General features: G+C 72.0%; 101 protein-coding genes, 5 tRNA genes and 2 pseudogenes (2 of these 108 only partly in view). 77 read left to right on the top strand and 31 right to left on the bottom strand.

Features of this window, described 5'->3' with window-relative positions:
• Positions 1 to 603, bottom strand: the 5' portion of a protein-coding gene (locus IE308_RS15770) for an NADP-dependent oxidoreductase (protein WP_190218449.1). It extends 393 nt beyond the left edge of the window; 603 of the gene's 996 nt are visible here — the first part of the coding sequence; its start codon is at positions 601 to 603; its stop codon lies beyond the left edge, outside the window.
• 102 nt (positions 604 to 705) lie between these two features.
• Between IE308_RS15770 and IE308_RS15765 the strand changes: the two genes are divergently transcribed.
• The 4 genes from IE308_RS15765 (at position 706) to IE308_RS15755 (ending at position 4420) form a co-directional block, all read left to right on the top strand.
• A complete protein-coding gene (locus IE308_RS15765; protein WP_190218825.1) occupies positions 706 to 1623 on the top strand; it encodes a LysR family transcriptional regulator in 918 nt (305 codons plus the stop codon).
• Between the two features lie 194 nt (positions 1624 to 1817).
• Positions 1818 to 1949, top strand: coding sequence for a hypothetical protein (locus IE308_RS37225; protein WP_110630956.1), 132 nt, complete (start codon positions 1818 to 1820; stop codon positions 1947 to 1949).
• 85 nt (positions 1950 to 2034) lie between these two features.
• Complete coding sequence (locus IE308_RS15760) at positions 2035 to 3078, top strand: 3-isopropylmalate dehydrogenase (RefSeq protein WP_190218448.1); 1044 nt, start codon at positions 2035 to 2037, stop codon at positions 3076 to 3078.
• A gap of 253 nt (positions 3079 to 3331) precedes the next feature.
• A complete protein-coding gene (locus tag IE308_RS15755) occupies positions 3332 to 4420 on the top strand; it encodes a branched-chain amino acid aminotransferase (protein ID WP_110630961.1) in 1089 nt (362 codons plus the stop codon).
• 12 nt (positions 4421 to 4432) lie between these two features.
• On the opposite strand, the gene IE308_RS15750 is transcribed toward IE308_RS15755, so the two are convergent.
• Positions 4433 to 5875 (bottom strand): cytosine permease, encoded by a 1443-nt coding sequence (locus IE308_RS15750; RefSeq protein WP_190218447.1) that lies wholly within the window; start codon positions 5873 to 5875, stop codon positions 4433 to 4435.
• Positions 5876 to 6029: 154 nt separating this feature from the next.
• Here IE308_RS15750 and ureA point away from each other — a divergent pair, with 154 nt between their 5' ends.
• The 6 genes from ureA (at position 6030) to cimA (ending at position 12506) form a co-directional block, all read left to right on the top strand.
• On the top strand, positions 6030 to 6725 hold the full coding sequence (ureA, locus tag IE308_RS15745) for an urease subunit gamma (RefSeq protein ID WP_190218446.1): 696 nt from the start codon (positions 6030 to 6032) through the stop codon (positions 6723 to 6725).
• Positions 6722 to 8434 carry an urease subunit alpha gene (locus IE308_RS15740; protein WP_190218445.1) on the top strand — a complete coding sequence of 571 codons (1713 nt, stop codon included), beginning with the start codon at positions 6722 to 6724 and terminating at the stop codon, positions 8432 to 8434. Before ureA ends, IE308_RS15740 begins: the two co-directional genes overlap by 4 nt.
• 8 nt (positions 8435 to 8442) lie before the next feature.
• Positions 8443 to 9471, top strand: coding sequence for an agmatine deiminase family protein (locus IE308_RS15735; RefSeq protein ID WP_190218444.1), 1029 nt, complete (start codon positions 8443 to 8445; stop codon positions 9469 to 9471).
• Positions 9472 to 9494: 23 nt separating this feature from the next.
• The gene (locus tag IE308_RS15730; protein ID WP_190218443.1) at positions 9495 to 9974 is read left to right on the top strand and encodes a hypothetical protein; all 480 of its coding nucleotides are present in this window, start codon (positions 9495 to 9497) and stop codon (positions 9972 to 9974) included.
• A gap of 53 nt (positions 9975 to 10027) precedes the next feature.
• A complete protein-coding gene (locus IE308_RS15725) occupies positions 10028 to 10573 on the top strand; it encodes a TetR/AcrR family transcriptional regulator (RefSeq protein ID WP_229908936.1) in 546 nt (181 codons plus the stop codon).
• 313 nt (positions 10574 to 10886) lie between these two features.
• On the top strand, positions 10887 to 12506 hold the full coding sequence (gene cimA / locus IE308_RS15720) for a citramalate synthase (protein WP_190218441.1): 1620 nt from the start codon (positions 10887 to 10889) through the stop codon (positions 12504 to 12506).
• A gap of 25 nt (positions 12507 to 12531) precedes the next feature.
• Here the strand turns inward: cimA and IE308_RS15715 are convergent, their stop codons facing one another.
• Together IE308_RS15715 and IE308_RS15710 are read right to left on the bottom strand one after the other, a co-directional pair.
• Complete coding sequence (locus tag IE308_RS15715; protein WP_190218440.1) at positions 12532 to 13206, bottom strand: SLATT domain-containing protein; 675 nt, start codon at positions 13204 to 13206, stop codon at positions 12532 to 12534.
• A 64-nt stretch (positions 13207 to 13270) separates the two neighbouring features.
• Entirely contained in the window at positions 13271 to 15139 is a 1869-nt protein-coding gene (locus IE308_RS15710) for a ricin-type beta-trefoil lectin domain protein (RefSeq protein ID WP_190218439.1), read from the bottom strand.
• 116 nt (positions 15140 to 15255) lie between these two features.
• On the opposite strand from IE308_RS15710, the pseudogene IE308_RS15705 reads away from it, so the two are divergent.
• Positions 15256 to 18272 (top strand): annotated as a pseudogene (locus tag IE308_RS15705) (glycoside hydrolase family 3 protein).
• 42 nt (positions 18273 to 18314) lie between these two features.
• Positions 18315 to 19679 carry a hypothetical protein gene (locus IE308_RS15700; RefSeq protein WP_190218438.1) on the top strand — a complete coding sequence of 455 codons (1365 nt, stop codon included), beginning with the start codon at positions 18315 to 18317 and terminating at the stop codon, positions 19677 to 19679.
• 78 nt (positions 19680 to 19757) lie between these two features.
• Here the strand turns inward: IE308_RS15700 and IE308_RS15695 are convergent, their stop codons facing one another.
• A complete protein-coding gene (locus IE308_RS15695) occupies positions 19758 to 20378 on the bottom strand; it encodes a YceI family protein (RefSeq protein WP_190218437.1) in 621 nt (206 codons plus the stop codon).
• A gap of 356 nt (positions 20379 to 20734) precedes the next feature.
• Here IE308_RS15695 and IE308_RS15690 point away from each other — a divergent pair, with 356 nt between their 5' ends.
• Both IE308_RS15690 and IE308_RS15685 read left to right on the top strand, forming a co-directional pair.
• Positions 20735 to 22330 carry an acyl-CoA carboxylase subunit beta gene (locus IE308_RS15690; protein WP_110630986.1) on the top strand — a complete coding sequence of 532 codons (1596 nt, stop codon included), beginning with the start codon at positions 20735 to 20737 and terminating at the stop codon, positions 22328 to 22330.
• 35 nt (positions 22331 to 22365) lie between these two features.
• Positions 22366 to 22557, top strand: coding sequence for an acyl-CoA carboxylase subunit epsilon (locus IE308_RS15685; RefSeq protein WP_110630988.1), 192 nt, complete (start codon positions 22366 to 22368; stop codon positions 22555 to 22557).
• A gap of 137 nt (positions 22558 to 22694) precedes the next feature.
• Here the strand turns inward: IE308_RS15685 and IE308_RS15680 are convergent, their stop codons facing one another.
• The 8 genes from IE308_RS15680 to IE308_RS15645 form a co-directional block, all read right to left on the bottom strand.
• Entirely contained in the window at positions 22695 to 23276 is a 582-nt protein-coding gene (locus IE308_RS15680; RefSeq protein WP_110630992.1) for a GTP-binding protein, read from the bottom strand.
• On the bottom strand, positions 23257 to 23829 hold the full coding sequence (locus tag IE308_RS15675) for a DUF742 domain-containing protein (protein WP_190218436.1): 573 nt from the start codon (positions 23827 to 23829) through the stop codon (positions 23257 to 23259). Before IE308_RS15675 ends, IE308_RS15680 begins: the two co-directional genes overlap by 20 nt.
• Positions 23830 to 23928: 99 nt before the next feature.
• On the bottom strand, positions 23929 to 24342 hold the full coding sequence (locus tag IE308_RS15670; protein ID WP_004983065.1) for a roadblock/LC7 domain-containing protein: 414 nt from the start codon (positions 24340 to 24342) through the stop codon (positions 23929 to 23931).
• 10 nt (positions 24343 to 24352) lie between these two features.
• Positions 24353 to 27613 (bottom strand): sensor histidine kinase, encoded by a 3261-nt coding sequence (locus tag IE308_RS15665; RefSeq protein ID WP_190218435.1) that lies wholly within the window; start codon positions 27611 to 27613, stop codon positions 24353 to 24355.
• 363 nt (positions 27614 to 27976) lie between these two features.
• A complete protein-coding gene (locus tag IE308_RS15660) occupies positions 27977 to 28552 on the bottom strand; it encodes a GTP-binding protein (protein ID WP_190218434.1) in 576 nt (191 codons plus the stop codon).
• Positions 28533 to 28928 (bottom strand): DUF742 domain-containing protein, encoded by a 396-nt coding sequence (locus IE308_RS15655; RefSeq protein ID WP_110631000.1) that lies wholly within the window; start codon positions 28926 to 28928, stop codon positions 28533 to 28535. The genes IE308_RS15660 and IE308_RS15655 overlap by 20 nt, the downstream gene beginning before the upstream one ends.
• A gap of 111 nt (positions 28929 to 29039) precedes the next feature.
• On the bottom strand, positions 29040 to 29453 hold the full coding sequence (locus IE308_RS15650) for a roadblock/LC7 domain-containing protein (protein WP_023546525.1): 414 nt from the start codon (positions 29451 to 29453) through the stop codon (positions 29040 to 29042).
• A 9-nt stretch (positions 29454 to 29462) separates the two neighbouring features.
• Entirely contained in the window at positions 29463 to 33323 is a 3861-nt protein-coding gene (locus IE308_RS15645) for a sensor histidine kinase (RefSeq protein WP_190218433.1), read from the bottom strand.
• Positions 33324 to 33933: 610 nt separating this feature from the next.
• On the opposite strand from IE308_RS15645, the gene IE308_RS15640 reads away from it, so the two are divergent.
• The 10 genes from IE308_RS15640 to IE308_RS15595 all read left to right on the top strand — a co-directional run bounded on the left by IE308_RS15640 (position 33934) and on the right by IE308_RS15595 (position 39221).
• Positions 33934 to 34122 carry a hypothetical protein gene (locus IE308_RS15640; RefSeq protein WP_162655403.1) on the top strand — a complete coding sequence of 63 codons (189 nt, stop codon included), beginning with the start codon at positions 33934 to 33936 and terminating at the stop codon, positions 34120 to 34122.
• A 121-nt stretch (positions 34123 to 34243) separates the two neighbouring features.
• A complete protein-coding gene (locus IE308_RS15635; RefSeq protein ID WP_190218432.1) occupies positions 34244 to 35029 on the top strand; it encodes a fumarylacetoacetate hydrolase family protein in 786 nt (261 codons plus the stop codon).
• Positions 35022 to 36497 (top strand): glutamate--tRNA ligase, encoded by a 1476-nt coding sequence (gene gltX, locus IE308_RS15630; RefSeq protein WP_373314506.1) that lies wholly within the window; start codon positions 35022 to 35024, stop codon positions 36495 to 36497. Before IE308_RS15635 ends, gltX begins: the two co-directional genes overlap by 8 nt.
• Before the next feature lie 129 nt (positions 36498 to 36626).
• Positions 36627 to 37856, top strand: a complete 1230-nt coding sequence (locus tag IE308_RS15625) for a hypothetical protein (RefSeq protein ID WP_190218430.1) — start codon at positions 36627 to 36629, stop codon at positions 37854 to 37856.
• Positions 37857 to 37934: 78 nt separating this feature from the next.
• Positions 37935 to 38666 carry an HAD family hydrolase gene (locus IE308_RS15620; protein ID WP_190218429.1) on the top strand — a complete coding sequence of 244 codons (732 nt, stop codon included), beginning with the start codon at positions 37935 to 37937 and terminating at the stop codon, positions 38664 to 38666.
• 93 nt (positions 38667 to 38759) lie between these two features.
• Positions 38760 to 38831, top strand: a tRNA-Gln gene (locus IE308_RS15615).
• 21 nt (positions 38832 to 38852) lie between these two features.
• Positions 38853 to 38925, top strand: a tRNA-Glu gene (locus IE308_RS15610).
• 29 nt (positions 38926 to 38954) lie between these two features.
• A tRNA-Glu gene (locus tag IE308_RS15605) sits at positions 38955 to 39027 on the top strand.
• Between the two features lie 21 nt (positions 39028 to 39048).
• Positions 39049 to 39120: transfer RNA gene (locus IE308_RS15600), tRNA-Gln, on the top strand.
• A 28-nt stretch (positions 39121 to 39148) separates the two neighbouring features.
• Positions 39149 to 39221 (top strand) — tRNA-Glu (locus IE308_RS15595).
• Positions 39222 to 39274: 53 nt separating this feature from the next.
• Here the strand turns inward: IE308_RS15595 and IE308_RS15590 are convergent.
• Positions 39275 to 39919: a MerR family transcriptional regulator gene (locus IE308_RS15590; RefSeq protein WP_190218428.1), complete on the bottom strand. Its 645-nt coding sequence runs from the start codon at positions 39917 to 39919 to the stop codon at positions 39275 to 39277.
• Between the two features lie 38 nt (positions 39920 to 39957).
• Between IE308_RS15590 and IE308_RS15585 the strand changes: the two genes are divergently transcribed.
• On the top strand, positions 39958 to 40485 hold the full coding sequence (locus IE308_RS15585; RefSeq protein WP_190218427.1) for a DUF4188 domain-containing protein: 528 nt from the start codon (positions 39958 to 39960) through the stop codon (positions 40483 to 40485).
• Between the two features lie 67 nt (positions 40486 to 40552).
• On the opposite strand, the gene ndgR is transcribed toward IE308_RS15585, so the two are convergent.
• Positions 40553 to 41269, bottom strand: a complete 717-nt coding sequence (ndgR, locus tag IE308_RS15580) for an IclR family transcriptional regulator NdgR (RefSeq protein ID WP_110631018.1) — start codon at positions 41267 to 41269, stop codon at positions 40553 to 40555.
• A 197-nt stretch (positions 41270 to 41466) separates the two neighbouring features.
• Between ndgR and leuC the strand changes: the two genes are divergently transcribed.
• The 4 genes from leuC (at position 41467) to IE308_RS15560 (ending at position 44789) form a co-directional block, all read left to right on the top strand.
• Positions 41467 to 42897, top strand: a complete 1431-nt coding sequence (leuC, locus tag IE308_RS15575) for a 3-isopropylmalate dehydratase large subunit (protein ID WP_190218426.1) — start codon at positions 41467 to 41469, stop codon at positions 42895 to 42897.
• A 6-nt stretch (positions 42898 to 42903) separates the two neighbouring features.
• Positions 42904 to 43497, top strand: coding sequence for a 3-isopropylmalate dehydratase small subunit (gene leuD, locus IE308_RS15570; RefSeq protein ID WP_190218425.1), 594 nt, complete (start codon positions 42904 to 42906; stop codon positions 43495 to 43497).
• A 276-nt stretch (positions 43498 to 43773) separates the two neighbouring features.
• A complete protein-coding gene (locus IE308_RS15565; RefSeq protein WP_110631024.1) occupies positions 43774 to 44004 on the top strand; it encodes an SCO5555 family protein in 231 nt (76 codons plus the stop codon).
• Positions 44005 to 44141: 137 nt separating this feature from the next.
• Positions 44142 to 44789 carry an HU family DNA-binding protein gene (locus tag IE308_RS15560; protein WP_190218424.1) on the top strand — a complete coding sequence of 216 codons (648 nt, stop codon included), beginning with the start codon at positions 44142 to 44144 and terminating at the stop codon, positions 44787 to 44789.
• A gap of 66 nt (positions 44790 to 44855) precedes the next feature.
• Here IE308_RS15560 and IE308_RS15555 read toward each other — a convergent pair whose 3' ends face one another.
• Positions 44856 to 45059, bottom strand: coding sequence for a hypothetical protein (locus IE308_RS15555; RefSeq protein ID WP_190218423.1), 204 nt, complete (start codon positions 45057 to 45059; stop codon positions 44856 to 44858).
• Positions 45060 to 45135: 76 nt separating this feature from the next.
• Entirely contained in the window at positions 45136 to 45786 is a 651-nt protein-coding gene (gene cofC / locus IE308_RS15550; RefSeq protein ID WP_190218422.1) for a 2-phospho-L-lactate guanylyltransferase, read from the bottom strand.
• Between the two features lie 166 nt (positions 45787 to 45952).
• On the opposite strand from cofC, the gene IE308_RS15545 reads away from it, so the two are divergent.
• The 3 genes from IE308_RS15545 to IE308_RS15535 are packed head-to-tail and all read left to right on the top strand — an operon-like array spanning position 45953 to position 49013.
• Entirely contained in the window at positions 45953 to 46789 is an 837-nt protein-coding gene (locus IE308_RS15545) for a lysophospholipid acyltransferase family protein (RefSeq protein ID WP_190218421.1), read from the top strand.
• Positions 46786 to 47796 (top strand): NAD(P)H-dependent glycerol-3-phosphate dehydrogenase, encoded by a 1011-nt coding sequence (locus IE308_RS15540; RefSeq protein ID WP_190218420.1) that lies wholly within the window; start codon positions 46786 to 46788, stop codon positions 47794 to 47796. Before IE308_RS15545 ends, IE308_RS15540 begins: the two co-directional genes overlap by 4 nt.
• Before the next feature lie 59 nt (positions 47797 to 47855).
• The gene (locus IE308_RS15535) at positions 47856 to 49013 is read left to right on the top strand and encodes a D-alanine--D-alanine ligase family protein (RefSeq protein ID WP_110631032.1); all 1158 of its coding nucleotides are present in this window, start codon (positions 47856 to 47858) and stop codon (positions 49011 to 49013) included.
• Positions 49014 to 49028: 15 nt separating this feature from the next.
• Here the strand turns inward: IE308_RS15535 and IE308_RS15530 are convergent, their stop codons facing one another.
• Both IE308_RS15530 and IE308_RS15525 read right to left on the bottom strand, forming a co-directional pair.
• Positions 49029 to 49511 (bottom strand): DUF3515 domain-containing protein, encoded by a 483-nt coding sequence (locus IE308_RS15530; protein WP_190218419.1) that lies wholly within the window; start codon positions 49509 to 49511, stop codon positions 49029 to 49031.
• 20 nt (positions 49512 to 49531) lie between these two features.
• Positions 49532 to 49765, bottom strand: a complete 234-nt coding sequence (locus IE308_RS15525; RefSeq protein WP_003997603.1) for an Lrp/AsnC family transcriptional regulator — start codon at positions 49763 to 49765, stop codon at positions 49532 to 49534.
• A 218-nt stretch (positions 49766 to 49983) separates the two neighbouring features.
• Here IE308_RS15525 and IE308_RS15520 point away from each other — a divergent pair, with 218 nt between their 5' ends.
• Together IE308_RS15520 and thiD are read left to right on the top strand one after the other, a co-directional pair.
• A complete protein-coding gene (locus IE308_RS15520; protein ID WP_110631036.1) occupies positions 49984 to 50949 on the top strand; it encodes a thiamine-phosphate kinase in 966 nt (321 codons plus the stop codon).
• Positions 50946 to 51749 carry a bifunctional hydroxymethylpyrimidine kinase/phosphomethylpyrimidine kinase gene (thiD, locus tag IE308_RS15515; protein WP_190218418.1) on the top strand — a complete coding sequence of 268 codons (804 nt, stop codon included), beginning with the start codon at positions 50946 to 50948 and terminating at the stop codon, positions 51747 to 51749. The genes IE308_RS15520 and thiD overlap by 4 nt, the downstream gene beginning before the upstream one ends.
• Here the strand turns inward: thiD and IE308_RS15510 are convergent.
• The 3 genes from IE308_RS15510 to rpmB form a co-directional block, all read right to left on the bottom strand.
• A complete protein-coding gene (locus tag IE308_RS15510) occupies positions 51734 to 52942 on the bottom strand; it encodes an FAD-dependent monooxygenase (RefSeq protein ID WP_190218417.1) in 1209 nt (402 codons plus the stop codon). The genes thiD and IE308_RS15510 overlap by 16 nt on opposite strands.
• A 35-nt stretch (positions 52943 to 52977) precedes the next feature.
• A complete protein-coding gene (locus IE308_RS15505) occupies positions 52978 to 55986 on the bottom strand; it encodes an AfsR/SARP family transcriptional regulator (protein ID WP_190218416.1) in 3009 nt (1002 codons plus the stop codon).
• A 114-nt stretch (positions 55987 to 56100) separates the two neighbouring features.
• Positions 56101 to 56286: a 50S ribosomal protein L28 gene (gene rpmB / locus IE308_RS15500; protein WP_003993230.1), complete on the bottom strand. Its 186-nt coding sequence runs from the start codon at positions 56284 to 56286 to the stop codon at positions 56101 to 56103.
• Between the two features lie 265 nt (positions 56287 to 56551).
• Here rpmB and fakA point away from each other — a divergent pair, with 265 nt between their 5' ends.
• Entirely contained in the window at positions 56552 to 58318 is a 1767-nt protein-coding gene (fakA, locus tag IE308_RS15495) for a DAK2 domain-containing protein (protein WP_190218415.1), read from the top strand.
• Positions 58319 to 58516: 198 nt separating this feature from the next.
• On the opposite strand, the gene IE308_RS15490 is transcribed toward fakA, so the two are convergent.
• On the bottom strand, positions 58517 to 61510 hold the full coding sequence (locus tag IE308_RS15490; RefSeq protein WP_190218414.1) for a tetratricopeptide repeat protein: 2994 nt from the start codon (positions 61508 to 61510) through the stop codon (positions 58517 to 58519).
• Positions 61507 to 63345, bottom strand: a complete 1839-nt coding sequence (locus IE308_RS15485; protein ID WP_190218413.1) for an HSP90 family protein — start codon at positions 63343 to 63345, stop codon at positions 61507 to 61509. Before IE308_RS15485 ends, IE308_RS15490 begins: the two co-directional genes overlap by 4 nt.
• Positions 63346 to 63560: 215 nt before the next feature.
• Here IE308_RS15485 and recG point away from each other — a divergent pair, with 215 nt between their 5' ends.
• From recG to mutM, 8 genes are all read left to right on the top strand, one after another.
• Positions 63561 to 65780 carry an ATP-dependent DNA helicase RecG gene (gene recG / locus IE308_RS15480; RefSeq protein ID WP_190218412.1) on the top strand — a complete coding sequence of 740 codons (2220 nt, stop codon included), beginning with the start codon at positions 63561 to 63563 and terminating at the stop codon, positions 65778 to 65780.
• A gap of 45 nt (positions 65781 to 65825) precedes the next feature.
• Positions 65826 to 66410: a 16S rRNA (guanine(966)-N(2))-methyltransferase RsmD gene (gene rsmD, locus IE308_RS15475; protein WP_190218411.1), complete on the top strand. Its 585-nt coding sequence runs from the start codon at positions 65826 to 65828 to the stop codon at positions 66408 to 66410.
• A 26-nt stretch (positions 66411 to 66436) separates the two neighbouring features.
• Positions 66437 to 66916 carry a pantetheine-phosphate adenylyltransferase gene (gene coaD / locus IE308_RS15470; protein ID WP_229908935.1) on the top strand — a complete coding sequence of 160 codons (480 nt, stop codon included), beginning with the start codon at positions 66437 to 66439 and terminating at the stop codon, positions 66914 to 66916.
• 73 nt (positions 66917 to 66989) lie between these two features.
• A complete protein-coding gene (locus IE308_RS15465) occupies positions 66990 to 68036 on the top strand; it encodes a F0F1 ATP synthase subunit B (protein WP_190218410.1) in 1047 nt (348 codons plus the stop codon).
• 215 nt (positions 68037 to 68251) lie between these two features.
• Complete coding sequence (locus tag IE308_RS15460) at positions 68252 to 68899, top strand: YceD family protein (protein ID WP_110631062.1); 648 nt, start codon at positions 68252 to 68254, stop codon at positions 68897 to 68899.
• Positions 68900 to 68901: 2 nt separating this feature from the next.
• Positions 68902 to 69075, top strand: coding sequence for a 50S ribosomal protein L32 (rpmF, locus tag IE308_RS15455; RefSeq protein WP_003951102.1), 174 nt, complete (start codon positions 68902 to 68904; stop codon positions 69073 to 69075).
• A 19-nt stretch (positions 69076 to 69094) separates the two neighbouring features.
• Entirely contained in the window at positions 69095 to 69895 is an 801-nt protein-coding gene (gene rnc, locus IE308_RS15450; protein WP_190218409.1) for a ribonuclease III, read from the top strand.
• Positions 69896 to 69978: 83 nt separating this feature from the next.
• Positions 69979 to 70839 (top strand): bifunctional DNA-formamidopyrimidine glycosylase/DNA-(apurinic or apyrimidinic site) lyase, encoded by an 861-nt coding sequence (gene mutM, locus IE308_RS15445; protein ID WP_190218408.1) that lies wholly within the window; start codon positions 69979 to 69981, stop codon positions 70837 to 70839.
• Here the strand turns inward: mutM and IE308_RS15440 are convergent.
• Entirely contained in the window at positions 70812 to 71213 is a 402-nt protein-coding gene (locus IE308_RS15440) for a winged helix-turn-helix transcriptional regulator (RefSeq protein ID WP_190218407.1), read from the bottom strand. The genes mutM and IE308_RS15440 overlap by 28 nt on opposite strands.
• A gap of 133 nt (positions 71214 to 71346) precedes the next feature.
• Between IE308_RS15440 and IE308_RS15435 the strand changes: the two genes are divergently transcribed.
• Positions 71347 to 71937 carry a flavodoxin family protein gene (locus IE308_RS15435; RefSeq protein ID WP_190218406.1) on the top strand — a complete coding sequence of 197 codons (591 nt, stop codon included), beginning with the start codon at positions 71347 to 71349 and terminating at the stop codon, positions 71935 to 71937.
• 7 nt (positions 71938 to 71944) lie between these two features.
• Here IE308_RS15435 and IE308_RS15430 read toward each other — a convergent pair whose 3' ends face one another.
• Together IE308_RS15430 and IE308_RS15425 are read right to left on the bottom strand one after the other, a co-directional pair.
• Positions 71945 to 72457 (bottom strand): hypothetical protein, encoded by a 513-nt coding sequence (locus tag IE308_RS15430; RefSeq protein WP_190218405.1) that lies wholly within the window; start codon positions 72455 to 72457, stop codon positions 71945 to 71947.
• 116 nt (positions 72458 to 72573) lie between these two features.
• Positions 72574 to 73752: a CAP domain-containing protein gene (locus IE308_RS15425; protein WP_190218404.1), complete on the bottom strand. Its 1179-nt coding sequence runs from the start codon at positions 73750 to 73752 to the stop codon at positions 72574 to 72576.
• Between the two features lie 211 nt (positions 73753 to 73963).
• Here IE308_RS15425 and IE308_RS15420 point away from each other — a divergent pair, with 211 nt between their 5' ends.
• The 4 genes from IE308_RS15420 to IE308_RS15405 all read left to right on the top strand — a co-directional run bounded on the left by IE308_RS15420 (position 73964) and on the right by IE308_RS15405 (position 80326).
• Complete coding sequence (locus IE308_RS15420; RefSeq protein WP_190218403.1) at positions 73964 to 74245, top strand: acylphosphatase; 282 nt, start codon at positions 73964 to 73966, stop codon at positions 74243 to 74245.
• Between the two features lie 383 nt (positions 74246 to 74628).
• Positions 74629 to 74832 carry a hypothetical protein gene (locus IE308_RS15415; RefSeq protein WP_110631089.1) on the top strand — a complete coding sequence of 68 codons (204 nt, stop codon included), beginning with the start codon at positions 74629 to 74631 and terminating at the stop codon, positions 74830 to 74832.
• Between the two features lie 212 nt (positions 74833 to 75044).
• Positions 75045 to 78665 (top strand): chromosome segregation protein SMC, encoded by a 3621-nt coding sequence (gene smc / locus IE308_RS15410; protein WP_190218402.1) that lies wholly within the window; start codon positions 75045 to 75047, stop codon positions 78663 to 78665.
• A gap of 242 nt (positions 78666 to 78907) precedes the next feature.
• Complete coding sequence (locus IE308_RS15405) at positions 78908 to 80326, top strand: sugar porter family MFS transporter (protein WP_110631095.1); 1419 nt, start codon at positions 78908 to 78910, stop codon at positions 80324 to 80326.
• A gap of 140 nt (positions 80327 to 80466) precedes the next feature.
• Here the strand turns inward: IE308_RS15405 and IE308_RS15400 are convergent, their stop codons facing one another.
• Complete coding sequence (locus IE308_RS15400) at positions 80467 to 81948, bottom strand: cytosine permease (RefSeq protein ID WP_190218401.1); 1482 nt, start codon at positions 81946 to 81948, stop codon at positions 80467 to 80469.
• 169 nt (positions 81949 to 82117) lie between these two features.
• Between IE308_RS15400 and ftsY the strand changes: the two genes are divergently transcribed.
• Positions 82118 to 83329, top strand: a complete 1212-nt coding sequence (gene ftsY, locus IE308_RS15395) for a signal recognition particle-docking protein FtsY (protein WP_110631098.1) — start codon at positions 82118 to 82120, stop codon at positions 83327 to 83329.
• A gap of 121 nt (positions 83330 to 83450) precedes the next feature.
• Here the strand turns inward: ftsY and IE308_RS15390 are convergent, their stop codons facing one another.
• Entirely contained in the window at positions 83451 to 84116 is a 666-nt protein-coding gene (locus tag IE308_RS15390) for a bifunctional DNA primase/polymerase (RefSeq protein ID WP_110631101.1), read from the bottom strand.
• 436 nt (positions 84117 to 84552) lie between these two features.
• Here IE308_RS15390 and nsdA point away from each other — a divergent pair, with 436 nt between their 5' ends.
• The 6 genes and pseudogenes from nsdA (at position 84553) to IE308_RS15360 (ending at position 93801) form a co-directional block, all read left to right on the top strand.
• A complete protein-coding gene (gene nsdA / locus IE308_RS15385) occupies positions 84553 to 86028 on the top strand; it encodes a transcriptional repressor NsdA (protein WP_190218400.1) in 1476 nt (491 codons plus the stop codon).
• Between the two features lie 339 nt (positions 86029 to 86367).
• Complete coding sequence (locus tag IE308_RS15380) at positions 86368 to 87708, top strand: ammonium transporter (protein ID WP_110631107.1); 1341 nt, start codon at positions 86368 to 86370, stop codon at positions 87706 to 87708.
• On the top strand, positions 87705 to 88043 hold the full coding sequence (locus tag IE308_RS15375) for a P-II family nitrogen regulator (protein WP_030990174.1): 339 nt from the start codon (positions 87705 to 87707) through the stop codon (positions 88041 to 88043). Before IE308_RS15380 ends, IE308_RS15375 begins: the two co-directional genes overlap by 4 nt.
• 26 nt (positions 88044 to 88069) lie before the next feature.
• Positions 88070 to 90514 carry a [protein-PII] uridylyltransferase gene (locus IE308_RS15370; protein ID WP_190218399.1) on the top strand — a complete coding sequence of 815 codons (2445 nt, stop codon included), beginning with the start codon at positions 88070 to 88072 and terminating at the stop codon, positions 90512 to 90514.
• 83 nt (positions 90515 to 90597) lie between these two features.
• Positions 90598 to 92145, top strand: coding sequence for a signal recognition particle protein (gene ffh / locus IE308_RS15365; RefSeq protein ID WP_110631113.1), 1548 nt, complete (start codon positions 90598 to 90600; stop codon positions 92143 to 92145).
• Positions 92142 to 93801: pseudogene (locus IE308_RS15360) on the top strand (ATP-dependent metallopeptidase FtsH/Yme1/Tma family protein). The gene ffh and the pseudogene IE308_RS15360 overlap by 4 nt, the downstream one beginning before the upstream one ends.
• Positions 93802 to 93813: 12 nt before the next feature.
• Here the strand turns inward: IE308_RS15360 and IE308_RS15355 are convergent.
• The gene (locus IE308_RS15355) at positions 93814 to 94671 is read right to left on the bottom strand and encodes an SAM-dependent methyltransferase (protein ID WP_190218398.1); all 858 of its coding nucleotides are present in this window, start codon (positions 94669 to 94671) and stop codon (positions 93814 to 93816) included.
• 207 nt (positions 94672 to 94878) lie between these two features.
• On the opposite strand from IE308_RS15355, the gene proS reads away from it, so the two are divergent.
• The 18 genes from proS (at position 94879) to IE308_RS15265 (ending at position 109615) form a co-directional block, all read left to right on the top strand.
• Positions 94879 to 96294 carry a proline--tRNA ligase gene (gene proS / locus IE308_RS15350; RefSeq protein WP_190218397.1) on the top strand — a complete coding sequence of 472 codons (1416 nt, stop codon included), beginning with the start codon at positions 94879 to 94881 and terminating at the stop codon, positions 96292 to 96294.
• 259 nt (positions 96295 to 96553) lie between these two features.
• Positions 96554 to 97150 carry a hypothetical protein gene (locus tag IE308_RS15345; RefSeq protein WP_110631123.1) on the top strand — a complete coding sequence of 199 codons (597 nt, stop codon included), beginning with the start codon at positions 96554 to 96556 and terminating at the stop codon, positions 97148 to 97150.
• 313 nt (positions 97151 to 97463) lie between these two features.
• A complete protein-coding gene (gene rpsP, locus IE308_RS15340; protein ID WP_110631126.1) occupies positions 97464 to 97883 on the top strand; it encodes a 30S ribosomal protein S16 in 420 nt (139 codons plus the stop codon).
• A gap of 2 nt (positions 97884 to 97885) precedes the next feature.
• Positions 97886 to 98125 carry an RNA-binding protein gene (locus IE308_RS15335; RefSeq protein ID WP_003973401.1) on the top strand — a complete coding sequence of 80 codons (240 nt, stop codon included), beginning with the start codon at positions 97886 to 97888 and terminating at the stop codon, positions 98123 to 98125.
• Between the two features lie 84 nt (positions 98126 to 98209).
• Positions 98210 to 98755, top strand: coding sequence for a ribosome maturation factor RimM (rimM, locus tag IE308_RS15330; RefSeq protein WP_190218396.1), 546 nt, complete (start codon positions 98210 to 98212; stop codon positions 98753 to 98755).
• The gene (trmD, locus tag IE308_RS15325) at positions 98752 to 99585 is read left to right on the top strand and encodes a tRNA (guanosine(37)-N1)-methyltransferase TrmD (protein WP_190218395.1); all 834 of its coding nucleotides are present in this window, start codon (positions 98752 to 98754) and stop codon (positions 99583 to 99585) included. The genes rimM and trmD overlap by 4 nt, the downstream gene beginning before the upstream one ends.
• A gap of 134 nt (positions 99586 to 99719) precedes the next feature.
• Positions 99720 to 100070 carry a 50S ribosomal protein L19 gene (gene rplS / locus IE308_RS15320; RefSeq protein WP_043504413.1) on the top strand — a complete coding sequence of 117 codons (351 nt, stop codon included), beginning with the start codon at positions 99720 to 99722 and terminating at the stop codon, positions 100068 to 100070.
• A gap of 45 nt (positions 100071 to 100115) precedes the next feature.
• Positions 100116 to 100811 (top strand): signal peptidase I, encoded by a 696-nt coding sequence (lepB, locus tag IE308_RS15315; RefSeq protein ID WP_190218394.1) that lies wholly within the window; start codon positions 100116 to 100118, stop codon positions 100809 to 100811.
• Positions 100804 to 101895 carry a signal peptidase I gene (gene lepB / locus IE308_RS15310; RefSeq protein WP_190218393.1) on the top strand — a complete coding sequence of 364 codons (1092 nt, stop codon included), beginning with the start codon at positions 100804 to 100806 and terminating at the stop codon, positions 101893 to 101895. Before lepB (IE308_RS15315) ends, lepB (IE308_RS15310) begins: the two co-directional genes overlap by 8 nt.
• Positions 101783 to 102760, top strand: a complete 978-nt coding sequence (lepB, locus tag IE308_RS15305; RefSeq protein ID WP_190218392.1) for a signal peptidase I — start codon at positions 101783 to 101785, stop codon at positions 102758 to 102760. The genes lepB (IE308_RS15310) and lepB (IE308_RS15305) overlap by 113 nt, the downstream gene beginning before the upstream one ends.
• A 123-nt stretch (positions 102761 to 102883) precedes the next feature.
• Complete coding sequence (gene lepB, locus IE308_RS15300) at positions 102884 to 103660, top strand: signal peptidase I (RefSeq protein WP_190218391.1); 777 nt, start codon at positions 102884 to 102886, stop codon at positions 103658 to 103660.
• Positions 103650 to 104156 (top strand): NUDIX hydrolase, encoded by a 507-nt coding sequence (locus tag IE308_RS15295; RefSeq protein WP_110631146.1) that lies wholly within the window; start codon positions 103650 to 103652, stop codon positions 104154 to 104156. Before lepB (IE308_RS15300) ends, IE308_RS15295 begins: the two co-directional genes overlap by 11 nt.
• A 56-nt stretch (positions 104157 to 104212) precedes the next feature.
• Positions 104213 to 104521: a DUF2469 domain-containing protein gene (locus IE308_RS15290; RefSeq protein WP_005311352.1), complete on the top strand. Its 309-nt coding sequence runs from the start codon at positions 104213 to 104215 to the stop codon at positions 104519 to 104521.
• A 109-nt stretch (positions 104522 to 104630) separates the two neighbouring features.
• Positions 104631 to 105047 (top strand): YraN family protein, encoded by a 417-nt coding sequence (locus IE308_RS15285; protein WP_190218390.1) that lies wholly within the window; start codon positions 104631 to 104633, stop codon positions 105045 to 105047.
• A gap of 1 nt (position 105048) precedes the next feature.
• A complete protein-coding gene (locus tag IE308_RS15280; RefSeq protein WP_190218389.1) occupies positions 105049 to 106674 on the top strand; it encodes a YifB family Mg chelatase-like AAA ATPase in 1626 nt (541 codons plus the stop codon).
• A complete protein-coding gene (gene dprA, locus IE308_RS15275) occupies positions 106671 to 107834 on the top strand; it encodes a DNA-processing protein DprA (protein ID WP_190218388.1) in 1164 nt (387 codons plus the stop codon). The genes IE308_RS15280 and dprA overlap by 4 nt, the downstream gene beginning before the upstream one ends.
• A gap of 292 nt (positions 107835 to 108126) precedes the next feature.
• Positions 108127 to 108969: an RNA polymerase sigma factor WhiG gene (gene whiG, locus IE308_RS15270; RefSeq protein ID WP_190218387.1), complete on the top strand. Its 843-nt coding sequence runs from the start codon at positions 108127 to 108129 to the stop codon at positions 108967 to 108969.
• Positions 108970 to 109057: 88 nt separating this feature from the next.
• Entirely contained in the window at positions 109058 to 109615 is a 558-nt protein-coding gene (locus IE308_RS15265) for a TetR/AcrR family transcriptional regulator (protein WP_110631161.1), read from the top strand.
• Positions 109616 to 109835: 220 nt separating this feature from the next.
• On the opposite strand, the gene IE308_RS15260 is transcribed toward IE308_RS15265, so the two are convergent.
• Positions 109836 to 110519 carry a murein hydrolase activator EnvC family protein gene (locus IE308_RS15260; protein WP_229908897.1) on the bottom strand — a complete coding sequence of 228 codons (684 nt, stop codon included), beginning with the start codon at positions 110517 to 110519 and terminating at the stop codon, positions 109836 to 109838.
• Positions 110520 to 110794: 275 nt separating this feature from the next.
• Between IE308_RS15260 and rpsB the strand changes: the two genes are divergently transcribed.
• From rpsB to frr, 4 genes are all read left to right on the top strand, one after another.
• Entirely contained in the window at positions 110795 to 111688 is an 894-nt protein-coding gene (rpsB, locus tag IE308_RS15255; RefSeq protein WP_190218386.1) for a 30S ribosomal protein S2, read from the top strand.
• Positions 111689 to 111844: 156 nt separating this feature from the next.
• A complete protein-coding gene (gene tsf / locus IE308_RS15250; RefSeq protein ID WP_110631166.1) occupies positions 111845 to 112681 on the top strand; it encodes a translation elongation factor Ts in 837 nt (278 codons plus the stop codon).
• A 208-nt stretch (positions 112682 to 112889) separates the two neighbouring features.
• Positions 112890 to 113648 (top strand): UMP kinase, encoded by a 759-nt coding sequence (gene pyrH / locus IE308_RS15245; protein WP_110631169.1) that lies wholly within the window; start codon positions 112890 to 112892, stop codon positions 113646 to 113648.
• 130 nt (positions 113649 to 113778) lie between these two features.
• Positions 113779 to 113949, top strand: partial view of a ribosome recycling factor gene (gene frr, locus IE308_RS15240; protein WP_110637143.1) — the beginning only. It continues 387 nt past the right edge of the window; 171 of the gene's 558 nt are visible here — the first part of the coding sequence; it begins with the start codon at positions 113779 to 113781; its stop codon lies off the right edge, out of view.

The following is a 113949-nucleotide window of genomic DNA, read 5'->3' as shown; positions in this document are numbered from 1 at the left end:
GGCGACCGGGCCGGTGTGGTAGTCGAACGCCGCGTCGTAGCCGACCCGCTCGGTGAGGTGGCGGACCTTCTCGGCCGAGCCCGCGCTGCCGACCAGCCGGCCCGCGCCCAGCAGGCGGGCGAAGCGGCCGGTCGCCGTGCCGACCCCGCCCGCCGCCGCCGAGACGAACAGGTCCTCACCCTCGCGCAGCCGGGCGACGCGGGTCAGGCCGACGTACGCCGTGAGCCCCGTACCGCCCAGGAGGCTCAGGTGCGCCGACAGCGGCACCCCGGCGAAGTCCGGCAGCAGCCGGGTCTCGTCCGGGCGGACGACCGCGTGGGTACGCCAGCCGTGGCGGTGGAAGACGAGGGCGCCCTCCGGCAGCGAGCGGTCGCGGGAGGCGACGACCCGGCCGATCGTGCGGCCCTCCAGAGGCGCGTGCAGCGCGAAGTCGCCGTCCATCATCTCGCGGTGGTAGGGGTCGACGGACCACAGGACGTTCTCCACCAGCGCCGTGCCCGGCGCCGGGTCGGGGACCGCGGACTCCGCGAAGCGGAAGTGGCCGGGGGTCGGGAAACCCGTCGGGCGGGCGGTCTGCTGCACGGTGAGCGCGGTGTCGGTCATGGCAGGGACCGTAGGGAGGAATGCGCGGACCGGGCAGAGGGTTGCGCTCATGGAACGGGCCCTTCCATGAGCGGCCCTCATAGCAGCAGGTGGGAGGCCCGGATGGGCTCGGTCGATCTTGCGCCGCAGGAGTTGCGCACCCTTGTCGCGGTCGCGGAGGAGGGCGGTTTCTCGGCGGCGGCCGCACGGCTCGGCACCACCCAGTCCGCCGTCTCGCACGCCGTGCGCGGCATCGAGGGCAAGCTCGGCGCGGTCCTCTTCGACCGCGGCCGCCATGGCGCCCGCCCCACGCCGGCCGGGCAGCGCGCCGCCGCCCACGCCCGCCGCGTGCTGCGGATGCTGGACGCGCTCGTCGCCGACGTGCGGGGCGGCGCCGCCGCCGAGCCCGCGGGGCCCCTGCGCATCGCCGCCTTCCGCAGCGCCGCCCTGCACCTGCTGCCGCCCGCCCTGGAACGGCTCGCCGCCCGCCACCCCGGCATCGAACCGACCGTCACCGTCGTCCGTGAGATCGGCCCCGGCACCGCCGGCGAGGTCGCCGAGGGCCGGGCCGACCTCGGCATCGCCACCCTCGGCACCAGCGCCCCCGTCCCGCCCGGACTGGTCACGGGCGTCCTGCTCCAGGAGCCGTACTCCCTGGTCCACCCCGCCGGGCACCCCGACCCGCGGTCGCTGCCGCTGGTCGACTGGACGGAGAACTGCTCCTCCTACACACGCGCCTGGTGGGCCGCCCAGGACTGGCTGCCGCCCGCCACCGTGCGCGCCGAGGACGACGGGGCCGTGCTGTCCATGGTCGGCAGCGGCCTCGGCATGGCCGTGATGCCCGCGCTGTCCCTCGCCGCGCCCCCGCCGACCGTCGCCGTCACCGGCCTCGGACCCGCCCGCCCCACCCGGCAGGTCGGCTGGGTCACCACTCCGGAGCTGGCCCGCACGGCCGCCGTACGCGCCCTGATCCGTGAGCTTCGCGCAGGTCAGAGCCGTGTGACCCAATCCACCGTCTCAGATAGTAGGAAGTCCGAGTAATTGTGGAGACAGATGCTCCGGCCTCCTCTAGCTTTGTAGAAGCCGAACCATTCGCTCGACCCAGCGAACGGCGGTCGTGAGCCGGGCCCCGAAGCAGGCAACCCCTGCGGCACCGACGCTCCCCGCCCCTTCCGGCTTCTCGTGACCCCCTTTCTCTTCCGCGCTCCAGGTGCGTTCCGAAGGAGTCGATCACCATGGCCGAGACGACCGTCCGCCGCCGCGTCCGCCACGCCTCCCGTACCAGCGAGGCCGACCGCAAGAACGCCGCCGCCGCCCTCCAGCGCGCCCTCGACCGCCGGGACAACGGCGGCGCCACCGGCCACTGAGCCCGGGTCGCCCGAAAGGGTGTCCGTGCTGTCCGCATCGCGGACGCCCTGTGTCATCACCTGGGACGAGGAGTAGGGTGCCGACATGTCTCGCAGCATCAATCTCGCAGTGATCCCCGGTGACGGCATCGGCCAGGAGGTCGTGGCCGAAGGCCTGAAGGTCCTCTCCGCCGTCCTTCCGCAGGATGTGAAGCTGGAGACCAAGGAGTACGACTTCGGCGCCCGGCGCTACCACGCCACCGGTGAGACCCTCACCGACGCCGACCTCGACGCACTCAAGCAGCACGACGCGATCCTGCTCGGCGCGATCGGCGACCCGTCCGTCCCCTCCGGCGTGCTGGAGCGGGGCTTCCTGCTCAAGCTGCGCTTCGCCTTCGACCACCACGTCAACCTGCGGCCGTCCAAGCTGCTGCCGGGTGTCGCCACCCCGCTCGCCGGACAGCCGGAGATCGACTTCGTCGTCGTCCGCGAGGGCACCGAGGGCCCCTACACCGGCAACGGCGGCACCATCCGCAAGGGCACCCCGCACGAGGTCGCCACCGAGGTCTCCGTCAACACGGCCTACGGCGTCGAGCGCGTCGTCCGTGACGCCTTCGCCCGCGCCCAGGCCCGCCCGCGCAAGAAGCTCACCCTCGTCCACAAGAACAACGTGCTGGCCTTCGCCGGCCACCTGTGGACGAACATCTTCAACCAGGTGGCCCAGGAGTACCCCGACGTCACCACCGAGTACATCCACGTCGACGCCGCCACCATCTACCTGGTGACCCAGCCCGAGCGGTTCGACGTCATCGTCACCGACAACCTCTTCGGCGACATCATCACCGACCTCGCCGCGGCCGTCTCCGGCGGCATCGGCGTCGCGGCCTCGGGCAACATCAACCCCAGCCGCGAGTTCCCGTCCATGTTCGAGCCCGTCCACGGCTCGGCCCCGGACATCGCCGGCCAGGGCAAGGCCGACCCCACCGCCACGGTCCTGTCCGTCGCCCTGCTGCTGCGCCACCTCGGCTACGACGCCGAGGCCGACCGCATCGACGAGGCGGTCGCCGCCGACCTCACCGAGCGCGCCGGGCAGCCCGCCCGCAGTACCTCGGAGATCGGCGACGCCCTCGCCGTACGAGTAGCCGGCTGAGACCCGCGCTGCTCGAAAACCCTCGAAGCCGTCGGGTCGCACTCCGCACCCGGCGGCTTTCCGTACGCGGCCCCGGGTGCCACCATCAACCCCTGGGCCGCTTCCCCCGGATTCCTTCGATCGCGGGCCCCGCGCGATAATCGAACGCGGAGCCGCGATATGAGGGAAAGCTCGGACGTCCTACCACCGGTCGCCAGACCGGTTCCGGGACGAGCTGCGGCCCGTCACGACAACCGGTGAAGGACATCCACTCATGACGACGCCCACGATCGAGCTCAAGCCCTCGGCCCGCCCGCTCCCCGCCGCGGAGCGGGAGGCGATCCTGGCCAACCCGGGATTCGGCCGCCACTTCACCGACCACATGGTGACGATCAAGTGGACGGAGGGCCGCGGCTGGCACGACGGGCAGCTCGTCCCGTACGCGCCGATCCCGCTCGACCCGGCCACCAACGTCCTGCACTACGCCCAGGAGATCTTCGAGGGCCTCAAGGCCTACCGCCAGCCCGACGGCAGCGTCGCCACCTTCCGCCCCGACCAGAACGCCAAGCGCTTCCAGCGGTCCGCCAAGCGGCTCGCGATGCCGGAACTGCCGGTCGAGACGTTCATCGAGGCCTGCGACGCGCTGGTCCAGCAGGACCAGGACTGGGTGCCCGCGCACGGCGGCGAGGAGTCCCTCTATCTGCGTCCGTTCATGATCGGCACCGAGGTCGGGCTGGGCGTCAAGCCCGCCAACGAGTACCTCTTCATCGTGATCGCCTCCCCGGCCGGCGCCTACTTCCCCGGCGGCGTCAAGCCCGTGTCGATCTGGGCCTCCCAGGACCGCGTCCGCGCCGTCCCCGGCGGCATGGGCGACGCCAAGACCGGCGGAAACTACGCCGCCTCCCTGCTCGCCCAGGCCGAGGCCGCCGCCCGCGGCTGCGACCAGGTCTGCTACCTCGACGCGGTCGAGCACAAGTGGGTCGAGGAACTCGGCGGCATGAACCTGTACTTCGTGTACGGCAACAAGATCGTCACGCCCACCCTCACCGGCTCCATCCTGGAGGGCGTCACCCGCGACTCGCTCCTCGCGGTCGCCCGCGACCTCGGCTACGAGGCGGAGGAGGCCCGCGTCTCCATCGACCAGTGGCGGGCCGACACCGAGAGCGGCGCCCTCACCGAGGTGTTCGCCTGCGGCACCGCCGCCGTCATCACCCCCGTCGGCACCGTCAAGACCGACGGCGCCGAGTGGACCCAGGGCGACGGCACCCCCGGCCAGGTCACCCTGCGCCTGCGCGAGGCCCTGCTGGGCATCCAGCGCGGCGTCACGGAGGACAAGCACGGCTGGATGCACAAGCTGGCCTGACGCGAGCGGAGTTCAGCTCTCGCCGCGCACACTGAGGGCCGCCTCGGAGTCCGTCTCCGGGGCGGCCCTCACGGCTGCCCGGGCCGGCGTCAGCAGCAGGTACACCACCCCGCCGACCAGGCCCGACAGCAGGAAGCTGCAGTCGACGCCGCCGGTGTACGCCAGCAGCGGGCCCTCGTACTCGGGCAGCGACACCGCGAGCAGACCGGTGAAGGCGCCGAGCGCCCAGGCGACGGCCGCGCGGACGTTCCAGCCGGCCCGGTACCAGTAGATCCCGCCCCGCGAGCGCCGGTTGAAGACCTGCAGGGCGTCCGCGTCGTACACCCCGCGGCAGCGGACGAAGCCGATCAGCGTGATGACCGCCCACGGCGTGCCGATCGCGGTCAGCAGCAGCACGAACGAGGTCATCGCGTCCTGTGCGGTCGAGGCGTAGTGCCCGACGAAGACGCAGACCGTGGCGACCACGGCGACCGTGTAGGTGGCCGCGGCGCGGGAGGCGCGCGGCAGGATCGCGTCCAGGTCCAGGCCCATCGAGTACAGCATCAGACCCGCGTTGCCGACCGAGCCCGCGGAGGCGGCAAGGAGCAGCGGCACCAGGTACCAGGCGGGCGAGGCGTCCACCAGCGGCCCCGCGTAGTCGAAGGCGGCGCGGGCGGCGTACGCGGTGAACGTGCCGAACAGCTGCGGCACCAGCAGGCCGAGGATCAGGCCCAGCCAGGTCGCGTGCAGCACGCGGCGCGGGGTGTGTCGGGCGGGGGAGATGTAGCGGGTGTAGTCGCCGAGGAGCGTGATGAAGGCGATCGGGCCGGACAGCCCGGCCGCCACCGCCGCCAGCAGCCAGGTAGGCCAGTACCCGCCCAGCAGATAGCCGCCGGCCTCCGGCAGGGCGCTCGTGGTGAAATCGGGGGCGTAGGCGACCAGGCCCAGCACCAGCAGCGCGGTCATGCCGATCGCGAGGACGCGGGACATCGCGAGCAGCACCTTGTAGCCGTACACGGCACCCGCGACGGTCGCGGCGGCGAGCAGTCCGTAGACCACGCCGTACGACACCCCGTCCGCGGGCAGCCCGACCAGCCGGCCGAGGACGCCCACCATCACGTCACCGCCGATCCACACGGTCAGCGCCGTGTAGCCGAGCGCGAGCAGCAGGCCGACGACGGAGCCGATCAGCCGGCCCCGCACGCCGAACTGGGCGCCCGAGGAGGTGGACAGGTTGGTCGCGGTGCGCAGGGAGATCAGCGCCAGCGGGGCCGTCAGGGCGGTCCCCACCAGGGTGCCCGCGACGATCGAGCTGATCGAGGACCAGAAGTCGAGGCCGAACGACGGCGGCAGCCAGCCGAAGACGATGACGCCCAAGCAGAGATTGGACCCGAGCAGGATCGACACGAGGTCGCGCGGCCCGCTGGTGCGCTCCTCGTCGGGGATGGTGTCGACTCCGCGTTGTTCGATGGGCATGGCTGGTCTCCTTCGACGCCGCCAGTGGGTTAGAGCGACGTTCAATCTCCGTGCTCCGAGATTCCGCGTCAAGCTTTCCGTTGCGTGAATCTCGTGTTTAGAGTGTTGCTCTAACGCGAAGGAATGCAAGAGGGAGGCAGGGAGGTGCCGCGTCGTGAGACTGACCCCCACGGAGCGTGACCGGCTGCTGCTCTTCGGAGCGGCCGAGCTGGCCCGCGCCCGCCGGGCCCGCGGTCTGAGGCTCAACGTCCCGGAGGCCACGGCGCTGATCGCGGACACGGTCTGCGAGGCCGCCCGGGACGGCGCCCGGCTTGCCGAGGCGATCGAACGGGCCCGCGCGGTCCTCGGCCCGGACGACGTGCTGCCCGGTGTCGCCGACGTCGTCACCGAGGTGCACGTCGAGGCCGTCTTCGACGACGGCTCCCGGCTCGCCGTGGTCTCCGACCCGATCGGCGCGGGTCTGGGCGAGGACGCGCCGGGCGCACTGCTGCCCGGGCCGATGCACGCCGACCCGGAGCCGGTGGTGCGGCTGACGGTCACCAACACCGCGCCCGTGCCGGTCTCCGTCACCTCCCACTTCCACTTCTTCGAGGCCAACCCGCGCCTCGACTTCGACCGCGAGGGGGCCTACGGCATGCGGCTCGCCGTCCCCGCCGGCTCCTCCGTGCGCTTCGGGCCGGGCGAGAGCCATGAGGTCGGGCTGCTGCCGATCGGCGGCGACCGCGTCGCCGTCGGCTTCGCCGGGCTGGTGGACGGGCCGCTGGACGCGCCGGGCGCGAAGCAGGAGGCGCTGCGCCGGGCCGCCGCCTGCGGATATCTCGGAGTCACCGGCGAGGAGGACCACCGATGAGCCGACCCGGAGGGCACCCCGCCGAGGCCCGCCGCCTCACCCCCCACGAGTACGCCGCCACCCACGGCCCCCGCGCCGGCGACCGCGTCCGCCTCGGCGACAGCGGCCTGACGATCCAGGTGGAGTCGGACGCGCAGCGGTACGGCGACGAGTTCCTGGCCGGGTTCGGCAAGACCGCCCGCGACGGACTGCACCTGAAGGCCGCCGCCGTCCGCGACACCTGCGACGTCGTGATCAGCAACGTCGTCGTGATCGACGCCGTGCAGGGCATCCGCAAGGTGTCCATCGGCATCCGCGAGGGCCGGATCTGCGGCATCGGCCGGGCCGGCAACCCCGACACCCTCGACGGCGTCGACGTCGTCGTCGGCACGGGCACCTCGATCGTCTCCGGCGAGGGCATGATCGCCACCGCCGGCGCCGTCGACACGCACGTCCATCTGCTGTCGCCGCGGATCATGGAGGCCTCCCTCGCCTCCGGCGTCACCACCGTCATCGGGCAGGAGTTCGGCCCGGTCTGGGGCGTCGGCGTCAACTCCCCGTGGGCGCTCAGGCACGCGTTCAACGCCTTCGACGCCTGGCCGGTCAACATCGGCTTCCTCGGCCGGGGTTCGTCCTCGCACGCGGCGCCCCTCGTGGAGGCGCTGGCCGAGGGCGGCGCGTCCGGCTTCAAGGTGCACGAGGACATGGGCGCCCACACCCGCGCCCTGGACACCGCGCTGCGCGTCGCCGAGGAGCACGACGTCCAGGTCGCCCTGCACAGCGACGGCCTGAACGAGTGCCTGTCGGTGGAGGACACCCTGCGCGTGCTGGAGGGCCGCACCATCCACGCCTTCCACATCGAGGGCTGCGGCGGCGGACACGTCCCCAACGTGCTGAAGATGGCGGGCGTCCCGAACGTCATCGGCTCCTCCACCAACCCCACCCTCCCCTTCGGGCGGGACGCAGTCGCCGAGCACTACGGCATGATCGTCTCGGTCCACGACCTGAAGACCGACCTGCCCGGCGACGCCGCCATGGCCCGCGACCGCATCCGCGCCGGGACCATGGGCGCCGAGGACGTCCTGCACGACCTGGGCGCGATCGGCATCACCTCCTCCGACGCGCAGGGCATGGGCCGCGCGGGCGAGACGGTCCGCCGTACGTTCGCCATGGCCGGCAAGATGAAGGCCGAGCTCGGCGACCCCGGCGTGGGCCACGACAACGAGCGCGTCCTGCGCTACATGGCCAAGCTGACCATCAACCCGGCCATCGCCCACGGCCTCGCCCACGAGGTCGGCTCGATCGAGGTCGGCAAACTCGCCGACATCGTCCTGTGGCGGCCGGAGTACTTCGGCGCCAAGCCGCAGCTGGTGCTGAAGTCCGGCTTCCCGGCGTACGGCGTCACCGGCGACCCCAACGCGGCCACCGACACCTGCGAACCCCTCGTCCTCGGCCCGCAGTTCGGCGCGCACGGCGCCACCCCCGCAGAGATCTCCGTCGCGTTCGTCGCGCAGGCCGCCCTCGACCAGGGCCACGACACCATGCCGACCCGCCGCCGCAGGGTCGCCGTCCGCGGCACACGCGGTATCGGCCCGGCCGACCTGCGGCTGAACTCCCGTACCGGCCAGGTCGACGTCGACCAGCGCACCGGCCTGGTCACCCTCGACGGCGAGCCCCTGCGCTCGGAACCGGCCGACTCCGTCTCCCTCAACCGCCTCTACTTCCTCTAGGACCCCCGATGACCTACCGCATGCCCCCGGAGTGGGCCCCGCACGAGCGCACCTGGATGGCCTGGCCGGGTCCCAACCCGACCTTCACCACCGACGGTGAGCTGGCCGAGGCCCGCGCCGCCTGGGCCGCCGTGGCCCGTGCCGTACGCCGCTTCGAACCGGTGACGATGGTGCACGGCCCCGGCCAGGGCGACTCCGCACGCGAGCTGCTCGGCCCGGACATCGACCTGGTGGAGCGTGAGCTGGACGACGCGTGGATGCGGGACATCGGCCCCACCTTCGTGACCGACGAGGAGGGCCGGCTCGCCGCCGTGGACTGGGTGTTCAACGGCTGGGGCGCCCAGGACTGGGCCCGCTGGGAGCACGACTCCAAGATCGCCCGCCATGTCGCCGACCTGGCCGGCGTGCCCGTGCTGAGCAGCCCCCTCGTCAACGAGGGCGGCGCGATCCACGTCGACGGCGAGGGCACGGTCCTGCTCACCGACACCGTCCAGCTCGGCTCCGGCCGCAACCCCGACTGGACCCGCGAGCAGGTCGAGGCGGAGATCCACGCCAGGCTCGGAACCACCAAGGCGATCTGGCTCCCGCACGGCCTGACCGGCGACTACGGCATGTACGGCACCCAGGGCCACGTCGACATCGTCGCCGCCTTCGCCCGGCCCGGCACGGTCGTCGTGCACAGCCAGAAGAACCCCGCGCACCCCGACCACGTCCGCTCGCAGCAGTACCTGGAGATCCTGCGCGGCCAGACCGACGCCAAGGGCCGCCGTCTGGAGGTCGTCGAGATCCCCGCCCCGACCGTCCTGCGCGACGAGGAGGGCGACTGGGTCGACTACTCCTACATCAACCACTACCTGTGCAACGGCGGCGTCGTGCTCTGCGGCTTCGACGACCCCCACGACGAGATCGCGGCCGGCATCTTCCGCCGCCTGTTCCCCGACCGCACGGTCACCCTCGTGGACGCGCGGGCGATCTTCGCGGGCGGGGGCGGCATCCACTGCATCACCCAGCAGCAGCCCAAGGCGTCCGCGCGGTAGGAGAGGTCAGGTAGAACATACGGGTGAACGTACTGCTCTGCGTGGCCTGCGGCCGACGGCTGGCCGGGCCCGTCCGGCGGCTCGACGGGATGCCCGTGCGCCCCGGCCCGGACGACCCCGGCCCGCACGACCCCGGCCCGGCGAGCGTCCCGCGCGGCACCTACGCGGTCGACCCCCTGCCGTTCGGCGCGCCCTTCGTGCCGTACGAGGGGGACGACTACGACGGCATCGTGCCGGGCGGCCCGTGGCTCTCCGACGAGCGGGGCTTCCTGCTCGCGGACGGGCCGCGCGGCACGTACGTCCTGCACCCCCTCGACGTGCCGGACCTGGCCCCCCACCCGGACCCGGTCCGCTCCGCCGGCTGCTGCGGTGCCACCCCCTACCGCGGCCCCAACCGCCTCTGCCCCTGCGGCGCCGAGGCCGCCGTCGAGTCCTCCGAGTGCACCGGCGACTGGGAGACCCGTCTCCTGCCGGACGCCGTCCGCCTGGAGGCCGCCCCGTGACCTCCCGGCGCCGCACCCCCGCCCCGCCCCGCGAGGACGTCCTCGCCGCGGCCATGGACATGATCGCCGAGCGGGGTCTGGAGAAGCTCACCATGGCCGCGCTCGGGCGGGAGGTCGGGATGAGCAGCGGACACCTGCTGTACTACTTCCACTCCAAGGACGAGCTGCTGCTGCGCACGCTGGAGTGGAGCGAGGGCCGCCTCGGGGCCGAGCGCGGCCGGCTGCTCGCCCGGCCCGGCGGCGCCCGCGAGCGCCTCGACGCCTACGTCGACCTGTACGTCCCCGACGGCCACCGCGACCCGCACTGGACGCTCTGGCTGGAGGTGTGGAACCGCTCGCAGAACGCCGCCGAGGACGCCCGCGACCGGCAGGCCGCCATCGAGGGCGCCTGGCACCGCGACCTCGTCGCCCTGCTCGCCGAGGGCATCTCACGCGGCGAGTTCCGGCCCGTGGACCCCGACCGCTACGCCGCCCGGCTCAGGGCCCTGCTCGACGGCTTCTCCATCCACGTCGCCATCGGCCTGCGCGGCACCGACCGGGACCAGGTCCTCGCCCACGTACGGGAGTTCGTGGAGCAGACCTTCCTCGCGGGCCCCTGAGTGATCACCTCTGTGCTCGCATCCTGAGACGGAGGGTGAGCACCGGGGCGGGGTGTGCCAGACTTCCCCCGTGCTCTCGTTCGCCATGATTATTGGCAGCAGGCGCGCCGGTCCGCAGTGACCGCCACGTACGACCAGGTACGGGCGGCCACCGTCGTCCTCGACCCGCGCGCAGACCTCTCGCACCCGCGAGGGGTTTTTCTGTTTCCAGGGCCCACCTTCAGCCGGGAGACAAGCGCGAGGGACCATTGGGGGGACGGTGGAGCCGGTTATTCCGGTAAGACCGAAGATCCACAACAGGAGCCTTGAGACCATGACCGCGACGACCGATCCGGCAACCAGCGAGCTCGACGACTCGTTCCACGTCTTCGACACCACCCTGCGCGACGGCGCGCAGCGGGAGGGGATCAACCTCACCGTCGCCGACAAGCTCGCGATCGCACGGCACCTGGACGACTTCGGCGTGGGCTTCATCGAGGGCGGCTGGCCCGGCGCCAACCCGCGCGACACCGAGTTCTTCGCCCGCGCCCGGCAGGAGATCACCTTCCGCCACGCCCAGCTCGTCGCCTTCGGCTCCACCCGCCGCGCCGGCACCACCGCCGCCGAGGACCCCCAGGTCAACGCGCTGCTGGAATCCGGCGCCCCGGTCATCACGCTGGTCGCCAAGTCCCACGACCGGCATGTGGAGCTGGCGCTGCGCACCACCCTCGACGAGAACCTGGCGATGGTCCGCGACACCGTCGCCTACCTGCGCGCGCAGGGCCGCCGCGTCTTCGTCGACTGCGAGCACTTCTTCGACGGCTACCGCGCCAACCCCGAGTACGCCAAGGCAGTGGTCCGCACCGCCGCCGAGGCCGGCGCCGACGTCGTCATCCTCTGCGACACCAACGGCGGCATGCTGCCCGCCCAGGTCCAGGCCGTCGTCTCGACCGTGCTGAGCGACACCGGCGCCCGGCTCGGCATCCACGCCCAGGACGACACCGGGTGCGCGGTGGCCAACACCCTCGCCGCGGTCGACGCGGGCGCCACCCACGTGCAGTGCACGGCCAACGGGTACGGCGAGCGCGTCGGCAACGCCAACCTGTTCCCCGTCGTGGCCGCGCTGGAGCTGAAGTACGGCAAGAAGGTGCTGCCCGAGGGCCGGCTGCGCGAGATGACCCGCATCTCGCACGCCATCGCCGAGGTCGTCAACCTCACGCCCGCCACCCACCAGCCCTACGTCGGTGTCTCCGCCTTCGCCCACAAGGCCGGCCTGCACGCCTCCGCGATCAAGGTCGACCCGGACCTGTACCAGCACATCGACCCCGAGCTGGTCGGCAACACCATGCGGATGCTGGTGTCCGACATGGCCGGCCGGGCCTCGGTCGAGCTTAAGGGCAAGGAGCTGGGCATCGACCTCGGCGGCGACCGCGAACTGGTCGGCCGCGTCGTCGAGCGCGTCAAGGAACGCGAGCTGAAGGGCTACACCTACGAGGCGGCCGACGCCTCCTTCGAACTGCTGCTGCGCTCCGAGGTCGAGGGCCGGCCGCTGACGTACTTCCGGGTCGAGTCCTGGCGGGCGATCGTCGAGGACCGCCCCGACGGCAGCCACGCCAACGAGGCCACCGTCAAGCTGTGGGCCAAGAGCGAGCGCATCGTCGCCACCGCCGAGGGCAACGGCCCGGTCAACGCCCTCGACCGGGCCCTGCGCGTCGCCCTGGAGAAGATCTACCCGCAGCTCGCCAAGCTCGACCTCGTCGACTACAAGGTCCGCATCCTGGAAGGCGTGCACGGCACGCAGTCCACAACCCGGGTGCTCATCTCCACCTCGGACGGCACGGGGGAGTGGTCCACGGTCGGCGTCGCCGACAACGTCATCGCCGCGTCCTGGCAGGCCCTGGAGGACGCCTACACCTACGGCCTGCTGCGCGCGGGCGTGCAGCCGGCGGAGTAGCCGGCCGCACCCCCGCTCACAGGCCCTAAAGGGCCGTGGTGCGCGGCCTCGGCGCCGGGTCGGCGCCCTGGTCGCGCCCGGCCCGGTCCAGCCGCAGCACGCCCGCGGGGCCTGGCCGCTGCCCGCCGGGCGTCGTGGAGCGGGTCAGCTCCTCGATGCCGTCGGCGAGGTAGCCCATCCAGGCCCTGCTCTCCTCCTCCAGGATCCGCTGGGCGTCCGCCCGCAGCCGCTCGACGACGCCCAGCAGCGCGGTCTGCTCCTTCTCGCTGGGCGCGTCGGTGCCGCGCAGATACGCCTGGGCCCAGTCGGCCTGCGCCTTCTTCAGGACCTGCTGGAGCGCCAGCTCGCTGCGGATGTAGCGGGTCCAGGAGGCGGAGAACCCGAAGATCCGGTCGAACAGGACACAGCCCGCGCCGGCCGCCAGGAAGACGAACCCCCACTCCGGCGCCACGGCCGCCGCGTCGGCCGCGTGCACCAGCGGGGTGAGGGTCCCGGCGATGCCCAGCAGCGCGGCCAGGGCCCGCAGCGAGCGCGACCAGCGGGCCGGGCCCCGGCGCCGGGCCAGGTACCAGCCGATCGCGGTGATCACCTCGTTCTCGGCGTGCCGGAACAGCTCCAGCAGCACCTCGGACCGCGCCCGCGACCGGTCCAGCTCCACCAGCTCCGACACCGTCATGTCCGCGGCTCTGCGCTTGGACATCACCATCTCCCGCCCCCTTCGCCCCACGGCAGTACGGTGCATCGTAGGGGCAGTCCCCGGCCCGCTACGAGGACAGGGTCCACTTCTGGTTCGCGGCGCCCGTGCAGCTCCAGATCTGCGCCCGTGCCCCGTTCGCCGACGAGTTGTCCGTGACGTCCAGGCACTTGTTCGCCGCGAGGTTGACCACGTCGTGCGTCGTCGCGTTGTACGACCAGCGCTGCGCGCCGGTGCCGTTGCAGTCGTAGAGCTGCACCTTCGTCCCGTCCGCCGTCGAACCGCCCGTCACGTCCAGGCACTTGCCGAGCGCCTGGACCGACCCGTCGGCCTGCACGGTCCACCGCTGGGCCGCCGTACCGTTGCAGTCGTAGAGCTGCACCGGCGTGCCGTTGGCGTTCGACGCGCCCGCCACGTCCAGGCACTTGCCGGCCAGGCCGACGAACGCGCCCGACCGGCCGCCGCCGCCCGACTGGGTGCCGGTCCAGGTGAAGGTCGCCGACGTCTTGCCGGGCAGGGTGTACGTGGCGTGCTGCGCGCCCCAGTTGAGGGTGAGGGTGCGCGCGGAGGACGAGTCGTTGTAGGCGATGAGGGCCTTGGAGCCGTCGGGGTTGCGCCAGGCCACGTTGGGGATCGCCGTGGACGCGGTGGAGGCGATGCGCTGGGCGCCCGGGCGGACGAACTTCGTCAGGTGGCCCATCGTGTAGTACTCGACGGTGAAGTCGACCTGGCCGCTCGCCGCGTCGCCGTTGTGGACGGTGATCAGGCCGCTGCAGGTGCCGCACCCGCCGTTGTGCGGGCCCCGGTTCTGGTCCACGGCGAGGGACCACTTCGTCACCGACTTCGCCCAGTTGCGGGTGTAGTCGATGATGTTGTTCATGTCCTCGCGCTGCTGGTTGGCGATCCAGGTGCCGCCGGAGTGCTCGGTGCCGAAGGCGTCCAGCTGCGGGTACTGGTCGTGCACCGCGGTCTGCTTGCCCACGTCACCGCCGTAGCCGTGCCACGCTATGCCGCCGAAGTTGGGGTGGCTGCGCACGGCCGCGTCGTCCACGGTCTGCGCGGCGTAGGCGTCGTAGGTGTCCCAGTTCCAGTCGTGCGCCAGCACCTTGGTCGCGAGGCCCGCCGCCTGGAGCTTCGGCAGCAGCTCGCTCTTGGTGAAGTAGGCCAGGCCGCTCGCGTTCCAGCTCATGGAGGGGTAGCCGGAGCAGCAGGTCGGCTCGTTCTGGGCGGTGACGTAGGAGACGGGGACGCCCTGGTCGCGGTAGGCCTGGAGGTACTTCACGAAGTACGAGGCGTAGGCGCCGTAGTACTCCGCCTTCAGCCAGCCGCCGTTGAGCTGCCCGCTGTCCTTCATCCAGGCCGGGGCCGTCCACGGGGAGGCCATCACCGTGAGGGACGGGTTGAGCTGGAGGGCCTGCTTCGTCAGCGGCACCACGTCCGCCAGGTCGTGCGCGATGGAGAACTTCGCCAGGCCCGGGTCCGTCTGGCCGGCCGGCACGTCGTCGTAGGTGTAGCCGTAGCGGGCCAGGTCGGAGGCGCCCATCGGGTTGCGCAGGAAGGACAGGCCGATGCCCTCCGTGGGGGAGAACAGCTTGCGCATGGTCGCGTCGCGGGTGGCCTGGCTCAGGGCGCCGCTGCTGTTCATCAGCCAGGCCGCGGTGTCGGTGAAGGAGGCGCCGCCGCCGGTGAAGGTCTGGTACCGGGTGTTCTCGTCGACGGTGATGTTCTCGCCGCCGCCTCCGGTCCCGGACTGGAAGGCGAACGGCGTCTGGGCCTGCAGGCCGCGCACCACATGGCGGCCGGCGTCGTCGTCGGTGGTGGTGAGGTAGGCGGTGATCTGCTCGCCCGCCGCGTGCGCGGGCGTGGCGGCCGCGGACAGGCCGGCGGTGGAGAGCAGTCCGGCCAGCAGGAGCCGGACTGCGCGGGGGGTTCTCCTCATATGGGGCTACACCTTCCTGACGGTACGTCTTGACGGAGCTGCGTGCCGTTAGTTAACTCACGCCGTGATCTAAGCCCTGAGTGAACCGAGTGAACCAGACAGCCGAGGGAAGGTCCATGCCAAGAACCGCCCTGCTCGTCTCCACCGCCCTGCTCGCCGCCCTGCTCCCCGTCTCCGCCGCCCGCGCCGCCCCGGCGGCCGACGCGCCCGCCCCCGTCCCCGTCGACCGCTTCGAGGGCGAGGTCCCTTCGCCTCCCAGCCCGCCGAGGGCCTGTTCACCTGGGGCGGCGACAGCGACGACCCGCCCGCGCTCCGCCTCGCCGAGCGGCCCGACGCCCCCGAGGGACAGAAGGTCCTCACCGGTGACTACGACATCAGCGGCTACGGCGGCTTCACCCACGACTTCGCCGCGAACGAGCCCGCCCACGACTGGTCCGCCCACCGCGGCATCCGCTTCTGGTGGGAGGGGCAGAACACCGGCCGCACCATCGCCTTCGAGATCAAGGACGGCGGCGCCCACGGCGAGGCATCCGAGCTGTGGACCACGTCCTTCGCCGACGACTTCAGCGGCTGGAAGCAGATCGAGCTGCCCTTCACCGACTTCGTCTACCGCACCGACTACCAGCCCGTCGGCGGCATCGACCACGTCCTGGGCCTCACCGGCATGTGGGGGTACGCGCTCACCCTCCCGGCCGGCACCAAGGGCCGGTTCGCCATGGACGGGGTCGAGCTGTACGGCACGGCCGACCAGTCCCTGCGGGCCTCCGTCACCACCGACGCGGCCGTCCACCCCGTCGAGGAGGGCGGCACCGCCACCGTCCGGCTCACCGTCGCCACCACCGGCTCACGGCCGCTCGACGAACCCGTGACGGTGACCTACCGGACGGGCGGCGGCAGCGCCGGCACCGGCGACTACGTCCCCGCCGAAGGGGAGTTCACCTTCCCCGCCGGCACCGCCTCCGGCACCTCCCGCGTCGTCCGGGTCCGCACGCTCAAGGACCGCGCCGCCGAGGCCGCCGAGACGATCCCGCTGAACCTCACCGTCACCGGCGCCAAGGCCCCCGCCGAGACCCCGCAGATCGTCGTCGACGCGCACGGACTGCCGTACCTGAACACCAAGTTGCCCGTGCAGCGGCGGGTCGCCGACCTGCTCTCGCGCATGTCGCTGGAGGAGAAGGCCGGCCAGATGACCCAGGCCGAGCGCGGCGCGCTCACCGCGCCCGGCGACATCGCCGCCTACGCCCTCGGCTCCCTGCTGTCCGGCGGCGGCTCCACGCCCACGCCCAACACGCCCGAGGCCTGGGCGAAGATGATCGACGGCTTCCAGCTGCGGGCGCAGGCCACCCGCTTCCAGATCCCGCTGATCTACGGCGTCGACGCCGTGCACGGCCACAACAACCTGGTCGGCGCCACCGTCATGCCGCACAACATCGGCATCGGCGCCACCCGCGACCCCCGGCTCGCCGAGCGCACCGGCGCGGTGACCGCCGCCGAGGTCCGCGCCACCGGCGTCCCCTGGGACTTCGCGCCCTGCCTGTGCGTCACCCGCGACGAACGCTGGGGCCGCTCCTACGAGTCCTTCGGCGAGGACCCCGCCCTCGTCCAGTCGCTGGAGACGGTCATCCAGGGCCTCCAGGGCCGCGCCGACGGACGCGACCTGGGCCGGAGCGACAAGGTCCTCGCCACCGCCAAGCACTTCGTCGGCGACGGCGGCACCGCCTACGGCTCCTCCACCACCGGCACCTACACCATCGACCAGGGCGTCACCCGGGTCACCCGGCAGCAGTTGGAGGCCGTCCACCTCGCGCCGTACGCCACCGCCGTGGACCGCGGCATCGGCTCGGTCATGCCCTCGTACTCCTCGCTCGACATCGCGGGCGACGGGCAGGGACCGGTGAAGATGCACGCCCGCGCCGACATGATCAACGGCGTGCTCAAGGGCCGGATGGGCTTCGACGGGTTCGTCATCAGCGACTGGGCCGCCATCGACCAGCTGCCCGGCGACTGGGCGAGCGACGTGCGCACCTCCGTCAACGCCGGCCTCGACATGATCATGGTGCCGTACGCCTACAAGGACTTCCGCACGACCCTCGTCGACGAGGTGCGGGCCGGGCGGATCAGCGAGCGGCGGATCGACGACGCCGTCTCCCGCATCCTCACCCAGAAGTTCCGCCTCGGCCTGTTCGAGCACCCCTACGCCGACACCCGCGGCGCCGCGGAGATCGGCTCGGCCGCGCACCGCGCCGTGGCCCGGCAGGCCGCGGCCGAGTCGCAGGTCCTGCTGAAGAACGCGGGCGGCCTGCTGCCCCTGAAGCCGTCCCAGAAGGTGTACGTCGCCGGATCCAACGCCGACGACATCGGCAACCAGAGCGGCGGCTGGACCGTCACCTGGCAGGGCTCCTCCGGGAACATCACCCCCGGCACGACCATCCTCCAGGCCATGCGCAAGGCGGGCGGGAACGTCACCTACTCCAAGGACGCCTCCGCGCCCACCTCCGGCTACGACGTCGGTGTGGTCGTCGTCGGCGAGACCCCCTACGCGGAAGGCGTCGGCGACGTCGGCAACGGCCACGACCTGGAGCTGTCCGCCGCCGACCAGGCCGCCGTCGACAGGGTGTGCGCCGCGATGAAGTGCGCGGTGCTGATCGTCTCCGGCCGGCCCCAGCTGATCGGCGACCGGCTCGGCGCGATCGACGCCCTGGTCGCCTCCTGGCTGCCGGGAACCGAGGGTGACGGCGTCGCCGACGTCCTCTACGGCAAGCGGCCCTTCACCGGGCAGCTGCCGGTGACCTGGCCGCGGTCGGTGGCACAGCTGCCGATCAACGTGGGCGACACGGCGTACGACCCGCAGTTCCCCTACGGCTGGGGCCTGACCACCCTCACCCGCGTGCCCGCCGGCGGGGAGCACACCCTCAAGGCCCTCGGTGCCGCCGCCCGGGCCGCCGAGCGCTCCGGCGCACGGGAGGCGGGCCGCACGCTGGTCACCGAGGCCCGGCTGATCGTCCAGCAGAAGGCGGGCGCCACGATGACGGCGGCGGTGGCCGCGCCGTTCGCCGAGGCCGACCACCTGCTGCTGACCGGGCACTACGGGAAGGCGCTGGAGCGGCTGACCGAGGCCTACCGGGCGGCCTGAACCGTCGAGGTAGTTTTGGGAGGCTTCGGGTAGGTTCGAACCATGAAGGCCGTGATACGGACCCGAAGCCTCCCGGCAGCGCTGCTGGCCGCCCTGCTGAGCGCCCTCGCCCTGCTGTCGGCGGGGGCGCCGCCCGCCGCGGCGGACACCAGCCTTTCCACCGTCGCGGCAGCCCTGCGCGAGAACCCCGTCTACGTCGACCCGGCCGCCTCCGACCAGCTGTCGGCCGCCGACGCGGACGCCCTGGCCAAGAAGATCGAAGGCGCCGACAAACCGCTCTTCGTCGCCGTCCTCCCGGCCGGTTACCCCACCGACAAGCTCTTCACCAACCTGCGGACGGCCACCGGCATCACCGGCCTGTACGCCGTCCGCCTCGGCGACCGCTTCGACGCCCGCGCCGACTCCTCCGTCCTGCCCCACGCGGCCGTGCAGAACCTGGTCGGCAGCGTGCAGGGCGCCTCCGACGCCAAGAGCCAGCTGAACGACTTCACCGACCGGGCCCTGGCCAACATGGGCGGCTCGGCACCGGCGAGCTGGGGCTCCACCGACACCGGCGGGGTGTCCACCACCGCGCTGGTCACCACGGTCGCCGTGCTCGGCGCGGGCGGCGCGGGCGCGTACGCCCTCGTCCGGCGCAACCGGCGCCGCCGCGAGGAGGAGCAGCGGGCCGCGCTGGAGCGGCTGAGGGTGGTCGTCGACGAGGACATCACCGCCTTCGGCGAGGAACTGGACCGCCTGGACTTCCACCCGGCCGAACCCGGCGCCGACGACGCGATGCGCGCCGACTACGAACGCGCCCTCGACGCCTACGAACAGGCCAAGTCGCTCATGGCGGCCGCCCGGCGCCCCGAGGACGTCAGGGCCGTCACCCAGTCCGTGGAGGACGGCCGCTTCTCGCTCGCCTCCCTCGCCGCCCGCCGCGAGGGCCGCCCGCTGCCCGAGCGCCGCCCGCCCTGCTTCTTCGACCCGCGCCACGGCCCCTCGGTCGCCGACGCAGAGTGGACCCTGCCCGGCGGCGCCCCCCGCGAGGTGCCGGTCTGCGCCGCCGACCGGACCCGTCTCGCCGACGGCCTCGACCCGATGGTCCGCGAGGTCGACACCGACTACGGCCGCCGCCCCTACTGGGACGCCGGTCCCGCCTACGGCCCCTGGGCCGGCGGTTACTTCGGCGGCGGCATCCTGCCGGGCCTGCTCATCGGCACGATGCTCGGCGGCATGATGGCCGGCCCGTCCTACGCGGCCGACTACGGCACCGGTTACGGCGACTTCGGCGGCGGCTACGAGGGCGGTGACGTCTCCGGCGCCGACTTCGACACGGGCGACTTCGGCGACTTCGGCGGTGGCTTCGACGGGGGCGGCGGCTTCGACGGCGGCGGCGGGGGAGGGGACTTCGGCGGAGGCTTCTGACAGCACGGCAGCCACCGGCCGCTGGTCGGCCGGTGGCTGTGCCCGTGCTCTGTCGGCGGCCGTGCTCCGCCGTTCGGCTCACGCCTGGCGGATCGCCGAGATGTCGAAGTTCAGCTTGATCTTGTCGGAGACCAGCACGCCGCCCGTCTCCAGCGCGGCGTTCCAGGTCAGGCCCCACTCCGAGCGCAGGATCTCCGCCTTGCCCTCGAAGCCGACGCGCTCGTTGCCGAACGGGTCCTTCGCGGCGCCGTTGAACTCCAGGTCGATGGTGATCGGCCGGGTGGTGCCGAGGATCGTCAGGTCGCCGGTGATCCGGTAGTCGTCGCCGCCCAGCGCCTCCGCGGCGGTCGAGCGGAAGGTCATCGTCGGGAACTCGTCCGTCCGGAAGAAGTCCGCGCTCTTCAGGTGGCCGTCACGGTCGGCGGAGCCGGTGTCGATGCTGTCCATCTTGATGTCGAGGGAGGCCGTCGAGCGGGACGGGTCGGCGCCGTCCAGGTGCAGCTCACCGCTGAAGTCGAGGAACTTGCCCTTGACGTTGGTCACCATCGCGTGCCGGGCGACGAAGCCGAGCGTGGAGTGGGCCGGGTCGATCGTGTAGTCGCCGGTCAGGGCGGCCAGCTCCGGGTTGACGGCGGCCGTCGCGACGGCGGTGGCGGCGGACTCGGTGGTCTCGGTGGTCTTGCGGCCGAAGATGCCCATGAGGTGCTCCTTGGGGACGGGAGGCGGCTTGTTGAATGTTCAACTAGGTGAACGCTCTCGACGGTAGACCTATTCCGTTCAACTTTCAACCTCCAGGGTCGCGTGTCGGCCCTCGCTCCGCCACCGATACGCTCGAACGGAGTCCGCCGCCTGACGGCCGTCACTCCAGTGATGGCATCCGGATCGGGAATCCGATCCAGTCCCTCTTTGTGGAACCCCTACAACGCAGAGGCCCCCTGAGCAGTCGGAAAGCCTGCACTCCTCCACGGTTCTGTTCAGGGGTACCAGGAAAACGCGCCCGAGACTGTACGGAGTCGACGGCTCGCTTTCCTTGGCGGGCTTCGTAAGGTCGCTACATGACCGTTTTGGAAGAGACGACGGGTGAGCCGACCGGTGAGCCGACGGACGCGCGCGGGCGGGTAGCCGAGCTGCACGGGATCCGTGCGCAGGCGCTGGCCGGCCCGAGCGAGAAGGCGACCCAGGCGCAGCACGCGAAGGGCAAGCTGACCGCACGGGAGCGCATCGAGCTGCTCCTGGACCCGGGCTCCTTCCGGGAGGTCGAGCAGCTGCGCCGGCACCGGGCGACCGGGTTCGGCCTGGAGGCCAAGAAGCCGTACACCGACGGTGTCATCACCGGCTGGGGCACGGTGGAGGGCCGCACGGTCTTCGTCTACGCCCATGACTTCCGCATCTTCGGCGGCGCGCTGGGCGAGGCCCACGCCACCAAGATCCACAAGATCATGGACATGGCCATCGCGGCGGGTGCGCCGCTGGTGTCGCTGAACGACGGCGCCGGCGCCCGTATCCAGGAGGGCGTCTCCGCGCTCGCCGGCTACGGCGGCATCTTCCAGCGCAACACCAAGGCCTCCGGCGTGATCCCGCAGATCAGCGTCATGCTGGGCCCGTGCGCGGGCGGCGCGGCCTACAGCCCCGCCCTGACGGACTTCGTCTTCATGGTCCGCGAGACCTCGCAGATGTTCATCACCGGCCCCGACGTCGTCAAGGCGGTCACGGGCGAGGAGATCACCCAGAACGGCCTCGGCGGCGCGGACGTGCACGCCGAGACCTCGGGCGTCTGCCACTTCGCCTACGACGACGAGGAGACCTGCCTCGCCGAGGTGCGCTACCTCCTCTCGCTCCTCCCGCAGAACAACCGGGAGAACCCGCCGCGGGTGGAGTCCAGCGACCCCGTCGACCGCCGCTCCGACGTCCTGCTCGACCTGGTCCCGGCCGACGGCAACCGGCCGTACGACATGACCAAGGTCATCGAGGAGATCGTCGACGACGGCGAGTACCTGGAGGTCCACGAGCGCTGGGCGCGGAACATCATCTGCGCGCTGGCCCGCCTGGACGGCCAGGTGGTCGGCATCATCGCCAACCAGCCCCAGGTCCTGGCCGGCGTCCTCGACATCGAGGCCAGCGAGAAGGCCGCGCGCTTCGTCCAGATGTGCGACGCCTTCAACATCCCGATCGTCACCTTCCTCGACGTCCCGGGCTTCCTGCCGGGCGTCGACCAGGAGCACGGCGGCATCATCCGGCACGGCGCGAAGCTGCTCTACGCCTACTGCAACGCCACGGTCCCGCGGATCTCGCTGATCCTGCGCAAGGCCTACGGCGGTGCCTACATCGTCATGGACAGCCAGTCCATCGGCGCCGACCTCACCTACGCCTGGCCGACGAACGAGATCGCCGTGATGGGCGCCGAGGGCGCCGCCAACGTCATCTTCCGCCGCCAGATCGCCGAGGCCGACGACCCCGAGGCCATGCGGGCCCGCATGGTCAAGGAGTACAAGTCCGAGCTGATGCACCCGTACTACGCGGCCGAGCGCGGCCTGGTCGACGACGTCATCGACCCCGCCGAGACCCGCGAGGTCCTCGTCCGCTCCCTGTCCATGCTCCAGACCAAGCACGCCGACCTGCCCTCCCGCAAGCACGGCAACCCTCCGCAGTAACCCCGCGGACATCTGACTCCCGGAGACTGACAGCCATGAACACTCCCGACATCCGCGTCGAGAAGGGCCACGCCGAGCCCGAGGAGGTCGCCGCCCTGACGGCCATCCTCCTGGCCCGCGCGGCATCCCGCCCCACGGACACCACCCCGTCCCACCGCCGCCCCCGCGCGGGCTGGCGCCGCCTGGAACGCGAGGGCGGCTTCCGGGCCCCGCACAGCTGGCGCTGAGCCTCCCGCACACGACGAAGGGCCCCTCTCGCAGGAGAGGGGCCCTTCGTCGTGCTGCCAGGGCACGGGGACGTGCGGCCACACGCAAAAAGCCGCCGCGGACGGTGGGGCACCGTCCGCGGCGGCTCAGCGACCGTCTAGCGCAGTCGAGCCATCAGGGCGTGCTCGACCAGCGTGATCAGTGTCGACTTGGCGTCCGCGCGGTGGCGGGCGTCCGTCGTGATGATGGGGGTGTCGGGGCCGATCTGCAGGGCCTCCCGCACCTCTTCCGGCGCGTAGGGCTGCTGTCCGTCGAAGCCGTTGAGGGCGATGACGAAGGGCAGGCCGCTGTTCTCGAAGTAGTCGACGGCGGGGAAGCAGTCGGCGAGCCTCCGCGTGTCGACGAGGACCACCGCGCCGATCGCGCCGCGGACCAGGTCGTCCCACATGAACCAGAAGCGGTCCTGTCCGGGGGTGCCGAACAGGTAGAGGATGAGGTCCTGGTCGAGCGTGATGCGGCCGAAGTCCATGGCGACCGTGGTGGTCGTCTTGTCCCCGGTGTGGGTGAGGTCGTCGATGCCGGCCGAAGCGGACGTCATGACGGCCTCTGTGCGCAGCGGGTTGATCTCCGAGACGGCGCCGACGAACGTGGTCTTGCCCACGCCGAAGCCGCCCGCCACCACGATCTTCGCGGAGGTGGTGGAGCGGGAAGGACCGCCGCTAGAGCTTGCGAAGTCCACTGAGCACCCTTTCGAGCAGTGTCACGTCTGGCTGGCCGCCGGCGTTCTCGTCGCCGCCGGGCTGATGGATGGCGACCAGGCCCGCCTCCGCCAAGTCGGCGACGAGGATCCTGGCCACGCCGAGCGGGATCGTCAGCAGGGCCGAGATCTCGGCCACCGACTTGATCTCGCGGCACAGGTTGCAGATCCGCTGATGCTCGGGCAGCTGGCCGTGCATCTGGTGCGGAGCAGCGGTGGTGTGCACCAGCGCCTCGATGGCGAGCTGGTAGCGCGGGCGCGTCCGGCCGCCGGTCATGGCGTACGGACGCACCAACGGGTTGTTGGACGCCCCGGCGGGCGCCGGCTCGGGGGTGCGGCGCTGCGGCTGCACGGGCTGGATACGCGGCGCCGGCGGCTGGTCGTACGGCGACGGGCCAGGGCCCTGGGGCGCGTACGGCTGCCGGTGACCGGGTGCGGAGGGGAAGCCGTACGGGTTCGCCGAACCGTCGTTCGGGCCCTGGGCAGGCCCGTACGACCAGTTGCCGGAATGCGAACCACCTGGGGGTGTTGCCACTTCTCTTCTCCTCCTCCGATGGTGCCAGGCGTCCAACACCGTGGAAGCCGCGTCCCGAAACCTTACGGTGCCGGGACGTCAATACGCACCGTCCGTCCTTTAGTTGAGAAGGCTCCCCTGGAGCTCCGCTCGCAGGTCCGGCGTCAGGACCGTACCGGCCCGGTCGACCAGAAGGGCCATCTCGTACCCAATGAGACCGATGTCCGCCTCCGGGTGTGCGAGAACCGCAAGCGAGGAACCGTCGGAGATGGACATGATGAAGAGGAATCCCCGCTCCATCTCCACAACCGTCTGGTTCACGCTGCCGCCCTCGAAGATCCGAGAGGCGCCGGCGGTCAGCGAGGTCAGACCGGAGGCGACGGCCGCCAGCTGGTCGGCTCGGTCGCGCGGGAAGCCTTCGGACATCGCCAGAAGGAGTCCGTCGGCGGAGACCACCACCGTGTGGGACACCCCCGGGGTGTTGTCCACGAAGTTGGTGATCAACCAGTTCAGGTTCTGTGCCGCCTGGCTCATCGGGCTCACACTAACGCTCCTGGTTGTAGGTGCTGTCAGGACCGAAGCCCTGGCCGTTCGTTTCACTGCCTGCGTTGCGTCCGCGCTGGACGCCTCGACGCAGGTTGCTCAGCCTGCCCCGGACGTCCTCCGGGGCGCGGGAGACCTGTGGGCCTCCCTGGGGGGTGGCTTCGGCGGAACCCTCGACCAGGTTGGCCTTGGGTACCCGCCTCGGCAGACCGGAGGCGGTGACCCCGCCTGCCTTGGGCTTCCGGAGCTGCGAGGCCTGCTGCCAGCGCTCGTCGTTCGCCGACCGCCAGCTGCCATTGTCGCCGTTGTTCTCCGGAGCGGAGGCCGGCGTCTCCTGCTGCACGTGCCGTGCGTCGCCGTTCGTACCGCTCGCGAAGGATCCGCGGCGGGGCAGCCCGGCGTCGGTCAGCTCGTGGACGGCGGAAGTGGCCGGTCCCGGACGGTCGAAGCCTACGCGGTCCTGCTCACTCGCGTCAGCGGCCTGCGTGGATTCCGCTTCCGGAGCGTACTGGTCCGGGTAGCCGTTCTGGTAGCCGTTGTTCTGCGGCCAGTCGTCCTGGTAGGAACGCCGCTCCAGACCCGGGTAGCCGCCCTGCGCGCCGGCGTGTGACGGCGCGGACTCCTCCTGGGCCGGCTCCGCATAGGACGGTTCGGGGTAGCCGCCCGAGGAGAAACCGTCGTTCTGCGGCAGGCCGTTCTGCTGACCGTAGTAGGGGTCCTCGTACGACGGCTGCTGCGGCTGGTCGTAGCCGTTCTGCCGCTGCTCGTCGTAGCCGCCCTGCTGCCGCTCGTCGTAGCCCGTGTGCTGGTCGTACGACGGCTGCTGCTGGTCGTACGACGACGCCTGCTGCCCGTCGTAGCCCTGCCGGCCGGCGGAGAAGTCGTCGGCGTAGCCCTGGTTGTCGCCGCCCTGCTGGTCCGGGTGCGGGTGCGCCTGGGCCTCCAGGGCCGCGCGGCGCTCCTCGCGCATCAGGGAGCGGCCGACCGGGTCGAGCTCGCGGATGTCGTCGGGGACCTCGGCGTAGCGGCTGTCGTCGAAGCCGAGTTCGGCCGCCGTGCGCATCGGCGGGGCCTGGGTGAAGTCCTCGCCCTGGAAGTTCTGCTGCGGGATCATCTGCGAGACGGTGAACTCGTCCCGCTGCAGCGCCGGTTCGCCACCGCCGCCGTGCGTGATCGCGTCCGGCAGCATGACCAGCGACGTCGTACCGGCCTGCTCGCCCGAGGGGCGCAGCTGGACGCGGATGCCGTGCCGGTCGGAGAGCCGGCCGACCACGAACAGGCCCATGCGCTGGGAGATCGCGGCGTCCACGGTCGGCGGGTTGGCCAGCTTGTGGTTGATGTCCGCGAAGTCCTCGGCGGTGAGGCCGATGCCCTTGTCGTGGATCTCGATCATCACGCGGCCGTCGGGAAGGCGGGTCGCGGTGACACGGACCTTGGTCTGCGGGGAGGAGAACGTGGTGGCGTTCTCCAGGAGCTCGGCGAGCAGGTGCACGAGGTCGGTCACGGCGCGGCCGTGGATCTCGGCCTCCGGGACGCCGGACAGCTCGATGCGCTCGTACTGCTCCACCTCGGAGGAGGCGGCGCGCAGCACGTCGACCAGCGGGACCGGCTGGTCCCAGCGGCGGCCGGGCTCCTCGCCGGCGAGGACCAGGAGGTTCTCGCCGTTGCGGCGCATACGGGTGGCCAGGTGGTCCAGCTTGAAGAGGTTCTCCAGCTGGTCCGGGTCGGCCTCGTTGTTCTCCAGGTCGGTGATGAGGGTCAGCTGGCCCTCGATCAGCGACTGGTTGCGGCGCGACAGGTTGGTGAAGATCGCGTTGATGTTGCCCCGCAGCAGGGCCTGCTCGGAGGCGAGCCGGACCGCCTCGCGGTGGACCTGGTCGAAGGCGCGGGCGACCTCGCCGATCTCGTCCGTGGTGGTGATCGGGATCGGCGCGACCCGGGTGTCGACCCGGCCGGGGTCGGTCCGGGAGAGCTGGTCGACCAGCATCGGCAGGCGCTGCTCGGCGATGCCGAAGGCGGCGTTGCGCAGCTGGCGCATGGAGCGGCTCATCTGGCGGGCCACCATGCCGGCCAGGATGAACGCGGCGAGCAGGGCGATGACGACCGCGGCACCGGTGATGATCGCGTCGCGCTTGGCGTCGTCGGCGATCTGCTGGGCCTCGGCCACGGCCTTGTTGACCAGCTCGGTCTCGACCTCGCGGTAGCCCTCGTACTTCGCGGTGGAGGCGCCCAGCCAGGACTTCTCGGTGACGCCCTTGGCGGCCAGTTCCTCGGGGGTGAAGGTGCCCGCGGCTATGCCCTGGAGCATGGCGTCGGCGGCCGGCATGGCGGTGTAGGCGCCGCCCTGCGTGGAGGAGCTGTCACCGGCGTCGACGGCGGTGCCCTTGTCGCCGATCTTCTTGCGCTGACCGGCCATGACCTCGTCGAGCCGGTCGACGTCGGCCTCGGTGCCGCCCGAGACGAACTCGTTGACGGCGATGCCCTCCAGGTAGCGGTACGACACCAGCGACACGCTCTGCTGGCGGACGACCGCCTCCTTGGTGCTGGGCCGGATCAGCATGTGCACGCCGATGGAGCGCTGGAGCGAGGTGGCGGCCTTGGCCAGCGAGACGGCGTAGACGGTACGGCCGTAGGAGGTGATGTTGCCGGTGCCGAGGCCGAGCTCGTTGGCGAACTCCATCAGGGAGTGCTGGACGGCGACGTAGCCCTCTTCGGTCTTCACCGGGTCCATGGCCTTGCCGTAGGCCGCGGCCCGCAGCGTCTGCAGCTTGGACTCGTTGGAGCGGAAGAGCTGCATACGGCGGTCCAGTGCCGCCGTGTGCGGCATGTTCCCGGCCGCCTCGTCGAAGGCGTTCTTGGCCGTGTCGGTTGCCGCGCGCAGGTTCTTGACGGTCTCGGTGGTGCCCTTGCCGCGGAGCAGGTCGGGCGCGGTGAGGTCGCGCTCGTCGAGCAGGGCGTTGCCGTAGTTCTCGGCGGCACGGACGAGGAGGGCGACGTTCTCGGCGTCCTCGGCCTCCTGCCAGGTGTCGATCGAGCTCTTCACCTGGAAGCCGCCCATGACGAGGCCGACCAGCACGGGTATGAGCAGGATCGCGTTCAGGCGGGTGGGCACCCGCCAGTTGCGCGGCGAGAGGCGGCCCCCGCTCGGCGTGGGCGCGGGCGCCTGGTCCGAGCCGGGGACAGGGGCGGGCGCCGCTCCGCGCGGCGGCGGGGTGAAGTTGCCCCGCGCCGCCGGCTCGGGACTGTTCTTGCTTCGCCTCACTCGACCAACAACCTCTCGGCGGTCGGCACCAACGTCGTGCCGCAGTGTCTCAGAGCCCGGTCAGTAGTACGTCATTGACTATTGGGCAGTTCAGGCATTCCAGCACGTCGACCTGCGCTCTTCCAAACACTGCGCAGGCCTGGTTCCGTGCGATGTAAGCCCCAGATAAAACGGTCATAAAGAACGAGCCCCGTCAAAAGACGGGGCGTTTGTGCGCACAGCGAGACCGGACGACAGCGACGCGTGGCGGACCTGCACATTTCCTCTGCCGAACTGTTATGAACACCGGAGCCGACCGTGTCAAAGGCCACAGCCGGCTCCGGAGTACCTACGACAACTGCCGTATGCAAGCGGTCATTTGCCCTACCGCAGGCGTGCCATCAGGGCATGTTCCACCAGCGTGATGAGGGCGGACTTGGCGTCGGCGCGGTGCCGGGCGTCCGTCGTGATGATCGGAGTGTCCGGCCCGATCTGCAGGGCCTCCCGCACCTCTTCCGGCGCGTAGGGCTGCTGTCCGTCGAAGCCGTTGAGGGCGATGACGAAGGGCAGGCCGCTGTTCTCGAAGTAGTCGACGGCGGGGAAGCAGTCGGCGAGCCTCCGCGTGTCGACGAGGACCACCGCGCCGATCGCGCCGCGGACCAGGTCGTCCCACATGAACCAGAAGCGGTCCTGTCCGGGCGTACCGAACAGGTACAGGATCAGGTCCTGGTCGAGCGTGATGCGGCCGAAGTCCATGGCGACCGTGGTGGTCGTCTTGTCCCCGGTGTGGGTCAGGTCGTCGATGCCGGCCGAAGCGGACGTCATGACGGCCTCTGTGCGCAGCGGGTTGATCTCCGAGACGGCGCCGACGAACGTGGTCTTGCCCACGCCGAAGCCGCCCGCCACCACGATCTTCGCGGAAGTGGTGGAGCGCGAAGATTCAGAGCTTGCGAAGTCCACTGAGCACCCTTTCGAGCAGTGTCACGTCCGGAGCACCGGTGGCCTCGTCGCCGCCCGGCTGGTGGATCGCGACGAGACCGGCCTCGGCGAGGTCCGCGACGAGGATCCGGGCCACACCGAGCGGCATGTTGAGCAGCGCCGAGACCTCCGCCACCGACTTCACCTCACGGCACAGGTGGCAGATGCGCTGGTGCTCCGGGAGCAGCCCCATGAGCGCCGCGGGATCGGCGGTGGTGCTGATCAGCGCCTCGATGGCGAGCTGGTAGCGCGGCCTGGTCCGGCCGCCGGTCATGGCGTACGGCCTGACCAGCGGCTGGTCGCCCTCTTCCTCGTACGGCTCGGCGTACGGATCATGAGGGGCGGTGGGCGGGGTCATGAATCCTCCGGGCGGGACAGCAGGTCGAGCGGTCGTGCCGTCTGACGGGGCCGGTGGGGGGATTGTGGCGGCCGGACGGTGATTTGGTGAGACGGGTGGATCCGGGGCCGGTCAGTGAAGCAGACTTCCCTGGAGCTCGGCGCGCAGGTCGGGCGTGAGCACCGCGCCCGCGCGGTCGACCAGGAGCGCCATCTCGTAGCCGACGAGGCCGATGTCGCACTCGGGGTGCGCCAGGACGGCCAGGGACGAGCCGTCCGAGACGGACATGAGGAAGAGGAATCCCCGCTCCATCTCGACGACCGTCTGCGCCACGGTGCCGCCCTCGAAGATCCGGGAGGCCCCGGCCGTCAGCGAGGTGAGACCGGACGCGACGGCCGCCAGCTGGTCGGCGCGGTCGCGGGGGAAGCCCTCCGACATCGCCAGCAGCAGGCCGTCCGCGGACACGACGACGGTGTGGGACACACCGGGTGTGTTGTCCACGAAGTTGGTGATCAACCAGTTGAGGTTCTGTGCCGCCTGGCTCATCTGGCTCAACTAACGCTCCTGCTGGTGAGTGGGGCTCGGGAAGCTGCCGGTCTGGCCGCTGCCGGCCTGACGGCCCTGAGCGATACCCCGACGGAGATTGGTCAGCCGGCCGCGCACGTCCTGGGGAGCGCGCGAGACCTGCGGACCGCTTTGGTGCTGTTGCTGCTGAGCCGTGCCCGGGACGAGGTTCGCCCGGGGCACGCGGCGCGGCAGGCCTGAGGTGGTGACGCCGCCGGAGGCCGGCTGACGCACCCTTTCCGCCTGCCGGACGAGGTCGTCGTTGGGCGACGTGCGCCAGCCGGAGGTGGCGGGCCGCTGCTGCTGCGCGGCAGGGGTCTGCTGCGCCTGCTGCGGGGCCGGTGCCGAGCCGCCCGCCTGGGGGGCCTGCGGTGCCTGTCCGCCGCCGGTGCCGCCGCGGAACCAGTTGGTCTCCAGCGTGTCGTACAGCGGGGTACGGCCGTCCCCCGGGCCCGTGGCCGGCGGCAGCGCCTCCGGCTCCGGACGGGCGGGACGCTGCGGGGCCGCCGGCCGCTCCGGCTGGGGGTAGCCGTAGCCGCCGGTCTGCGGGCGCTCGAACTGGCCGGCGCCGGAGGACTCCGGCCGGCCGGGCAGCGCGTGCCGCCCGGTGACCGAGGCGTCCTGGCCCGGCGCCGGGAACTGGCCCGTGCCGCCGTTGTCGTAGCCCTGCGGGGCGGCGAACTGGCCGGTGGAGCCGTTGTCGTAGGCCTGCGGACGGTCGAACTGGCCGGTCTGGCCGTTGCCGTAGCCCTGCGGGCGGTCGAACTGGCCCGTGGGAGACGGCGTGTTCTGGCCGCCCGGCGCGCCGAAGACGTCGGAGCGCACGAACTGGTCGCTGTCACCGCGGTCCGCGGGGCTCGGCGCGTCGAAGTCCGGGCGGGCGAACTCCGAGGTGCTGCCGGGGCCCTGGCGGTCGTCGCGGACCGCCGGGATCTCCGCGGTCGCACCCGGACCCTGCCGGTCGTCGACGCGCGGCATGCGCGAGGTGTGCGCGGCGTCCGGCTCCTCGTGGCCGCGCGGGGCGTCCAGCGAGGCGCGCGGCACCGGCGGCTGCGCGGCGTCGTCGCTCCAGCTCGGCGTGCGCGGCTGCGGGGAGCCGCCGGGCAGCTCGGCCCGCGCGCCACCGCGCGGCGGCAGCTGCGGCTGACGGCCGCGGCGGCCCTGGCCCTCGCCCTGGCCGTCGGCGCCGCGCTTGCGGCGGCCGGCGCCGAAGGCGTCCTGCCCGGGCGCCGAGGTGCCCGCGGCCTGCAGGCCCTGCGGGGCACCCGCTGCCGGGGCCGGGAAGTTCTGGTGCTGCTGCTGGCCCTGCGGACCGGTCGTACCGGCGGCCTGGAGGCCCTGCGGACTGGTCGGCGCCTGACCGCCGAAGCCGGCGCCCACGCCGGGCCGGCCCTGCTGCGGCGCACCCGGACCCTGCGGACCGCGGGCACCGCCCTGCGCCCCGGGCCCGCCCGCACGGCCGCCGTCCTGGCCGGGCAGCGCGGCGCGCGGACCCTGGCCCGCGCCGAGGCGACCGCCACCGGGCGCACCGGCACCCAGGGCACCGCCCTGCGCGCCCGCGCCCAGCGCGCCGCCGCCCTGGCCCTGCTGGGCCTGGCGGCGGGCCGCCGCGGCACCGGCCGCGGCCTGCGCGGCGGCCGGACCGCCGACACCGCCCTGGCCGGCCTTCGGCGGCTGCGGCTTCTTGCCGCCCTGGGCCACGTCCACGGGCAGCATGACCAGCGCGGTCGTACCGCCGGAGTCGGACGGGCGCAGCTGGATGCGGATGCCGTGGCGCTGCGACAGACGGCCGACCACGAACAGACCCATGCGGCGGGAGACGGAGACGTCCACGGTGGGCGGCGAGGCGAGCCGCTCGTTAATCGCCGCGAGGTCCTCGGGGGAGAGGCCGATACCGGTGTCGTGGATCTCGATCAGCACACGGCCGTCGGGCAGCGCGTGACCGGTGACCTTGACCTTGGTCTGCGGCGAGGAGAACGAGGTCGCGTTCTCCAGCAGCTCGGCGAGCAGGTGGACGAGGTCGTTGACGACGCGGCCGGCGACCTCGGTGGCGGGCACCGAGGCCAGCTCGATGCGCTCGTACTGCTCCACCTCGGACGCGGCGGCGCGGAGCACGTCGACCAGCGGGACCGGACGGGTCCAGCGGCGGCCGGGCTCCTCACCCGCGAGGACGAGGAGGTTCTCACCGTTACGGCGCATACGCGTCGCAAGGTGGTCGAGCTTGAACAGCGAGGACAGCTGGTCCGGGTCGGCCTCGCGGGACTCCAGCTCGGAGATGAGGGAGAGCTGGCGCTGGATCAGACCCTGGGAGCGGCGCGAGAGGTTGGTGAACATCGCGTTGACGTTGCCCCGCAGCAGGGCCTGCTCGGCGGCGAGGCGGACCGCCTCGCGGTGCACGTCGTCGAAGGCCGCGGCCACCCGGCCGATCTCGTCCCGGGAGTGCACACCGACCGACTCCACGGACGTGTCGACGTCCTGCGGGTCGGACTCGGACAGCTGCTTGACCAGCTCGGGCAGGCGCTCGGCGGCGACCTTGGTGGCGGTCTCCTCCAGCCGGCGCAGCGAGCGGATCATGGAGCGGGCCACGACGAACGCGCCGACCAGGGACACGCCGAGGACGAGCAGGATGAGCGCACCGGAGATGATCGCCTCGCGCTCGGACTCCGCCCGCAGCGCGCGCGCCTTCTGCTCCATCTCGTCGAGCAGCTGGTGCTCGATGTTCTTCATCTGCTGGATCTTGGTGGAGCTGTCGTCCACCCAGTCCCGGTAGGACCGCTTGTCCAGCTTCTTCAGACCGCCGGTGCCGCTCAGCGCGCGGCTCGCGTACAGGTCGGTGGCCTCGATGGTGGGGTTGCCCTGCTCGATGGGCTTGAGCAGCTCCACCGCCTTCTCGGTGCCGTAGATGGCCTGGAAGGTGTTGGTCTCGGAGTTCTCGCTGTCCAGCGCCGACTGGGCGTAGGCCCGGTCGTTCTCGGACAGGTTGCCGTAGGTGGTGTTGTTGGCCGGCAGCGCGGCGGCGATGATCGCGCGCTGCACGGACGCGTACTCCTTGGCGGAGGAGAACGCGGCGAGGGCGCGGGTGCGCTGGATCATCTCCGGGTTGCTGGTGGCCTCGGCCATGTCCTGGGAGAGGTCCAGCAGGTGGGTGATGAGCCGGTGGTAGGCCTCGACGGTCTGGGTGGCGTTGCCCTGGTCGGCGAAGGCCCGCTGGCGGATCTTGCTGAGCGAGTTCAGGTCGCGGGCGATGCCGATGACGCTGTCGCGGACGCCCTGGAGGTTGCCGTCGGTGCTCGCGTCGTCGACCGCGTCGGAGGCCTTGAGGAAGTTGGTCCGGGCGCGGTCGGTGCGGGTGCGGTAGCCGGCGACGGTGTAGTCGGCGGTGCTCTTGTGGGCGAGCGGACCGGCGGACTGGTCGCGCTCGTCCTGCAGGGCCATGGCCAGCTCGGTGGCCTGCTTGGTCATCTCCGTCAGCAGCTTCATGTTGTCGAGCTGCTGGATGTCGTCCATGGACTCGTTGATGCGCAGGGCGCCGAGGGTGGTCGCGGCGACCACGGGCAGCGCGAGCAGCGAGACCAGACGGGTCGAGATGCGCCAGTTGCGCAGGGCTATTCGGGGGCCGGGGCCGGCGGGGTTCTTCGTCGCCTTCACCGCGGGGGAAGCGGTCTTGGGCGCGGCGCCCGACGGCGAGGCGGACGCGCCGGGGCGTCCGGAGCGGTCACCGGCGTCGCCGGACGGGCCCGGGCCCGGGTTCTGGGCGTGCTGGGGCGAGGAGCTGCCGGCCATCGGGCCAGTCCCGCCGTGCGGCTCCGGCTCCGCCGAAGCGCTGCCATCCCTCTTGAAACGTCCCTGCACTAGCGTCGCAACCTCTGGACCAGGCGCCCTCCCGCGTGAACGGAAGGACGGTGTCGGCGTTGTGGGGAGCGTCCTGAATACGCCCCCCGGGTGGTCGTGAGTGACCGGCGCTGGCTCCCCCTTCTGGCCGCCACTCGGCGCTGTGTGCGCCCCCTGTGCGCCGGCTCGATCCCGCGGCGGTCCGTGGCATTCCAGCACAGTGCCGGATCTCCAACAAGGTACGCGGACCCACCTGTGACCACCGTGACACCTTGTGAGGGCCGGATTACCAGGTGTGGAGGCCGATTCGGTACGAACCGGGCAAACGCTGACGGGTCGCCGAGTGGTGACAGGTGTCCCAGTCGCCATGATCAGGAGCGGAATGAGCGCTTCAGGGGCGCAATGTCCGTTTCAGTGGTCTCGACCGCAGGCCTGAATTGACCGATTTGAGCCGGGATCCGTGAGCAAACTCACACGCCGCGCACGCTCCCTCCACCTCTCGGCGGGGAATCCGCACGTTTAGCCTGACGCTTTACAGAAAGCAACAGTCTGGTAACCACGCGCCCGTGGGGTACGTTGATCCGGCTCAGGACCCCCTCCGCGCCCCGACACGACGAGGTTCAGTTCAACCGTGAAGACGACGATGATGTTCCACAGGATCGCCAACCCGCGCCGTACGACGCTGGCCCACCTGAAGGACTCCGGCGAACTGCAGACGCCGGTGCAGCCGGAGCACCCCGTCGAGCTGCCGGCCCAGACCGCCAACCCCCGGCGCACGATCCTCCAGGAGATCCCGGTCGCGGCCACCGCCGCGCAGTGACCTCTCGCGGACACCGAGGGCGCCCGTCGGCAGACGGGCGCCCTTCGTCGTTCTGCCCGCGTTAGCCTGGAGCGTCAGACTCCAGCCAGCTCAGTGACAAGTTAAGGGGCGCAAGGATCCCGTGCGCATCGCCAGGTTCTCCATCGACGGGAACGTCGCCTTCGGCGCGGTCGAAGGCGACAAGCCGGACGAGCTCGTCCTCGACATCATCAAGGGCATCCCGTTCGCGGACTTCGAGCTCTCCGGGACGAAGGTGCCGCTGAGCAAGGTCAGGCTGCTGCCCCCGGTGCTCCCCAACAAGGTCGTGGCCTTCGGCCGCAACTACGCCGAGCACGCGCGCGAACTGGGCAACGAGGTCCCCGCCGCGCCCTTCGCCTTCTTCAAGCCGTCCACCGCGGTGATCGGCCCCGGCGACGCCATCCAGTACCCCTCCTTCACCGAGGACCTCCAGCACGAGGCCGAGCTGGCCGTCGTCATCGGCCGCATGTGCCGCGAGGTCCCGCGCGAGCGGGTGGCGGACGTCGTCCTCGGCTACACCTGCGCCCTCGACGTCACCGCGCGGGACGTGCAGCGGCGCGAGAAGCAGTGGGCCCGCGCCAAGGGCTTCGACACCTCCTGCCCGCTCGGCCCGTGGGTGGAGACGGACCTCTCGCTGCAGGACGCCAAGGACCTCACCATCCAGCTCACCGTCAACGGCGAACAGCGCCAGCTGGGCCGCACGAGCGAGATGATCCACTCCATCGAGGACCTGGTCGTCAACATCTCCGAGGCCATGACGCTGCTCCCCGGCGACGTCATCCTCACCGGCACCCCGGCTGGGGTCGGCCCCCTCCACGTCGGCGACGAGGTCGCCGTCACCATCGAAGGCATCGGCACTCTCACCAACAAGGTTGTCAAGCGTGGCTAGCGCACCTGTTCGCGTCCGTTTCTGCCCCTCGCCCACCGGTAACCCCCACGTGGGCCTGGTCCGCACCGCCCTGTTCAACTGGGCCTTCGCGCGCCACCACCAGGGCACCCTGGTCTTCCGCATCGAGGACACCGACGCGGCCCGCGACTCCGAGGAGTCCTACAACCAGCTGCTCGACGCGATGCGCTGGCTCGGCTTCGACTGGGACGAGGGCCCCGAGGTCGGCGGCCCGCACGCGCCCTACCGCCAGTCGCAGCGCATGGACCTCTACGCGGACGTCGCGCGGAAGCTCCTCGACGGCGGCTACGCCTACCACTGCTACTGCTCCCAGGAGGAGCTGGACTCCCGCCGCGAGGCCGCCCGCGCCGCCGGCATGCCGTCCGGCTACGACGGCCACTGCCGCGAGCTGACCGACGCCCAGGTCGAGCAGTACAAGGCCGAGGGCCGCGCGCCCATCGTCCGCTTCCGGATGCCCGACGAGACGATCACTTTCACCGACCTGGTCCGCGGCGAGCTGACGTTCACCCCGGAGAACGTCCCGGACTACGGGATCGTACGAGCCAACGGAGCCCCCCTCTACACGCTCGTCAACCCGGTCGACGACGCGCTGATGGAGATCACCCACGTCCTGCGCGGTGAGGACCTGCTCTCCTCCACCCCGCGCCAGATCGCGCTGTACAAGGCGCTGATCGAGCTGGGCATCGCCAAGGGCATCCCCGAGTTCGGCCACCTGCCCTACGTCATGGGCGAGGGCAACAAGAAGCTCTCCAAGCGCGACCCGCAGTCCTCCCTGAACCTCTACCGGGAGCAGGGCTTCCTGCCCGAGGGCCTGCTCAACTACCTCTCGCTGCTCGGCTGGTCGCTCTCGGCCGACCGGGACGTCTTCTCCGTCGAGGAGATGGTCGCGGCCTTCGACATCACGGACGTGAACCCCAACCCGGCCCGCTTCGACCTGAAGAAGTGCGAGGCCATCAACGGCGACCACATCCGCCTGCTGGACGTGAAGGACTTCACCGAGCGCTGCCGCCCCTGGCTGAAGGCCCCGTTCGCGCCCTGGGCGCCGGAGGACTTCGACGAGGCCAAGTGGCAGGCCATCGCGCCGCACGCGCAGACCCGCCTGAAGGTCCTGTCCGAGATCACCGACAACGTCGACTTCCTCTTCCTGCCGGAGCCGGTCTTCGACGAGGCGTCGTGGACCAAGGCGATGAAGGAGGGCTCGGACGCCCTGCTGCGCACGGCCCGCGAGAAGCTGGACGCGGCCGACTGGTCCTCTCCCGAGTCGCTGAAGGAGGCCGTCCTGGCCGCCGGCGAGGCCCACGGCCTCAAGCTCGGCAAGGCCCAGGCCCCCGTCCGCGTGGCCGTCACCGGCCGCACGGTCGGCCTGCCGCTCTTCGAGTCCCTCGAAGTCCTCGGCAAGGACAAGGCGCTGGCCCGCATCGACGCGGCCCTGGAGCGGCTGACGGCCTGACGGCCACCCGCACCCATGGGGGGCGGCACCGGCGCGAGCCGGGCCGCCCCCCGTTTCGTCACCGGCAGTTCACCCCTCCGCTCAACTCCCGCCGCCCGCAAGGGATTTGGTGATCGCGGGGCCATGGCCATGAAGACCTCCCCACAGGCCGTCTGGGTGGCCTACGACGGCGGCAACCCGCCCGCTCACGCCGGCCCCGACGACCTCGCCACCGGCACCGACGTGATCAACACCCGGGGCACCGGCACCGTCTCCCAGCAGCACCGCTCCACCGGCGCCACGGCGACGGTCACCCTGCCCGAGGGCCAGACCTACAAGGCCGCCGCCGGCGCCCCGCACATCTTGCGCGCCGCCGCCGACGGCACCACCCGGGACCTGCCGGTCACCGGCCTCCCGTTCGGCGCCGAACTCACCGGCACCGTCGTCACCGGCGGCTCCGTCCGCCGGGCCGCCGTCGTCCACCGCCTGGACGGCACCGCGCGTACCGGGCTCGTCGACCTCGCCGACGGCACCCTCGGGGTGTCCGTGCCCGGCTCCACGACGGTGACCTCCAGCGACCGCTGGCTGGTCGTCGGCAACCTGGCGGCGAGATCGTCCTCAGCCGCACCCATACCGCCGCCGCGATCTGCGGCCAGCGGCTGTGGATCCCCACGCAGCACCCAGGGCACGGTCGTCGCCCCCGACCTCAAGAGCAACAGGAACGTCGCCACGGTGAACACGGGCGCCCCCTGCTCCCCCAGCGACATCCAGGCGGTCGACACCTGGCTGTACTGGAGCTGCGGCGCGAGCGGCCCGGCCGGGGTGTACGACCGCGCGGCCGGCCGCGCGATCACCGTCCCGGCCGGGCAGGCCCGCCTCGCCGACGGCTGGCTGGTCCGCGAGAACCGCACCACCCACGAGCTGCTGCTCACCGACTTCCACACCGGCACCGCCACCACCCGCACCGTGGCCGTGCTCCAGGCGACCGACAGGGACACCGGGGGCAACACCGGCCGCTGGACCGTGGACCGCTTCGGGGGGCAACCTCGCCTACCTGACCGCGCAGGACCAGGTGGCGATCGTCACAGCGGGCGTCCCGACCTCGCCGGCGGCCCGGATGGAGGCGCAGACGGACGCCGCCCCCGGCCCGGCCGCCGCCGAGCCCTGGCAGCCGGTGTGGCAGCTCGGCAAGCCCTCCACCTGGACGCTGACCCTGAGCACCACGGGCGGCACCGTCGCGCGCACCCTCACCGGCGCCTCCGCCGACGCCGCGGTCCGCGCCTCCTGGGACGGGCGGTGGAGCGACGGCCGACGCGTCACCGGCAGCTACACCTGGACGCTCACCGCGAGGCCTCGCGACGGCCAGGGCCCGGACCCTGACCGTGACCGGGCAGACCTCGGTGAACCGACCCCGCCGGAACCGTCCCGCACGGGCCACCGCCGGGCTACGGTCGGCTCATGAGCATCCGAGCCGTGGTCTGGGACGTCGACGACACCCTCTTCGCCTACACGAGCGCGGACCGCGCCGGCATGCGGGCCCACCTGGCCGCCGAGGGCCTTCTCGAGGCGTACGCGAGCGCCGAGGAGGCCCTCGCCCGCTGGCGGGAGGCGACCCACCTGCACTGGGGGCGCTTCTCGGCGGGCGAGACGACCTTCGAGGGACAGCGCCGGGACCGGGTGCGCACCTTCCTCGGCACGGGCCTGACCGACAGCGAGGCCGACGCCTGGTTCGAGCGGTACATCACCCACTACGAGGCCGCCTGGGCGCTCTTCCCGGACGTGCTGCCCGCCCTGGACGCCCTCGCCGCCGGCTACCGGCACGCGGTGCTGTCCAACTCCAGCCTCACCGTCCAGGACCGCAAGCTGCGCGTGCTCGGCGTGCACGACCGCTTCGAGACCATCCTGTGCGCCGCCGAGCTGGGCGTCTCCAAGCCCGAGGCGGCCGCCTTCCACGCCGCCTGCACGGCCCTCGGCCTCGCCCCGCACGAGGTCGCCTACGTCGGGGACCACCCGGACATCGACGGACGCGGCGCGGCCGAGGCCGGTCTGCTGTCGGTGTGGATCGACCGTGACGGGGCGCGTACCGGCGGTGACGCGCCCCAGGGCCCGCGCCGGATCGCGAGCCTCGCCGAACTCCCGGCGGTGCTCGGCGCCGATACCCGTTTTGGAGCCCGGTCGACCTTCGGGTAATGTTCTTCCTGCGCCGCCGGGGAGCGGGCCGAAAGGCCGGGACCCGGAGGAGCGAAACTAGAACGAGATCCCCTCAGGGGGCTTGAGTTCCAGTGGCCTATGGTGTAATTGGCAGCACGACTGATTCTGGTTCAGTTAGTCTTGGTTCGAGTCCAGGTAGGCCAGCTCGCAGAGCTTATCTGCAAAGCCCCCGTTGTGTAGCGGCCTAGCACGCTGCCCTCTCAAGGCAGTAGCGCCGGTTCGAATCCGGTCGGGGGTACTGATCTCGATCCTGTCGAGATCGCTAGGGCCCCCGTTGTGTAGCGGCCTAGCACGCCGCCCTCTCAAGGCGGTAGCGCCGGTTCGAATCCGGTCGGGGGTACTGACTGGTCTAAACCATCATTGGTCTATGGTGTAATTGGCAGCACGACTGATTCTGGTTCAGTTAGTCTTGGTTCGAGTCCAGGTAGACCAGCTCGGACCTGCGGAAACGCAGAGTCCACGCCCCCGTTGTGTAGCGGCCTAGCACGCCGCCCTCTCAAGGCGGTAGCGCCGGTTCGAATCCGGTCGGGGGTACAAGAGGAAGGCCCTCCGCTTCGGCGGGGGGCCTTCGTCGTGCCCGGCGCCGGTCAGGCGAAGCCGTACCGCCGTACCGACTCCTCCTCCTGGGCCAGCCGGTGCAGTGCCCGGAGCGTCGGCTCGTTGAGGATCGCTCCGAGGACCGCGAACTCGACCTGCTCCGCGTCCGAGGGGTGGGTCTCCATGTTGTCCAGGTCCAGCACGGCCGTCCGGTGCATCAACTCGGCGTACGGCGCGAGCTGTTCGGCGCCCCAGGCGTAGCCGAGCCTGCGGAACGCGGCCACCGCCACCACCAGGGAGCGGTACGCGGGGGAGAGGGGCGCCAGCTGCCGGGCGTTGTGCCAGCCCAGCCGGTCCAGGAGCGCGCCGACCTCCTCGTGGGCGGCCCGGACGTACTCGTCGTCCGCATCCGGCTCGGCGACCTGCGGCAGCAACCACAGCGCCGCGCCCAGGCGCATCGTGCGGCCCAGCGAGTCGTCGTCGACGTGCCCCAGCACCTCCTTCACCGTCGCCACCGGCAGCCGGCCCACCTGGATCATCGCCCGCACCAGCCGCAGCCGGCGCAGATGCTCCTCGTCGTACTCGGCCGTCGTGCGGTTGATCTGCCGGCCGGGCGGCAACAGCCCTTCGCGCAGGTAGTACTTGATCGTCGCGGTGGACACCCCGCTGCGCTCGCTCAGTTCGGCCAGTCGCATCCCTTGTGCTCCTTGTTGGGTACCGGCACTATCCAAGTATGGATCCGAAACGTGCAGGCATAAGCCGTGCCACCGCGGACGCCCGAGGCGATGTGGTCGTCCTGCTGATCGGCATGCGGATCAACCGGTTCCGGGCGGTGCGCGAATGGCTGCCCGTGCTGCTCGGCATGCCCCGCATGCTGGCCGAGCTGAAGAAGGCCCCCGAGCGCGGACTGCTCTCGCATGTGCTGCTGACCGCCTCGCCCCGGACGTACTACGTCGTCCAGTACTGGGAGTCCAAGGAGAAGCTTTACGCCTACGCGAGCGCGCCGGACGGCCTGCACCACCGGTTCTGGGCGCTGGTCAACCGCAAGGAGCGGAGCGGGAAGCTCCGCGGCGGCGTCGGGCTCTGGCACGAGGCCTACGTCGTGCCCGAGGGCTCCTACGAGGCGATCTACGCCGACATGCCGCCCTTCGGGCTGGCCGCCGCGCACGGACAGGTGCCGCTGGAGCGGCGCGGCCGGTCCGCGAGGGACCGGTTCGCGTACCGGTCCGCGCGGGTGGAGGCGGTCGAGGAAGCCAACTGACCGGGGGGAGAGCGGAGGGGCCTGTCGCGGCGTTGGGGCAGGCCCCTCCGCGCTGCCGCGGGGACGGTCAGCCGGAGCGGCGCAGGGCCTCCGAGAGGCGGGCCGCGGCGTCGATGACGGCCTGGGCGTGCATCCGGCCCGGGTGGCGGGTCAGGCGCTCGATGGGCCCCGAGACCGACACGGCGGCCACCACGCGGTTGGAGGGGCCGCGCACCGGCGCGGAGACCGAGGCCACGCCCGGCTCACGCTCGCCGATCGACTGGGCCCAGCCCCGGCGCCGTACGCCCGACAGGGCCGTCGCCGTGAAGCGGGCGCCCTGCAGACCGCGGTGCAGGCGCTCCGGCTCCTCCCAGGCCATGAGGATCTGCGCGGAGGAGCCCGCCTTCATGGTGAGCGTCGAACCGACCGGGACCGTGTCCCGCAGTCCGGACAGGCGCTCCGCCGCGGCGACGCAGATGCGCATGTCGCCCTGGCGGCGGTAGAGCTGCGCGCTCTCGCCCGTGACGTCACGGAGGTGGGTAAGCACCGGGCCGGCCGTCGCCAGCAGCCGGTCCTCGCCGGCCGCCGCGGCCAGTTCGGCCAGGCGCGGGCCGAGGATGAACCGGCCCTGCATGTCGCGTGCCACCATGCGGTGGTGTTCCAGGGCCACGGCCAGGCGGTGGGCCGTGGGTCGTGCCAGTCCGGTGGCCGTGACCAGTCCCGCGAGGGTGGCCGGACCGGACTCCAGAGCGCTCAGGACGAGGGCCGCCTTGTCCAGAACGCCGACGCCGCTACTGTTGTCCATGCAACGATACTCGCGTCTCACTCTGTGAAACGCAAGTTCAATTTTCTCCGGAACCCGCCACTCTGGATTGCACGAAGGCACAGCGGCCCGCGGATCAACGGGCCTGGTGGCGGTTGTCCGGACGCAGGGGCGCGGGCATCGCCTCCTCAAGATCTCTAGTTGGGCCGGTGGAGTTCACGCCGGCCGGAGGGAAAGCGATGGGTAGGACACTCGCGGAGAAGGTCTGGGACGACCATGTCGTCCGGCGCGCCGAGGGCGAGCCCGACCTCCTCTACATCGATCTGCACCTGCTGCACGAGGTGACCAGCCCGCAGGCCTTCGACGGCCTCCGCAAGAGCGGCCGGAAGGTCCGCCGCCTCGACCTCACCATCGCGACCGAGGACCACAACACCCCGACCCTCGACATCGACAAGCCCATCGCCGACCCGGTCTCCCGGGCCCAGCTGGAGACGCTGCGCAAGAACTGCGCCGAGTTCGGGGTGCGGCTGCACCCGCTGGGCGACGTCGAGCAGGGCGTCGTGCACGTCGTCGGCCCGCAGCTGGGCCTGACCCAGCCCGGCACCACCGTCGTCTGCGGCGACTCGCACACCTCCACGCACGGCGCCTTCGGCGCGCTGGCGTTCGGCATCGGCACCTCGCAGGTCGAGCACGTGCTGGCCACCCAGACGCTGCCGATGGCCCGCCCGAAGACCATGGCGATCACGGTCGACGGCGAGCTGCCCGAGGGCGTCACCGCCAAGGACCTGATCCTGGCGATCATCGCGAGGATCGGCACGGGCGGCGGCCAGGGCTACGTCCTGGAGTACCGCGGCGAGGCCATCGAGAAGCTCTCGATGGAGGCCCGCATGACCATCTGCAACATGTCGATCGAGGCCGGCGCCCGCGCGGGCATGATCGCCCCCGACGAGACCACCTTCGCCTACCTCAAGGGCCGCCCGCACGCCCCCGAGGGCGCCGACTGGGACGCCGCGGTCGAGTACTGGAAGACGCTGAGGACCGACGACGACGCCGAGTTCGACGCCGAGGTCGTGATCGACGCCGCCGAGCTGTCGCCGTTCGTCACCTGGGGCACCAACCCGGGCCAGGGCGCGCCGCTTTCGGCGGACGTCCCCGACCCCGCTTCGTACGAAGACGCTTCGGAGCGCCTGGCCGCCGAAAAGGCCCTGGAGTACATGGGGTTGGAGGCCGGACAGCCGCTGCGCTCCATCAAGGTGGACACCGTCTTCGTAGGCTCCTGCACCAACGGCCGCATCGAGGACCTGCGCGCCGCCGCCGAGCTGCTCAAGGGCCGCAAAGTCGCCGACGGCGTACGGATGCTGGTCGTCCCGGGCTCCGCGCGGGTGGGTCTGCAGGCCGTCTCCGAGGGCCTGGATGTCGTCTTCAAGGAGGCCGGCGCCGAGTGGCGGCACGCGGGCTGCTCGATGTGCCTCGGCATGAACCCCGACCAGCTGGCCCCGGGTGAGCGCTCCGCCTCCACCTCCAACCGCAACTTCGAGGGCCGGCAGGGCAAGGGCGGCCGTACCCACCTGGTGTCGCCGCAGGTCGCGGCCGCCACGGCGGTCCTGGGCCACCTGGCCTCCCCGGCCGACCTCACCGACGCCGCCACCCGTACGCCCGCTGGAGTCTGATCAGTCATGGAAGCATTCACCACGCACACCGGCCGGGCCGTCCCGCTGCGCCGCTCCAACGTCGACACCGACCAGATCATCCCTGCTCACTGGCTCAAGAAGGTCACGCGGGACGGGTTCGAGGACGGGCTGTTCGAGGCCTGGCGCAAGGACCCCGAGTTCGTGCTCAACCGCCCCGAGCGGCAGGGCGCCACGGTCCTGGTCGCCGGCCCCGACTTCGGCACCGGCTCCTCCCGCGAGCACGCCGTCTGGGCGCTGCAGAACTACGGCTTCAAGGCCGTGATCTCCTCCCGCTTCGCCGACATCTTCCGCGGCAACTCGCTGAAGAACGGCCTGCTCACGGTCGTTCTGGAGCAGAAGATCGTGGACGCGCTGTGGGAGCTGGTCGAGGCCGACCCCACCGCCGAGGTCACGGTGGACCTCCAGACGCGTGAGGTGCGCGCGCAGGGCATCACCGCCTCCTTCGAGCTGGACGAGAACGCCCGCTGGCGGCTGCTGAACGGCCTGGACGACATCTCCATCACGCTGCAGAACGAGGCGGACATCGCCGCGTACGAGCAGAAGCGCCCGGCGTACAAGCCGCGCACGCTCCAGGTCTGAACCAAGGCGCCGCACCGGCGCTGAACGGGTCGACTTTCGGCCACCGCTCGACCCCCTCCTGTACCCCCGATCAGCCCGATCGGGGGTACAGCCGTGTCTGCACCCGATCGGCCCCGCCCGCCGGCGTGCCACAGGACAACTTCCCACGTTACGACGGTGATTGCCGGGGTACGCGAGGCTCAGGGATGCGGCTTCCGGAGGTGCCCGGACGGCCGTTTGAGGCGGCAGTTACCCCCTGAGCGGGCGACAACTCGCCCCAGATGGCACAATCTGTGCATGGAACACGACGGCCAACTCGAGCTCTATACGGCAGTCGCGGACCGACTCAAACAAGCGCACGCAAGGGTGCGCGCACTGCAAGTCCCGGAGGGCGTACGGATGGCGCTGACCCGGAAGCTGCTGGTCATTACGGCCGCGGCCAAGCACGATCTCGCCGGTGCGGCAAGGCGTCTGGAGGGGTTCATGGCGGACCTGGACGCGGGGCGGATCCCCGAAGAGGACCGCTGATCACGTCCGAGACAGCCGAGTTCGTTGCGGCGCACGGGTGATAAGCCCGTTTCGTGTTTGATTTGCGGTATATATCTGCCTAACGTGCGAAAAAGCTTGAACACTTTCGTTCGGGCAATGTCTCCGAAGGGGAAGACGTGAACAAGGCGCAGCTCGTAGAAGCGATTGCCGACAAGATGGGCGGCCGCCAGCAGGCCGCCGATGCTGTCGACGCGGTCCTGGACGCCATCGTCCGCGCGGTCGTCGGGGGTGACCGCGTCTCGGTCACCGGGTTCGGTTCGTTCGAGAAGGTCGACCGTCCGGCCCGCTACGCCCGCAACCCCCAGACCGGCGAGCGGGTCCGGGTGAAGAAGACCTCCGTCCCCCGCTTCCGCGCCGGGCAGGGGTTCAAGGACCTGGTCAGCGGGTCGAAGAAGCTCCCGAAGGGCGACATCGCCGTCAAGAAGGCCCCCAAGGGCAGCCTCAGCGGCGGGGCCACCGCCACGGTGAAGAAGGCCGCCGCGAAGAAGGCCACCACCAAGACGGCCGCCGCGAAGAAGACCACCGCGAAGAAGACCCCCGCCAAGAAGACCACGACGGCGGCCGCGAAGAAGACCACCGCGAAGAAGGCACCGGCCAAGAAGACCACCACGGCCGCCGCCAAGAAGACGACGACGGCGAAGACCGCCACCGCCAAGAAGACCACGGCCAAGAAGGCCCCGGCGAAGAAGGCGACCGCCAAGAAGGCCCCGGCCAAGAAGTCGACGGCTCGCAAGACCACCGCCAAGAAGACCACCGCCCGCTGAACCGCGGAGCGCAGGGACCCTCACGCGCCGGGCCGGACTCCCCTACGGAGTCCGGCCCGCGGTGTGTCAGAAGGTCTGCAGCGTGACCAGGGTGATCCGGCGGGACGCGCCCTCACCCTCCGTCTCGATCCGCACCCGCTGCCCGGGCCGCAGCAGCCGCAGGCCGCCCGCGTCGAACGCCGGGGCGTCGAAGGGGACGGGGGTGCCGTCGTCGAGCAGGACCTGGCCGGTGCGGGTGGCTGGGTCGTACGTGTATGCGGTCGCCTGCATAGGGCGAGCGTACTGCGCCGTGGGGGGTGCGGCGGCGACACGGGTGGGGCGCGTGGGGGGTTCTCGCGCAGTTCCCCTAGGGCGTTGCCCTGCCGTCCGGCGTCAGCAGCCGGTCCGCCGCGGCCGCCGTGTGCCGGCCCACCCCCAGCGCCAGCGCCGCTCGCAGGTCCTCCGCCGTGTCCACGTCCTGGCGTACGGAGTCCACCCCGGTCAGCGCCAGTTCCACCGCGCCCGAGCTGCGGTGGCGCACGCGGGAATCCACGCCGAATGCCGGCCGCAATGCGTGACCGGGCGTCGCCGCCAGGAACGTCGTGCCGATTTCCGGGGCGTCCGGCAGGAATGCGCGCGGGAATTCCGCCGCCGCCCGAAGGACCCGGGCCAATTCCGCCGGACGCAGCGCGGGAAGATCGGCGTTGAGCGCCGCCACCGCGCCGTCGGGGCGTGCGGAGCGTACGACGTCCGCGGCGTGCGCCAGTGCGACGTTCAGCCCGCCGCCCGGCTCGTCGGCGACGATCCGCGCGCCCAGCGCCGCCAGCTCGCGGCCCGCCCGTGGATCACCCGTGACGACCGCCACATCCCGCACCCCGGGCGCGGCCAGCGCCGCCGCCACCGTGTCCTGGGCGAACGCCAGGGCCAGGCCGGGGCGCACCCCGTCGGCGGCTGCGTCCGCGAGTCTGTTCTTGGCCTGCGCCAAGGGCTTCAGGGGGATGACCAAGGTCCACTGCACCGACGTACCGCCCCTTCCGTGTCGCCGCCATTGTCACCCAGCTGTCACCGGGACCATCGGGCAGCCGGGACAGCGGGGCGTACGGTGTTCTCGACAGACCGGCGGCCTGGGGCGACACTTGTGCGGCCCCCCGGCCCCGGTGGCAGCTCGACAGGAAGGTGTTCGCGTGCCCCGCCGCAGAATCGGCTTCTGGTACCGCTTCGCCGCAGTGATCTGCAAACCCCCGCTGGTGGCTCTGCTCAAGCGGGACTGGCGCGGAATGGAGCACATTCCGGCCGAGGGCGGATTTATCACCGTGGTGAACCACAATTCGCACGTCGACCCCTTCGCCTACGCCCACTTCCAGTACAACACCGGACGGGTTCCGCGTTTTCTGGCGAAGAGCGGGCTTTTCAAGAAGGGGTTCGTGGGCGCCGCGATGCGCGGCACCGGGCAGATCCCCGTCTACCGCGAGTCCACCGACGCGCTGAGCGCCTTCCGGGCCGCGATCGACGCCGTGGAGCGCGGCGAGTGCGTCGCCTTCTACCCCGAGGGCACCCTGACCCGCGACCCGGACGGCTGGCCCATGACCGGCAAGACCGGCGCCGCCCGCGTCGCCCTGCAGACGAAGTGCCCGGTCGTCCCGGTCGCCCAGTGGGGCTGCAACGAACTGCTGCCGCCGTACGCCAAGAAGCCGAACCTCCTGCCGCGCAAGACGCACCACGTCCTCGTCGGCCCGCCCGTGGACCTCTCCCGCTTCTACGGCAAGGAGATGACCGCGGACGTCCTCAAGGAGGCCACCGAGGTCATCATGGCCGCCATCACCCGCCAGCTGGAGGAGATCCGCGGCGAGAAGGCGCCCGAGACGCCGTACGACCCGCGCCGCGAGCGCATCGAACAGCGGCGCCGCACCCAGGCGCAGGCCGAGGCGCGGGCCAAGGCCAAGGCGCAGGCCGACGCGCAGGCCGAGGCGCAGGCGCGGGCCGAGGCCCCGGGGAAGCAGGCGGAAGGACAGGGCACGTGAGCACTCCCGTCCGGGCCGCCGTCATGGGCACCGGCTCCTGGGGCACCGCCTTCGGCATGGTCCTCGCCGACGCCGGCTGCGAGGTGACCCTGTGGGCCCGCCGCGCCGAGCTGGCCGACGCGGTCAACTCCACGCGGACCAACCCCGACTACCTGCCGGGCGTGGAGCTGCCGGAGAATCTGCGGGCCACCGCGGACCCGGCCGAGGCCCTGCGCGGCGCCGACTTCACCGTCCTCGCCGTCCCCTCCCAGACCCTGCGCGACAACCTCGCCGCCTGGTCGCCGCTGCTGGCGCCGGGCACCGTCCTCGTCTCCCTGATGAAGGGCGTCGAACTCGGCACCACCATGCGGATGAGCGAGGTCATCGAGGACGTCGCCAAGGTCGGCCCGGACCGCGTCGCCGTGGTCACCGGCCCCAACCTGGCCCGCGAGATCGCCGCCCGCATGCCGGCCGCCGCCGTCGTCGCCTGCACCGACGAGGCCGTCGCCCGGCGGCTCCAGGCCGCCTGCCACACGCCGTACTTCCGGCCGTACACCAACACCGACGTCGTCGGCTGCGAACTCGGCGGCGCGGTGAAGAACGTCATCGGGCTCGCCGTCGGCATCGCGGACGGCATGGGCCTCGGCGACAACGCCAAGGGCTCGCTCATCACCCGCGGCCTCGCCGAGACCACGCGGCTCGGCCTCGCGATGGGAGCCGACCCGCTCACCTTCTCCGGACTGGCGGGCCTGGGCGACCTGGTGGCGACCTGCTCCTCGCCGCTGTCGCGCAACCACACCTTCGGCACCAACCTCGGCAAGGGCATGACCCTCCAGGAGACCATCGCGGTCACCCGGCAGACCGCCGAGGGCGTCAAGTCCTGCGAGTCGGTGCTGGATCTGGCCCGCCGGCACGGCGTCGACATGCCGATCACCGAGACGGTCGTCGCGATCGTCCACGAGGGCAAGCCCCCGGTGGTCGCCGTGAAGGAGCTGATGTCGCGCAGTGCGAAGCCCGAGCGACGCTGAGCGAGGACGCGCCGCCGGACGCTGACTCGGGCCCTACGGGCGGGTACGCTCATCGCGATATGAGCACCGAGAACCTCCCCCAGAGCCCTGAGCAGCCGCCTCGCAAGCCGCGCGTGGCCGTCGTGTTCGGTGGGCGCAGCTCCGAACACGGGATCTCCGTGGTCACCGCCGGCGCCGTCCTCAAGGCCCTCGACCGGACGAAGTACGACGTCCTGCCGATCGGCATCACCCAGGACGGCCGGTGGGCGCTCACGGCCGACGAGCCGGAGCGCATGGCGATCACCGACCGCCGTACGCCCAGCGTCGAGGAGCTGGCCGAGTCCGGCGAGGGCGGCGTGGTGCTCCCCGTCGACCCCGCCAGCCGCGAGGTCGTCTACAGCGAGCCCGGCTCCGTGCCCAAGGCGCTCGGCGAGGTCGACGTCGTCTTCCCGGTGCTGCACGGCCCGTACGGCGAGGACGGCACCCTCCAGGGCCTGCTGGAGCTGTCCGGTGTGCCGTACGTGGGTTCGGGTGTGCTCGCCTCGGCCGTCGGCCAGGACAAGGAGTACATGAAGCGGGTGTTCACCTCCTTCGGGCTCAAGGTGGGCCCGTACGTGGTGATCCGGCCGCGCGAGTGGCAGCAGGACGTCTCCGCCGCCCGCAAGAAGATCGTCGACTTCGCCGGCGAGCACGGCTGGCCGCTGTTCGTGAAGCCGTCGCGGGCCGGTTCGTCCATCGGCATCACCAAGGTGGACGACCTGTCCGGGCTCGACGAGGCGATCGCCGAGGCGCAGCGGCACGACCCGAAGATCCTCGTGGAGGCCGCCGTGCGGGGCCGCGAGATCGAGTGCGGCGTCCTGGAGTTCGAGGACGGCCCGCGCGCCTCGGTGCCCGCCGAGATCCCGCCGCCGGACGCGCACGCCTACTACGACTTCGAGGCCAAGTACATCGACTCCACCCCGGGCGTCGTCCCGGCGCCGCTCACCGACGAGGAGACCGCCGAGGTGCGGCGGCTCGCGGTGGACGCCTTCGAGGCGGCGTCCTGCGAGGGGCTGGTCCGCGCGGACTTCTTCCTCACCGAGGACGGCGAGTTCGTGATCAACGAGATCAACACGATGCCCGGCTTCACGCCCATCTCGATGTACCCGCAGATGTGGCAGGCGACCGGCATCTCCTACCCGGAGCTGGTGGACCGCCTCATCCAGGCGGCCCTGCGCAGGCCGACCGGACTGCGCTGAGAACCCGGGCCCTGGCTAGTCGGCGATCCCTGCGGGGATCGCCTTCTTGACAGCCGGGGCGACGTCGACGAGGGGCGCCATACCGTCCCCCGTGCGCCCCTCGGGAATGCTCACCTCGACGTACGCCTTCCTGAGCGTCGTCGTGAACCGGAACGACCCGTCCTGCCGCTTCTGCAGCAGCCAGCCGACCCCGTCCACCTCGACGCCGTCGGCCTCCTCGTCGTCCATCTCCGCGGGCCGCGGCACCCCGCAGCGCAGTATGATCGCCGGGTCCCCCCACCCCGCGGTCAGCGCGGACGCGGGCGCGGGATCCCGGCGACCGGTGCCGTCCACCTCGGACGGCAGGGCCTTGTCCAGGTTCCCGCACAATGCGGACACCTCGGCCCCCGGCGAGGGAACCGCCGCCCGCGCGCTGTCGTCTGCCGTTGAGCAGCCCGCGGTGGCGATCAGCAGGACGAGTGCGGGCAGGCCGAGAGGCCGGTGACGGAAGATGCTCACCGGCCAAGGGTAGACGGGGGCTACAGATGAACGACCGGGCAGGTCAGGGTGCGGGTGATGCCGTCCACCTGCTGGACCTTGGCGACCACCATGCGGCCCAGGTCGTCGACGGTGTCGGCCTGGGCGCGGACGATGACGTCGTACGGTCCTGTGACGTCCTCGGCCTGGATGACTCCAGGGATCTTGCTGATCGTCTCGGCGACGGTCGACGCCTTGCCGACCTCCGTCTGGATCAGGATGTACGCCTGTACCACGGAACCTCCAGGGCGGCCACGAGGATCATGTGGGGAAAAGGAACGCCACGGTATCGCGTCGCCGGTCGCCACGGGGAGACCTACGGGACCTGGCGCGCGCGTGCCGGGGTGCGGGGACGCCACAGGACGGCGGTCCCGACGGCCGTCACTCCGACCGTATCGAGGACACTGGTCGGGCGCGACCGGGAACGGACAGAGGCAGAAGGGGAGCAAGGGCAATGAAGGGCACTGTTGGTGAGCTCGGGGAGTTCGGGCTCATCAGGGAGCTCACCTCCCGTCTCACCACCACCCCGGCGGTCCGGGTCGGCCCCGGCGACGACGCCGCGGTGGTGGCCGCGCCCGACCGCCGGGTCGTGGCCAGCACCGACATCCTCCTGGAGGGCCGGCACTTCCGCCGCGACTGGTCCACGGCCTACGACGTCGGCCGCAAGGCCGCCGCGCAGAACCTCGCGGACATCGCCGCGATGGGCGCCGTACCGACCGCGCTGCTGCTCGGCCTGGTCGTCCCCGCCGAACTGCCGGTGACCTGGCCGACGGAGCTGATGGACGGGCTGCGCGACGAGTGCCAGGTCGCGGGTGCCTCGGTGGTCGGAGGGGACGTGGTGCGCGGCGACACGATCATGGTGTCCATCACCGCGCTCGGCGACCTGCGCAACCAGGAGCCCGTCACGCGCGCCGGCGCACAACCCGGGGACATCGTGGCCGTCACCGGCTGGCTCGGCTGGTCCGCCGCCGGGTACGCCGTGCTGTCCCGCGGCTTCCGCTCGCCGCGCGCCTTCGTCGAGGCCCACCGGCGCCCCGAGCCGCCGTACCACGCCGGTCCGGCCGCCGCCGCGCTCGGCGCCACCGCCATGTGCGACGTCAGCGACGGGCTGATCGCCGACCTCGGCCATATCGCCGAGGCGAGCAAGGTCCGTATCGACATCCGCTCCGGCGCGATCGACATCCCGACCCAGATGAACGACATCGGGCAGGCCGTCGGCGTCGACCCGCTGCAGTGGGTGCTGACCGGCGGCGAGGACCACGCGATCGTGGCGACCTTCCCGCCGGACGCCAAGCTGCCCGCCCGCTGGAAGGTGATCGGCGAGGTCCTCAACCCCTCGGCGCTGCCCCAGGTCACCGTCGACGGGGCGCCCTGGACGAAGAAGGGCGGCTGGGACCACTTCGGGGACATCGAGTCATGAGCGCCCCGCCCCGGGTGCTGACGGTGGCCGGCTCCGACTCCGGCGGCGGCGCCGGCATCCAGGCCGACCTGAAGACGATGCTCGCCCTCGGCACCCACGGCATGAGCGTCGTCACCGCCGTCACCGCGCAGAACTCCCTCGGCGTGCAAGGGGCTTGGGAGCTGCCGGCGGAGGCGGTGCGGGCGCAGTACCGCAGCGTCGTCGACGACATCGGCGTCCAGGCCGTGAAGACCGGCATGCTCGCCTCCGCCGAACTCGTCGAGACCGTCGCCGAGTTGCTCGCCGCGACGGACGCGCCCGCGGTCGTCGACCCGGTCGGCGTCTCCAAGCACGGCGACCCCCTCCTCGCCGCCTCCGCGCTCGACTCCGTGCGCACCAGGCTGCTCCCGGCCGCCACCGTCGCCACCCCGAACCTCGACGAGGTCGCCCAACTCACCGGCGTGCGGGTCGAATCGGAGCAGGACCTGCGGCGCGCGGCGGAGGCCGTGCTGGCGTACGGACCGCGCTGGGTGCTGATCAAGGGCGGCCATCTCGCCGGGGACGCCGTCGACCTGCTCACCGACGGTTCGGAGGAGCACTGGCTGCGCGCGCCGCGCCACGACAACCGGCACACCCACGGCACCGGCTGCACCCTCGCCTCCGCCGTCGCGTGCCAACTGGCGAAGGGGCTGCCCGTGCCGGAGGCGGTCGCCGAGGCCAAGGAGTACGTCACCGGGGGGATCGCGGCCGGGTTCGCGCTCGGCGCCGGGATCGGGCCGGTGGACCACGGGTGGCGGCTGCGCGGTCAGGCGGCGGGGTAGTCCGGCAGCGCGATGCGCGTCGCCTCCCGCTCGGCGAGCCGCTTGAACAGGCCCGTCAGGAGCGGCGAACTCAGCGCACGGTACATGCGGTCGCGGTTGCGCAGCGCACGCTCGGTGGGCGGGGCGAAGAAGGGGCCCGCGTTGGCGGACCTCTTCTGGCAGTTCTTCGCGAAGTCCCGGATCCGCTCCTCGTACGCGGCGAACGCGGTGCGGTGGTCCCCGCCGGCCAGGGCGAGTTCACCGGCCAGGACGTACGCGGCGACCATCGCGGTGCCGGTGCCCATGCCGCCCATGGTGGCCCCGTACCCGGCGTCGCCGAGCAGCGCGACCCGGCCCGAGGTGAGACGGTCGATGTGGATCTGGGCGATCGCGTCGAAGTACAGGTCGTCGGTGTCCGCCAGGGCGGCGAGGACGGTCGGGGCCTCCCAGCCCATGCCCGCGAACCGCTCGGCGATGATCTTCTTCTGCGCGGCGACGTCCCGGCGGTCGTACGCCAGCTGCGTAGACCGGAAGACGAGCAGCGCGCCCGCGCGGCCGGGATCGCCGCCGGAGTGGCCGAGGGCTATCGCGCGTCCCGGTTCGCTGTGGATCCGGCCGGTGTGGTCGAGACCCAGGTGGTTCGGGAGGGGGAAGCCGGCCACGTAGTGGTCGAAGAAGCGCAGGTAGCGGGACTCGTCACCGAAGACCAGGCGGCGGGTGCGCGAGTGCAGCCCGTCGGCGCCGACGACGAGGTCGAAGCGGCGCGGGGCGCCGTGCTCGAAGGTGACGTCGACCCCGCCGCCGCTCTGGGCCAGCGTGGCGACCGAGTCGCCGAAGACGTACTCGACCGTGTCCTTCGTGCGCTCGTACATGATCCGGGACAGATCGCCGCGGAGGATCTCCACGTCCCCGCTCATCATCTCGGCCGGCAGCTCCACCCGCGGGGTGCCGTCCGCGTCGACGACGATCTGGCGTCCCATGCGGGTCTGGTGGGCGTGCACGTCGTCCCATATGCCCATCGCGGTGAGGACCGTGCGGTGGACGTGCCCGCGGAAGTCGACCGCGAAGCCGCCGTCGCGCAGCGCGGGCGCCTTCTCGACGACGGTGACCCGGGCGCCGTACCGGGCGAGGTTCAGGGCGAGCGCGGGTCCGGCGACGCTGGCGCCGGAGATCAGGACGTTCAGGTGGGCGAGGTGCTGTGTCGTCTGCGTCATGCCGGTGAGCCTCGCGGGCGGCGCTGACCGTCCCCCTACCGTTCGCTGACCGCCGCTGACCGCAGCGCGCGGCCCCGTTCGAACGCCTTGTCGTACGCCTCGGGGGAGAGGGCGGCGCGGACCCGCTGCCGGGTGCGTACGACGTCCGGGTCGGCGGCCGGCTCGGCGCCCCGCAGGCCCGCCGCGGCGCCGAGGAGTCCGGCCGCCCGCTCGGGTCGCGCGGCGAGGCCGGCCAGCGCGTCGGCGACGTCGGCCAGCAGCAGCGTGTCGGGCGACTCCAGCGCCTGCGCGCGGGCCTGCGCGCACCAGTCGAGCGCCGCGTCCCGGTCGCCCTCCGCCGCCGCGGTCCGGGCGAGGCCGAGGAGGATCCGAGCGGTCTCGCCGACGCTGAACCAGTTGGTCGCGCACACCTCCAGCGCGCTTTCGTAGTGCCCACGCGCGCGTGCCGTGTCCCCGGCGAGGCGGGCGACGTCCCCGAGGCCCCGCCACGCGCCCGCCACCTTGTCGGAGGCGCCCGCGTCCCGGGCCAGCCGCGCGGAGCGCGTGAAGTGCGCGGCGGCCTCCTCGGCCGCGCCCCGCGACAGCAGGACGATCGCCCGGGTGCGCAGCAGGTCGGCGGTCTCCTCGGGGGCGTCCAGTTCGCGGACGTACTCCAGGCCCTCGTCGAGCAGACGCAGGGCGCGGTCGTGGTCGCCGCGCCAGAGCGCGAAGCCGCCCAGCGGGTCGAGGCAGTTGGCCATGCCCCAGCGGTCACCGGTGGTGCGGAAACCGTTCAGCGCGCGGGTGAAGGCCTCCTCGGAGTCCCGCGCACGCCCCGAGAACAGGGCCTGGTAGGCGAGGCCGAGGTCCAGGAGCGCCAGCCCCCAGGGCGCGTGCCCGAGCTGGGCGCGGACCTGCCCGTCGACCGCGGTCAGCAGAGGGCCGCCGGTGAGGGACCACAGGACGACGGTGAACGGGTACCGCAGCGGGCCGTCGAACGACCCCATGAGCGCGGCCACGCGCGCGACGCGCTCGTCGTCGGCCGGATCGTCCCCCGCCGCGGACACCGCGTTCATCAGGCACAGCGCGTACTCCTCGGCCAGCCCCTCCGGCGGCTCCTCACCGACCGCCGCGAGCAGCGCGCGGGCCTGCGCCAGTCGCCCGCCGTGCAGTCCGCGCAGCCGCAGGAACCACGTCAGGGCCGCGCCGAGCCGCAGCGCGACCGGCGGATCGGTGCGCGTGAGGTGGCGCAGCGCGGCGTCCAGATTGCCCTGCTCGGCGCTCAGCCGCTCCAGCCAGGGCAACTGCTGCTCGCCGCGCAGACACGGCTCCGCCCGCTCGGCCAGCTCCAGGAAGTACGCCGCGTGCGCCGCCCGCAGCGCCTCGCCGGCCGCCAGCTGCCCGGCGGCGTACGCGCGGATGGTCTCCAGCATCCGGTAGCGCCCCTCGGACACCTCCACGAACGACTTCTCCACCAGCGAGGCCAGCACGTCCTCCGGGTACGGCACCCCGCACACCGCCTCCACGGCGTCCAGCGTGGCGCCCCCGGCGAACACCGTCAGCCGGGCCGCCAGCTCCCGCTCCTCCGGGTCCAGCAGCTCCCAGCTCCACTCCACCACGGCCCGCAGGGTGCGGTGCCGGGGCGCCTTGGAGCGGTCGCCGCGCGACAGCAGCCGGAACCGGTCGTCGAGCCGGTCGGCCAGCTCGTCGGGGGTGAGGGTGCGCAGCCGGGCCGCGGCCAGCTCGATCGCCAGCGGCAGCCCGTCCAGCGCCCGGCAGATGTCCGGCACGCGCGCGTGCCCGTCGAAACCGGGCCGGACCGCGCGGGCCCGGTCCAGGAAGAGCGCGAGCGACGGCTCCGGCTCCAGCGGCGGTACGGCGACCAGGACCTCGCCGGTGATGCCCAGCGACTCCCGGCTGGTGGCCAGGACCCGCACGCCGGGGCAGGCCGCGAGCAGCAGCGCCGACAGTCGGGCCGCCTCGTCCACGACGTGCTCGCAGTTGTCCAGGACCAGCAGGAGAGTACGGCCCTCCAGCACGGCCAGCAGCCGATCGGCGATGTCGCCGGCGGGCGTGCGGAAGCCCTCGCGCACACCGAGCGCGCTCAGCACGGCCCGGGGGATTCCGGCGGGGTCGGTCAGGGACGCCAGCTCGACGAAGCAGACCTCGCCGGCCGCGCGGGCCGCCTCCACCGCGAGACGGGTCTTGCCGACCCCGCCGGGGCCGGTGAGCGTGACCATGCGGGACGAGTCCAGCGCCCGCTCGATCCGGGCCAGCTCCGCCTCCCGGCCCACGAAACGGGTCAGCTGGGCCGGCAGCCGGGGCCGGCGCGGGGCACCGTCCGCGCCCCTCAGCAGCTCCAGGTGGAGCGCGGCCAGCTCGGGGGAGGGGTCGGCGCCCAGCTCCTCGGCCAGGACGCGCCGGGCCTCCTCGTGGACCGCGAGCGCCTCGCCGGGCCGCCCGGCGGCGTGCAGGGCCCGCATCAGCTGCCCGTACAGCCGCTCGCTCAGCGGATGGGCCGCCAGCAGCGCCCGTATCTCGGGCACCAGCTCCGCGCCCCCGCCCAGCGCGAGGTCCGCCTCGATCCGGTCCTGCAGTGCGGCCGGCCGCAGCTCCTCCAGGCGGGCCCGCTCGGCGTGCGCGTCGGGCAGGTCCGGCAGCGGGGTGCCCCGCCACAGGGCGAGGGCGTCGCGCAGCAGGGCGGCGGCCCCGGCGTGGTCACCCGCGGCGAGGGCGGTCCGGCCGGCCGCGCAGAGGTGTGCGAACCGGTGCGCGTCGACCGTGTCCGGCGGGGCGGTGATCCGGTAGCCGCCGGCGGTGGCCTCGATCTCCGCGTGCGGGGCGAGACGGCGGCGCAGGCGGGAGATCTGCGACTGGAGCGCGTTCGCGGCCCCGGCGGGCGGCTCGGCGCCGTACAGCCCGTCCGTGAGGCGGCCGGCGGAGACGGCGCGGCCCGCGTCGAGGAGCAGCAGCGTCAGCAGGGCCCGGGGCCGGGGTCCGCCCGGGTCGAGCGGGGTGCCGTCGTCGGTGCGGAGGTCGAGAGGACCGAGGATGCCGAAGCGCATTCCGGAGAGTCTGGCAGGTCAACGGCGTGCGGACATGCAAGAAGCCGGTCCACACGAGGTGGACCGGCTAGATGCAGCTGACCGGGCAGTGGCCGCGCGCTGTAGCTGAGAGCGTCAGCGCGAGACCTTGCCGGCCTTGATGCACGAGGTGCAAGCGTTCACGCGCTTCGGCGTCCCGCCGACCACGGTACGCACACGCTGGATGTTCGGGTTCCAGCGACGGGACGTACGGCGGTGCGAGTGCGAGATGTTGTTGCCGAAGCCCGGCCCCTTGCCGCAGACGTCGCAGTTGGCAGCCACGGGTCACTCCAAAGACTTCAGATGCACTTACGGTCGATCCCGGCATGCCGGGATCCAGATCTTAGGATCTGAACGATCTGAGATCGGAGTGGCGTTGCCAGGGGGAATGCGCCCGATCGGATCGGGCAACCGGAGCAGCATACAACGGCTGCGCCCGTACAACGAAACTACCATGGCAGCTCAGGGGACCGCCCCCGGCCCTCTTCCGGCGGGCACCACCCCAAGGTCTACGCTGCGTCCCAGTCCGGAGCTCAAGGAGGCGCAGGTGGCGCAGGTGCCGCAGACATTCTTCGATGCTCTCGCGGTGCGCACCTGGTGCGGCCTCGCGCTGGACGCGCTCGGGCGGGCGCGCGAGGAGATCGACGCCATCAACGTCTATCCGGTGGCCGACGGCGACACCGGCACGAACCTGTACTTCACGGTGGAGTCCGCGGCGGCGGCGGTCGAGGCGGTGTTCGCCGGGCACGCGGCGGGCGGCCCGGGAGCGGGCGCTGACGCGGCCGGCCCGTCGCTGGCCGACGCCGCGCGGGCGATGGCGCACGGGGCCCTCATAGGCGCCCGCGGCAACTCCGGCACGATCCTCGCCCAGCTGCTGCGCGGCATGGCGCAGGTGCTCGCCGCCGACGAGGCAAGCGCCTGGGCGGACGGACAGGGCCTGCGGCTCGCCCTGCGGCACGCGGCCGACTCGGCCCGGCAGGCCGTCGTCCACCCCGTCGAGGGCACCGTCCTGACCGTCGCCTCCGCCGCCGCCGAGGCCGCCGACGGGGCCGAGGGCGACTGCGGGACGGTGGCACGGGCCGCTTACGAGGGGGCCCGCGCGGCCCTCGCCGCGACGCCCGGCCAGCTGGCCGCGCTGGAACGCGCCGGGGTGGTGGACGCCGGCGGGCGCGGGCTGGTGGCGGTGCTGGCGGCGCTGGTGGAGACGTTCACGGGGGAGGCGCCGGAACCGCTGCCCGCAGCGCACGGACGACTGACCGCCGCGCTCGCCACCGGGCCGGCCGACCCGACCTCTGTCCCGGCGCAGTCCTCGCACGCGCGCGTGCAGGTGGTGGAGGTGCCGGTGGCCGCCACGACGGGCTGCGCGGACGGGGCCGTGACCGGGGAGGGCGGACCGGCCTTCGAGGTGATCTACCTCCTGGAGGCCGGGGACTCCGCCGTGGAGCGGCTGCGGGAGCGACTGGACGCCCTCGGGGATTCCCTGGTCGTCGTCGGCGGCGACGGGCTGTGGAACGTGCACGTCCACGTCGACGACGCGGGCGCCGCCGTGGAGGCCGGCGTCGAGGCCGGGCGGCCGTACCGGATCCGCATCACCCACTTCGGCGCCGGGGACGCGCACACCGCGCGCGGCGAGCGCCCGGCCCCCGAGCGCGCCCAGCGGGCGGTCGTGGCCGTGGTGCCGGGAGAGGGCCTGGCCGGGCTGTACACCGAGGCCGGCGCCACCACGGTCCTCGCGCGCCCCGGGGAGCCGCCCGCCGGGGGAGAGCTGGTGGAGGCCCTGCGGCGGGCCCACGCGCGCGAGGTCGTCCTGCTGCCCAACGACGGCGAGCTGCGGCACACCGCCGCCGCGGCGGCGGAGCAGGCCCGCACGGAGGGCATCCGGGTCGCCCTGATCCCGACCCGCTCGGCGGTGCAGGGCATCGCCGCGCTCGCCGTGCACGAGCCGGACCGCCGCTTCGACGAGGACGTCGTCGCGATGACCTCGGCCGCGGGCGCCACCCGCCACGCCGAGGTCACCGTCGCCGAGCGGCAGGCCTGGACATCGGCCGGGATCTGCCAGGCCGGGGACGTCCTCGGCCTGATCGACGGCGACGTGGCCGTCATCGGCACCGACGTCGCCACCACCGCCCGGACCGTCCTGGACCGCATGCTGGCGGCCGGCGGCGAGCTGGTCACCCTGGTCCTGGACGACGAGGCACCCGACACCCTCACCGACCGCCTGGAGTCCCACGTACGGGAGACGTACCTGGCGGTCGACACGGTCGTGTACCGGGGCGGCAGGCAGGGGGCGCTGCTGCTGATCGGGGTGGAGTGATCGGGAGACGGGGTGGAGTGATCGGGGTGGACTGAGGGGAAGGGAGCGGCTCCCTGACGTCGGGGCACCGGGCCCGGTGTCAGGGAGCAGCCGCCGTGGCTCCTGGGCGCCCCCGCCCGCGTCTAGTCCCCCCGGCCCGCGTCCGTCCGCCCGGCCCGTGTCAGTCCCCCCGGCCCGCGTCCGTCCGCCCCGCCCCCGTCAGTCCTCCCCGCCCCCCTCCGCGACCCGCAGCAGCTGTTCCGCCTCTGCCCGCCGCGCCCGGACCGGCTCCTCCTCGGCGTCCCCCGTCTCGGCGTCCCCCGTCCCCGTCCCCGTCTCCGCGTCCGCGTAGGCCGCCAGCACCGCACGCGCGTGTGCCGCCGCCTCCGCCGACCGGCCCAGGTCGGTCTCCAGCCAGCCGGCCGCGAGCTGCGCGCCCGTGCGGCTGTGCAGGGCGGGCTCGCCCACGGAGGCGAACACCTCGACCGCCGTGCGGGCCTGGCCCAGCGCCTCGGTGAGGGCGGCGCGGACGGCGTCCTCGTCGGGGTCATCCGCACCGGCGCGTGCCAGCAGGTCCGCGAACTGGCGGTGCGTGTGGCCGAGTTCGGCGGTGAGCCGCTGCCGGTCCTCGTCGTCCTCGGCCGCCTCCCTGGCCGCCGTACACGCCTCGACCGCGCCCGTCATCAGCGCCCGCGCCGCACTCGGCCCGTCCCCGTCGTCCGTGCGCAGCGCGAGCCACGCGCGGGCGCGCAGGGAGCGGACGAGGCCGTACGGGTTGCCGAGGGCGCTCCACAGCTCGCCCGCGCGCGCGTACGCCCGGTCCGCCTCCTCGGGGAGCCCGGCCTGCCCGAGGCTCTCCGCGGCGAGGTGGGCGAGCGTCGCGTGGTCCTGCTGCTCGGGCCAGTGCCGGGCGATCTCCGCCGCCCGCAGCCGCCGGTCCGCGGCCTCCCGGTGCTCGCCCAGCTCGCTCAGGCAGTCCCCGAGCCACCACAGGGTCTGCACGACCGCCCCGTCGCCGTGCGTCTCGGCGGTCACGTCGGGCAGCGCCGACTCCAGCACCTCCGCGGCCTCCGCCCAGCGGCCCTGCCGGACCAGGAACCCGCCGAGCTGGTGCCGCGCCCAGGCGCCGAGCGCCGGGCCCTCGCCCGCCTCGTCCGCCCAGTGCGCCGCCTCCAGGGCATGCCCGGCCGCCTCCTCGTCCCGCCCGAGGTGCCCGACGACCTCCCCGAGCTGGAGGTGCAGCTGCGCCCGGCCCACCGGCTCCAGGTGCTCCCCGCCGTGCTCCAGGGCCGCCCGCAGCGCCCGCTCCGCCCCGGCGAGATCGCCCAGGTGGTGGGCGAGCTGCGCCAGCCGTGCCTCGTACTCCACCGCGAACCACGGCAGCCCGGCCCCGGCGAAGCCGTCGGCCGCGCTCGCGAACAGCTCCGCGCCCGCCCGCGCGTCCCCGCCGCGCGCCGCCAGCTCCGCGAGCATCGCCAGGGACTCCGCCCGCCGCGCCGCCAGCCGTACGTCCTCCCCGGCGCGCCCGTCGACGAGCGCCAGCACCTCGCGCGCCGCCGCCTCCGCCGCCCCGGCGTCCGCCGCCGCGACCTCGCCCTCGGCCTCGTGCACCCGCCGCATCAGGATCCGCGCCCGGCTCATCAGCACGGACGCCGTCTGCCGTACGCCCGTGCCCTCGTCGGCGTACAGCGCGAGGATCCGGTCGTACAGCCCGGCCACGGCCTCCAGCGCCCCGTCGACGTCCCCGGCCAGCGCCCGCACGTACGCGCCACGCGCGCGTGCCGCCAGCGCCTCACCGGCGTCGCCCGCCTCCGCGTACAGCACGGCCGCCCGCTCGAACAGCTCGGCACCCTCCGGGCCCCGGGCCATGGCCTCGTGGTCGGCGATCTCCGCGCGGTCGTACGCCGTCAGCAGCGCGCCCCGCGCCTCGTCGGCCTCCGCGGCGCGCGCCACCGCCGCCCACGCCTCCATGGCCTTCGGCCGCAGCGTCTCCGACAGCCGCCGCGCCTCGGCCAGCAGCGCCGGCAGGCCGGGAGCGGCCGAGGTGTCGTCGGGGACGTGCGCCGCGGGCTGCCTGTCCGGCAGCCGGGCAGGGGTGCGGACCGAGCGCACCCCCAGCGGAAGCCGCTCCGCGAGCGCCGCCTGGTCCATCCGCGCGCGGGCGCGCTCGCTCACGTACGCGTTCCCGTTGCGCTCGTCGAAGCGCGCCGCCAGCGTCAGCGCCTCCTCGCGCGCGTGCCCCGCCAGCTCGCCCGCCGTCCAGGCGCGCCCCGCCGGCCCCGGCACCTGCTGCCCGGCCAGCCCCAGCGCGCACAGCCGGTCCATCAGGAGGGCCACCACGGCCATGAAGTCCAGCCTGCTGCGCGGATTGCCGTCGTCGGTGAAATAGGCGGGCCGCTCCGCGAGCAGCTCCAGGGCGCGCGCCTCGTTACCGGTCAGCGCGCAGAACTCCACATGGTCGGCGTACGCGCCGCGCATGCTCTCCATCGCCCGCACCAGCCGGAAACCCCGCAGATGGTGGGCGCGCGCGTCGTCCGCGCGGCCCAGCCGCAGCAGCGGCGCCAGCGAGGAGGCGAGCACCGAGTGCGGTTCGTGCGCGCACGTGAACTCGCCCTCCAGCACCGGCCGCCACAACTGAAGCGCCTCCGCGTAGCGCCCCCGCTCCGACTGCCACCAGCCCTGCCGGTGCAGTTCGCACGCGTGACAGTCCGCCATGCTGTCCCGGTCGGCCGCCAGCCACCCGGAATACGCCCGCTGCGCCCGCTCGACGTCCCCGAGGTGCGCGGCCACGCTGAACTCGGCGCTGCGCACCGCCCGCTCGGAGTAGCCGGCCAGCCGGTAGCGGTGCTCCATCTCGCCGAGCCACTTCTCGATGGAGGCCAGCGGGATGTGCGGCTGGTCCAGCATGCCGGACGTCATCCACTTGAAGACCCAGTGCAGCGAGTGCGCCTCGTACTCGTCGAAGTCCTCGGGCCGTTCGTCCCACATCCGCAGCAGCCGCGCGAAGGGCACGAACATCTTCGCCTTCTCGGAGCTGTAGTTGTAGACCTTCAGCTGGTGCGCGAGCGCCTCTATCACCGCGAGCGGGATGTTCAGCTTCTCGGCCTCCGCGAGCAGCTGCTCCGCGCGCGCGTTGCGGGCCGGGCCCTCCGGTTCCTCGGAGTTCTCCGCCATCGCCCGCCGCAGCGAGTCGAAGTCGCCGATCCCCGTCATCGTCCGTCGCCCTCCCCGTGCGTGGCCCACTCCAGCAGGCCGATGAACGCCCTGTTGAGCAGCGCCGAGTCGGCCGGACGCAGCGGCCGCTGCGCCATCAGCAGCGCCTGCCCGTACAGCGACTCGGTCGCCGTGCCGATCAGCTCCGCGTCCTTCAGCGAACTGATCCGGCGTACCAGCGGATTGAGATGGTTGAGCACCAGCCGCGCGCGGGGGGCGCTGCCGCGCAGCGACCCGAGGATGCCCGCCCACAGGTCGTCGGCCTGCTCCTCGGCCGCGGCGCGCGCCTGCTCGTGCCGCGCGTCCCGGTCGTCCAGGTGCAGCGCCGGGACCGACAGCGGATGGAAGGACCGCAGGACCACATCGCAGCCCAGGAGGTCGAGCTTCGCCCGCGCGGCGGCCAGGAAGCCCGCCAGGGCCAGCTCCTCGGCCGGGTCGACGGAGTCCAGATGGGCGGTCACCGTGTCCGCGTCCAGCTCGGCCACGACCGTGCCGGGCCGCACCGAGGGCAGCGCCTCGACCAGCTCGCTGTCGTACGTGTAACCGCCGTTGACGACGCCGACGCCCTGCGCGGAGGCGATCGGCGCGACCTGCCGGTACTCCTCCACGGTCCGGGTGAAGTGCACCACCGGGTGGCGCTGCGCGAACTCCTCCAGCGACAGCCGGCCGTCGCTCGTCTCGAACGGCAGCCACGGCAGCATCGTCCGCAGCATCTCCTTGTCGTGCCGCGCCAGCGACTTCACGCCCAGGTGGTGCACGGACAGGAAGGCCGCGAGCCGTTCCGGATCACCCGCCGCGAGCCCTGTCAGCCAGGACCGGATCCTTTCGCCGAGCGCTTCCCTTACGGCCGCGAGCGTCTCGTCCTCGTACAGCGCCTCGCGCGAGGCGGTGGGCCGCAGGCTGTCGGTGTCCAGCACACAGCGCACGAAGAACGCCCAGTCGGGCAGCAGCTGTTCGGCCCGCTCGGTCAGCAGCATGCCCTTCAGGTGCACGCGGTGCCCGGCGCGCTGGGCGGGGCTGACCGCGGACGGCAGCACGTACGCCACCCCGCGGATCCCGGCGACCGGCACGTCCAGGTCGATCGAGTCCAGCGGCGTGAACCCGAACAGCTCGTGGCAGTGCCGGGCCAGCGCCACCCGGCGCGTGGCGGGGCTCTGGTAGGCGCGGTCCCAGGGCGCGGGCAGATCGGTGACCTGCTCGTCGCCCACCCGCACGTCGTACGGCAGCAGCGAGCCGAAGTCCCGCGCCAGGGTGAGCACCCGGTCGGCCGCCAGCCACTCCGCGGCCCCGGCCCGCGCCACCAGGTGCACGGTCGTACCGGGCTCCGGCCGCGCCTCCGGGGGCAGCGTGCGCACGGTGTACGAGCCGTCGTCGCGGGCCGTCCACTCCACCGGCGGCGCGTCCGGCGTGCGGGCGCTGCGGCTGACCACCCGGATCCGCTCCGCCACCACGAAGCAGGCCAGCAGGCCGATGCCGAACTGCCCGAGGAAGTCCGAGCGGGCCTCCTGCAGCCCGTCCGCCCGCTTGGAGCTGCGGCCGATGGTCGCCAGCAGGTTGTGCACGTCCGCCTCGGTGAGCCCGATCCCGGAGTCCTCCACGCGCAGGGCGCCGCCCTCCGCGTGCAGCCGCACCCGGGCGGGCGCGTCGGGCTCCTCGGCCCGCCGGGCGGTGATCGCGTCCACCGCGTTCTGCAGCAGCTCGCGCAGATAGACCTTGGGACTGGAGTAGAGGTGGTGGGAGAGCAGGTCCACCAGACCGCGCAGGTCGACCTGGAACGTATGAGGTGTCTGGGGCGACTGGGATGCCTGGGATGACTGAGAGGTCTGCGAGTCCATCGTCACAGCGCCGCTGGTGGGGGAGGTCCGACGGCGCGGGGTCGGGCGGTCCCGGTGGGGCGGGAATCCGCGGGGGATGGCCGGAGCGCGTCATCCTACGGCCCCGGCGACCCTGCTGACCAGCACTTTCCCAAGACGTATACGGCACTTTGGGCGCCCTCCGCCGCCGGGCCCCGGGTGCGGCCTCTACGGCATTGTCAGTGGCGTGGTGTGCAATGGATCTCGTGCCCGCACTGGAAGAACCACTGAACCAGCCCCTGAAGTCAGTGCTCGGCCCCGCCACCGCGAAGGTGATGGCCGAGCACCTCGGCCTGCACACCGTCGGCGACCTCCTCCACCACTACCCGCGCAGATACGAGGAGCGCGGCCAGCTCACCCACCTGGCCGACCTGCCCATGGACGAGCACGTGACCGTGGTCGCCCAGGTCGCCGACGCCCGCCTGCACACCTTCGCCTCCTCCCGGGCGCCGCGCGGCAAGGGCCAGCGCCTGGAGGTCACGATCACCGACGGCAGCGGCCGGCTCCAGCTGGTCTTCTTCGGCGCCGGCGTGCACAAGCCGCACAAGGAGCTGCTGCCGGGCACCCGCGCGATGTTCGCCGGCAAGGTCTCCGTCTTCAACCGCCGCCTCCAACTAGCCCATCCGGCCTACGAGTTGCTGCGCGGTGACAGCGAGGAGACGGTGGAGACGTGGGCCGGCGCCCTGATCCCCATCTACCCGGCCACCGCCAAGCTGGAGTCCTGGAAGATCGGCAAGGCCGTCCAGACCGTCCTGCCCAGCGCCCAGGAGGCGCTCGACCCGCTGCCCGACTCCCTGCGCGCGGGCCGCGGCCTGCTCTCCCTCCCCGAGGCCCTGCTCAAGATCCACCGCCCGCACACCAAGGCCGACATCGCCGACGCCCGCGCCCGCCTCAAGTGGGACGAGGCCTTCGTCCTCCAGGTCGCCCTCGCCCGCCGCCGGTACGCCGACGCGCAGCTCCCCGCCGTCCCGCGCACCCCCAGTCCGGACGGCCTCCTGGCGGCCTTCGACGACCGCCTCCCCTTCACCCTCACCGAGGGCCAGCAGAAGGTCTCGAAGGAGATCTTCGACGACCTGGCCACCGACCACCCGATGCACCGCCTCCTCCAGGGAGAGGTCGGATCGGGCAAGACGTTGGTCGCCCTGCGCGCCATGCTCGCCGTCGTCGACGCCGGCGGTCAGGCCGCGATGCTCGCGCCCACCGAGGTGCTCGCCCAGCAGCACCACCGGTCGGTCACCGAGATGATGGGCGACCTCGCCCAGGGCGGCATGCTGGGCGGCGCCGAGCACGCCACCAAGGTCGTCCTGCTCACCGGCTCCATGGGCACCGCCGCCCGCCGCCAGGCCCTGCTCGACCTCGCCACCGGGGAGGCCGGCATCGTCATCGGCACGCACGCGCTGATCGAGGACAAGGTGCAGTTCCACGACCTCGGCCTGGTCGTCGTCGACGAACAGCACCGCTTCGGCGTCGAACAGCGCGACGCCCTGCGCGGCAAGGGCAAACAGCCCCCGCACCTGCTCGTCATGACGGCCACGCCCATCCCGCGTACGGTCGCGATGACCGTCTTCGGTGACCTGGAGACCTCCGTCCTCGACCAGCTCCCGGCCGGCCGCTCACCCATCGCCAGCCATGTCGTGCCCGCCGCCGACAAGCCCCACTTCCTGGCCCGCGCCTGGGAGCGGGTCCGCGAGGAAGTGGCCAAGGGCCACCAGGCGTACGTGGTCTGCCCGCGCATCGGCGACGAGGAGGACGACCCGAAGAAGGCCGGCAAGAAGAAGGCCGCCGAGGACGAGGCCGACAAGCGCCCGCCGCTCGCCGTCCTCGACGTGGCCGAACAACTGCGGGGCGGCCCTCTGAAGGGCCTCACCGTCGAGGTGCTGCACGGCCGGATGCAGCCCGACGACAAGGACGCCGTCATGCGCCGCTTCGCCGCTGGCGACACCGACGTCCTGGTCGCCACCACCGTCATCGAGGTCGGCGTCAACGTCCCCAACGCCACCGTCATGGTGATCATGGACGCGGACCGCTTCGGCGTCTCACAGCTCCACCAGCTCCGGGGCCGCGTCGGCCGCGGCTCCGCCCCCGGTCTGTGCCTGCTGGTCAGCGAGATGCCCGAGGCGAGCGCCGCCCGCCAGCGGCTGAACGCCGTGGCCTCCACCCTCGACGGCTTCGAACTCTCCCGCATCGACCTCGAACAGCGCCGCGAGGGCGACGTCCTCGGCCAGGCCCAGTCGGGCGCCCGGTCCAGCCTGCGGGTCCTCGCGGTCATCGAGGACGAGGAGATCATCGCGGAGGCGCGCGAGGAGGCGATGGCCCTGGTCGAGTCCGACCCGGAGCTGACGGGCCTGCCGGGTCTGCGGACCGCGCTGGACGCCCTGCTGGACGAGGAGAGGGAGCAGTACCTGGAGAAGGGCTGAGAGACTGGAAGGCCCCGGAGCACCGCACACCGACAAGGACTTGAGATGACCCGCGTGATCGCCGGCGCCGCCGGCGGACGTCGACTCGCCGTACCCCCCGGCACCGGAACCCGACCGACATCCGACCGCGCACGCGAAGGTCTCTTCTCCACCTGGCAGTCCCTCCTCGGCGGCCCCCTGGACGGCGAGCGCGTCCTCGACCTGTACGCCGGCTCCGGCGCCGTCGGCCTGGAGGCCCTCTCCCGCGGCGCGGGCCACACGCTCCTGGTGGAGGCCGACCCCAAGGCCGCCCGCATCATCCGGGAGAACGTGAAGAGCCTCGGCCTGCCCGGTGCCGAGGTCCGCTCCGGCAAGGCCGAGCAGATCATCAAGGCGCCCCCGGCCGGGCCGTACGACCTGGTCTTCCTCGACCCGCCGTACGCCGTCTCCGACGACGATCTTTGGGAGATTCTCCTCACACTCCGCTCGGAGGGCTGGCTCACTGAGCAAGCGCTCGTCACCGTGGAGCGCAGCACCAGAGGTGGCGAATTCCGGTGGCCGGACGGCTTCGAAGCGATCCGGGCCCGTCGCTACGGCGAGGGAACGTTTTGGTACGGTCGCGCCGCCTCTACGTGCGAAGACGCACGATGACCGGACCGGAGAGCGAGGGATCTCAAGTGCGCCGCGCCGTCTGTCCCGGGTCGTTCGACCCGATCACCAACGGACACCTCGACATCATTGGCCGTGCTTCGCGCCTGTACGACGAGGTCTACGTCGCGGTGATGATCAACAAGGCCAAGAAGGGCCTGTTCGAGATCGAGGAGCGGATCGAGCTGATCCGCGAGGTCACCTCCGAGTACGACAACGTCCGCGTCGAGGCCTTCCACGGCCTCCTCGTCGACTTCTGCAAGCAGCGCGACATCCCCGCGATCGTCAAGGGCCTGCGCGCGGTCAGCGACTTCGACTACGAGCTGCAGATGGCCCAGATGAACAACGGCCTCACCGGCGTCGAAACGCTGTTCGTGCCGACCAACCCCACCTACAGCTTCCTGTCCTCCTCCCTGGTCAAGGAGGTGGCGCAGTGGGGCGGCGACGTCTCCCACCTGGTGCCGCCGGCCGTCCTGGAGGCCCTGAACAAGCGGCTGCGCCAAGCCTGAACGACCCACCGTCCGACGGGCTACAGTCGTCCCGTCCGTCTCCAACACATCGGTAGAGAGTGGCGAGCACACGGTGGACGTGCAGAAGAAGCTCGACGAGATCGTCTCCACGGTCTCCAGTGCCCGGTCCATGCCCATGTCGGCGTCGTGCGTGGTCAACCGCGCCGAACTGCTCGCGATGCTGGAAGAGGTCCGCCAGGCCCTGCCCGGCTCCCTCGCCCAGGCCCAGGAGCTGATCGGCGGCCGCGAGCAGATGGTCGAGGAGGCCCGCCGCGAGGCCGAGCGGATCATCGAGCAGGCGCACGCCGAGCGCGGCTCGCTGATCTCCGACACCGAGATCGCCCGCCGCTCCCAGGCGGAGGCCGACCGCATCCTCGCCGAGGCCCGCAAGGAGGCCGAGGAGATCCGCGCCGAGGCCGACGACTACGTCGACTCCAAGCTCGCCAACTTCGAGGTCGTCCTCACCAAGACCCTCGGCTCCGTCGGCCGCGGCCGCGAGAAGCTGCTCGGCACCGGCCCCGGCCTCGACGAGCAGGGCTACGAGGACGAGGACGCTCCCGAGCGCAGCCACGACCCGGAGACCCAGCGCCGTACCGCCGACGCCTACGTCGACGCCAAGCTCGGCGCGTTCGAGGCGGTGCTGGCCAAGACCCTGGAGGCGGTCGGCCGCGGCCGGCAGAAGCTGCACGGCCGGATCGCCACCGACGACCTCGGCGCGCTCGCCGACGACACCTCCACCCTCCAGCACTCCAGCGACGCCGACTACCTCGCCGACCTCGCGGCCCTCGCCGAGCAGGACGCCCCGCAGGAACCCGCCCAGCAGCCGCAGCCGTCGTACGGCTACCAGCAGCAGCCGGACCCCTACGGCGGCTACCAGCAGCAGTACGCCCAGCAGGACGCGTACGGCTACCAGCAGGCGGACCCGTACGCGTACCAGGGCTACGACATCCCGCCCCAGCCCGCCTACAACCCCCAGCAGGCCCAGCAGCAGCCCCAGGAGCCCCAGCAGCCGCAGCTGCCGGCCCAGCAGGGCTACGCCCTCGACGAGACCAGCCTCTTCGACACCGGCATGATCAGCGCGGAGCAGCTGCGGGCCTACGAACAGGGCAGAGGGCTGTAGGCCGTGTCCGCAAAGTCGCGTCGTCCGCCCGGAGGGCGGGCCGCGCGACTTTGCGGACACGACCTGGCGAGGCGGCCCGCGCGGGGCCGGATTGGGCCGTGAGCGAAAGGTCCAGTATCCTGGCTCTTCGGTCGCGCGTACGTCCGCGATCAGCGCTGCCCCGGGGGACACCGAAGGGCGGCGTCCCCTTGAGCTCGGAAAGACCGAAAGCAGGAATGGCCCTGAACGCCCGCCTCGACCACCGCAACCCTCTCGTGTTCGACACACACGAGCTGGGCCGGCGGCCAGGTGCGCTCCAGCGCCTGTCCCGTACGGTCCCCGCTCCCCGGGACTTCGGTATCCAGGGAGTCATCGGAGTGCCGGAAGGCGCCTCGGTGGAACTCGAACTCCGCCTCGAGTCGGTCCTGGAAGGGGTGCTTGTCACAGGCACCGCCCGTGCACAGGCCGAGGGGGAGTGCGTAAGGTGTCTGGAGCCGCTTCAGCTCGATGTGGAAGCGGACTTCCAGGAGATGTTCTCGTACCCTGACGCCGACGACCGGGGCCGCGTCCAGCACGCGGAGCCGGGCGACGACGCCGAGGACGACGAGGACAGGCTCTTCCTCGAGGACGGACTCTTCGACCTCGAATCCGTGCTGCGTGATGCGGTGGTGCTCGCACTGCCGATGCAGCCGGTGTGCCAGGAAGACTGCCCGGGTCTGTGCCCCGAATGCGGGGTGCGCCTGGCGGACGACCCGGACCACCACCATGACGCCGTCGACATCCGTTGGGCGGCATTGCAGGGACTCGCCGATTCACTCGAACCCGGCGATAAGGACGAGATGAGCGGCGCCGAAGCGGGCGTCGACGAGAAGCAGGAGAAGTAGCCGTGGCTGTTCCGAAGCGGAAGATGTCGCGCAGCAACACGCGCCACCGCCGGTCGCAGTGGAAGGCTGCGGTCCCCACCCTGGTCGCGTGCGAGCGCTGCCACGAGCCCAAGCAGCAGCACATCGCGTGCCCGTCGTGCGGCACCTACAACAAGCGCCAGGTCCTCGAGGTCTGAGCGGCTGGTGAGAGGCACTGTGTCCACGCCGAAGAAAACCTCTGCGGACAACCAGGCCTCGTCCCACACGCTTCTGGAAGGGCGGCTCGGCTACAAGGTCGAGTCCGCCCTTCTGGTGCGAGCACTGACCCACCGCTCGTACGCGTACGAGAACGGCGGTCTGCCGACGAACGAGCGGCTGGAGTTCCTCGGTGACTCCGTCCTCGGTCTCGTCGTCACGGACACGCTGTACCGCACCCACCCCGACCTGCCCGAAGGCCAGCTGGCCAAGCTGCGGGCCGCGGTGGTCAACTCGCGTGCGCTGGCGGAGGTCGGTCGTGGCCTCGACCTGGGCTCCTTCATCCGGCTGGGCCGGGGTGAAGAGGGCACGGGCGGCCGGGACAAGGCATCCATCCTCGCCGACACCCTCGAAGCGGTGATCGGCGCGGTCTACCTCGACCAGGGCCTGGACTCGGCGGCGGAGCTGGTGCACCGCCTGTTCGACCCCCTGATCGAAAAGTCCTCCAACCTCGGAGCCGGCCTGGACTGGAAGACGTCCCTCCAGGAGCTGACCGCGACCGAGGGGCTCGGCGTCCCCGAGTACCTGGTCACGGAGACCGGCCCCGATCACGAGAAGACCTTCACTGCTGCCGCCCGCGTCGGAGGCGTCTCGTACGGCACCGGCACCGGCCGCAGCAAGAAGGAGGCGGAGCAGCAGGCCGCGGAGTCCGCCTGGCGGGCCATCCGTGCCGCCGCGGACGAACGCGCCAAGGCAGCGGCCAAGGCCGCCGCCGAGGCAGCCGAGACCGAGGGCGCCGACGAGGCTCCCGCCTCCGCCTGACCTGACAGCAGTACCGGCCGAGCGCCCGTCCCGACCGCGGGACGGGCGCTCGTCTCGTCGACCAGCCCGCCGTGGGGGAGTACATGCCCGAGTTGCCCGAGGTCGAGGTCGTACGGCGGGGTCTTGAGCGGTGGGTCGCCCACCGGACCGTCGCCGACGCCGAGGTGCTGCATCCGCGTGCCGTGCGCCGCCATGTGGCCGGCGCGGACGACTTCGCGCAGCGGCTCAAGGGGCACCGAGTCGGCACGCCCAGCCGGCGCGGCAAATACCTGTGGCTGCCGCTCGAGGACAGCGGGCAGGCGGTCCTCGCGCACCTCGGTATGAGCGGTCAGCTGCTGGTGCAGCCGCACGGGGCGCCGGACGAGAAGCACCTGCGGATCCGCGTCCGGTTCGCCGACGACCTCGCCACCGAACTCCGCTTCGTCGACCAGCGCACCTTCGGCGGGCTGTCGCTGCACGACACGACCGTCGACGGGCTGCCCGACGTCATCGCGCACATCGCCCGCGACCCCCTCGACCCGCTGTTCGACGAGGACGCCTTCCACCGGGCGCTGCGCCGCAAGAAGACCACCATCAAGCGGGCGCTGCTGGACCAGTCGCTGATCAGCGGGGTGGGCAACATCTACGCGGACGAGGCGCTGTGGCGCGCCCGCATCCACTACGACCGCCCCACCGCCGGCTTCACCCGCCCGCGCACGCTGGAACTCCTCGGGCACGTCCGGGACGTGATGAACGCGGCCCTGGCCGTCGGCGGCACCAGCTTCGACAGCCTGTACGTCAACGTCAACGGCGAGTCGGGCTACTTCGACCGCTCGCTCGACGCGTACGGGCGCGAGGGGCTGCCGTGCCGGCGCTGCGGCACGCCGATGCGCCGCCGCCCGTGGATGAACCGCTCCAGCTACTTCTGCCCGCGCTGTCAGCGGCCGCCGCGCGTGGTGTCGTAGCGCTCCCGGGCGGCGAGGACGTCGTCCATGCTGCCCTCCACGAAGTGGATGAGGGACAGCAGCCGCTCGGCGACCTGGTGGCCCAGCGGGGTGAGTTCGTAGTCCACGCGGGGCGGGTTGGTCGGCTGGGCATCGCGGTGCACCAGACCGTCGCGCTCCAGCGCGTGCAGCGTCTGGGAGAGCATCTTCTCGCTCACGCCGTCCACCCGGCGCCGCAGCTCGTTGAACCGCAGCGAGCCCTCGTGCAGCGCGCCGAGCGTCAGCGCGCCCCAGCGGCCCGTGACGTGCTCCAGCGTGCCGCGCGACGGGCAGGCCTTGGCGAACACGTTGTACGGGAGGTCCTGCTCCGGTGTGCGCTCCTGCGTGGTGGTCATACCCCCAGCGTACGCCAGGGCAGCGCTAACCGACAGGTTGCACTAACCAGAAGTTAGTGCTTTCCTTTTGTCATCGCCGATGAGCTGCGGCTCAACGGCGACACCCTGTCCCAGTCCCCTGAGGAGTCCTGTCGTGACCACCCCTGTCGTCGCCATCGCCTACCACTCCGGCTACGGCCACACCGCCGTCCTCGCCGAGGCCGTCCGGGACGGCGCCGTGGACGCGGGCGCCGAGGTGCACCTGATCAAGGTCGACGAGATCACCGACGAGCAGTGGGCGCTGCTGGACCGCGCCGACGCGATCGTCTTCGGCTCGCCCACCTACATGGGCACCGCGTCGGGCGCCTTCCACGTCTTCGCCGAGGCGTCCTCGAAGCGCTGGTTCGGCCAGGACTGGAAGGACAAGCTCGCGGCCGGCTTCACCAACTCCGGCTCCAAGAGCGGCGACAAGCTGCACACCCTGCAGTTCTTCCAGATCCTCGCCGCGCAGCACGGCATGCACTGGGTCAACCTCGGCCTGCACCCGGGCTGGAACAACAGCGCCGGCTCGGAGCACGACCTCAACCGCCTCGGCGTCTTCGCCGGCGCGGCCGCCCAGACCAACGTCGACGAGGGCCCCGAAGCGGTCCACAAGTCCGACATCGCGACGGCGGAACACCTGGGCCGCCGCGTCACGGAGACGGCGCGGACGTTCACCGCTGGCCGTACGTCGCTGGCCGCCTGACCTGGCGTCACCGGCCGGTCGAAGGGCCGCGCTCGATGACCAGGGGCGCGGCCGACTCCACCTCGATGGTGTCGGTCTCGTCGTCCTCGTCCGTCCAGGTGCTCTCGGCCGGGGCGACGATGAGGAGGGTGTGGGGGCGCGGTAGCCAGCCCACGTCCAGTGGGGGGTCGTAGTGGCCGGTGTCGACGACCCGGACGAGTGTCTCGGGGATGCCGACCCGGCACACACCGCCCGGCCGCAGGGGTTCATCGCCCGGGGCGACCTGGAAGAGGCCGCCCCATGTGCCGGGCGGCGTGGCGCGGGGGATCGCGCGCCGGCCGTTCCAGCGGAGAGCCGACCGCGGGTCGATCCGGCCCCACGGCCACTCGACCGAGATCTCGTCCCGCGTCACCCGCACGACCCGCGCCTCGGTGAACGGGCAGCTGACCCGCAGGACGTCACCGACCTGCGGGGGCTGTCCTAGGGCGTGTCCGCAAAGTCCCGTCTGCCGCCCGACGCCCGGCACGCCCTCTCGCCGCACCGGCCGGTCGCCCGCGTACAACCAGTACGCGGGCGCCCGTCCGGCACGGCGAGAGCACGCACCGGACGCCGCTCGGCCCGCCCTCCGGGCGGACGACGCGACTTTGCGGACACGCCCTAGTACCCGAAGTCCTGCGTCCACCAGGGTCCGCCCGCGCCCAAGTGCACGCCGACGCCCAGGGTCTTGAAGTCGCAGTTGAGGATGTTGGCACGGTGGCCGGGGCTGTTCATCCAGGCCTCCATCACCGCCGCCGCGTCCGCCTGGCCGCGGGCTATGTTCTCGCCGCCGAGGTCGGTGATGCCGGCCTTCGCGGCCCGGTCCCACGGGGTCCGGCCGTCGGGGTCGGTGTGGTCGAAGAAGTTCCGCGCCGCCATGTCCTGGCTGAACGCCTCGGCCAGCTGGGTCAGCCCGCTGTTCGCGGAGACCGGGCTGCAGCCGACCTTCGCCCGCTCCTCGTTGACGAGTCGCAGCACCTCCGCCTCGGCGGCGGCCTCCGCGGACACCGTCACCGGCGCGGACGTCCGCTGCCGCTCCTCCGACTGGGACGGCGTCGGCTTCGGCTTCGGCGTCGCCCGCTCGGTCGGCTTCTCGCTCGGCGTGGCCGTCGTCGGCTTCTGCGACGGCGTCTTGGTCGGCGTCGGGGACGCCGTGGAGGCCGTCGGGGACGGCGTCTGCGACGCCGACGGGGACGAGGACCGCTCACCGCTGCGGCTGGCGGATCCCGGTACGCCGGCGCGGTCGTCGGCGGTGCCGGCCACCCCGCCCTGCTCGCTCGCCGAGTTCGTCGGGGTGTCGGCCGCCTGGACCTTGTCGCCGGGGCCGCTGCCGCCGCCGAGCCGGTAGTTGTCCAGACCCGGCACCACGCCCGAGGCGACGGCGACCGTACCGATGGCGACGGCCGCCGAGACGCCGAGCAGCCCCGTGCGCACCGGCGTCACCGCCTTCTTCCTGCGGCGCCGGTGCGAGCTGGACCGCGGCCCGCCGCCGTCGGGCGCGAAGCCCTCCGAGGGCAGTACGGCCGTGTCCGCGGCGGACGCCTCGAAGGCCCCGGACTCAGCCCCGGTCCCGGCGCCGGCCCGGTGCTCGTCCGTGGCGAAGAGGTACTCCTGGCTCTTCGCATAGGCCTCGGCGTACGCCTCCGGACGGAGATAGGGCGCGATGCCCATCGGGGCGTCCCCGGCCCCGTACGAGTCCCCCGGGATGCGGCTGTCCGTCCAGGAGCTGTCCGTGTGCGTGACCCCCGTGGCGCGGCCCGTGGCGGCGCGGCCGGCGGCAGAGCGTCGGTGGCGTCCCATGTCCTGGCCTTCCTCGTCCCTTGCGGTCGACCCGAGCCCGACCCGGGTCTGTGTGGTCGACTGATCGTTCCGAGCACGTCCCCCCGGCCCGGCTCCGATCAGACTCACTCGATCGAGTGAGTTTCATATGAGATGCATTGCGTCGGGACGGTACCGCATGGCGCCCGGGGAGGAAGTGTCCCGAGTGACATTGGCCGGTTAGGTTGCAGTCATGAGCGAGGATGTACGGCTGGTCGCCTGGGTGCGCGGACGCGTCCAAGGTGTGGGTTTCCGCTGGTTCACCAGGGCGAAGGCGCTGGAGATCGGTGGCCTGAGTGGTTTTGCTCTCAATTTGGGCGACGGACGGGTGCAGGTCGTCGCCGAGGGCCCCCGCAGCGGCTGCCAGACCCTCCTCGACTGGCTCGAGGGCGGCGACACGCCCGGACGCGTGGACGGCGTCACCGAGATCTGGGACACACCCCGGGGCGGCTACGACGGCTTCGCCATCCGCTGACCCGGCCGCCCCCGGCGCACCGCCCGGCGGCCGAGGGGCGCGTGCCGGGCGCCACGCGCCGGGAGAAAGAAGCAGGTCGTTGCCGCGAACCGCTTGCATCGCCGGACGCCGCACGCAAGGATGATCGCCACGCCCCCAGGGCCCCGCAGAAGCCGCGACGCCGCCGTTTTTCCGCCGTCCGCACAGGGTTGCCCGTCAATACGGGGCGTGATCGTGTTGACCGTCAAACTTTTTGGTGAGACGCTGAAAGCACCCCGCGCACCTAGCTGTTTGGCATGGCTGAACGGCAGCACAACTCCAGGCCTGCCAAGCAACCGCGGGTGCGAATCCCTCACGACCCACCACCGCTTCGGTCGGTCACTCAGTGTGGAGGACCATCCATCATGGCAAAGGCGCTTCTCGGTTACGTCGGCGGCTCCGACCCTCGACTCCTCGCCGAGATGCGACGGCTCCAGCAGCGCGTCCAGGACCTGGAATCCGAGCTCGGACGGATCCAGGCGGAGAACGACGCACTGCAGGCTGCCGCTTCTCACGACAGGATCATGGAGAGCATCGACGCGAACCAGGCGGAGCCTGCGCTCACCTGATCACTGCATCACCGCTCCACAACAGCATTCGCAGTGGTTGGGCTGCCCGTACAACCGCTAGTTCTCAGAGTTGCAAGGGACGCTTCGGCGTCCCTTCTTTCTTTCCCCCACGCATCCTTTCAGCCTCTTAACGTCTGGTGTGCCCTGCGCGTTCACCGGCGAAACCGCGCGTTCATGGAGCGAGACAATCCCGGAAGGTAGAGTCCAGCGGCGTGCACCTCAAGGCCCTGACCCTCCGCGGGTTCAAGTCGTTCGCCTCGGCGACCACACTGCGGTTCGAGCCGGGCATCACCTGTGTCGTCGGCCCCAACGGCTCCGGCAAGTCGAACGTCGTGGACGCGCTCAGCTGGGTCATGGGGGAGCAGGGCGCCAAGTCGCTGCGCGGCGGCAAGATGGAGGACGTCATCTTCGCCGGCACCACCGGCCGCCCCCCGCTGGGCCGCGCCGAGGTGTCCCTGACCATCGACAACTCCGACGGGGCCCTGCCCATCGAGTACGCCGAGGTCACCATCACGCGGATCATGTTCCGCAACGGCGGCAGCGAGTACCAGATCAACGGCGACACCTGCCGCCTGCTCGACATCCAGGAACTGCTGTCCGACTCCGGCATCGGCCGCGAGATGCACGTCATCGTCGGCCAGGGCCAGCTCGACTCCGTCCTGCACGCCGACCCCATGGGACGGCGCGCCTTCATCGAGGAGGCCGCGGGCGTCCTCAAGCACCGCAAGCGCAAGGAGAAGGCGCTGCGCAAGCTGGACGCGATGCAGGCCAACCTCGCGCGCGTGCAGGACCTCACCGACGAGCTGCGCCGCCAGCTCAAGCCCCTCGGCCGCCAGGCCGCCGTCGCCCGCCGCGCCGCCGTCATCCAGGCCGACCTGCGCGACGCCCGGCTGCGCCTGCTCGCCGACGATCTCGTACGGCTCCGGGAGGCGCTCAAGGCCGAGATCGCCGACGAGGCCGCGCTGAAGGCCCGCAAGGACAGCGCCGAGCAGGAGCTGAAGAAGGCCCTCCAGCGCGAGGCCCTGCTGGAGGACGAGGTACGGCAGCTCACTCCGCGCCTCACCCGCGCCCAGCAGACCTGGTACGAGCTGTCCCAGCTCGCCGAACGCGTGCGCGGCACGATCTCGCTGGCCGACGCGCGCGTGAAGAGCGCGACCCAGGCACCGGTGGACGAGCGGCGCGGCCGCGACCCCGAGGACCTGGAGCGCGAGGCCGCCCGCGTCCGCGAGCAGGAGGCCGAGCTGGAGGCGGCCCTGGAGGCCGCGCAGCGCGCCCTCGACGACACGATCGCCCACCGCGCCGAGCTGGAACGCGAGCTGGCCGCCGAGGAACGGCGGCTCAGGGACGTCGCCCGGGCCATCGCCGACCGCCGCGAGGGCCTCGCCCGCCTCAGCGGCCAGGTGAACGCGGCCCGCTCCCGCGCCGCCTCCGCGCAGGCCGAGATCGACCGCCTCGCCGCCGCCCGCGACGAGGCACAGCAGCGCGCCGTCACCGCGCAGGAGGAGTACGAGGCCCTCAAGGCCGAGGTCGACGGTCTCGACGCCGACGACGCCGAACTCGCCGAACAGCACGAGACGGCCAAGCGGCAGCTCGCCGAGGCCGAGGCCGCGCTGACCGCCGCACGGGAGGCGGCCACGGCGGCGGAACGCAAGCGGGCGGCGACCCAGGCGCGCCACGAGGCGCTGGCACTGGGCCTGCGGCGGAAGGACGGCACGGGGATACTGCTGGGGGCGCGGGACCGGCTGACGGGGATCCTCGGGCCGGTCGCCGAGCACCTGAGCATCACCCCCGGCTACGAGGTCCCGCTCGCCGCCGCTTTCGGCGCGGCGGCGGACGCGATCGCGGTGGAGACCCCGGCCGCGGCGGCGGAGGCGTTGCGGCTTCTGCGCAAGCAGGACGGCGGCAGGGCGTCCCTGATCCTGTCAGGCGCCCCGGCAGCAACGCCGAGCAGGGGCGCGGGGCTGTGTTCGACATGCGGCTCCCGCCGCGTGGGCGCGACAAGCCACGACGCACCCGCAGACGACGAACTACCGGCACCCTCCGCCGCGAGCTTCGTCCGCGCCCCCGCCGACCTCATGCCCGCCATCCACCGCCTCCTGCAAGGAATCGTCGTCGTCGGCACCCTTGAGGACGCCGAAGACCTCGTCTACGCCCACCCCCACCTCACCGCCGTCACCGCCGAGGGCGACCTCCTCGGCGCCCACTTCGCCCACGGCGGCTCCGCGGGCGCCCCCAGCCTGCTGGAGGTGCAGGCCTCCGTGGACGAGGCCGCCGCCGAGCTGGAGGAGCTGGCGGTGCGCTGCGAGGAACTCGCACAGGCCCAGCAGACGGCGGCCGAGCGCCGTACCGGGGCCGCCGCCCTCGTGGAGGAGCTCGGCGAGCGCCGGCGTGCCGCCGACCGGGAGAAGTCCGCCGTGGCCCAGCAGCTCGGCCGGCTCGCCGGGCAGGCGCGCGGTGCCGCCGGGGAGGCCGAGCGGTCCGCGGCCGCCGCCGCCCGCGCCCAGGAGGCGCTGGAGAAGGCGCTGGAGGAGGTCGAGGAACTCGCCGAGCGGCTCGCGGTCGCCGAGGAGACGCCGGTCGAGGAGGAGCCCGACACCTCCGTACGGGACCGGCTCGCCGCCGACGGTGCCAACGCCCGGCAGACCGAGATGGAGGCCCGCCTCCAGGTCCGTACCCACGAGGAACGCGTCAAGGCGCTGGCCGGACGCGCCGACTCGCTCGACCGGGCCGCCCGCGCGGAACGCGAGGCACGCGCGCGTGCCGAGCAGCGGCGGGCGCGGCTGCGCCACGAGGCGGCCGTCGCCGAGGCCGTCGCCTCCGGTGCCCGCCGGCTGCTGGCGCACGTCGAGGTCTCCCTCGCCCGCGCCGAGCAGGAACGCGCCGCCGCGGAGGCCGCCAAGGCCCGCCGCGAGCAGGAGCTGGCCGCCGCCCGCGCCCAGGGGCGCGAACTGAAGGCGGAACTCGACAAGTTGACGGATTCAGTCCACCGGGGCGAGGTACTCGGCGCCGAGAAGCGGCTGCGCATCGAGCAGCTGGAGACCAAGGCGCTGGAGGAACTCGGTGTGGAACCGGCGGGGCTCGTGTCCGAGTACGGCCCGCACCAGCTCGTGCCGCCCTCGCCCCCCGCCGAGGGCGAGCAGCTGCCGGAGGATCCGGAGCACCCGCGCAACCGGCCGCGGCCCTTCGTCCGGGCCGAACAGGAGAAGCGGCTCAAGGCGGCGGAGCGGGCGTACCAGCAGCTCGGCAAGGTCAATCCGCTCGCGCTGGAGGAGTTCGCGGCGCTGGAGGAGCGGCACAAGTTCCTCAGCGAGCAGCTGGAGGACCTGAAGAAGACCCGCGCCGACCTGCTCCAGGTCGTCAAGGAGGTCGACGAGCGCGTCGAGCAGGTGTTCACGGAGGCCTACCGGGACACCGCCCGCGAGTTCGAGGGCGTCTTCAGCCGGCTCTTCCCGGGCGGCGAGGGACGGCTCGTGCTGACCGACCCCGACAACATGCTGACCACGGGCGTGGACGTCGAGGCCCGGCCGCCGGGGAAGAAGGTCAAGCGGCTCAGCCTGCTCTCCGGCGGGGAGCGGTCGCTGACGGCCGTGGCGCTGCTGGTGTCGATCTTCAAGGCCCGGCCGAGCCCGTTCTACGTCATGGACGAGGTCGAGGCGGCGCTGGACGACACCAACCTCCAGCGGCTGATCCGGATCATGCAGGAGCTGCAGGAGGCCTCGCAGCTCATCGTGATCACGCACCAGAAGCGGACGATGGAGGTCGCCGACGCGCTCTATGGCGTGTCCATGCAGGGCGACGGTGTGTCGAAGGTCATCTCGCAGCGTCTGCGCTGACTTCGGTGCGGTCTACACCTGTTTCACCTGCGTCTCTGAGTGGCTTCAAATACTGAACACAAGGCTGACGCGCCGTCGGCTCAAATCGATTCGATCTCACCCCTTGACTTCGAAACTTGAAGGCATAGGGTCTGCAACGTTGCTTTTACCTTCAGGTGTGAGCGGCGTACATGTATGCCCCACTGGTACCTGGAAGGGCAGACCCCCACCCGGCAGCGTTGCCGGTGGCCCGAGGAGTACACGTGACCAGCACTGCGCAGGCACCAAAGTCAGGAGCCAGGACGGCTCATCCCGATCATCTCGGGCACGTCATCTTCATCGCGGCGGCGGCCGCCATGGGCGGTTTCCTCTTCGGCTACGACAGTTCCGTGATCAACGGCGCCGTCGAGGCGATCCGCGACCGCTACGACGTCGGGTCCGCGGCGCTCGCCCAGGTCATCGCGATCGCCCTGATCGGCTGTGCCATCGGCGCCGCCACCGCCGGCCGCATCGCCGACCGCATCGGCCGTATCCGCTGCATGCAGATCGCCGCCGTCCTGTTCACCATCAGCGCCGTCGGCTCGGCCCTGCCCTTCGCGCTGTGGGACCTCGCCTTCTGGCGCGTCGTCGGCGGCTTCGCCATCGGCATGGCCTCCGTGATCGGCCCCGCCTACATCGCCGAGGTGGCCCCGCCCGCCTACCGCGGCCGGCTCGGCTCCTTCCAGCAGGCCGCGATCGTCGTCGGCATCGCCGTCTCGCAGCTGGTCAACTGGGGTCTGCTGAACGCCGCAGGCGGTGACCAGCGCGGCAAGCTGATGGGCCTGGAGGCCTGGCAGGTCATGCTCGGCGTCATGGTGGTCCCGGCCGTCCTGTACGGGCTGCTCTCCTTCGCCATCCCCGAGTCGCCCCGCTTCCTGATCTCCGTCGGCAAGCGCGACCGCGCCCGCCAGATCCTCGAAGAGGTCGAGGGCAAGGGCATCGACCTCGACGCCCGCGTCACCGAGATCGAGCTGGCGATGAAGAGCGAGCACAAGTCCACGTTCAAGGACCTGCTCGGCGGCGGCTTCTTCTTCAAGCCGATCGTCTGGGTGGGCATCGGCCTGTCGGTCTTCCAGCAGTTCGTCGGCATCAACGTCGCGTTCTACTACTCCTCGACGCTGTGGCAGTCGGTCGGCGTCGACCCGACGGACTCGTTCTTCTACTCCTTCACCACGTCGATCATCAACATCGTCGGCACCGTCATCGCGATGATCTTCGTGGACCGGATCGGCCGCCGCCCGCTCGCCATCATCGGCTCCGTCGGCATGGTGGTCGGTCTCGCGCTGGAGGCCTGGGCCTTCTCCTACGACCTGGTCGACGGCAAGCTGCCGGCCACGCAGGGCTGGACCGCGCTGATCGCGGCCCACATCTTCGTGCTCTTCTTCGCCCTGTCCTGGGGTGTGGTCGTCTGGGTCATGCTCGGCGAGATGTTCCCCAACCGGCTCCGCGCCGCCGCCCTGGGCGTGGCCGCCGCCGCGCAGTGGATCGCCAACTGGGCCATCACCGCGAGCTTCCCGTCGCTGGCCGACTGGAACCTGTCCGCCACCTACGTGATCTACACGGTCTTCGCCGCGCTCTCCGTCCCGTTCGTCCTGAAGTTCGTGAAGGAGACGAAGGGCAAGGCCCTGGAGGAGATGGGCTGAGCCTCGCACCGAGGCCCGCAGACTCGAGGAGGGGGCCAAGTCCCCGCTGCCCGCTCCTCGACACCCGTAAGACACACCGCCCCGGCCCGGATCATCCGGGCCGGGGCGGTGTGCGTCCGGGCGGCGAAGGCGGGTCCGGGTCAGGCCCCGGCCGTCACCCGCTCCGCGTCCGCGTCCGCGTCCGTCTCCGTCTCGGTGGCCTCGGCCGGGCGCGCCGCCGGCTCCGGCACCGCCGGCTTCGGCAGAGCCAGGTACAGCAGGCCGGAGATCACGATCGTGGCGACCCAGCCGAGGCCGTACTCGCCGATGACGTTGTTCTTCGCCAGCGGGCCCGTGAACCAGTCCGACGTGGTGAACAGCAGCCCTCCGGCCAGGCCGGCGGCCCAGGCGGCCACCGCGGCGGGGGAGAAGCCGCCCCGGTACCAGTAGGCGCTGGTGCGCGTGGTGTCGGCCATCGCCGCACCGTCGTACTCCGTGCGCCGCAGCATGTCCGCGCCGAAGACGCCGACCCACGCGGAGAACGCCACCGCGAGCAGCGACAGGAAGGCGATGAACGAGCCCATGAAGCTCGTCGCCACCAGCATCAGCACCCCGCCGAACACCAGCGAGATCACGGCGTTCACCGACACCGCCCAGTGCCGCGGCACCTTGAAGCCCAGCGTCTGCGCGGTGAAGCCCGCCGAGTACATGGACATCGCGTTGATCAGCAGCATGCCGATCAGGGCGATCAGCAGGTACGGCACCGCGATCCAGGTCGGCAGGATCTCGCCGAGGAAGGAGACCGGGTCGGCGGCCGAGGCCAGGTCCGGCGTGGCGACCGCCATCACCGCGCCCATGAGGACCATGGGCAGGACCACGACTCCGGCGCCGCCCACGGCCGTACCCACGATCGCCTTCGAGGACGCCGTACGCGGCAGATAGCGGGTGAAGTCCGGCGCGGACGGGATCCAGCTGACGCCGCCCGCCGCGATCATGCCGATGCCGGTGATCACCGCGGCCGTGGAGCCCGCGGAGTGGTCCAGCACCTCCGACCAGTCGGTGTTCACCGCCAGGTAGCCGAGGACCAGCACCGAGAACGCGCCGAAGAGGTAGGTCGCGTACTTGTTGCACTTCTGCACGGCGTTGATGCCGAGCCCGGAGATCGCGAAGGTCGCCACGACGAACGCCAGCAGCATCACCATGTCCAGCACGCTGTTCGCGCGGACGCCGAGCACGATGTCCAGGATGGTGAGCATGGCATAGGCGCCGGTCACCGCGTTGATCGTCTCCCAGCCCCAGCGGGCGACCCAGATCAGCGAACCGGGCAGCAGGTTGCCGCGCTGGCCGAACACGGCCCGCGACAGCGCCATGCCGGGTGCGCCGCCCCGCTTGCCGGCGATGCCGATCAGCCCGACCAGGCCGTACGACACGACGGGCGCGACGACGGCGACGACCAGCGCCTGCCAGATGTTCAGGTGGTACGCCACGACCAGGCTCGCGCCCATGGTCAGCAGCAGCACGCTGATGTTGGCGCCGACCCAGGTGGGGAACAGCTCGCGGGTTCTCGCCGTGCGCTCGTGGTCCGGTACCTGTTCGATGCCGCGGGTCTCGAGAGCGCCTTCGGTCTCGGCGGTCTTGCTCATGAAGAACATGCCTTGCGGTGGGGGACAAAGGGACGTCGGGACTCTACGCGCGTTGACGGAGCCCGGGCCACTGTACTTTGGCCCGACTCCTGCCGTCCGGGGGTGTTTGTCTCTCGGAGGAAGCCACAAGCAGGGTGCGGCGGCCCCCATGGCCGATACTGGACGCGTTATGGAAACCGTCATCCTTGCTGTAGTCATCGCCGTGGTCGTGCTCGGCGCGCTCGGCGGGCTCATCGTCGGCAGCCGGCGCAAGAAGCCGCTGCCCCCGCCGCCGCCCGCAGCGCCCGACATCACCGCCCCTCCGGCCGAGCCGCACGTCGGCGACGAGGCCGAGACGCCGCGGGAGGAACCGCGGCGCACGATAGAGGAGGTGGATCTTCCGGGCGGCCCGGCTCCCGTCGTGGTCGAGGAGCCGCCCGCCGAAGAACTGGCCGAGGCCCCGGAGATCGAGATCCCGGAGCCCACCGAGGGCCGCCTGGTGCGCCTGCGCGCCCGGCTCTCCCGCTCGCAGAACGCCCTGGGCAAGGGCCTGCTGAACCTCCTGTCCCGGGAACACCTCGACGAGGACACCTGGGAGGAGATCGAGGACACGCTGCTCACCGCCGACGTCGGCGTGCAGCCCACCCAGGAGCTGGTCGAGCGGCTGCGCGAGCGCGTCAAGGTGCTCGGCACCCGCACCCCCGAGGAGCTGCGCGGCCTGCTGCGCGAGGAGCTGCTCACCCTGGTCGGCCAGGACATGGACCGCACGGTCCACACCGAGCCCGAGACCAGCAAGCCCGGCATCGTGATGGTCGTCGGCGTCAACGGCACCGGCAAGACCACCACCACCGGCAAGCTCGCCCGCGTCCTGGTGGCCGACGGCCGCACCGTCGTCCTCGGCGCCGCCGACACCTTCCGCGCCGCCGCCGCCGACCAGCTGCAGACCTGGGGCGAGCGGGTCGGCGCCCACACCGTGCGCGGCCCGGAGGGCGGCGACCCCGCCTCCGTCGCCTTCGACGCGGTCAAGGAGGGCAAGGAGATGGGCTGCGACGTCGTGCTCATCGACACCGCCGGACGGCTGCACACCAAGACCGGCCTCATGGACGAGCTGGGCAAGGTCAAGCGCGTGGTGGAGAAGCACGCCCCGCTCGACGAGGTGCTGCTCGTCCTCGACGCCACCACCGGCCAGAACGGCCTTGTCCAGGCGCGCGTGTTCGCCGAGGTCGTCGACATCACCGGCATCGTGCTGACCAAGCTCGACGGCACCGCCAAGGGCGGCATCGTCGTCGCCGTCCAGCGCGAGCTGGGCGTGCCGGTCAAGCTCGTCGGACTCGGCGAGGGCGCGGACGATCTGGCGCCGTTCGAGCCGGAGGCGTTCGTGGACGCCCTGATCGGCGACTGAGGCCGCCTGACCACGTAGGAACGTTCCTAGGTGCTGCCGGCTCCGCCGGCTCGGCGAGAAGCCCCGCCCCCCAGGTGCAGTGGGGGACGGGGCTTCGCCTTGTGTGCCGCGGGTACGGCGCTCAGGCCCGCGACCGGTGCGCCACGTACGCCAGCGTCCCCAGCAGCAGCCGCGCCTCCGGCGGCTTCGTCGCGGAGTCCAGGGCCGGCGGGCGCAGCCAGCGCACCGGGCCGAGGCCGCCGCGGTCGGAGGGCGGTGCCGTGATGTACGTACCCGGGCCGAGGCCGCGCAGGTCCAGGGCCGGGTCGTCCCAGCCCATCCGGTACAGCAGCCGGGGCAGGTCGGCCGCGCCGCCCGGCGCGACGAAGAAGTGCGCCCGGCCCTGAGGGGTGGCGGCGACCGGCCCCAGCGGCAGGCCCATGCGCTCCAGGCGGACCAGCGCCCGGCGCCCGGCCGGCTCCGCCACCTCGATCACGTCGAACGCCCGCCCGACGGGCAGCATCACAGCCGCGCCCGGGAACTCGCCCCAGGCCTCGCTCACCTGGTCCAGCGTCGCGCCCGCGCCGATCTCCGGCGCGAAGTCGAGCGGATGCGCACCCGGCGCCCGGCAGTCCGCGCGCCCGCAGGAACACACCCCGGCGGCGGCCCGTGCGCCCGGGACCACGTCCCAGCCCCACAGGCCCGTGAACTCGGCGACGGCGGTGCACTCGGACGAGCGGCCGCGGCGCCGCGAGACGGACCGGATGTCGCGGATGCCCCGGCTGCTGCTGCCGATCGTGAAGCCCATGCCCCCTCCAACGGGTCCGACGCACCGGTGGTTACGAGACGCGCCCGGAGTATCACTGTGCGTCACCGACGCGCCCCTGGTCGGCGGCGTCCGGATGCACGTCCGGTGGTGCAGACGGTGGCGCGCGCCCCTGTCTGCACCGCTGCACTCACTCCCGGCTGTCCTATGTCAAGTGAATCGCGCGGAGGCGACGGTGAGTTCATTCGAAGGGGTGGCGAATGGTGGCGTTTCCGGGATCGCCATGGCTGGACGGGTGATCGTAGGATTACTTTGAGTGCACGGAGCCCCGGGGCACATGCGCTCGTGGGTATGCCGGAGGCAAGTCGGCTTCCCGTTCGAAGGGTGACAACTGCCGGACGGACGCCGGAAAGACCGGCATTCTGATAGGGCTTGGCGCACTCGGCGACAAGCGGTCTTGAGGGATGGGGGCGTTCCAGTGGGCGGCAACGGCGGTGGCGGGACGAACGCTGACAAGCGCCCCAACGAGCTGCTGGGGTCGTGGTTCGTCCGCAGCGGCTGGTCCAAGGGCGAGCTGGCCCGCCAGGTGAACCGCCGGGCCCGGCAGCTGGGCGCCAACCACATCTCCACCGACACCTCCCGCGTGCGCCGCTGGCTGGACGGCGAGAACCCCCGCGAACCCATCCCGCGCATCCTGTCCGAGCTGTTCTCCGAGCGGTTCGGCTGCGTCGTCTCCATCGAGGACCTCGGCCTGCGCGCCGCACGCCAGTCCCCCTCCGCGACCGGCGTGGACCTGCCCTGGACGGGCCCGCAGACGGTGGCCCTGCTCAGCGAGTTCTCGCGCAGCGACCTGATGCTGGCGCGGCGCGGCTTCCTCGGGAGCTCGCTGGCCCTGTCCGCGGGCCCCGCCCTCATCGAGCCCCTCCAGCGCTGGCTCGTGCCCGCCCCGCCCTCGCCCGTGCGCGACGCCGAGCCCCTGCCCACCTCCCGGGCGCGCGGCCGGCTGTCCCGGCCCGAGCTGGAGCTGCTGGAGTCCACCACCGTGATGTTCCGTCAGTGGGACGCCCAGTGCGGCGGCGGCCTGCGCCGCAAGGCCGTCGTCGGCCAGCTGCACGAGGTCACCGACCTCCTCCAGGAACCCCAGCCCGAGACCACCGCCCGCAAGCTGTTCAAGGTCGCCGCCGAGCTGGCCGAGCTGGCCGGCTGGATGTCGTACGACGTGGGCCTCCAGCCCACCGCCCAGAAGTACTTCGTGCTCGCGCTGCACGCCGCCAAGGAGGCCGGCGACAAGCCGCTCGGCTCCTACATCCTCTCCAGCATGAGCCGCCAGATGATCCACCTCGGCCGGCCCGAGGACGCCCTGGAACTCATCCACCTCGCGCAGTACGGCAGCCGCGACTGCGCCGGCCCGCGCACCCAGTCCATGCTGTATGCGATGGAGGCCCGCGCCTACGCCAACATGGGCCAGCCCGGCAAGTGCAAGCGGGCCGTGCGGATGGCCGAGGACACCTTCGCCGACGCCGACGACTGGGACGAGCCCGACCCCGACTGGATCCGCTTCTTCTCCGAGGCCGAACTGCACGGCGAGAACAGCCACTCCTTCCGCGACCTCGCCTACGTCGCCGGCCGCAGCCCCACCTACGCCTCCCTCGCCCAGCCGCTGATGGAGCAGGCCGTGGAGCTGTTCGCGCAGGACAAGGAGCACCAGCGGTCGTACGCGCTGAACCTGATCGGCATGGCCACCGTCCACCTGCTCCAGCGCGAGCCCGAGCAGAGCGCCGTCTACGCACAGCAGGCCATGAAGGTCGCCAAGAAGGTCCGCTCCGAGCGCGTCAACACCCGCATCCGCAAGACCGTCGACACCGCCGCCCGCGACTTCGGCGACCTCGCCGAGGTCGTCGACCTCACCGACCGCCTCGCCGTCGAGCTGCCCGAGACCGCCGAGGCGGTCTGACCGGCGCGGACCGACCCCCACACCCCGGCCGCGGCCGGCCCTCCCGAACTGCCCGACTCGGCTCCCCCATGCCAGGTCATCGGAAGGCCGACCGCGGCCGGTTCTTCTCTCCACGGTGAACCAGCACTGTGAAGGTTGCGCCACGATAACGATCGGCTCGGCGGACATCAGCCAGTTCATCGACGCGTAACACGCCCGGCGCCTTCGTCACGGCGGCGAAACAACGAGGGGCTTCCACCGAAACCGCGCTGCGCCAATCTCATGGCCCATAACCGGCCCACCCCTCACTCCGCTCAGGCTTCGCCCGCACGGGGCCGTACCTACGACGAGGAGACGCCGATGGCACCAGCCATCACGCTGGCGGCAGAGCCCACACTCTCCGCCGCGAACACAGGTTTCATGCTCATCTGTTCCGCCCTGGTGATGCTCATGACGCCCGGCCTGGCCTTCTTCTACGGAGGCATGGTCCGCGTCAAGTCCACCCTCAACATGCTGATGATGAGCTTCATCAGCCTGGGCATCGTCACCATCCTGTGGGTGCTCTACGGCTTCTCCGTCGCCTTCGGCACCGACTCCGGCAGCATCGTCGGCTGGAACTCCGACTGGGTCGGCCTCAGCAACATCGGCCTGACCGAACTCTGGGACGGCTACACCATCCCGGTCTTCGTCTTCCTGGTCTTCCAGCTGATGTTCGCCATCATCACGCCCGCCCTGATCAGCGGTGCCCTCGCCGACCGCGTGAAGTTCAGCGCCTGGGCCCTGTTCATCACCCTGTGGGCCACCCTCGTCTACTTCCCGGTCGCGCACTGGGTCTGGGGCACCGGCGGCTGGGCCTTCGAGCTGGGCGTGATCGACTTCGCCGGCGGTACGGCCGTGCACATCAACGCCGGTGCCGCCGCCCTCGGCGTGATCCTCGTCATCGGCAAGCGCACCGGCTTCAAGAAGGACCCGATGCGCCCGCACAGCCTCCCGCTGGTCATGCTCGGCGCCGGCCTGCTGTGGTTCGGCTGGTTCGGCTTCAACGCCGGCTCCTGGCTGGGCAACGACGACGGCGTCGGCGCGCTGATGTTCGTCAACACGCAGGTCGCCACCGCCGCCGCCATGCTGGCCTGGCTCGCCTACGAGAAGATCCGCCACGGCGCCTTCACCACGCTGGGCGCCGCCTCCGGCGCCGTCGCCGGCCTGGTCGCCATCACCCCCGCCGGCGGCGCGGTCTCCCCGCTCGGCGCGATCGCCGTCGGTGTCATCGCCGGTGTCGTCTGCGCCATGGCCGTCGGCCTGAAGTACCGCTTCAACTACGACGACTCCCTCGACGTCGTCGGCGTCCACCTCGTCGGCGGTGTCCTCGGCTCCCTGCTCATCGGCTTCTTCGCCACCGGCAAGGGCCAGTCCGAGGTCGAGGGCCTGTTCTACGGCGGCGGCCTGACCCAGTTCTGGAAGCAGTGCGCCGGTGTCTTCGCCGTCCTCGCCTACTCGCTGATCGTCTCCGCGATCCTCGCCTTCCTCCTCGACAAGACGATCGGGATGCGCGTCACCGAGGACGAGGAGGTGGCCGGCATCGACCAGGCCGAGCACGCCGAGACCGCATACGACTTCAGCGGGGCCGGCGGTGGCGCCGCCCGCACGACCGCCGTCCCGGCCCCCGTGGCCGACACCGCAGCCAAGAAGGTGGACGCATGAAGCTCATCACCGCCGTCGTCAAGCCCCACCGGCTCGACGAGATCAAGGAAGCCCTGCAGGCCTTCGGCGTACACGGCCTGACGGTCACCGAGGCGAGCGGCTACGGTCGTCAGCGGGGCCACACCGAGGTCTACCGCGGTGCCGAGTACACCGTCGACCTCGTCCCCAAGATCCGCATCGAGGTGCTCGCCGAGGACGACGACGCCGAACAGCTGATCGAGGTCATCGTGAAGGCGGCCCGCACCGGCAAGATCGGGGACGGCAAGGTCTGGTCCCTCCCCGTCGAGACGGCCGTACGGGTCCGGACCGGCGAGCGCGGCCCGGACGCGCTCTGAGACGCTCGAAGAACAGGAGTCGCTGGGTGACGAGTACGGACGTGCGCAACGATGCAGAGGACTCCGGACCCAGCGGCTACGCGGCGGCCCGGCTGCGCCTCCTCACCGAGGGGGCGCGGTCCGGGCCGCCGCGCCGTGCGGCCCTCGCCGAACTGACCGACGACTGGCTGGCCGGGCTGTTCACCGCCGGCGTCGGGGAGCTGCGCGGCGCCTCCCTGATCGCCGTCGGCGGCTACGGGCGCGGCGAGCTGAGCCCGCGCAGCGACCTCGATCTGCTCCTGCTGCACGACGGCTCCGACCCCGCCGCGGTCGCCGCCCTCGCCGACCGCCTCTGGTACCCCGTGTGGGACCTCGGCCTCGCCCTCGACCACTCGGTACGCACCCCCGCCGAGGCCCGCAAGACCGCCGCGGAGGACCTGAAGGTCCAGCTCGGCCTGCTCGACGCCCGCCACCTCGCCGGCGACCTCGGGCTCACCGCGGGCTTGCGCACCGCCGTCCTCGCCGACTGGCGCAACCAGGCCCCCAAGCGCCTGCCCGAACTGCAGGAACTGTGCGCCGAACGCGCCGAACGCCAGGGCGAGTTGCAGTACCTGCTGGAACCCGACCTGAAGGAGGCCCGGGGCGGCCTCAGGGACGCCACCGCGCTGCGCGCCGTCGCCGCCTCCTGGCTCGCCGACGCGCCTCGCGAGGGCCTCGACGACGCCCGCCGCCGGCTGCTCGACGTCCGCGACGCCCTCCACCTGACCACGGGCCGCGCCACGGACCGGCTCTCGCTCCAGGAACAGGACCAGGTCGCCGCCGAACTCGACCTGCTCGACGCCGACACCCTCCTGCGGCAGGTGTACGAGGCCGCGCGGGTCATCTCCTACGCCAGCGACGTCACCTGGCGCGAGGTGGGCCGCGTGCTGCGCTCGCGGTCCGTGCGGCCGAGGCTGCGCGCCATGCTGGGCGGCGGCAAGCCGGTCGCCGAGCGCTCGCCGCTCGCCGAGGGCGTCGTCGAGCAGGACGGCGAGGTGGTGCTCGCCCGCGCCGCGCGCCCCGACCGCGACCCCGTGCTGCCGCTGCGCGCCGCGGCGGCCGCCGCGCAGGCCGGCCTCCCGCTCTCCCTGCACGCCGTACGCCGCCTCGCCGGCACCGTGCGCCCCCTGCCCACGCCCTGGCCCGCCGAGGCCCGCGAACAGCTGGTGACCCTGCTCGGCTCCGGCCGCCCGACCGTCGAGGTCTGGGAGGCGCTGGAGGCCGAGGGGCTGATCAGCCGGCTCCTGCCCGATTGGGAGCGGGTCCGCTGCCGCCCGCAGCGCAACGCCGTGCACGTGTGGACCGTCGACCGGCACCTCATCGAGACCGCCGTGCGCGCCTCCGAGTTCACCCGCCGGGTCAGCCGCCCCGACCTGCTGCTGGTCGCCGCGCTGCTGCACGACATCGGCAAGGGCTGGCCCGGCGACCACTCCGTGGCCGGCGAGATCATCGCCAAGGACGTCGCCGCCCGCATCGGCTTCGACCGCGCCGACACGGCCGTCCTGTCCACCCTGGTACGGCACCACCTGCTGCTCGTCGAGACCGCCACCCGGCGCGACCTCGACGACCCGGCCACGCTCCGCCTGGTCGCCGACGCGGTCGGCACCCAGTCGACGCTGGAGCTGCTGCACGCCCTGACCGAGGCCGACGCCCTCGCCACCGGCCCCGCGGCCTGGTCCTCCTGGCGCGGCTCCCTCGTCGCCGACCTGGTCCGGCGGGTCGCCGCCGTGCTCGCCGGGGACGCGCCCGAGGAACCCGAGCCCGCCGCGGCCACCGCCGAACAGGAACGCCTCGCCCTGGAGGCGGCCGCGACGGGCGGGCCGGTGCTGGCGCTGCGCGCCCAGACCGAGCCGCCCTCCGAGGAGCCCTCGGGCGAACCCGAGCCGCTCGGCGTGGAACTGCTGATCGCCGTACCCGACCAGCCGGGCGTGCTGCCCGCGGTCGCCGGGGTGCTGGCGATGCACCGCCTGACCGTGCGCACCGCCGAGCTGCGCGCGCTGGACCTGCCGGACGGCGTGGACGGGTCCGTCCTGCTGCTCGACTGGCGGGTCGCCGCCGAGTACGGCTCCCTGCCGCAGGCCGCCCGGCTGCGCGCGGACCTCGTACGCGCCCTCGACGGCAGCCTGGACATCGCCGGGCCTCTCGCCGAACGCGACGCGGCCTACCCGCGCCGCCGCGGCGTGGTCGCGCCCCCGCCCCGCGTCACCGTCCACCCGGCCGCATCCCGCCTCGCCACGGTCATCGAGGTCCGCGCCCAGGACGCCCCCGGCCTGCTGTTCCGCATCGGCCGCGCCCTGGAGGACGCGGCGGTACGGGTGCGCAGCGCCCACGTCAGCACCCTCGGCGCCAACGCCGTCGACGCCTTCTACGTGACCGGCCCCGAGGGCGCTCCGCTGCCGGGCGGGGAGGCGACGAGCGTGGCGCGGAAGCTGGAGGAGATGCTGCGAGGGTGAGCCCGGCCCGGTGACTCGTGCCGCCGGGATACCCTGGAGGGCGATTCGTTTCCCAGCCACCGACCCCGAGGACCGCGAGCGCCGTGTTCGACACTCTCTCCGATCGCCTGTCAGCGACCTTCAAGAACCTGCGCGGCAAGGGACGGCTCTCCGAGGCGGACATCGACGCCACGGCACGCGAGATCCGTATCGCCCTCCTTGAGGCGGACGTGGCGCTGCCCGTCGTGCGCACGTTCATCAAGAACGTCAAGGAGCGTGCGCTCGGGGCCGAGGTCTCCAAGGCGCTGAACCCCGCCCAGCAGGTGCTGAAGATCGTCAACGACGAGCTCGTCACCATCCTCGGCGGCGAGACCCGGCGTCTGCGCTTCGCCAAGCAGCCGCCGACCGTCATCATGCTGGCGGGTCTGCAGGGTGCCGGTAAGACCACCCTCGCGGGCAAGCTCGGCCGGTGGCTCAAGGAGCAGGGCCACTCCCCGCTGCTCGTCGCCTGTGACCTCCAGCGCCCGAACGCCGTCAACCAGCTGAGCGTCGTCGCCGAGCGCGCCGGCGTCGCGGTGTACGCGCCGGAGCCGGGCAACGGCGTCGGTGACCCGGTCAAGGTCGCCAAGGACTCCATCGACCACGCCAGGTCCAAGGTCCACGACATCGTCATCGTCGACACCGCCGGCCGTCTCGGCATCGACCAGGAGATGATGCAGCAGGCCGCGGACATCCGGGACGCGGTCCGCCCCGACGAGATCCTGTTCGTCGTCGACGCGATGATCGGTCAGGACGCCGTCAACACCGCGGAGGCCTTCCGCGATGGCGTCGGCTTCGACGGCGTGGTGCTCTCCAAGCTCGACGGCGACGCCCGCGGTGGTGCCGCCCTGTCGATCCGGCAGATCACCGGTAAGCCGATCATGTTCGCGTCGAACGGCGAGAAGCTCGACGACTTCGACGCCTTCCACCCGGACCGGATGGCCTCCCGCATCCTCGACATGGGTGACCTGCTCACCCTGATCGAGCAGGCGGAGAAGACCTTCAGCCAGGAAGAGGCCGCCAAGATGGCCTCCAAGCTGGCGTCCAAGAAGGGCCAGGACTTCACCCTCGACGACTTCCTGTCCCAGATGGAGCAGGTCCGCAAGATGGGCAGCATCAGCAAGCTGCTCGGCATGCTGCCCGGCATGGGCCAGATCAAGGACCAGATCCAGAACCTGGACGAGCGGGACGTCGACCGCACCGCCGCGATCATCAAGTCGATGACCCCGGCCGAGCGCCAGGACCCGACGATCATCAACGGCTCCCGCCGCGCCCGTATCGCCAAGGGTTCCGGTGTCGAGGTCAGCGCGGTGAAGAACCTCGTCGAGCGGTTCTTCGAGGCCCGCAAGATGATGTCCCGCATGGCCCAGGGCGGCGGTATGCCCGGCATGCCGGGGATCCCGGGCATGGGCGGCGGCCCCGGCCGTAGCAAGAAGCAGCCGAAGAAGGCCAAGGGCAAGCAGCGCTCCGGCAACCCGATGAAGCGCAAGCAGCAGGAGCAGGAGGAGGCCGCCCGGCGCGCGGCCGCCGCCCAGGGCGGTGCCTTCGGGCTGCCGCAGCAGGGCGGGCAGGAGTTCGAGCTGCCGGACGAGTTCAAGAAGTTCATGGGCTGACCGGCCCGACCGTCTCCGACGCCGGGGGCGCCCCTCTCCACGGGGGCGCCCCCGGCGTCGTTGCAGGGGCTGCCTCCGGCGTCGTACATCCGCATGCTGGTGCGGCATTCATGTCGTACCGTTCCGATATGACCAACGTCAGCAAGATCTACGCCAAGGGCGACGCGATCCAGGGGCAGCTGAAGAAGGAGCAGAAGAACCCTGACGGCGACGGCTCCTACACAAGTTCAAGACGGAACGGCCGACCTTCGCCGACGACGGGCTCTGGGCGGACCTGAAAAGCACAACGTGACCGTCACCGCCGAACCGGTCGTCCAGCACCGCAGCTTTCTGGCCAATCTGCTGATCTCGCTGGCGCCGATGCTGCTGCTGATCGCGGTGTGGGTGTTCATCGCGCGGCGGATGAGGGCCGGGCTGAGAAGTGCACCACCTTCGCCGACGTGGCCGGAATCGACGAGGTCGAGGGCGAGCTGAACGACGTCGTCGACTTCCTGGAGAACCCGGACGCCTACCGCCGCATGGGCGCGAAGATGCCGCGCGGCGTGCTGCCGGCGGGGCCGCCGGGCACCGGCAAGACGCTGCTGGCGCGGGCGGTGGCGGGGGAGGCGGGGGTGCCGTTCTTCTCGGCGTCGGCCTCCGAGTTCATCGAGATGATCGTCGGCGTGGGCGCCTCCCGGGTGCGGGAGCTGTTCGCGGAGGCCCGCAAGACGGCCCCGTCGATCATCTTCATCGACAAGATCGACACCATCGGCCGGGCCCGCGGCGGCGGCGCGAGCGATGGGGGTCCCCCCGGTCGAGCGAAGTCGAGACCGGGTCGTGCAGGTCTCGCCGCCCGACCGGGGCGGCCGCGAGGCCATCCTGAGGATCCACACCCGGCAGATCCCGCTCGCCGGGGACGTCGACCTCGCCCAGCCGGCGAAGACGACCCCGGGCATGACCGGCGCCGAACTGGCCAACCTCGCCAACGAGGCCGCGCTGCTCGCGGTCAAGCGGGGGCAGGACGAGGTCACGCAGGCCGACCTGTCCGACGCCCTGGAGAAGGTGCAGCTCGGCGCGGAGCGGGCGCTGGTGATGCCGCTGGAGGAGCGGCGCCGGACCGCCTACCACGAGAGCGGGCACGCCCTGCTCGGCATGCTCCAGCCGGGCGCCGACCCCGTCCGCAAGATCACCATCGTGCCCCGCGGGCGGGCGCTGGGCGTGACGCTGTCGACGCCGGACGCCGACAAGTACGCGTACACCGAGGAGTACCTGCGCGGCCGGATCATCGGCGCGCTCGGCGGCATGGCGGCCGAGCAGGTCGTCTTCGGCGTGGTGACGACCGGCGCGGAGAACGACCTGGAGCAGGTCACGAACATCGCCCGCGGCATGGTCGCCCGCTGGGGCATGAGCGAACGCGTCGGCCGCCTGTCGGCCCTGCCGAACGACGCCCAGCAGGCGTACGGCCTCGCCGCCGCGCCGCAGACCCTGGACGTGATCGACGGCGAGATGCGCCGCATCGTCGACGACTGCTACGAGGAGGCCTGCCGCAAGCTCACCGATCACCGCGGACAGCTTGACGCCCTCGCGGAGGCGCTGCTGGAGCGGGAGACCCTGGAGGAGGCCGACGCCTACCGCATCGCCGGCGTGACCCGCCTGACGAAGGACATCGAGGCCTGACCGCGCTGGAGACTACGGCACGCGCGCGATGAGGTACCGGAAGACGTTCGGCATCCACACCGTGCCGTCCGGCCGCTGGTGCGGGTGCAGGGCCTCGGTCAGCTCCTTCTCCACCTGCGCCTGGTCGGTGGCGACGATCGCCGCGTCGAACAGCCCGGTCGACAGCAGGCCGCGTACGGCGGCCCCGGTGCCGGGGTAGCCGAACGGGCAGGAGACCCGGCCGGAGCCGTCCGGCTTCAGGCCGGCCCGGTGGGCGACCTCCTCCAGGTCGTCGCGCAGGGCCGGGCGCCAGCCGGCGGCGGAGCGCAGCGGATCGGCCAGCCGGGTCGCCACCCGCAGCACCGAGGAGGTGGCGCACCGCTCCGGCGGGCCCCAGCCGGCCAGCACCACCGCGGCGCCGCGCCCGGCGAGCGGTATCGCCTCCGCGAGCAGCTCCGCGAGCCCTTCCGAGTCACCGGCCAGACACCCGATGGGCTCGAACGCGGTCACCAGGCCGTACGGCGTCGTGCGGGCGCCGGCGACGTCCCGCGGGGCGCCCTCGACGAGCCGCGCGCCGGTACGCGCGCGGGCGTCGGCCGTCTCAGGCAGCAGCCGCTCGCGGGCGAGGGCGAGCCGCTCGGGAGAGTGGCATTCGACGCCGGTGACCTCCGCGCCGCGCGAGGCCGCCATCAGCAGGGCCAGTCCCGAGCCGCAGCCCAGGCCCAGCAGCCGGGTGCCGGAGCCCACTTCGAGACGCTCGTAGACGGCCTCGTAGAGCGGAACCAGCATTCTCTCCTGGATCTCGGACCAGTCACGCGCGCGTGCACACAAGTCCACGCGGGGCGCGATGCCCGCGTGTGGAAGTGGCTGCCGCACGAGCGTAGGTGTCATAGGTACGCGCCCCAATCGCCGAGAGTTGCCGCTGTGCCCGTATGTGCGTGTCCATGGCCCCCCGTGCAGTGCGCTCGCACTTCCCCCGTATGCCAGGAAACTCCGCCTCCGCGCGGGCGTCCAGTGGAAGGGGCCCCCGGTTTGCCGGCCGGGCCCCCGAGTGGCGAGATTTCACATGCCGGCAACGTGGGCCCGTACCATCACGCCATGGCCAAGACACCCGTGCTCACACCGCGCGCCGAGGACTTCCCGCGCTGGTACCAGGATCTGATCAACAAGGCCGAGCTGGCCGACAACGGCCCGGTGCGCGGCACCATGGTGATCCGACCGTACGGGTACGGGCTGTGGGAGCGGATGCAGGCCGAGATGGACGCCCGGATCAAGGAGACGGGCACGCAGAACGCGTACTTCCCGCTGCTGATCCCGCAGTCCTATCTCACCAGGGAGGCCGACCACGTCGAGGGCTTCGCGCCCGAGCTGGCGGTCGTCACGCACGGCGGCGGCAAGGAGCTGGAGGAGCCGGCGGTGGTCCGCCCCACCTCCGAGATGATCATCAACGACTACTTCTCGAAGTGGGTGCAGAGCTACCGCGACCTGCCCCTGCTGATCAACCAGTGGGCCAACGTGGTCCGCTGGGAGCTGCGGCCCCGGCTGTTCCTGCGCACCAGCGAGTTCCTGTGGCAGGAGGGCCACACCGCGCACGCCACCTACGAGGAGGCGCGGGACTTCGCCGCGCACATCCACCGCCAGGTCTACGAGGACTTCATGCTGAACGTCCTCGCCATGGACGTCGTACCCGGCCGCAAGACCGTCAAGGAGCGGTTCGCCGGCGCCATCAACACCCTCACGCTGGAGGGCATGATGGGCGACGGCAAGGCCCTGCAGATGGCCACCAGCCACGAGCTGGGCCAGAACTTCGCCAAGGCCTTCAACACCTCCTACCTGTCCAAGGACGGCACGCAGGAGCTGGTCTGGCAGACCTCCTGGGGCTCGACGACCCGCATGATCGGCGCGCTGGTGATGATGCACGGCGACGACAACGGTCTGCGCGTCCCGCCGCGGCTCGCGCAGATCCAGGTCGTCGTCCTCGCCATCAAGGGCGACGAGACGGTTCTGGCCAAGGTCCGCGAGGTCGGCGACCGGCTGAAGGCCGCCGGGATCCGCGTCCACGTCGACGACCGCACCGACACCCCCTTCGGCCGCCGCGCCGTCGACTGGGAGCTCAAGGGCGTCCCGGTGCGCGTCGAGATCGGCCCGCGTGACCTGGAGAACGGCACCGGGATGCTGGCCCGGCGCATCCCCGGCGGCAAGGAGCCGGTGGCGCTGGACGCGCTGGCGGGCCTGCTCCCCGGGATCCTGGAGGAGGACCAGGCGCTGCTGCTCACCCAGTCCCGCGAGCGGCGCGAGTCCCGCACCAGCGACGTCACCTCGATCGAGGAGGCCGTCGAGGCCGCCACGGCCGGCGGCTGGGCGCGTATCCCGTGGTCCGTCCTCGGCGAGGAGGGCGAGAACAAGCTGGCCGACCACGCGGTGACCGTACGGTGTCTGGTCGCCGAGGACGGGTCGGTGCCGGACGACGGAGACGCACCGGGTAACGTCGCGATCGTCGCGCGCGCTTACTGAGACAGCGGCCTGTCGCGCGAGCGCGTCCGAAACGCCTCTTGCGCATCCGGCGTGTGCCGGTGTCCCGGCGCGTGGATTCCTCTACGCGCCGGGACGTACGTCAGACTACGTACCGGCTTGGCCTGACCTGTGCGGCTTCTCCGCAGATCAGCGCACCCGCCCTCGTCAGGACGCATCAGCGGCAACTGACGGGTACGTGCAAATTATTTGGGATGCCCCGGAATCGGAACACTGAGGCCCCCAGGCTCGTTGTCATTACGTGAGCACGACACAGACACCACCTGTACTCGCCGCAGAGCTGGCGCAGGCGTGGGCCGACATTCAGCGGCACCACCCCGAGCTGCCGGACCTTGCCGCACCCGAGTCCCTGATCGGGGAGTCGTCGTCCGCGTGCGGTCACGAGCTCTCCTTCGAGCGACTGCTCCATGAGGCAGTCCATGGCATCGCCGCCGCGCGCGGCGTGCGCGACACCTCCCGTGCGGGCCGCTACCACAACCGCAGGTTCCTCGCCATCGCCGAGGAGCTGGGCCTGGACCACCCGGACGAGCCGCACCCGAGCAGCGGTTTCTCCCTGGTCACGCTCAGCCCCGAGGCCAAGCGGCGCTACCGCCCGACCATCGAGCGCCTCCAGCGGGCGCTCAAGGCCCACTCGGCGGCCACCTCCGCCGAGACCACCCGGGCCTTCCGCGGCCCGGCCGCCCGGCACGGCTCCTCGGGCGGCGGCGTCCGGGTCAAGGCCGTCTGCGACTGCGGCCGCAACGTCCGCGTCGTGCCGTCGGTCCTGGCCCAGGCCCCGATCGTGTGCGGCGGCTGCGGCAAGCCGTTCCGGATCCCCGAGGTGGCCGGGGCGGCGTAACGGCGGACGGGCACCGGGTACCGGCATCTCGTGGCTGCCGGTGCGGCCCTCCGCCGGACGGTGCCGCGTGTGTCCGCGGGCACACGCGGCACCTCGTCATGCGTTCCTCGGTCACGTTCCCTTGTCATGCCTGCGACCCAACCCTCGGCCGGAAGGGCCCCGCGGGGTGTGGCACAATGGCTAGCTGTACTCGACAGCCGCACAGGACCCCTCTCTCCTCCGGCTGACGCGTCCATCGGGCACTCGGGTACCGCAACCCCACGCGGCGAACTCGCCGTGCCCAACCACGTCAATTCCAGGAGAACCCACTCCCGTGGCAGTCAAGATCAAGCTGAAGCGTCTGGGCAAGATCCGTTCGCCTCACTACCGCATCGTCGTCGCCGACTCCCGTACCCGCCGTGACGGCCGGGCCATCGAGGAGATCGGCAAGTACCAGCCGACGTACAACCCGTCGGTCATGGAGGTCGACTCCGAGCGGGTGGCGTACTGGCTCTCCGTCGGCGCTCAGCCGACCGAGCCGGTGCTCGCCATCCTGAAGAAGACCGGCGACTGGCAGAAGTTCAAGGGCGAGCCCGCCCCCGCGCCGCTGCTGCAGCCGGCCGAGAAGCCCGCGCGTCCGTCGTTCGAGGCCCTCGGCGGTGACGACGAGGCCAAGGGTGAGGCGATCACCCCGAAGAAGAAGGCTGAGAAGAAGGACGAGGCTGCCGCCGAGTCCGAGTCGACCGAGGCCTGAGCATGCTCGAGGAGGCTCTCGAGCACCTCGTGAAGGGCATCGTCGACAACCCTGACGATGTGCAGGTCGCCTCGCGCAACCTGCGTCGCGGACGTGTGCTGGAGGTCCGGGTCCACCCCGACGACCTCGGCAAGGTGATCGGTCGCAACGGCCGCACCGCACGCGCTCTGCGCACCGTCGTGGGCGCCATCGGCGGCCGCGGCGTCCGCGTCGACCTCGTCGACGTGGACCACGTCCGCTGACGCTTCGCACAGCACCGGCTCCGGGCCGGGGAGGGCCTTGGGGCCGTCCCCGGCCCGTAGTCGTATGACAGGAGAAGGAAAGTCGTGCAGCTGGTAGTCGCACGGATCGGCCGTGCCCACGGCATCAAGGGCGAGGTCACCGTCGAGGTACGTACCGACGAGCCCGAAGTGAGGCTCGCCCCCGGCGCGGTCCTGGCCACCGACCCGGCGTCCGCCGGACCCCTCACCATCGAGACCGGCCGCGTCCACAGCGGCCGTCTGCTGCTGCGGTTCGAGGGCGTCGCCGACCGCACCGCCGCCGAGGCGCTGCGCAACACCCTCCTCATCGCCGACGTCGACCCCGACGAGCTGCCCGAGGGTGAGGACGAGTACTACGACCACCAGCTCATCGACCTCGACGTGGTGCTCGCGGACGGCACGGAGGTCGGCCGGATCACCGAGATCTCGCACCTGCCCACGCAGGACCTGTTCATCGTCGAACGGCCCGACGGCACCGAGGTGATGATCCCGTTCGTCGAGGAGATCGTCACCGAGATCGACCTGGAGGAGCAGAAGGCCGTCATCGACCCGCCGCCCGGGCTGATCGACGACCGCGCGGAGATCGCCTCGGCGAGGGACGAGCAGGCATGAGGCTCGACGTCGTCACGATCTTCCCCGAGTACCTGGAACCGCTGAACGTCTCCCTCGTCGGCAAGGCACGCGCGCGTGGGCAGCTCGACGTGCACGTCCACGACCTGCGGCAGTGGACCTACGACCGGCACAACACCGTCGACGACACGCCCTACGGCGGCGGCCCCGGCATGGTGATGAAGACCGAGCCCTGGGGCGACGCCCTCGACTCCGTCCTCGCCGACGGCTACGAGAGCGGCGCCGGCACGCCCGCGCTCATCGTGCCGACGCCCAGTGGCCGGCCCTTCACCCAGGAACTCGCCGTCCAGCTCTCCGAGCGGCCCTGGCTGATCTTCACGCCCGCCCGCTACGAGGGCATCGACCGCCGTGTCATCGACGAGTACGCCACCCGGATGCCGGTCCACGAGGTGTCCATCGGCGACTACGTCCTCGCCGGCGGCGAAGCGGCCGTACTCGTCGTCACCGAGGCCGTGGCACGGCTGCTGCCCGGCGTCCTCGGCAACGCCGAGTCCCACCGGGACGACTCCTTCGCGCCCGGCGCGATGGCCAGCCTCCTGGAGGGCCCCGTCTACACCAAGCCGCCTGTCTGGCGCGGCCGGGACATCCCGGAGGTGCTGCTCAGCGGCCACCACGGGAAGATCGCCCGCTGGCGGCGCGACGAGGCGCTGCGCCGCACCACCCGCAACCGGCCCGACCTCATCGAGCGCTGCGAGCCCAAGGCCTTCGACAAGAAGGACCGCGAGATGCTCTCCATCCTGGGCTGGGAGTCCGATCCCGAGGGCGAGCCCTACGGCCGATTTTGGCGCAGGGCCGAGGGCGTGGAAGAATAGGCCGCTGCTGTCCGCCGTCCGGTGTGCGCCCCTGCCACAGGGGGAGACGACGCCCGCTCCGACGAGGACGGCACTTCCTCGAAAGCTCTAGATGCCGTTGATGACCTGTGGCATCAGCGAAGAAAGCAGACGAAATGTCTCACCTGCTCGACTCCGTCGACTCCGCGTCGCTCCGCAGCGACATCCCGGCCTTCCGCCCGGGTGACACGGTCAACGTCCACGTCCGCGTCATCGAGGGCAACCGCTCTCGTGTGCAGCAGTTCAAGGGCGTCGTGATCCGCCGCCAGGGTTCCGGCGTGCGCGAGACCTTCACGGTCCGCAAGGTCTCCTTCTCCGTCGGCGTCGAGCGCACCTTCCCGGTGCACACCCCGATCGTGGAGAAGATCGAGCTCGTCACCCGCGGTGACGTGCGCCGCGCCAAGCTGTACTACCTGCGCGAGCTGCGCGGCAAGGCGGCGAAGATCAAGGAGAAGCGCGAGAACTGATCTCGCGCGGGCGTGCACAGCGGGGCCGGATAGCATCTGGCCCCGATGGACACCGAAGCACAGCCGACGCAGCGCGACCGCTCCTCCCTCCCCGGCACCGGGGCGGCGGAGGGACGGTCGCGTTTCGCGTTGGTGGCCCGCCTCGCCGCGTGGCTGCCCGGCGGGCGGGTCACCCTCACCCTGCTGACCTGCCTGCTCTTCGCGCTGCTCCTCAACCTGGTGGTGGCGCGCCCGTTCGAGATCCCGTCCGGATCCATGGAGTCCGGATTGAGGATCGGGGACCGCGTTCTCGTAAATAAGTTGGCGTACCGTTTCGGTGCCGGTCCGCAGCGCGGAGACGTGGTTGTGTTCGACGGCACCGGGTATTTCGGGGACGCCGACTACATCAAGCGCGTTGTGGGTGTGGGGGGAGACCATGTGGTCTGCTGCGACAAGGAGGGGAGGATCACGGTGAACGGCCGGTCGGTCGACGAGTCCGCGTTCCTGTACCCCGGGGACGAGCCGTCCACGGTGCCCTTCGACGTCGTCGTGCCCGACGGCCGGCTCTTCGTGCTGGGCGACCACCGCAGCGCCTCCAGCGACTCCCGCGACCACCTGGGCTCGCCCGGCGGCGGCATGGTGCCGGTCGCCGATGTGGTCGGCCGCGCCGACTGGATCGTCTGGCCGGTCGGTCACGCGGGCCGGCTGCACCGCCCCGACGCGTACGCGCGCGTGCCCGCCGCGGACGGTGCGCATGGGTAACCGCGGCAAACCCCGCGGCGTCCCCGTCGACGCCGCCGACAACCTCCTGCCCACCGGCGCCCGGCGCACCGCCGCCCCGGGTGCCGGCCGCACCCGCGCGGAGCGGCGCAAGCTGCAGAAGAAGGTCAAGCGCCGGCGCCGGCGCAGCGCCGTGAAGGAGATACCGCTCCTCGTCGGTGTCGCGGTGCTGATAGCGCTCGTGCTGAAGACCTTCCTCGTCCAGGCGTTCGTGATCCCGTCCGGCTCCATGGAGCAGACGATCCGGATCGGCGACCGCGTCCTGGTCGACAAGTTCACCCCGTGGTTCGGCTCCAAGCCGCAGCGCGGGGACGTGGTGGTGTTCAAGGATCCCGGCGGCTGGCTGCAAGGCGAGCAGACCACCACCAAGAAGGACGACCCCGTCGTCGTCAAACAGGCCAAGGAGGCCCTCACCTTCATCGGCCTGCTGCCGTCCGACGACGAGAAGGACCTCATCAAGCGGGTCGTCGGCGTCGGCGGCGACCACGTCAAGTGCTGTGACGCGCAAGGGCGGGTCACCGTCAACGGCGTTCCCCTGACCGAGGACTACCTCTTCCCGGGCAACCGCCCCTCCGACACGCCGTTCGACATCACCGTGCCCAAGGGGCGGCTGTGGGTGATGGGCGACCACCGCGCCAACTCGGCGGACTCCCGCGCCCACCAGAACACCGACTACGGCGGTACGGTCTCGGAGGACGAGGTCGTCGGACGGGCCATGGTGATCGCCTGGCCGCTCGGCCACTGGAGCCGGCTGGAGGAGCCGAAAACATACGCTTCGGTGACCGACTCGGCCTCCGGGTCGACCGTGGCAAGCCCGCTGTCGCATAGGGTTGCCCCCGACGATGTGAACGAAGCGGTCCCTCTCCCGATCCCTGCGGAACTCCCGCTCGTTATGGGAGTGGTGGGCCTGCGCCGAGTACGGGGCAGGCGGCGGCAGAGAGTAAGGAGTTGGCGTGGGGGATGTGGCGGTTGGCGCACGGTCGGGACACGACGGCGAGGAGCACCGCGGACGCCCCGTGGAGTCGGCCGAGTCGGCCGCGGACAGCGCTTTGACCTCCGGGAGTGACGCGGGCGCGGCCGACGACGGCACTACACGGCGCGACCAGACCGGGGACCGGGGCGCGAAGGGCGCGGACGGGGCCGACGCACCGAAGAAGCCCCGCTCCTTCTGGAAGGAGCTGCCGATCCTGATCGGTATCGCGCTGGTCCTGGCGCTGCTGATCAAGACCTTCCTGGTGCAGGCGTTCTCGATTCCCTCCGAGTCGATGCAGAACAGCCTCCAGAAGGGGGACCGGGTCCTCGTCGACAAGCTCACCCCCTGGTTCGGCTCCAAGCCCGAGCGCGGCGAGGTCGTCGTCTTCCATGACCCGGACAACTGGCTGGCCGGCGAGCCCACACTCAAGCCGAACGCCCTGCAGAAGGTGCTCAGCTGGATCGGCCTGATGCCGTCCGCGGAGGAGAAGGACCTCATCAAGCGGGTCGTCGGCGTCGGCGGCGACACCGTCTCCTGCAAGGGGACCGGCCCGCTGAAGGTCAACGGCAAGGCGCTGAACGAGCCGTACGTCTACCCGGGCAACACGCCGTGCAGCGACGACGACGGCGGCCAGTTCACGGTGAAGGTCCCCAAGGGCTACATCTGGGTCATGGGCGACCACCGCCAGAACTCCCGGGACTCGCGCTACAACCAGCAGGACAAGAACCACGGCTTCGTCCCCGTCGACAAGGTCGTCGGCCGCGCCATCGTCAAGGCCTGGCCGATCAACCGCTGGGGCACGCTGCCCGTCCCGGACACCTTCGACCAGCCGGGCCTGGGCGACCAGTCGTCCGCCGCGACGTCCGCCGGCTCCCTGACGGCCGCCCCGGACGCGCTGGCGCTGGCCGGTGTGGTGCCGGTGGCGCTGTGGCGGCGCAGGCGGGCCGAGCAGGACTGACGCCCCCGGACCCGGCCGCTTCCCCAGGGCTTCTTCCCGGGGGCTGGGGATGGTCACTTCTTGACCTTCCGAGTCCGGCCGGTGGGTGGGCCCGGCTCGTACCGCCGGGTAGGGTGCGGGTCCATGAGCGGCGAGAGCACGATACGTACGGCGGAGACACGCGCCGGCGCCCCGGCGGGCGGCCGGCTCGGACACCGGCTGTCCGGCCTTGCGGTGGCCCTGGGGCTGGTGCTGTTCCTCGGCGGGTTCGTCTGGGGAGCGGTGGTCTACCGGCCCTACACCGTGCCGACCGGCTCGATGACCCCCACGATCGGTGTGGGCGACCGCGTGCTGGCACAGCGCGTCGACGGCGCCGATGTGCGCCGTGGTGACGTCGTCGTCTTCCAGGACAAGACCTGGGTGAGCAACGCGCCGGTGGTCAAGCGGGTCGTCGCCGTCGGCGGGGACACGGTCGCCTGCTGCACGGACGGCAAGCTCACCGTCAACGGCAAGGAGATCGACGAGCCGTACCTGCCCGCGGGCAGCCTCGCCGAGATCACCGACTTCCCCACCGTGAAGGTGCCCGAGGGCCGCCTGTTCCTGCTCGGTGACGAGCGGCGCGGCTCCCTGGACTCCACCGCCCACCTCACCGACGCCGCCAGCGGCACGGTGGCGCGCAGCGCGGTGTCGGCCCGGGTGGACGCCGTGGTGTGGCCGTGGGACGGCATGCTGAAGCGTCCGACGGGCTTCGAGACTCTCGGCCCGCTGTCGGAGCCCGGGCCGCTGCGCATGATCATGGGCGCCGTGATCGCCGGCGCGGTCCTCGTCCTCGGCGGCGGCGCCTACGGGCCGGTCGCCAAGCGGCTGGGCGGGCGCTCCCGCCCCGCGGCCCGCACGGCGGAGCCCGCCGGTGTCCGCTGAGGTGCGCGAGGAGCGGCCGCTGCGGAAGGTGGCCCGGGTGGTGCTGCTCGACCCGGACGACCGCATCCTGCTGCTGCACGGCCACGAGCCGGGCGATCCGGCCGACGACTGGTGGTTCACGCCGGGCGGCGGTGTGGAGGGCGACGAGACCCGTGAGGAGGCCGCCCTGCGGGAACTCGCCGAGGAGACGGGCATCACCGAGGTCGACCTCGGCCCGGTGCTGTGGCGGCGGCAGTGCTCGTTCCCGTTCGCGGGCCGCCGCTGGGACCAGGACGAGTGGTACTTCCTGGCCCGTACGACGACGACGGCGACCCGGGCCACGGCTCTGACGGAGCTGGAGCGGCGCAGCGTCGCCGGGGCGAGGTGGTGGACCTGTGCGGAACTGAGCGGAACGCATGAGACGGTGTATCCGACGAGACTCGCCGAGCTGTTGCGCAGTCTGCTCGACGAAGGTGCCCCCGCCGGGCCCGTGACCCTGGAGACGGAAATCGTCTAGAGGCTCAGGGGACTGGCGCACAATGGGGGGACCGCACGGCTGAAGGGGAACATGCCATGAGCGCCGAGGACCTCGAGAAGTACGAGACCGAGATGGAGCTGAAGCTCTACCGGGAGTACCGCGATGTCGTCGGTCTGTTCAAATACGTGATCGAGACCGAGCGGCGCTTCTACCTGACCAACGACTACGAGATGCAGGTGCACTCGGTCCAGGGCGAGGTGTTCTTCGAGGTGTCCATGGCGGACGCCTGGGTCTGGGACATGTACCGGCCGGCGCGCTTCGTGAAGCAGGTGCGGGTGCTCACGTTCAAGGACGTGAACATCGAGGAGCTGAACAAGAGCGATCTGGAGCTGCCGGGCAGCTGAGTCGTGTACCCGTGTGGGTGACGGAGTTTTCCACAACCGCCGGGTAACGCACCAAGATCCACTCGATGGCGGGGGATCGGTGACGGTTGGCACCGGAGGTGGTGCCGACATGAACACCCGACACATCCGTCACGCTCAGCAGACCCAGCAGACCCAGCAGACCCATCAGGCACGCAGCGCACTCGGCACATACGGCGAGACACTGGCCGCCCGGCGGCTCGCCGCGTCCGGAATGACGGTCCTGGCGCGCAACTGGCGCGCCGGCCGGTCCGGCGAGATCGACATCGTGGCCCGGGACGGCGACGTCCTGGTGGTGTGCGAGGTGAAGACCCGCAGGGGCGGCTCCTACGAGCACCCCATGGCAGCGGTGGGCCCGGAGAAGGCCCGGCGGCTCCAGGCCCTCGCCGAGCACTGGATCCACACCCACGGAGGAGCCCCGCCGGGCGGCGTCCGCATCGACCTGGTCGGCGTGGTCCTGCCCCGGCGCGGCGCGCCCGTCGTCGAGCACGTGCGGGGGGTGGCCTGAGATGGGCTTCGCACGCACGTGCTCCGTGGCCCTCGTCGGCGTCGAGGGCGTCGTCGTCGAAGTCCAGGCCGACCTCGAACCGGGCGTCGCGGCGTTCACCCTGGTGGGCCTCCCGGACAAGAGCCTGACCGAGAGCCGGGACCGGGTGCGGGCCGCGGTGGTCAATTCCGGCGGTGAATGGCCGCAGAAGAAACTCACCGTCGGGCTCAGCCCGGCGTCGGTGCCCAAGGCGGGCAGCGGCTTCGACCTGGCCGTGGCCTGCGCGGTGCTCGGCGCGGCGGAACGGATCGACCCGCGCGTGCTCGCCGACATCGTGATGATCGGCGAGCTGGGCCTGGACGGACGGGTCAGGCCGGTGCGCGGCATCCTGCCGGCCGTACTGGCCGCGGCCGACGCCGGGTACGAACAGGTGGTCGTGCCCGAGTGCGCGGCCGCCGAGGCGTCCCTGGTGCCGGGGGTGTCGGTGCTCGGCGTGCGCAGCCTGCGCCAGCTGATCGCCGTCCTGACCGACGAGCCCGTGCCCGAGGAGGAACCCGACGAGCTGGGCCGCCCGGATCCGCTGCTGGCCGGGCTGCGGGTGCCCGGCACGGGCGCGGCCACCGGCATGCACAGCCTCGGCGCCGCCCAGCAGGACCAGGGCCACGACCTGGCCGACGTCGTCGGACAGATCTCGGCGCGCACGGCGGTCGAGGTGGCCGCCGCGGGCGGACACCATCTCTTCCTCGAAGGCCCGCCCGGGGCCGGCAAGACCATGCTCGCCGAGCGGCTGCCCGCCGTGCTGCCCCGGCTCACCCGGGCCGAGTCCCTGGAGGTCACGGCGGTGCACTCGGTGGCCGGGCTGCTGCCACCGGGCAAACCGCTGATCGACGTGGCCCCGTACTGCGCCCCGCACCACTCGGCCACCATGCAGGCCCTCGTCGGCGGCGGCCCGAACATCGCGCGGCCCGGCGCCGTGTCCCTCGCACATCGAGGCGTGCTCTTTTTGGACGAAACTCCAGAATTCAGCGGCCAGGCCCTCGACGCCCTGCGCCAGCCCCTGGAATCCGGGCACGTGGTGATCGCCCGCAGCGCGGGGGTGGTGCGCTTCCCGGCGAAGTTCCTGATGGTCCTCGCCGCCAACCCCTGCCCCTGCGGACGCTTCTCCCAGCGCGACACCCTGTGCGACTGCCCGCCCTCGGCGATCCGGCGCTACCAGGCGAGGATCTCCGGCCCGTTGCTCGACCGCGTCGACCTGCGCGTCGAGGTGGAACCGGTGGGCCGCGCCGAACTCGCCCGGCGCGGCCCCGGGGGCGAGTCCACGGCGATCGTCGCCGCCCGGGTACGGGCCGCCCGGGAGCGCGCCGCGGCACGGCTCGCGGGCACCCCGTGGCTGACCAACAGCGAGGTGCCGGGCCGTGAGCTGCGCACCCGCTGGCACGCCGAGCCCGGCGCGATGGACGAGGCCGAGCGCAACCTCGAACGCGGCGTGCTGACGGCGCGTGGCCTCGATCGGGTGCTGCGGGTGGCCTGGACCGTCGCCGACCTCGTCGGCCACGACCGGCCCGACGCGACGGACGTCGCCCTGGCCCTGCAACTGCGCACCGGCGTGCCGCGCGGCGTCCCCATGGCCATCGGAGCGCTGACATGAGCCGCGCCTCGGACCCGGACGACGAGGAACTGCTGGCCAGGGTCTTCCTCACCCGGGTCGTCGAACCCGGCGACGAGACCGGCGGGCGGTGGGTGCGGGAGCTGGGGGCACGGGAAGTGGTCCGGCGACTGCGGGGGCAGGGGACCGCGCTGCCGGGCGTCAGCGGGCAGCGGTGGGACGGCCTGCTGGCCCGGGCCACGCGGGCCGAACCCCGCCGTGACCTGGACATCGCGCGCCGGGCCGGTGTGCGGTTCGTCGCGCCGGGCGACCCCGAGTGGCCGGGGCAGCTCGACGACCTGGGCGACGCCCGGCCGCTCGGGCTGTGGGTGCGCGGGCGGCCCAGCCTGCGGATGTGGGCGCTGAGATCCGTCGCCGTCGTCGGCGCCCGCGCCTGCACCGAGTACGGCGCCCACATGGCCGCCACCCTCGCCGCCGGCCTCGCCGAACGCGGCTGGGTCGTGGTCTCCGGCGGCGCCTACGGCATCGACGGCGCCGCCCATCGCGGCGCCCTCGGCGCGGGCGGCGCCACCGTCGCCGTCCTGGCCTGCGGCGTCGACCGGCCCTACCCCCGCGGCCACACCGAGCTGATCAACAGGATCGCGGAACAGGGCCTCGTGATCGGGGAGTTGCCGCCTGGCGACCATCCGACGCCCAGCCGGTTCGTGCAGCGCAACCGGGTGATCGCGGCGCTCACCGCGGGAACCGTCGTCGTCGAGGCCGCCCACCGCAGCGGCTCGCTCGTCACCGCCCGGGCCGCCCAGCGCCTCGGCCGGCACACCATGGGCGTGCCGGGCCCCGCCACCAGCGCACGCTCGGCCGGGGTGCACGAATTGCTGCGCGGGGAGGCGGTCCTCGTCACCGACGCCGCGGAAGTCGTCGAACTGGTCGGCGACATGGGCGAGCTGGCCCCGGCCAGACGCGGCCCCGTCCTCCCGCGTGACCTGCTGGAACCCGGTGCCCGGCGGGTCCTGGCCGCCCTGCCCGGCCGGCGCGCGGCCGGGGCGCAGGAGATCGCGCGCGGCGCGCAGACCACGCCGGAGGACGCGCTCGCGAGACTGTACGAACTACGAGCACTTGGTTACGTCGAACGGCTCGGCGACGGCTGGAAGTTGACACGCCAGGCGATCGTCTCCGTCCGGGGCGACGCAAGCCCGTGCTGACGCAGCGTGTTCGGCCGTCCGGGGGAACGCCTACCGCCTTGGGAATTCAGGCAGTTGACCCTCCATCACGTCACGCAGAGCGACCGTCGCGGACCGGCGGGAAAATCAGCGGAACGTATCTGCGTAAGGATCGAGGCTCGCTCTTCGCGCACCGCGACAGTCCAGTCACGCTACGCTCACGAGGATTCCGACACACATCGGCCGACAGACCTGCAACTCGACACAGACCGACAGCTACACCCACCCACCCCCGACCCGACCTGATTCACGGCAGAACGGCACAAGGCGACGAATGCCCCAGCACACCTCCGGCTCCGACCGGGCGGCGGTCCCGCCGGCCGCCCGCGACGGTGGCAGCGTGCGGCCGCCCGCTCCCTCCACGCTCGAAGAGCTCTGGCGGTCGTACAAGGCGACGGGTGACGAGCGGCTGCGGGAGCAGCTGATCCTGCACTACTCGCCCCTCGTGAAGTACGTGGCGGGCCGGGTGAGCGTGGGGCTGCCGCCCAACGTCGAGCAGGCCGACTTCGTCTCCTCCGGCGTCTTCGGGCTGATCGACGCGATCGAGAAGTTCGACATCGACCGGGAGATCAAGTTCGAGACCTACGCGATCACCCGGATCCGCGGCGCGATGATCGACGAGCTGCGGGCGCTGGACTGGATCCCGAGGTCGGTACGGCAGAAGGCGCGCAACGTGGAGCGCGCCTACGCCACGCTGGAGGCGCGGCTGCGGCGCACCCCGACCGAGCAGGAGGTCGCCGCCGAACTCGGCATCCGCGTGGACGAACTGCACGCCGTGTTCAGCCAGTTGTCGTTGGCCAACGTCGTCGCCCTGGAGGAGCTGCTGCACGTCGGCAGCGAGGGCGGCGACGGCCTCAGCTTCATGGACACGCTGGAGGACACCGCCGCCGACAACCCGGTCGAGGTCGCCGAGGACCGGGAGCTGCGCAGGTTCCTGGCGCGGGCGATCAACACGCTGCCCGAGCGCGAGAAGACCGTGGTCACGCTCTACTACTACGAGGGCCTGACGCTCGCCGAGATCGGCAACGTCCTCGGTGTCACCGAGAGCCGGGTCAGCCAGATCCACACCAAGTCGGTCCTGCAGCTGCGGGCGAAGCTGGCCGGGTTCGGGCGCTGACACCGCGGTCACTCCCGCACCACGGTCACTGCCGCCGCGCGGGGCGCGTCCGTAAAGTGGTGACGTGCCAAGGATTCGAGCGGCCTCCGTGGCCGAGCACCGGTCGATGCAGCGAGCCGCCCTGCTGGACGCGGCCCGGTCGTTGCTGTCCGAGGGCGGGACGGAGGCCCTGACCTTCCCCGCGCTCGCCGAGCGGACGGGGCTGGCGCGGTCCTCCGTCTACGAGTACTTCCGGTCACGGGCCGCCGTGGTCGAGGAGCTGTGCGAGGTCGACTTTCCCGTGTGGGCGGCGGAGGTCGGCGCGGCGATGGCCGCGGTCGACTCTGCCGAGGGGAAGGTCGAGGCCTATGTTCGCAAGCAGCTGGAGCTGGTCGGGGACCGGCGGCACCGGGCCGTGGTCGCGATCTCCGCGAGCGAGCTGGACGCGGGCGCCCGGGAGAAGATCCGGGCGGCGCACGGCGGTCTGGTCGCGATGATCGTCGAGGCGCTGGCGGACCTGGGCCACCGGGAGCCCCGGCTCGCGGCGATGCTGCTGCAAGGGGTCGTGGACGCGGCCGTGCGGCGGCTGGAGCTGGGCGCGGCGGAGGAACCCGGCGTGATCGCCGAGGCGGCGGTGGCGATGGCGCTGCGGGGCGTGCGCGGCTGAGGCCGGCTGACCGCCGTACCGGAAGGCGCTGCGTCAGCACCAACGGCCGAGCCGTGTGGAGCGGTGTCAGCACCGGCGGGCGAGCTGGGCCGAAGCCGATGCCCGGGCTGCGTCCAGTACCGGAGCCCGAGCCGCGTCGAGCCGTGTCAGCGCCGGCGGCCGAGCCGGGTCGAGCGGTGTCAGCACCGGCGCCCGAGCCGGGTCGGCGTCGGCGGCCGGGCTACGTCAGTACCGGGAGCAGCCTCGACGGTGACCGGCGCAGGAGTGCCGGGGGCAGTAGCGAGAGAGGGTCGAGATAGGCCTCGCCTCTGCGCAGGCCCCAGTGGAGGCAGCCGGCCGGGCAGTGCGTGCCCGTCGCCTCCACCGTGCCGACCACCTCGCCCGCCGCGACCTCGTCGCCCTTGTCCACCGACGCCCGCACCGGCTCGTACGTCGTGCGCAGCTCCGTGCCCGACAGTTCGATCGACACCACGCCCTTTCCGGCCACCCGGCCCGCGAACGTCACCCGGCCCGCCGCCACCGCCCGTACGGGGGATCCCGGCGCGGCCGCCAGGTCCACACCGCGGTGCCCGCGGCCGTACGGCGTCAGCGGCGGGTCCCAACCGCGGACGACCGCCGGGCGCACGCCGACCGGCCAGAATCGCGCCAGGGCCGGGACAGGCGGCTGGGATGGGACGGGCTCCTTGGCCGGGACGGGCTCCTGGGCCGGGACGGGCTCCTTCGCCGGGACGGGTCCCTCTTCCGGTGCAGCCGGCGCGGGCGGGGTCGTCGGCTCACGGGCCGGTCCGGCGCCGTACACCGGCGGCCCGGCTTCCGCCCAGGCCAGCGGGGACACGGCCGCCAGTACCAGGAGCAGGGCCACAGCCGGCCACAGCACGGCCCGCACACTTCGCTTCTCTCGCATGCGCACCACCGTCCCGCACACCGGTCGATCATGGCCGGGACCTGTGGACGACCGGCCGGTTGTGGACAGCGGCGTCACCCGGCGCCCCGCGGGTCCCGTACACTTCTTCTGGCGACCCGGGCCACCGGGTCGACTTCGCACGCCCCGGTACGGCCACCGGCAACGGGTCCGTATCCGCGCCTCTCGGTCCTTCGTGGCTCGGCGCACCGCGGGCGTCAGGCGCGACGGCCGGCCGGCGGTCGCGGCACAACCGAGAAATTCAAGGAGAAACGGCCATGGCCGTCGTCACGATGCGGGAGCTGCTGGAGAGCGGCGTCCACTTCGGTCACCAGACCCGTCGCTGGAACCCGAAGATGAAGCGCTTCATCTTCACCGAGCGCAACGGCATCTACATCATCGACCTGCTCCAGTCGCTGTCGTACATCGACCGCGCCTACGAGTTCGTCAAGGAGACCGTCGCCCACGGCGGCACGGTCATGTTCGTCGGCACGAAGAAGCAGGCGCAGGAGGCCATCGCCGAGCAGGCCACCCGCGTCGGCATGCCCTACGTCAACCAGCGCTGGCTGGGCGGCATGCTCACCAACTTCTCGACCGTCTACAAGCGTCTGCAGCGCCTGAAGGAGCTGGAGCAGATCGACTTCGAGGACGTCGCGTCCTCCGGTCTGACCAAGAAGGAGCTGCTGGTCCTCTCCCGCGAGAAGGCCAAGCTGGAGAAGACCCTCGGCGGTATCCGCGAGATGCAGAAGGTGCCGAGCGCCGTCTGGATCGTGGACACCAAGAAGGAGCACATCGCGGTCGGTGAGGCCCGGAAGCTCAACATCCCGGTCGTCGCCATCCTCGACACCAACTGCGACCCCGACGAGGTCGACTACAAGATCCCGGGCAACGACGACGCGATCCGCTCCGTCACCCTGCTCACCCGTGTGATCGCCGACGCCGTCGCCGAGGGCCTCATCGCCCGCTCCGGCGTCGCCGCCGGTGACAAGGGCGAGAAGGCCGCGGGCGAGCCGCTCGCCGAGTGGGAGCGCGACCTGCTCGAGGGCGAGAAGAAGGCCGAGGAGGCCCCGGCCGCCGCCGAGGCGCCCGCCGCCGAGGCTCCGGCCGCCGAGGCCCCCGCTGCCGAGGCGCCCGCCGCCGAGGCTCCGGCCGCCGAGGGCGAGCAGGCCTGACCGCAGGCGTCAGCCGTAGACGGCGGGGGCGGTGACATCACGTCCGCCCCCGCCGTTCACCCGTAGGTCAGCGGCAGGACACCGGCCTCCGTCCACATGGAGGCCGTACCCCGCAGATCTTCGATCCTCCAGACTTCGAGAAAGATTCACAGACTCATGGCGAACTACACCGCCGCCGACGTCAAGAAGCTCCGCGAGCTCACGGGCGCCGGCATGATGGACTGCAAGAAGGCGCTGGACGAGGCCGACGGCAACGTCGACAAGGCCGTCGAGGCGCTCCGCATCAAGGGCCAGAAGGGCGTCGCCAAGCGCGAGGGCCGCTCCGCCGAGAACGGCGCCGTGGTCTCCATCATCGCCGACGACAACTCCTCCGGCGTCCTGGTCGAGCTGAAGTGCGAGACGGACTTCGTCGCCAAGGGTGACAAGTTCCAGGCCGTCGCCAACAAGATCGCCGAGCACGTCGCCGCCACCTCCCCGGCCGACATCGAGGCCCTGCTCGCCTCCGAGATCGAGCCCGGCAAGACCGTCCAGGCGTTCGTGGACGAGGCCAACGCCAACCTCGGCGAGAAGATCGTCCTGGACCGCTTCGCGCAGTTCGCCGACGGCTACGTCACCGCCTACATGCACCGCACGATGCCCGACCTGCCCCCGCAGATCGGTGTCCTCGTCGAGCTGGACAAGCCGAACGCCGAGGTCGCCAAGGGCGTCGCGCAGCACATCGCCGCCTTCGCGCCGAAGTACCTCTCCAAGGACGAGGTGCCGGCCGAGGTCGTCGAGGCCGAGCGCCGCATCGCCGAGGAGACCACCCGCGCCGAGGGCAAGCCCGAGGCCGCCCTGCCGAAGATCGTCGAGGGTCGCCTCAACGGCTTCTTCAAGGACGCCACGCTGCTGGGCCAGCCGTACGCGCTCGACAACAAGAAGTCCGTCCAGAAGGTCCTGGACGAGGCCGGTGTCACCCTGAAGCGCTTCACGCGCATCAAGGTCGGCATCTGAGTCCGTACCGCGACCGACGCGCGACCCCGATAGGGTCGACAGCAGTCGCCCCTGTCGTCCGCGCACGACGCCGCGCAGGCACGCCACGTGCCGCACGCGCGCGTGGCGGACGGCAGCAGATCTGACGAGGAGGCCATTGCCGCATGGGATGCGAACCACGCCCCACCGGCAATGGCCTTCTTCGTATGTGCACCACGAGGAGAACCACATGACGACCAAGCCCGAGAAGAGCGACGACGGCAAAGTACGCGGCCGGTATCTGCTGAAGCTGAGCGGAGAGGCCTTCTCCGGCGGCGGCGGGCTGGGTGTCGACCCCGACGTGGTGCACAAGATCGCCCGCGAGATCGCGGCCGTCGTCCGCGACGGCGCCCAGATCGCGGTCGTCATCGGCGGCGGCAACTTCTTCCGCGGCGCCGAACTCCAGCAGCGCGGCATGGACCGCGCCCGCTCGGACTACATGGGCATGCTCGGCACCGTGATGAACTGCCTCGCCCTCCAGGACTTCCTGGAGAAGGAGGGCATCGTCTCCCGCGTCCAGACCGCCATCACCATGGGTCAGGTCGCCGAGCCGTACATCCCGCTGCGCGCCGTGCGCCACCTGGAGAAGGGCCGCGTGGTCATCTTCGGCGCCGGTATGGGCATGCCGTACTTCTCCACCGACACCACCGCCGCCCAGCGCGCCCTGGAGATCGACGCCGAGGCGCTGCTCATGGGCAAGAACGGCGTGGACGGGGTCTACGACTCCGACCCCAAGACCAACCCGGACGCGGTGAAGTTCGACCACCTCAGCTACGGCGAGGTCATCACCCGCGACCTGAAGGTCGCCGACGCCACCGCCATCACCCTGTGCCGGGACAACAAGCTCCCGATCCTGGTTTTCGAGCTTCTGGCCGAAGGCAATATCGCCCGTGCCGTCAAGGGTGAGAAGATCGGCACGCTGGTGGGCGAGCACGCCAGTCAGGGCTGATGTCCCCCGCTGGGGGATGGACAATGTCCTGCCGGTCGGGAACCGTGCAGGAAGAAGACGCGACGCAGCCGGCCGCCGCCCCCCACGAGGAACCGCAGCCGGGCCTACTCAAGACACGCAGGAGCAAGTGGTGATCGAAGAGACCCTCCTCGAGGCCGAGGAGAAGATGGAGAAGGCCGTCGTGGTCGCCAAGGAGGACTTCGCCGCGATCCGCACCGGCCGTGCGCACCCGGCGATGTTCAACAAGATCGTGGCCGAGTACTACGGCGCGCCGACGCCGATCAACCAGCTGGCCTCGTTC

Source organism: Streptomyces griseosporeus (assembly GCF_014656055.1).
GTDB classification, from domain to species: Bacteria; Actinomycetota; Actinomycetes; order Streptomycetales; family Streptomycetaceae; genus Streptomyces; species Streptomyces griseosporeus.
Note: the sequence above shows the minus strand (reverse complement) of the source record. Positions and strands in the feature narration are given on the sequence as shown.

Excerpts from the sequence above, each read along its gene's own strand:
- dprA (WP_190218388.1), top strand. The coding sequence starts at position 106,671 with ATGAGCCGCGCCTCGGACCCGGACGACGAGGAACTGCTGGCCAGGGTC.
- IE308_RS15520 (WP_110631036.1), top strand. The coding sequence starts at position 49,984 with ATGAAGGGCACTGTTGGTGAGCTCGGGGAGTTCGGGCTCATCAGGGAG.
- IE308_RS15760 (WP_190218448.1), top strand. The coding sequence starts at position 2,035 with ATGTCTCGCAGCATCAATCTCGCAGTGATCCCCGGTGACGGCATCGGC.
- thiD (WP_190218418.1), top strand. The coding sequence starts at position 50,946 with ATGAGCGCCCCGCCCCGGGTGCTGACGGTGGCCGGCTCCGACTCCGGC.
- lepB (WP_190218394.1), top strand. The coding sequence starts at position 100,116 with ATGGACACCGAAGCACAGCCGACGCAGCGCGACCGCTCCTCCCTCCCC.
- IE308_RS15740 (WP_190218445.1), top strand. The coding sequence starts at position 6,722 with ATGAGCCGACCCGGAGGGCACCCCGCCGAGGCCCGCCGCCTCACCCCC.
- rplS (WP_043504413.1), top strand. The coding sequence starts at position 99,720 with ATGTCTCACCTGCTCGACTCCGTCGACTCCGCGTCGCTCCGCAGCGAC.
- lepB (WP_190218393.1), top strand. The coding sequence starts at position 100,804 with ATGGGTAACCGCGGCAAACCCCGCGGCGTCCCCGTCGACGCCGCCGAC.
- IE308_RS15585 (WP_190218427.1), top strand. The coding sequence starts at position 39,958 with ATGGATCCGAAACGTGCAGGCATAAGCCGTGCCACCGCGGACGCCCGA.
- IE308_RS15590 (WP_190218428.1), bottom strand. The coding sequence starts at position 39,919 with ATGCGACTGGCCGAACTGAGCGAGCGCAGCGGGGTGTCCACCGCGACG.
- IE308_RS15535 (WP_110631032.1), top strand. The coding sequence starts at position 47,856 with ATGAGCACCGAGAACCTCCCCCAGAGCCCTGAGCAGCCGCCTCGCAAG.
- IE308_RS15390 (WP_110631101.1), bottom strand. The coding sequence starts at position 84,116 with ATGGGCTTCACGATCGGCAGCAGCAGCCGGGGCATCCGCGACATCCGG.
- IE308_RS15285 (WP_190218390.1), top strand. The coding sequence starts at position 104,631 with ATGAACACCCGACACATCCGTCACGCTCAGCAGACCCAGCAGACCCAG.
- IE308_RS15690 (WP_110630986.1), top strand. The coding sequence starts at position 20,735 with ATGACCGTTTTGGAAGAGACGACGGGTGAGCCGACCGGTGAGCCGACG.
- IE308_RS15670 (WP_004983065.1), bottom strand. The coding sequence starts at position 24,342 with ATGAGCCAGGCGGCACAGAACCTGAACTGGTTGATCACCAACTTCGTG.
- leuC (WP_190218426.1), top strand. The coding sequence starts at position 41,467 with ATGGGTAGGACACTCGCGGAGAAGGTCTGGGACGACCATGTCGTCCGG.
- IE308_RS15510 (WP_190218417.1), bottom strand. The coding sequence starts at position 52,942 with ATGACGCAGACGACACAGCACCTCGCCCACCTGAACGTCCTGATCTCC.
- IE308_RS15380 (WP_110631107.1), top strand. The coding sequence starts at position 86,368 with ATGGCACCAGCCATCACGCTGGCGGCAGAGCCCACACTCTCCGCCGCG.
- IE308_RS15725 (WP_229908936.1), top strand. The coding sequence starts at position 10,028 with ATGGACATGATCGCCGAGCGGGGTCTGGAGAAGCTCACCATGGCCGCG.
- pyrH (WP_110631169.1), top strand. The coding sequence starts at position 112,890 with ATGACGACCAAGCCCGAGAAGAGCGACGACGGCAAAGTACGCGGCCGG.
- ftsY (WP_110631098.1), top strand. The coding sequence starts at position 82,118 with ATGGAAACCGTCATCCTTGCTGTAGTCATCGCCGTGGTCGTGCTCGGC.
- IE308_RS15490 (WP_190218414.1), bottom strand. The coding sequence starts at position 61,510 with ATGACGGGGATCGGCGACTTCGACTCGCTGCGGCGGGCGATGGCGGAG.
- IE308_RS15400 (WP_190218401.1), bottom strand. The coding sequence starts at position 81,948 with ATGAGCAAGACCGCCGAGACCGAAGGCGCTCTCGAGACCCGCGGCATC.
- IE308_RS15710 (WP_190218439.1), bottom strand. The coding sequence starts at position 15,139 with ATGAGGAGAACCCCCCGCGCAGTCCGGCTCCTGCTGGCCGGACTGCTC.
- recG (WP_190218412.1), top strand. The coding sequence starts at position 63,561 with ATGGATCTCGTGCCCGCACTGGAAGAACCACTGAACCAGCCCCTGAAG.
- IE308_RS15700 (WP_190218438.1), top strand. The coding sequence starts at position 18,315 with ATGAAGGCCGTGATACGGACCCGAAGCCTCCCGGCAGCGCTGCTGGCC.
- IE308_RS15625 (WP_190218430.1), top strand. The coding sequence starts at position 36,627 with ATGAAGACCTCCCCACAGGCCGTCTGGGTGGCCTACGACGGCGGCAAC.
- IE308_RS15460 (WP_110631062.1), top strand. The coding sequence starts at position 68,252 with ATGGCCCTGAACGCCCGCCTCGACCACCGCAACCCTCTCGTGTTCGAC.
- IE308_RS15555 (WP_190218423.1), bottom strand. The coding sequence starts at position 45,059 with ATGCAGGCGACCGCATACACGTACGACCCAGCCACCCGCACCGGCCAG.
- IE308_RS15715 (WP_190218440.1), bottom strand. The coding sequence starts at position 13,206 with ATGTCCAAGCGCAGAGCCGCGGACATGACGGTGTCGGAGCTGGTGGAG.
- IE308_RS15735 (WP_190218444.1), top strand. The coding sequence starts at position 8,443 with ATGACCTACCGCATGCCCCCGGAGTGGGCCCCGCACGAGCGCACCTGG.
- IE308_RS15565 (WP_110631024.1), top strand. The coding sequence starts at position 43,774 with ATGGAACACGACGGCCAACTCGAGCTCTATACGGCAGTCGCGGACCGA.
- IE308_RS15755 (WP_110630961.1), top strand. The coding sequence starts at position 3,332 with ATGACGACGCCCACGATCGAGCTCAAGCCCTCGGCCCGCCCGCTCCCC.
- IE308_RS15685 (WP_110630988.1), top strand. The coding sequence starts at position 22,366 with ATGAACACTCCCGACATCCGCGTCGAGAAGGGCCACGCCGAGCCCGAG.
- IE308_RS15750 (WP_190218447.1), bottom strand. The coding sequence starts at position 5,875 with ATGCCCATCGAACAACGCGGAGTCGACACCATCCCCGACGAGGAGCGC.
- IE308_RS15440 (WP_190218407.1), bottom strand. The coding sequence starts at position 71,213 with ATGACCACCACGCAGGAGCGCACACCGGAGCAGGACCTCCCGTACAAC.
- IE308_RS15505 (WP_190218416.1), bottom strand. The coding sequence starts at position 55,986 with ATGCGCTTCGGCATCCTCGGTCCTCTCGACCTCCGCACCGACGACGGC.
- IE308_RS15425 (WP_190218404.1), bottom strand. The coding sequence starts at position 73,752 with ATGGGACGCCACCGACGCTCTGCCGCCGGCCGCGCCGCCACGGGCCGC.
- IE308_RS15420 (WP_190218403.1), top strand. The coding sequence starts at position 73,964 with ATGAGCGAGGATGTACGGCTGGTCGCCTGGGTGCGCGGACGCGTCCAA.
- IE308_RS15355 (WP_190218398.1), bottom strand. The coding sequence starts at position 94,671 with ATGACACCTACGCTCGTGCGGCAGCCACTTCCACACGCGGGCATCGCG.
- rpsB (WP_190218386.1), top strand. The coding sequence starts at position 110,795 with ATGGCCGTCGTCACGATGCGGGAGCTGCTGGAGAGCGGCGTCCACTTC.
- IE308_RS15620 (WP_190218429.1), top strand. The coding sequence starts at position 37,935 with ATGAGCATCCGAGCCGTGGTCTGGGACGTCGACGACACCCTCTTCGCC.
- lepB (WP_190218391.1), top strand. The coding sequence starts at position 102,884 with ATGAGCGGCGAGAGCACGATACGTACGGCGGAGACACGCGCCGGCGCC.
- IE308_RS15290 (WP_005311352.1), top strand. The coding sequence starts at position 104,213 with ATGAGCGCCGAGGACCTCGAGAAGTACGAGACCGAGATGGAGCTGAAG.
- IE308_RS15485 (WP_190218413.1), bottom strand. The coding sequence starts at position 63,345 with ATGGACTCGCAGACCTCTCAGTCATCCCAGGCATCCCAGTCGCCCCAG.
- whiG (WP_190218387.1), top strand. The coding sequence starts at position 108,127 with ATGCCCCAGCACACCTCCGGCTCCGACCGGGCGGCGGTCCCGCCGGCC.
- cimA (WP_190218441.1), top strand. The coding sequence starts at position 10,887 with ATGACCGCGACGACCGATCCGGCAACCAGCGAGCTCGACGACTCGTTC.
- IE308_RS15765 (WP_190218825.1), top strand. The coding sequence starts at position 706 with ATGGGCTCGGTCGATCTTGCGCCGCAGGAGTTGCGCACCCTTGTCGCG.
- ndgR (WP_110631018.1), bottom strand. The coding sequence starts at position 41,269 with ATGGACAACAGTAGCGGCGTCGGCGTTCTGGACAAGGCGGCCCTCGTC.
- IE308_RS15260 (WP_229908897.1), bottom strand. The coding sequence starts at position 110,519 with ATGCGAGAGAAGCGAAGTGTGCGGGCCGTGCTGTGGCCGGCTGTGGCC.
- IE308_RS15375 (WP_030990174.1), top strand. The coding sequence starts at position 87,705 with ATGAAGCTCATCACCGCCGTCGTCAAGCCCCACCGGCTCGACGAGATC.
- IE308_RS15415 (WP_110631089.1), top strand. The coding sequence starts at position 74,629 with ATGGCAAAGGCGCTTCTCGGTTACGTCGGCGGCTCCGACCCTCGACTC.
- proS (WP_190218397.1), top strand. The coding sequence starts at position 94,879 with ATGGCCAAGACACCCGTGCTCACACCGCGCGCCGAGGACTTCCCGCGC.
- rsmD (WP_190218411.1), top strand. The coding sequence starts at position 65,826 with ATGACCCGCGTGATCGCCGGCGCCGCCGGCGGACGTCGACTCGCCGTA.
- leuD (WP_190218425.1), top strand. The coding sequence starts at position 42,904 with ATGGAAGCATTCACCACGCACACCGGCCGGGCCGTCCCGCTGCGCCGC.
- IE308_RS37225 (WP_110630956.1), top strand. The coding sequence starts at position 1,818 with ATGGCCGAGACGACCGTCCGCCGCCGCGTCCGCCACGCCTCCCGTACC.
- mutM (WP_190218408.1), top strand. The coding sequence starts at position 69,979 with ATGCCCGAGTTGCCCGAGGTCGAGGTCGTACGGCGGGGTCTTGAGCGG.
- IE308_RS15650 (WP_023546525.1), bottom strand. The coding sequence starts at position 29,453 with ATGAGCCAGGCGGCACAGAACCTCAACTGGTTGATCACCAACTTCGTG.
- IE308_RS15655 (WP_110631000.1), bottom strand. The coding sequence starts at position 28,928 with ATGACCCCGCCCACCGCCCCTCATGATCCGTACGCCGAGCCGTACGAG.
- IE308_RS15280 (WP_190218389.1), top strand. The coding sequence starts at position 105,049 with ATGGGCTTCGCACGCACGTGCTCCGTGGCCCTCGTCGGCGTCGAGGGC.
- IE308_RS15695 (WP_190218437.1), bottom strand. The coding sequence starts at position 20,378 with ATGGGCATCTTCGGCCGCAAGACCACCGAGACCACCGAGTCCGCCGCC.
- tsf (WP_110631166.1), top strand. The coding sequence starts at position 111,845 with ATGGCGAACTACACCGCCGCCGACGTCAAGAAGCTCCGCGAGCTCACG.
- trmD (WP_190218395.1), top strand. The coding sequence starts at position 98,752 with ATGAGGCTCGACGTCGTCACGATCTTCCCCGAGTACCTGGAACCGCTG.
- IE308_RS15335 (WP_003973401.1), top strand. The coding sequence starts at position 97,886 with ATGCTCGAGGAGGCTCTCGAGCACCTCGTGAAGGGCATCGTCGACAAC.